This window comes from Methylobacterium sp. J-077, assembly GCF_022829365.1.
In the GTDB taxonomy this organism is placed as follows: domain Bacteria; phylum Pseudomonadota; class Alphaproteobacteria; order Rhizobiales; family Beijerinckiaceae; genus Methylobacterium.
In genome coordinates, this window is the sequence record NZ_JAKSYJ010000225.1 from 1 (window position 1) to 111,430 (window position 111,430).

A 111,430-nucleotide genomic window follows, 5' to 3' on the forward strand; every position below is an offset into this window, starting at 1 on the left:
ACGGATAGTAGCGCAGCGAGGCCAGCCCGGTGACGAGGTGGGCGGAGGGCTGGATGCCGTAGACGCCCCGGAAGGCGTCGCGCTCGGTGTAGGAGGCCTGCGCACCCGCCACGAGGCGCCCGTAGGAGCCCTTGTACAGGCGAAATACCCCCGCGGCGACCCATCCCTGGGCGTGACCCTCAGCAACCCGCGGACCCGCCCAATACGAGGCGGAAGTCGGGCTGCAGGCCCCGGCGGTGAATGAGGGTTCCGGGGGTGTATCGGCTGCGCGGCGGCTTGGGCATCATGGGCAGTGACCGCTGGCACGGAGTCGCGGGATCGGGGCGCTGGCAAGACATCGCGACGAGAAAGACGGCACCGGCCGGGGACCATGCCCGTCCGATGCCGCGGGTCGCCGCGGGGATCGGACCCCGCGCGTAGTTGGCCGACACCAGGGTCCCCGCGGCGTCCCGCGTCCCTCGTGGTTGGATCTCTTGGGCCATGCCCCCGGCGCCGCGAGGCGGGTGGGGACGTTGACGCGTGTCCGGAGAGGGCGCGCGAAAGCTTGGTTCTCTGCGGTCGATCGGCATCAAATAAGCGGCTGGCGAATATCCGGCGCAACCATCTTTCGGCCGGGGATCGACAGGTTTTTGTCACACTTGCTTCGCGAAGGAAGACCGGGCCGCCGTTGAGGCGAGGGACGATTATCGTTAGCGTGCCGGCGGATCGGGAGGATGCACGGCAAGCGTGCACGGGATGGATATGGCACACGCAACCCACGCGACGACTGCGCCCGGCGCTCCCCGCGAGCCCTGGTACAAGGTCCTGTACATCCAGGTCCTGATCGCCATCGCGCTCGGCGTGCTGCTCGGCTGGTACGACCCCGCCACCGGCAAGGCGATGAAGTGGCTCGGCGACGCCTTCATCGGACTGATCAAGATGATGATCGCGCCGATCATCTTTTGCACCATCGTGCACGGCATCGCGTCGGTCGGCGACCTCAGGAAGGTCGGACGCGTCGGCGTGAAGGCCCTGGTCTATTTCGAGCTGGTCTCCACCCTGGCGCTGCTGGTCGGCGTGCTGGTCGGCGAGGTGATCCGGCCCGGCGCCGGCTTCAACGCCGACCCGACGAAGCTCGACGCCAGCAAGGTCGCGACCTACGCCAACAAGGCGGCGGCCGATTCCACGGTCGCCCACATCCTGGCGATCATCCCCAAGAGCTTCTTCGATCCCTTCGCCACCGGCGATCTGCTGCAGGTGCTGCTGATCTCGATCCTCACCGGCGTCGTGGTGACGAGCCTCGGCGAGCGCGCCGCCGCGGTGAACAGCGCGATCGACACCGCCGGGCAGATCTTCTTCAAGATCATCGGCATCGTGGTGAAGCTCGCCCCGGTCGGCGCCTTCGGGGCGATGGCGTTCACGATCGGCGAGTACGGCATCCAGAAGGTCTACGACCTGGCCTGGCTGGTCGGCACCTTCTACATCACCGCGATCCTGTTCGTGCTGGTGGTACTCGGCACCATCGCCAAGGTCGCGGGCTTCTCGATCCTGCGCTTCCTCGCCTACATCAAGGACGAGTTGCTGATCGTGGTCGGCACGTCCTCGTCGGAGACGGTGCTGCCGCAGTTGATGACCAAGATGCGCCGGCTCGGCGCCTCGGATTCGGTGGTCGGCCTCGTGGTCCCGACCGGCTACTCGTTCAACCTCGACGGCACCAACATCTACATGACGCTGGCCACGCTGTTCCTGGCGCAGGCGGTGGGCGCGGACCTGACCTTCGCGCAATATGCGACGATCATCCTGGTGGCGATGCTGACCTCGAAGGGCGCCTCGGGCGTCACAGGCGCCGGCTTCATCACCCTGGCGGCCACGCTCTCGGCGATCCCGAACAGCCCGGTCCCGGTCGCCGCCATGACCCTGGTGCTCGGCATCGACAAGTTTATGTCCGAGTGCCGCGCGCTCACCAACCTCGTGGGCAACGGCGTCGCCTGCGTGGTGGTCAGCCGCTGGGAGGGCGAGCTCGACATGGTCAAGCTCAACGAGGTCATGGCCCATCCGGTCTCGATCGGCACCGACATTTCCGACCACGCGCCGCAGCCGATGGGGACCGACCCCAAGGTCACCAAGGTCGCCGCGGCGGAGTGATGGCCGCGTCCACGGGACGGGCCCGCCTCGGCATCGATCTCGGCGGCACCAAGATCGCCGGGATCGTGCTCGATACCACCGGCGCGACCCTGGCCGAGGCCCGGATGCCGGCGCCGCGGGGCGATTACCGGGGAACGATCGAGGCCCTGGCCGCCCTGGTGGCCCGGCTCGAGGCGGAGGCCGCCGCCCCCTGCAGCGTCGGCATCGGCATGCCGGGCAGCCTGTCGCCGGCGACCGGGCGCGTGCGCAATGCCAACTCCCACTGGCTCAACGGCCACCCGTTCGGCGCCGACCTCGCGCGGCGCCTCGACCGGTCGGTGCGGATCGAGAACGACGCCAATTGCCTCGCGGTCTCCGAGGCGGTCGACGGCGCCGGGGCCGGCGCCCGGGTGGTCTGGGCGGTGATCCTGGGCACCGGCGTCGGATCGGGCATCGCCATCGACGGCCGCGTGCTTACCGGCCGCAACGGCATCGCCGGCGAGTGGGGCCACGGCCCCCTGGCCGGCGCCCGGGCCGACGAGCAGCCCGGACCGCATTGCTATTGCGGCCGCCGGGGCTGCATCGAGACCTGGCTGTCCGGCCCCGGCCTCGCCGCCGACCATGCGCGACGGCACGGTGGGAACCTCACCGCCGAGGCCATCGTGGCGGCTGCCCGCGACGGCGACTTAAAGGCGCGCGACACGCTCGCGATCCATCTCGACCGGCTGGGGCGCGCGGCCGCCCAGGTGGTGAACCTGCTCGATCCGGACGTCATCGTGATCGGCGGCGGCCTGTCGCGGATCCCGGAGCTGATCGCCGGCCTGCCCGGGGCGATCGCCCCCCATGTCTTCTCCGACGCCTTCGACACGCCGGTGCGGGCGAGCTTCCACGGCGACGCCTCGGGCGTGCGCGGCGCGGCCTGGCTGTGGGACGCGGATTGAGCGCCCACCGCCGAGGCGGATATCCGGCCGTCCCCGGCGAGCGCATCGAATCCCGGGCTTCGAGCCGCTCCAGAACGGCGGCTCGATCGCCAGCGCCCGGGCCACGCTCGCCTGCGAGTTCTGCAATGACGGCTTGGCTATCCGCCGGGCCCCTTGCTGATGCGGGGAGGGCAGGGCAGGAGGGCCGACCCCTCGCCGCGAAGCTCCGATGATCGTCCGCACCCGGCCCAACCTGTTCACCCTGCTGTTCACGATGCAGGGTTCGATCCTGCCGCGGGTGGCCTGGAAGCTCGTCGGGATCGTCGCCGTGTCCTGCCTGGTGGTCTGGGCGGAAGCGCGCTGGCCCGCCTACTTCCCGGTCACCGCCGGGGTCGCGCCGTTCACGCTGGTCGGTCTCGCCCTGTCGATCTTCCTGAGTTTTCGCAACAACGCCTGCTACGAGCGCTGGTGGGAGGCCCGCAAAGCCTGGGGCAGCCTGATCGGCGAGGTGCGCAACCTCGCCCGCCTGTTGCCGGCCCTGCTGCCGGCCGCCGAGGCGGCGCCGCAGCTGCGCCGCCTGTCGGCCTTCGCGCACGGCCTGCACGCCCGCCTGCGCGGCCTCGACGAGGCGGTCGCGGTGGAGGGGCGGGCGCCGGGATCGGACCTCTGCGGCCCGAACCCCACCGATTCGGTCCTGGCCGCCCTGACCCGCGACCTCGCCCGGCTGATGCGGGCCGGGCGCCTCACCGACATCCAGTTCGGCCTTCTGGAAGCGCGGATCGAGGCCTTGTCGGGGGTGCACACCGCCTGCGAGCGGATCGCCAACACGCCGCTGCCCTTCGCCTACACGCTGCTCGTCTACCGCACCGCCTGGCTCTACTGCCTGCTGCTGCCGGTGGGGCTCACGGGCTCGCTCGGCTGGGCGACACCGGTCGTGGTGGCGCTCGTCGGCTACACGTTCTTCGGCCTCGACGCCCTCGGCGACGAACTGGAGGAGCCCTTCGGAACCGAGCCGAACGACCTGCCCCTCGACGCGATGGTCCGCGCCGTCGACCGCATCGTGCATCACGCGCTCGACGAACCGATGCCGGCCCCGCTGGCGCCGGACGGATATTGGCTGCGGTAAGGCCGAATCAACCGTTCCAGCCGCGCAGGACCGGTTCGCTGCGGTCGTGCTCGTAGCCCAGCACGCTGACGCTCGCCGTGCCGAGCACCAGCAGCGCGCCGCCCTCCGGCGGCAGGCTGATCCAGCGGGCCGCGAGCACGCGCAGAACATGCGCGCTGGAGAACACGATCAGCTCCGCATCCAACGCACGGATCCGCGCGATGACCCGATCCGCCCGGGCGCCGACATCGGCGGCCGCCTCGCCGCCGGGGCATCCGTCGCGGAACAACCGCCAGCCCGGACGCTCGGCCAGGATCTCTTTCGTGGTCCGGCCCTCATAGGCGCCGTAATCCCATTCGGCGAGGTCCGGGTCAATGAGGCGGTTTTTACCGAATCCCGCCAAATCGCAGGTGGTCACCGCGCGGCTCGACGGGCTCGACCAGACTGCCGCATAGGATCCAGCCGCCAATCGCGGCGCAAGGGCACGGGCCGCCGCCTCGCCCGCCGGCGTCAGCGGGATATCGCTGCGCCCGGTATGCTGGCCGGACAGGCTCCAGGCAGTCTCGCCGTGGCGGACCAGGGTGATCTGCGGACGTTTGGTCTCAGACATGCACGCCTCCGGCTGCCTGCCATCAACGCATTGAGTCCGATCCGGCACCGGACAGTAAGCGCCCAGATAAGATGCGGGCGCCGCAACATCGCGCTTGCGCGACTGACGAAACGGACATAAACATATCTTTATGTCTATCGCTGAGAGTCGAACGGCGGGATCGATCCCCTTTCTGGATGCCCTGGGCGTTCTACGCGCGGCGGCCGAGGAGACGCGCCTGCGCATCCTGGCGCTGCTCACCGATGGGGAATTGTCGGTCTCCGACCTAACCGACATCCTCGGTCAGTCCCAGCCGCGGATCTCGCGCCATCTCAAGCTCCTGGTCGAAGCCGGACTGGTCGAGCGCCATCGTGAGGGTGCCTGGGCGTTCTTCCGCCTGTCCGAGGCCCGCGCCGGCCTCGCAGACCCGCTCCTGTCCGGGCTCGACCGAAGCACGCCGCCCCTATCCGAGGATCGGGCCCGCCTCGACGCGGTGCGCACCCAGAGGGCCGAGACGGCCCAGACCTTCTTCGCCCGGCTGGCACCGAAATGGGACGAATTGCGCTCCCTCCACGTCCCCGAAGCCACCGTCGAGGCGGCGGTTCTCGACGCCTTGGGCGAGCGCCCCCTCGGCAGCCTGATCGATCTCGGCACCGGCACGGGCAAGATGCTCGGCCTGCTCGCCCCCCGGGCCGCCCGGGCCACAGGGCTCGATTCGAGCCATGCCATGCTGTCGGTCGCCCGGGCCAACCTGGAGCGGCAGGGCCTGTCGCGGGTGGACCTGCGCCAGGGCGACATCCACGCACCGCCCTTCGCCCGGGCGAGCTTCGACCTGGTGGTGGTGCATCAGGTGCTCCACTATCTCGACGATCCGGCTCGCGCCCTGCGGGGTGCCGCGCGCCTCGTCGCGCCGGGCGGACGGCTCCTGGTGGTGGATTTCGCGCCGCACGACCTCGAATTCCTGCGGACGAGCCAAGCCCACCGCCGGCTCGGTTTTTCAGCCGACCAGGTCTCACACTGGTTGGCCGAGGCCGGGCTCGCCACGGTCGCGATCTCCGACCTGGTGCCCCGGGAGGCCGGTCAGCTCACGGTCACGCTCTGGCTCGCTCAGGAGGCGGGCCATCAGCAGACGGGCCTCGGCCGCGACGCCGAACCGCTCCAGCGCGCGGTCGCCTGACCCCGCGTCCGGCGACCGCCCCACACCCTGTTCCCCTTCATCGTCTGAACCGATCGACATAGAGGACGAGACCCGATGCGCCGCTCCACCCACCGCGCCAGCCGCGACGGCTACCACCCGATCCGCGTCTCGATCGAGTTCTTTCCGCCCAAGACCGACGAGATGGAAAAGGTCCTGTGGTCCTCGATCGAGCGGCTGGCCCCGCTCCAGCCGAAATTCGTCTCCGTGACCTACGGGGCCGGCGGCTCGACCCGGGAGCGCACCCACAACACGGTCGCCCGGATGATCCGCGAAACGACCCTCAAGCCGGCCGCGCACCTCACCTGCGTGGATGCCAGCCGCGCGGAGATTGACGCGGTGGTCCAGGCCTACTGGGATGTCGGCGTGCGCCACATCGTGGCCCTGCGCGGCGACCCGGCCGATGGCGTTGGCCACGCCTACAAGCCGCATCCCGAGGGCTATGCGACGACCGCTGAGCTGGTCGAGGGGATCAAGCGCATCGGCGACTTCAAGGTCTCGGTCTCGGCCTATCCCGAGAAGCACCCGGAGGCCGCCTCCCTGGATGCCGACATCGACGCCCTGAAGGCCAAGGTCGATGCCGGCGCCGACCAGGCGATCACGCAGTTCTTCTTCGAGAACGAGGTCTACCTGCGCTACCTCGAGAAGGTCCGGGCCGCCGGGATCACGATCCCGATCATTCCGGGCATCCTGACGGTGCAGAACTTCAAGCAGTCGGCCAACTTCGCGCGCCGCACCGGCGCCTCGGTGCCGTACTGGCTGGCCGCCCGGTTCGAAGGTCTCGACCACGACGTGGAGACCCGCCGCCTCGTCGCCGCCGCCGTGGCGGCCGAGCAGGTGCTCGACCTGGTGGACGAGGGTGTCCAGGACTTCCACTTCTACTCGATGAACCGGTCCGACCTCGTCTACGCGATCTGCCACCTGCTGGGCCTGCGCGCGCAGGCGCCGAAGCTGGCGGCGGAAAGGGCGGCGGCCTAAATTCAGCGGCGCCCGCACGGCGCAGCAGGGGGCAGGACGATGGCCGAACCGCAGGACCTGATTCTTCCGCTTCTTCGGGAGATGCGGACCGAGATGCACTCTGGATTCGAGCGCGTCGATCGCAAGCTCGAGGAGCATGATACCCGCTTCGACAAACTGGAACGTCGGTTCGACAATCTGCGGGAAGCCGTCAACGGCGAATCGGTCCTCGGACGCTACGCGGCTGCCCAGGTCGAAGAACGCCTCGACGCCCTCGAAAAGCGGCTCGCCGCCCTGGAGAAAGCAGGCTGACCCGGACGAATTCCGGGCCGGTCCGAAACGAGAATTCCACCCTCCGCCTCATCCTGGGTGCCGCGCAACGGCCTCGCAGGAAGGCTCCGGGGACCCGCAAAAAATCTGGAGGCCTCCTTCGAGGCCTCCGCTTCGCTCCGGCACCTCGGCTTGAGGTGGTCTGTTGGGACCGATCATGACTGACTTTCCCCCCGTCGACGGCACCGAGATCGCCACCGCCCTGCGCAGGCGCGCTGCGGAAAAAATCCTCGTCCTCGACGGGGCGATGGGCACCGTGATCCAGCGGCTCGGGCTGACCGAGGCAGATTTCCGCGGCGACCGCTTCAAGGATCACCCGAACGATCAGAAGGGTAACAACGACCTCCTGATCCTGACGCAGCCGGACGCGATCCGGCAGATCCATCTCGATTACTTCCTCGCCGGCGCCGACGTCTGCGAGACCAACACCTTCTCCGGCACCACGATCGCGCAAGGAGATTACGGCCTCGAATCGATCATCCATGACCTGAACCGGGAGGGGGCGCGCCTCGCCCGCGAGGCCGCGCAGCTCGCCGAACGCCAAGATGGCCGCCGCCGTTTCGTGGCCGGCGCCATCGGCCCGACGAACCGCACGCTGTCGATCTCGCCGGACGTGAACAATCCCGGCTACCGCGCCGTGACCTTCGACCAGGTCAAGACCGCCTATAGGGAGCAGGTCCACGGCTTGATCGCCGGCGGGGCCGAGCTGATCCTGATCGAGACGATCTTCGACACGCTCAATGCAAAGGCGGCGGTGGCCGCCTGCTGGGCGGTGTTCGAGGAGACCGGGATCCGGCTGCCGATCCAGATCTCCGGCACGATCACCGACCTGTCGGGCCGAACCCTGTCGGGCCAGACCCCTGCGGCGTTCTGGAACGCGCTGCGCCACGCGGACCCGCTGACCTTCGGTCTCAATTGCGCGCTGGGCGCCCGCGAGATGCGCGGTCACATCGCCGAGCTGTCGCGGATCTGCGACACCCTGGTCTGCGCCTATCCGAATGCCGGCCTGCCCAACGAGTTCGGCCTCTACGACGAGAGCCCGGAGGCCATGGGCAAGCTGGTCGGCGAATTCGCCGAATCCGGCCTGGTCAACATGGTCGGCGGCTGCTGCGGCACGACGCCGGACCATATCCGGGCTATCAGCAAATCGGTCGCCGGCAAGACGCCCCGACAGATCCCGGAGATCCCGCGCCTGATGCGGCTCTCGGGGCTGGAGCCCTTCGTGCTCACCAAGGAAATCCCGTTCGTGAACGTCGGTGAGCGCACCAACGTCACCGGCTCGGCCAAGTTCAGGAAGCTGATCACCAACGGCGACTACGCCGCCGCCCTGGACGTCGCCCGCGATCAGGTCGCCGCTGGCGCTCAGGTGATCGACGTCAACATGGACGAGGGCCTGCTCGATTCGCAGAAGGCGATGGTCGAGTTCCTCAACCTCGTCGCCGCCGAGCCCGACATCGCCCGGGTGCCAGTGATGGTCGATTCCTCGAAGTTCGAGGTGATCGAGGCCGGCCTGAAATGCATCCAGGGCAAGGCGATCGTGAACTCGATCTCCATGAAGGAGGGCGAGGAGAAGTTCATCGAGGCGGCCCGCATCTGCCGCTCCTACGGCGCCGCCGTGGTGGTGATGGCGTTCGACGAGCAGGGCCAGGCGGATACCTACGAGCGCAAGGTCGAGATCTGCACCAAGGCCTACCGGATCCTGACCGAGCAGGTCGGTTACCCGCCGGAAGACATCATCTTCGATCCGAACATCTTCGCGGTCGCCACCGGCATCGAGGAGCATAACGGCTACGGCATCGCCTTCATCGAGGCGACCCGGACGATCCGCGAGACCCTGCCGCACGCCCATATCTCGGGCGGCGTCTCGAACCTCAGCTTCGCCTTCCGGGGCAACGAGCCGGTGCGCGAGGCCATGCACGCGGTGTTCCTGTACCACTGCATCCAGGCCGGGATGGATATGGGCATCGTCAATGCCGGCCAGCTCGCCGTCTACGACGAGATCCCGGCGGAGCTGCGCGCGCTATGCGAGGACGTGGTCCTCAACCGCCGCGACGATTCCACCGAGCGGCTGCTGGAATCGGCCGAGCGCTTCAAGACCGGCGCCTCGGCCCAGGCCAAGACCGCCGACCTGACCTGGCGCGAGGCCCCGGTGGCCAAGCGCATCGAGCACGCCCTGGTCAACGGCATCACCGAGTACATCGTCGCCGACACCGAGGAGGCGAGGGCCGGCGTCGAGCGCCCGCTCCACGTGATCGAAGGCCCGCTGATGGCCGGCATGAACGTGGTCGGCGACCTGTTCGGCGCCGGCAAGATGTTCCTGCCCCAGGTGGTGAAGTCCGCCCGGGTGATGAAGCAGGCGGTCGCCTATCTCGAGCCGTTCATGGAGGAGGAAAAACGCGCCAATGGCGGCGACGGCAGGCGCCAGGCCGCCGGCAAAGTGCTGATGGCCACCGTGAAGGGCGACGTCCACGACATCGGCAAGAACATCGTCGGCGTCGTGCTGGCCTGCAACAACTACGAGATCATCGATCTCGGCGTGATGGTGCCGGCCGCCAAGATCCTCGACGTGGCCCGCAAGGAGAATGTCGACATCGTCGGCCTGTCCGGCCTGATCACCCCGTCCCTCGACGAGATGGTCCATGTCGCGGGCGAGATGGAGCGCGAGGGTTTTTCCGTGCCGCTGCTGATCGGCGGCGCCACCACCAGCCGCGTCCACACGGCGGTGAAGATCCACCCGGCCTACGCGAAGGGCCAGGCGGTCTACGTCACCGATGCGAGCCGCGCGGTCGGCGTGGTGTCGAGCCTCCTGTCCAAGGAGACCCGCGACAAAACGATCGAGACCGTGCGCGCCGAGTACGCCAAGGTCTCGGCCGCCCATGCCCGGTCGGAACTCGACAAGCAGCGCCTGCCCCTCACCAAGGCCCGGGCCAACGCCTTCAAGATCGACTGGTCGGATTACGCGCCGAAGAAGCCGGCCTTCACGGATGCCCGGGTATTCGGCTCCTACGAGGTCGCCGATCTCGTGCCCTATATCGACTGGACGCCGTTCCTGCAGACCTACGAGTTCAAAGGCCGCTTCCCGGCGATCCTCGACGATCCGGACCAGGGTCCGGCCGCCCGCGCCCTCTACGAGGACGCGCAAGAGATGCTCAAGCAGATCGTGGCGGAGCGCTGGTTCAACCCGAAGGGCGTGATCGGCTTCTGGCCGGCCAACAGCGTCGGCGACGACATCGTGCTCTACACCGGCGAGAGCCGCAGCGACCGGCTCGCGACCTTCCACGGCCTGCGCCAGCAATTGTCCAAGCGCGACGGCCGGCCCAACACCTGCCTGTCGGACTTCGTGGCGCCCAAGGAGACCGGCATCGCCGATTACGTCGGCGGCTTCGTGGTCACGGCCGGCCTGGAGGAGGTGCGGATCGCCGAGCGGTTCGAGCGGGCCAACGACGATTACCGGGCGATCCTAGTGAAAGCGCTGGCCGACCGGATCGCCGAGGCCTTCGCCGAGCGCATGCACGAGCGCGTCCGCCGGGAATTCTGGGGCTACGCGCCGGACGAGACGTATTCGCCCGCCGAACTGGCGAGCGAGCCCTATGACGGCATCCGACCGGCGCCCGGCTACCCGTCCCAGCCCGACCACACCGAGAAGACCCAGCTGTTCGATCTCCTGAAGGCCGAGCGGCGGATCGGGGTGAAGCTCACCGAATCCTACGCCATGTGGCCGGGCTCCTCGGTCTCGGGGCTCTACCTGGCGCACCCGCAGGCGCATTATTTCGGCGTCGCCAAGGTCGAGCGCGACCAGGTCGAGGACTATGCCCTGCGCAAGGGCATGGATGTGCGCGAGGTCGAGCGCTGGCTCGGGCCGATCTTGAACTACGACCCGACGCGGTACCTGGCCGAAGCCGCCGAGTAGGGCACAAGACCCTACGTCCGACGACGATCCGTCTCCAAAGACGGCGCCGTCGTCGGATACGTGATGCGCTATCCCGGGATCAGCAGGTCCCGGCGCCGCGCGTATTCACGTAGAGCGCGTAGACCGAGTGCGAGGCGGCCATCAGCAGCAGGTTGCGGTTGAGGCCGCCAAAGCAGAGGTTGGCGCAGCGCTCGGGCAAGCGGATCCGGCCGATCGGCTTGGCCTGGTGCGACAGGATGAGCACGCCGTCCTCGGCCTCGCTCATGCCCCAGCCGCACCAGAGGTTGCCGTCGACATCGACCCGGAACCCGTCCGGCGTGCCGGGGCCGGCGTCGAAGAACACCCGGCCGTTGGCGGTCTTGGTGCCCTTCTCGATCACGTCGTAGACGCGGATCAGACGGTTCGGCTTGGCGCGCGCCTCGATGACGTAAAGCTTCGACTCGTCCGGCGAGAAGGCCAGCCCGTTCGGTCCCGCGAGCCCCGCCACCACGAGGCTCGCCTGGCCTGTTGCCGGATCGACCCGGTAGACGTTACCCGGAAGCTCCGGGGCCGCCATCGACTCGTGCGGGTTCGGCCCGAAGGCCGGATCGGTGAACCAGATCGCACCGTCGGAATGGCAGACCACGTCATTGGGCGAGTTCAGCGGCTTGCCGTCGAACCGGTCGAGCACCGTGGTGATCGAGCCGTCATGCTCGGTCCGGGTGACGCTGCGGGTCTTGTGCTGGCAGGTGACGAGGCGCCCCTGCCGGTCCCGGGTGTTGCCGTTGGCGTAGGCGGACGGCTTGCGGAACACCGTCAGCGCGCCGGAGGCCTCGTCCCAGCGCATGATCCGGTCGTTGACCACGTCGCTGAACAGCAGCGCACCCCTATCGCCGAACCAGACCGGCCCCTCGGCCCAGCGCAGGCCGGTGGCGACCCGCTCCACGGTGGCGGACGCGATGCGGTACTTGGCGAAGGCCGGGTCGAGCACCTCGACGGCTGGGTCGGGCACGCGCTGGGACGGCTCCCATTCGGCCCCGGCCGCCCGTGCGGCCCCGAGCAAGGCCGCGCCCGCGAGCAGCCCCCTGCGTGCGATCGTCGCCATGTATCCTCCCTGTCCGTTCAGCCGCCCGCTTTCGCCGCGACCCCGGATCGTTGTTTCGCCGTGCTTCCTTGCGCCGGGCTGGGACCGGGCCCGGCGCAAGGTGCAGGTCAATGGATCTCGGGTTCGGGAATGCCGCCCGCACCCTCCAGGAAATCGAAGTCGCAGCCCTCGTGGGCTTGCCTCACGTGCTGGGTGAACAGCCGGTTGTAGCCTCGCGGATAAGCCCGATCCGGCGGCACGAATGCCGCGACGCGTGCGGCGATCTCGGCCTCGTCCAAGTGCAGGTGGATGCGCCGCTCGGACACGTCGACGGTGATGAGGTCGCCGTTGCGCACGGCCGCCAGCGGCCCACCGGCCGCCGATTCCGGCGAGACATGCAGGATGCAGGCGCCGTAGCTGGTGCCGCTCATACGGGCGTCCGAGATGCGCAGCATGTCGCGCACGCCCTGCCGGAGCAGGACCTTCGGGATCGGCAGCATGCCCCATTCCGGCATGCCGGGGCCGCCGATCGGGCCGGCATTGCGCAGGACCATGATGTGGTCCGGGGTGACGTCGAGGTCGAGGTCGTTCACCGCGGCGGTCATGGCGTCGTAATCGTCGAACACCAGGGCCGGGCCGGTATGCTTGAGGAAGCGCGGGTCCGCGGCCGGCGGCTTGATCACGCAGCCATGCGGCGCGAGGTTGCCGTACAGGATCGCGGTACCGCCGAGGGAGACGATCGGCTTGTCCAGCGGGCGGATCACGTCGTCGTTGTAGACACTCATGCCGGCGAGCCCGTCGCCGATGGTGCCGCCGGTGACCGAGCGGGCGTCGAGGTAGAGGAGGGGGGAGAGCCGCACCATCAGGGCGCGGATGCCGCCGGCGATGTGGAAATCCTCCATCAGCCACTGGCCCGAGGGCCGCAGGTTGGCGATCACCGGCACCTTCTGGGCGAAGTCGTCGAACTCGGAGAGCTTGATCGGGATCCCGGCCCGGCCGGCCATCGCCACCAGGTGGATCATCGCGTTGGTGGAGCCGGCCAGCGCGTTGTGGACCACGAGGGCGTTCTCCACCGAGCGCCGGTCGAGGATGTCGGACGGCTTCAAATCCTCCCAGATCATCTCGACGATGCGCCGGCCGCAGGCGCTGGCCATGCGGGGATGGTCGGCATCGGCCGCCGGGATCGAGGCCGCGCCCGGCAGCGACAGGCCGAGCGCCTCGGCGATCGATGTCATGGTCGAGGCGGTGCCCATGGTCATGCAGGTGCCGAATGTGCGGGCGATGCCCGCCTCCATGTCGTTCCATTGCTGCGTGGTGATGGTGCCGGCTTCCTTCTCGGCCCAGTATTTCCACACGTCGGAGCCGGAGCCGAGGATCTTGCCGCCGGAATGCCCGCGCATCATCGGCCCGGCCGGCAGGAAGATCATCGGCAGGTTCATGGAGATGCCGCCCATCACCGTGCCCGGGGTGGTCTTGTCGCAGCCGCCCATCAGTACCGCCCCGTCGACCGGGTGCTGGCGCAGCAATTCCTCAACCTCCATGGCGAGGAGGTTGCGGTAGAGCATCGTGGTCGGCTTGACAAAGTTTTCGGACAACGAGAGCGCCGGCAGCTCGATCGGGAAGCCGCCCGCCTGCCAGACGCCGCGCTTCACCTGCTCGACCCGTTCGCGGAAGTGGAGATGGCAGGGGTTGATGTCGCTCCAGGTGTTGATGATGCCGACGATCGGCTTGCCGGTGAAGTCGGCACGCTCGTAGCCCATCTGGAGCATACGCGAGCGGTGGCCGAAGCTGCGCAGGTCGGTGGCGCCGAACCAGCGCTGGCTGCGCAGATCGCCGATTTCTTTCTTGCGTGCGGTCATCAGACGGTCTCCGGTCTCGCGCGTTCGGTCGCGGCAGCCGCCGGCAGGTCCGACGCGAAGCCCGGATCCGCCGCCACGGCCGGCCGGACCGCCAGGAAGGTAATCGTCGCCGAGGCGAGCGCACAGGCTGCGAGGAAGTACAGGCCGGCCTCATAGGTGCCGGTGGCGTCCTTCAGCCAGCCCAGGACGTAGGGGCCGACGAAGCCGCCGAGATTGCCGACGGCGTTGATCAGCGCGATGCCCCCGGCCGCGGCCGGTCCCGACAGGAACTCCCCCGGCATCGCCCAGAAGGCCGGCTTGGTGCCGTACAGGCCGATCGCGGCCACCGACATCGCGGTGAGCGCCCAGAGGCTGCCCAGCATCGGCCCCGCCGCGACGAGGCCGAGCATGGCGATCACGCCGGCGACCACGAAGTGCCAGCGCCGCTCGTTGCGCCGATCGGACGACCAGCTCCAGGCGATCATGCCGACCGTGCCGATGACGTAGGGGACCGCCGTGGCGAGGCCGGTCTCCCAATCGGTGAGCTTCAGGCTCTTGAGGATAGGCGGCAGGAAGAAGGTGATGCCGTAGGTCGCCGTGCCGATACAGAAGTAGATCGACGCGAGCGCCAGCACCCGACCATCGGTCAGGGCCTGCTTGAGCGTGAAATGCCCGTGAGTCTGGACCGTGCTCCGGCGCTCGGCCTCCAGCGTGCCTTCCAGCCAGGTTCGCTCCTCGGGGGCGAGCCAGGCCGCCTTGGCGGGCCGTTCGGTCATCAGCGCGAGCACGACGAAGGCCAGCAGGATCGACGGCACCGCTTCCAGGACGAACAGCCATTGCCAGCCGTGCAGGCCGAGCGCCCCATCGAGTTGGAGCAGCGCCCCCGAGATCACCGCCGTGAGGGCGTTCGATCCAGGCACCGCCAGGAACAGGGCCGCCACCACCCGGGCTCGGTAGCGCCTTGGAAACCAGTAGGTGAAATACAGGATCATGCCGGGGAAGAAGCCGGCCTCGGCCACCCCGAGCAGGAAGCGCATCACCAAAAAACTCACCGGGCCGGTGATGAAGGCCATGGCGCCCGCGACAAGGCCCCAGGTGACCATGATCCGGGCGATCCAGAGCCGCGCGCCTTTGCGCTCCAGGAGGACGTTGCTGGGTATCTCGAAGATGACGTAGCCGAGGAAGAAGATGCCCGCGCCCCAGCCGTAGAGGGTCGCCGAAAAGCCGAACTCCCGGTTCAGGCCGAACGAGGCGAAGCCCACATTCGTGCGATCCATGTAGGCGATGAAGTAGATCAGCACGATGAGCGGCAGGAGCCGCCACGAGACCTTGGCGACCGTGCGCCGCTCGATCTCCGGCAGCGCCGCGATCGCTGGTATGCCCCCCGACATAGCCCCTCCCAACCCAGATGCTCGTCTCGCCGGCTTCGCGCCGATCGGTGCCGTCCGCCGTCAGCGCCCGTTCTGCTGCCGCCATGCGGCGAAGTCAGCGAGACTCTGTGCGTCGGTGGCAGGATAGAGGCCGAGGATGGAGCGGCCCTTGCGGACCTCTTCGGTGACGAAATCCTCGTAGGCGGTCATCTCGACGGCCTCTTCGGCGATCTCGTCGGCGAGGTGGGCCGGGATCACCGCCACGCCGTCGCCGTCCCCGACGATCACGTCGCCGGGGAAGACCGGGGCGTCGCCGCAGCCGATCGGCACGTTGATGTCGATGGCCTGGTGGTGGGTCAGGTTAGTCGGGGCCGAGGGGCGCACGTGGTAGCTCGGCATGTCGAGCCGGGCGATCTCGTCGGCGTCGCGAAATCCGCCATCGGTGACGAGACCGGCGCAGCCCCGCACCATCAGGCGGGTCGCCAGGATCGAGCCCGCCGAGGCCGCCCGGGCATCCTTGCGGCTGTCGATTACGAACACGGCGCCGGGCGGGCACTCCTCCACCGCCTTGCGTTGCGGATGGGCCCGATCGCGGAACACCGTGATCGGGTTCAGGTCTTCACGGGCCGGCATGTAGCGCAGGGTGAACGCCTCGCCGACCATGGTGCCGCCGCCGGCTTTCAGCGGTCGCACGTCTTGGATCATCTGGTTGCGCAGGCCGCGCTTGAACAAGGCGGTCATCAGCGTCGCCGTGCTGACGGTCTTGAGCTTGTCGCGCGTCTCGGCAGACAATCCGGGCATCCGCAGCTCCTCCCATGAAGACGGTCGCCGTCGAGCTCGAACCATCAAGAACCCGGCCGGCGCTGACGCGCCCTGGGCGACCACTGATATCCCAGGGCTTGAGTAGGGCGCCGCCTGGCGCCATTGTCAACTGAAGCAGAGAGCGGCTGCGACACAGACGGGGGATCCGGTTGGCCGATGCGAGGATCTTGACGGCGGGTCCCGACGCGAGCGGAATTCCGGTCGACGCCAAGCGGCCGCGATCCCTCGCGGAGACCGCCTACGACGCGATCGAGCAGATGATCATCAGCCGACACCTCGCTCCGGGCGCGATGGTGTCGGAGAGCGAGCTCGGCGCGGAACTGGCGCTCGGGCGGACCCCGGTGCGCGAGGCGCTGGCGCGGCTCAAGGCGATCGGCTTCGTCGAGGTCCATGCGCGCCGCGGCGTACTCGTCACCCCAGTGGACATCATCAAGCATCTCGAACTGCTCGAAGTCCGGCGCCCGCTCGACGAGACCGTGGCCCGCTGCGTGATCGCCCGCGCCTCGGACCGGGACCTGGAGACCCTGCGGAGCCACACCGAGGGCCTGCTCGTCGCCGCCGCCGCCCGGGACCGCGAGGTCTACTTCCGGCTGAAACGGGCCCTCCACGAGGCGATGGTCGGATCAGCCTACAACCCGACCCTGACCAGCACGATGGGCCCGCTCCACGCCCAGTCGAGGCGCTTCTGGTATACCTACGAGCCCACGGCCAGCTTCCTCGACTGCGCCGGGATCCACGCGACGATCGTGGCCAGCATCGCGGCCCGCGAGCCCGATCGGGCGCTTTCCGGAATCGGCACGCTGTTCGACCTCCTCGACCGGATGACCCGGCGTGCCCTCGACCGCCGACCTCTGGTCTGACAGGTTGACCGAGCCGCCCGCGGCCCTATCCTGGGACTGACATATCAGTCGCATCCCAGGACACGGCAGCGGTCAGGTTCAAGGCCGCGACAGGACGGCCGGCCGCCCCTGGAGACATCCTCCGGGCGGCGTCATCGCCAGGGAGAAACGGCTTGAGCGGATTGCCCCCACGCACCGGCGCGCAGGTGCTCGTCGATCAGTTGCTCGTCCAGGGCATCGAGCGGGTCACTTGCGTCCCCGGCGAGAGCTACCTCGCGGTGCTCGACGCCCTGCGCGACAGCGGCATCGACGTGCTCGTGTGCCGGCAGGAGGGCGGCGCCGCGATCATGGCCGAGGCCGGCGGCAAGCTCACCGGCCGTCCCGGCATCTGCTTCGTCACCCGCGGCCCCGGCGCCACCAACGCCTCGGCGGGGATCCATATCGCGCGCCAGGATTCGACGCCGATGATCCTGTTCGTCGGTCAGATCGGTCGGGCGATGCGCGGCCGGGAGGCCTTCCAGGAGGTCGATTACCGCCAGATGTTCGGCGGCCTGGCCAAGTGGGCTGTGGAGATCGACGACGCGGCCCGCATCCCCGAGATCCTGGCCCGGGCCTTCCGGGTCGCGCTCCAGGGCCGGCCGGGGCCGGTGGTGATCGCCCTGCCGGAGGACATGCTCGACGACGTCGCGGCGGTGGCCGACGCGCCGCGCGTCGTCCCCGCCGAGCCGGCCCCGTCGCCCGCCGATACGGAGCGGCTGCGCGCGATGCTGGCCGAGGCGCGACGGCCGGTGGTGCTGCTCGGCGGCGCGCGCTGGACCGAATCGGCCCGCGGCGCCCTGGCCGCCTGGGCCGAGCGCCACGACATGCCGGTGGCGGTCTCGTTCCGCCGTGCCAACCTGTTCTCCGCCGACCATCCGAATTTTGCCGGCGAGCTCGGGATCGGGCCGAACCCGGCACTCCTGGCGCGGATCAAGGAGTCCGACCTGCTGCTGATGATCGGCGGGCGCCTGTCCGAGATGCCGGCGCAATCCTACGGCCTGCTCGGCATCCCCGATCCCGGCCTGCCGCTGGTCCACGTCCATCCCGATCCGGAAGAACTCGGCCGGGTCTACCAGCCGACGCTAGCGATCCAGGCGACCCCCGAAGCGTTCTGCGCCGCCCTGCCGACTTACGACGCGCCGCGAGCCGGCCGCGCCGCCGAGGCCCACGCCTCCTACCGCGCCTGGTCGGAGACGCCGGAGCCGAAACCCGGTGCATTCCAGTACGGCCAAGCGATCACCTGGCTGCGCGAGCGCCTGCCGGCGGACGCGGTGATCTGCAACGGCGCCGGCAACTTCGCCACCTGGATCCACCGCTACTACCGGTTCCGCGCCTTCGGGACGCAACTCGCCCCGACCTCGGGCTCGATGGGCTACGGCCTGCCGGCGGCCGTGATCGCCAAGCGCAGCCTACCGGAGCGGATCGTCGTGGCGCTCGCGGGCGACGGCGACGTGATGATGACCGTGCAGGAATTCGCCACCGCCGTGCAATACGGCATCGCCATCCTGGTCGTGGTCCTCGACAACGGCATGTACGGCACGATCCGGATGCACCAGGAGCGGGAATATCCCGGGCGCGTCTCGGCGACCGAGCTGCGCAATCCCGACTTCGCCGCCCTGGCCCGCTCCTGCGGCGGCCACGGCGAGCGCGTGGAGCGCACCGAGGAGTTCGCCCCCGCCTTCGAGCGCAGCCTCGCCGCCGGGATTCCAGCGATGATCCACTGCCTCGTCGATCCGGAGGCCCTGACACCGACCATGACCCTCGCGGCGATCCGCGCGAAGGCCCTGGCGGCAGGCGAGGGCTGACAGCCCCCCACCACCGACCCGGTGCGGAGGATCCGCACCCTTTCGAACAGGAGTCGACGATGACCGTGCGTGGCGAAAACCTGATCGGCGCCCAGGCCCAGCGAGGCACGCAGGACGCGTTCCGGGGCATCGAGGCGGCCACCGGCCAGCCCCTGGAGCCCGACTTCCCCGGCGCGAGCCTCCAGGACCTCGACTGGGCCTGCGCCCTGGCGGATGCCGCCTTCGACACCTACCGCGAGACAACCCCGGAGGCCCGGGCGGCTTTCCTGGAGACGATCGCGGCCAACATCCTCGATCTTGGCGATGACCTCGTCACCCGCTGCATGCAGGAGACCGGGTTGCCCCGGCCGCGGATCGAGGGCGAGCGCGGCCGCACCGTCGGCCAGCTGCGCCTGTTCGCGGGCGTCGTGCGCGAGGGCAGCGCCTTCGAGATCCGCATCGACCCGGCCCTGCCGGACCGCAAGCCGCTGCCCCGGCCGGACCTGCGCCTGCGCAACGTCGCGCTGGGCCCGGTGGCGGTGTTCGGCGCCAGCAACTTCCCGCTGGCCTTCTCGGTGGCCGGCGGTGACACCGCCTCGGCGCTGGCGGCCGGCTGCCCGGTGATCGTGAAGGCGCACCCGGCCCATCCCGGCACCTCCGAGCTGGTCGGCCGGGCGATCCAGAGGGCGGTCGCCGGGTCCGGCCTTCCGGAGGGGGTGTTCTCGCTGCTGTTCGATGCCGGCCAGTCGATCGGGCAGGGGCTGGTGGCCGATCCCCGGATCGCCGCGGTGGGCTTCACCGGATCGCGCCGGGGCGGCACCGCCCTGATGGAGATCGCGTCCAAGCGCCCCCGCCCGATCCCGATCTATGCCGAGATGAGCAGCATCAACCCGGTCCTGCTGTTCCCGGGCGCCCTGGCGGCCCGGGGCGAGGCGATCGGCCGGGCCTTCGCGGCCTCGCTGACGCTGGGTGCCGGCCAGTTCTGCACCAATCCCGGCCTGGTCCTGGCGGTGCCCGGCCCCGGCCTCGACGCGTTCCTGGCCTCGGCCACGGCGGCCCTGCGGGAGAGCCCGGCCGCGACCATGCTGACCCCGGGCATCCATCGGGCCTACTGTGACGGTGTCGCGCGGCTCGCCGGCCACGCCGCGGTCACGCGCCTCGCCGAAGGCCCCGAAGGCACCGCCACCCAGGGCCGGGCGGCCTTGTTCGCCACCGATTCGGACGCCTTCCTGGCCGAGCCGGAACTGCAGGAGGAGATGTTCGGCGCCGCGGCCCTGGTGGTGCGTTGCCCCGACCTCGCGGCGATACGAAAGGTGCTGGAGCATCTCGAGGGCCAGCTCACCGCGTCCCTGCACATCACGCCCGACGACCACGCGGCCGTGCGGGCGCTGCTGCCGCTGCTGGAGCGCCGGGTCGGGCGCATCCTGGTCGACGGCTTCGGCACCGGCGTCGAGGTGGCGCACGCCATGGTCCATGGCGGCCCGTATCCGGCGACATCGGACGGCCGCACGACCTCCGTGGGCAGCCTCGCGATCGACCGGTTCCTGCGGCCGGTGAGCTACCAGGACCTCCCCGACGCCCTGCTGCCCGCCGCCCTCCAGGAAGCCAACCCCCTCGGCCTCCCGCGCCGGGTCGACGGCCGCCTCGAACGCCGCTGACGGGACCACACGCGCGGGGACAGGCGCAGGCTCACCTCCGCGTCCCACCGGCTCAAACGGTCCAGTTTGAGCCTCATCGACCGCTTGCCAGGCCGAGGCTGCCCGTCTAGACAGCCCCGGCCCACGGTGGGGCGTCGCCAAGTGGTAAGGCAGCGGTTTTTGGTACCGCCATTCCCAGGTTCGAATCCTGGCGCCCCAGCCAAACGCCTGTGATTCTCAGCCGATCGTTGATTCTCCGGCTGTTTTCGGACCCGCCCGGGCCGATCTCTCCTTGCAGGTCCACTCAGGAGGTCCTCTCTCCTGGACGGCAAGGACATACGCCTTGCCTTGCTCTCACATCCGCCGCCGCGGACAAACAGTCCTGCTTCGTCGTATCACCACCCACGACCTGCGCCTGTGGTTCGGTCAACGCGAGATCCTGCGCTCGCTCGGACACGCGACGCCAGGAGAGGCCCGACGGCTGGCGCAACGCTTGTGGGATGCGAGAAACGTTGTTTGCGCTCGTGCGCTTCAACCGGTCGCTCAGGCGTGCCGGCATCGTTGAGCTGACAGAACAGTATCTCGAGGCCCCAGCCTTCAGGCACGATTGCCTGATCGCGAACATCGGGCACGACCCAGAGCCTGAGGCCTTTCCCGGCTTCCCCGGCCCGGCGTCGGGCGACGATCCCCATGAGAGCGTCGATACCGAGGAGGCGGCCGCAAAAGCGAGCCTGAACGATCCGGCCGAGATAGCGTTTCTCTACAGGCACTACTTGGACAGCCTGAAGCGCGCCCTTGACGTGATGACCGGCCTCGACCTCGGCTTCGCCATGAAGAACTATCACTGGTTCTTCCTCGCACCGGAAGCGGACCTGCCCGAACGCATGCTGGCAGTCGATCCGGACGCTTTCATCGAACGCTCCCTGAACGAGATGACCGGTGGCCGCGACGTGATTGAGGCGACGGCGCTCGACGCCTATCGCACCGCATTCCGTGACCCCGCCGTCCGTCATGCGATCTGCGAGGATTACCGCGCCGCTATGACCGAGGACCTCGCGCTCGACCGCGCCGATCAAGAGGCGGGACGCAGGCTGTCATGCCCGGTGCTCGTTCTGTGGCCCGGCGACGATTCGGGCCAGGATCGTCCGACGCCGGTGGAGATCTGGCGTCGTTGAGCCGGCGATGTCATCGGCCACGCAACCGGTGGTGGCCACCTCCAGCCCGAGGACGCTCCCGACGAGGTCCTTGCCGCGCTGGGTCCTGTCCTGCTCGATTAACATGCGCCCCGAGGCGCGAGGGGAACTGCCTTGGGGGCTGCGTGGTCGCGGTCGCCTCGCAAGGTTGGCTTCGGTCCATGATCGGGCGGCCGGACGCCGCCATGCCGGGGCGTGACGCGGAAGCCCGACAGTTTCCCTAGGTCGGGACCGCGGTCCCCATCCCGGGCGGCTGCATGAACTCGATGGTGGAACCGTCTGGACCCACGGCGTAGACCACCCGAGTGCCGGTCCGTTCGCCGCTCGCGATCGGCTGTGGCACGCCCTGCGGCTTCCAGCCGTGGCCCGCGATGCGGGACAGGATCGCGTCGAGATCGTCGACGACCAGGGCGAGATGCGCGAAGCCTGGATCGAACTGCGCGGACGCCGCCACCGGTCGGCTCGTTCCCTGATACTCAAGCAGCTCGATTGCCTGACCTGCGAAGGACACGACCGCCATACGCACCCGCGCGCCGTGGGCACCCGTGACCTGCCGAAGAAACGCGCCGCCCATCTCGCCGGTCCGCACGAGGCGCGCGCCCAACCCCTCGACCCAGAAGCGGAGCGCCTCGTCGAGGGACGCGACGGAGAACCCCACGTGGTCGGCGCGGCGGACGTTGAGGCTCGATGTACCCGTCATTCCGCTCATCCTATCGAGGGTACTCGGCTCGGTCAGCCCGGGATCGCGTCCGGATTCAGTGACGCGGTGGGAAGGCGAACCTCGTAGTCGCGCATCCCCGGCCCGGGGCCCCTGACGTCGAGGTCGCCCGTATCTCCGAGCGCCAGCACGCGACCGAACAGGACGACGTCGCCGACGCCCTGGCCCGGAGGGTCCACCGCGAAGCACAGGTGATGCAACGCGCGGCCGATCAACCTGGCAGTCACCTCCCATTCCGGTTGCCCCTGCGCGACCAGCGCGGCGTCGAAGTGCGTCAGCAGCGCCGACACCAAACGTCTGTCCCGCACGATGCGGAACGGCGCGTTCTCGGCGCGCAACCGCGCCCATGCCGCCGCCGCCGCGTCGCCCTCGGCTCGGGAGCAAGGGCGTCTCCTCCCGCTTAAGCCGGAGGCGACGATGTCCTCAGGCCGCATCAAGCCGAGAGACCACGGTGCCCGCACGCTGTCCTGCGTGACGAAGTCGAGACCTGTGGCGTCGACGATGTCGAACGGCCGTCCGGCCATGCGGGAAGCAAACGCCAGGAAGCACGCATGCTCCCCGGCGTCGGTCAGGCAGACCCAGTAGACCGGATGGACCCCGGCTGACGTGGCCTGCATCCAAGGCTCCTCGGGCTCACGCCCGTCATCGCGTGGATCGCACCGCAGGACGGTCCTGACCCACGCCTGGCGCGCGTCCGGGTCCGGCGGGTCGATGGGGCCATGGCTCAAGGTCGCGGGAAGCGCGATCACGCGCTCCCTGCACCCCTGCATCCGGAGGGCATCGCGGATCGCCTCCGCCCTGGAAACGCCGTAGGCGACGTGAACGGTCTCAGTCGCGTGAGGCATCCCGTCTCCTCCCTGTCAGCATCCTGACCCGCTTGCATCGCCCGTGGGCGGTACCGGGTCCGCTCGCCGGTGAATGGCCGGCACCGGCATGTTCAAGGCCTCAGTCCGGGACAGAGGCGATAGCCCTCGGCCCTGCCGCCCGTGAGGTCGGTGAAAGCGGCTGGTCCGTCGATGCGGACGGTCGAACGCTCGCCCATCCGAGGTCCGATCCGCCGTATCGCCGGCAGGACTGCTCGATCTCGAACACGTCTCCCGGCCGAGACGCGACGCGGGTCCGGCAGTCGTTCGCCTTGGAACTGCCGAGGCCGGCGCCGTCGTAAGTTCGGAGGGCGACGTTCGGCGGAGCCTCGCAATCCGTGCCGACCGCGACGTAGGCACCGTGGCGCACCAGCAGGGTGTCGGCAATCGCCGGAGCAGCGAGCAGGGCCAGGGTACCGGCAGATAGGGATCGCAGTCGCACCCGGTTCATGATGGTCTCCGTGACCGGTGGACGTAGATTGTCAGGCCGGAGCGCCGACCGTGTGCAGCCAGGCGTCGTACCAAGGCGGCCATTCAGCACTCGACGTGCCGGGCCGGCCCATGCCAAAGCCGTGGCCGCCGCTCGGAAAGATATGCGCCTCGACCCGCACGCCGGCGCGCTCGCAGGCGCGGGCCATGATCCGGCTGTTGGCGATGTCCGAAACCGGATCGTCCTCGGCCTGTACGAGGAACACCGGCGGGCAGCGGGAACGGACATGGGTCTCGACGGACCATTCCGCGCTTGCCTCCGGGTCCGGGTGTCGGCCGACCAGTTGCACGCGCGTCGACGTCAGGTCGTAGGGCGGCTCAAGGGTGATGACCGAGTAGATCAACGCCGCCGCGGACGGGCGTGCCGTCAGGGCGTCGGTCGCGTCATCCGGCCTGTAGGACGCGAACGCCGACCGCATCGCGGCGAGGCCCATCAGGTGGCCGCCGGCCGAGAACCCCAGGACGCCGATCCGGTTCGGATCCACACCATACGCGGCGGCCCGCGACCGGATCAGGCGCAGGGCGCGCTGCGTGTCTTGGAGCGGAGCCATCGGTCCGTCGGCCCAGCCTTCCCGGGGCAGGCGGTAGCTCAGCACGAAGGCGGTGATCCCGCGCGCGGCGAGCCAGCGAGCCGCCGGGCGCGCCTCCCTCTCGATCTCAATGCGCTTGTAGCCGCCACCGGCGGCGACCAGCATGGCCGTGCCGTTCGGCCGGGACGGTGCGAACACCTCCAGGCCAGGAACCGCGATGTTGCTGACGGCGCCCTTTCCGTCGACCTCAGGCGATCCGTCAGGTCCGCCCCCGCCCGGCGGCACGCCAGGCCAGAGCCGAAGGGACGCGGTTCCGGCGACGGCTCGGCCTGCCGCGAGCACCGCGGCTGTGCCGACCACAAGCGAACGTCGGTCGATGATCATGGCCGCGCGGTCCCGGAGGTTTGCAGGGTCTCGGTCGCCGAAAGTCGTGACGTAACCGCCGCTGCGGCTCGCGGGGCGCCGAACAGACGGTTCAAGTAACCGAAGTAGACCGGCTGCTTCCTCCGGAGTTCCTCGCGGGTGAAGGGCTCACGCGCGAGCCTGCCGTGCAGATAGACGCTGGCGGTCATCGCAAAGAACTCGCCCGGGTTCTTCAGCAGGTAGGCGCCGGCCGGGTAGAACCCGCCCTCCCTGGCCCGCTCGTAGAACGTCAGGATGTCCGGGTTCCGGTTGCCGCCGGCCAGCATCCGGACGTGGTAGACGTGCATGTACTCGTGCAGCAGGATCGGGCGGTCGTCGCCCGGGTCAGCAACCGCGATGGCGACGCTGTCGCCGCCGTCGTAGTGGCTGCCCGCGCTCGCGCCGGTCTGCACCACCACCGGGAAGCGCCGCAGGAAGGCCTTGGTGGAAGCGTCGAGGCCGGTGGCCTCGACGAGGTCGACCTGATGCTCGATGGCCTTGCGGAGCCGACCCGCGTCCGCTCCGTCGCCGAGGGCGGACAGGTCGAGGCGGTAGCCGCGGTAGGTCTCGCCGCCGGCGTCCCCGTGATGCGTCGGGGAACCCCGGTCATCCGGCTCCGCCCTGGCGCCGCCGTCGTGCCCCGCGACGGCCGCGGCGACGGCGATGGCGACCGCCACACCGACGTGCCAGACCGGGGTCGTGAGGTGGGATGCCGCCATGTGATGTCCGTTCCCAGCGCGTCGCGCCGACAGCGGCCCGTCGCCCGATGCGGTGATCCTCGATCCGGGACGCGTCCTGGCTGTGACGGGGCGTGAGGCCCATGTAACGTTTTGTGACAATGGCCTGTTCGGCGTTGCCGGGCCGGCCGGTCTCCGTATGTTCGGGGCATGAGCGACGGACCGACCCTCGTCATCGTCGAGGACGATGCCGACATCCGCACCCAACTCGCCGGCTACCTGGAGGGCGAGGGTTTTCGCGTGGTCGGCGTCGACGGAGGAGCGAGCCTCGACCGCCACCTCGCGGCGGGCCCGCCCCCGGACCTGATCGTGCTCGATTGGATGCTGCCTGGGGAGGACGGCCTGTCGATCTGCCGGCGCCTGCGCGAGGGGGGCGGTCCACCCATCGTGATGCTGACCGCCAAGGATGAGGACATCGATCGGGTGCTCGGCCTGGAGATGGGCGCCGACGACTACGTCTCGAAGCCGTTCAACCCGCGCGTGCTGCTCGCACGCATCCGCGCCGTCCTGCGCCGGGTCCACGGCAACGGCGCCCCGGCGAACGAGAATGCCGCCGAGACGCTCAGGGTGGCCGACCTCGTCGTCGACCTGGGGGCACGCCGGGTGACGGTCGGCGCAGCGCGGACCGAGGTTCTCCTCACCAGCGCCGAGTACGACCTGCTGCACTGCTTCGTCACCCGGCCGCAGCGGGTGCTGTCGCGCGACCAACTCCTCGACTGGACGCGCGGCCGGACGGCCGACGCCTTCGACCGCACCATCGACGTGCAGGTGAGCCGGCTGCGGCACAAGCTCGATGCGTCCGGCAGCACCGCGTCGGCGCTGCTCAAGACGGTGCGCAACGCCGGCTACATCCTGGCCGCGCCCGTGAGGCCGGCCCCGTGATGGCGCGTGTCAGCCTCCTCGGCCGGATCATGCTGATCCTGCTCGGCGCGCTGTCGCTGCTCGTGCTCGCCACCGTCGCGGTGGACAAGTGGCAGCGGCACGAGGAGGCTTCGCCCTACGCCACGCGCTTTCCCCGCCTCGATCAGGCCGCCGGCATCATGACCCTGCTGCGGGATGCGGATCCCGAGCAACGCCCGGCGATCCTGAGGGCCGTGAACGGCGAGGCGCTGAGGACCGAGATCACCGACACGCCTCCGCCTGAGACCGAGTTGATCCGGGAACCGCGCCTCGAAGCGCGCCTGCGTCGCCTGACGGAAGATACGGATGGCCGTGTCCGTGCCTTCACCGATGTCGACATGCTGCGCCGAGGCGTCGACCCGGCGGACGTCGCGAATACCGACAATCGCAAGGTGATGGGCCGGCTGGCGACCGCCACCTACGCATTGCCCGACGGCCGGACCGTGATCGTCTCCGCCATCGCGCGCCACCGCTCGCTAATGCCGTGGCTGCTCGGCCAGCCGCTGAGCCTGTGGGTGGCCGTCCTCGGTGCGGTGGTCGCCGGGCTCGTCCTCGTCGGCACTCGCCACGAGCTCGCCCCGCTGCGACGCCTGACCGATACGGTCACCCGGTTCGACGGCCGTGCGCCGGAGCCGGTCGCGATAGTGCAGGGCGCCCCAGAGATCCGACGGCTGTCCCGGGCGGTCCAGGACATGCAGGAGCGCATCGTCGGCCTGCTCGGCGAGCGCTCCCTGCTGATCGGCGCGATCTCGCACGATCTCAAGACCTACCTGACGCGCCTGCGCCTGCGGGCCGAGGGCGTAGCCGAACCGGAACGCCGGGACAGGCTGGTCGAGGATCTCGACGCGATGACCGCCCTGCTCGACACCTCGCTCGGATTCGCCCGGGGCACCGCTGTCGAGGTCGGCCGCGCAGCCGTCGACCTGGGAGACCTCGTGGCTATTGAGGTCGCCGAGCACGCCGCGCAGGGCGTGAACATCGGCCTGATCGGCGAGGACGTGCCGAATGCCTTGGTCGCCGGCGATGCGGTCGCCCTGCGCCGTGTAATCGCCAACCTCATCGGAAACGCCGTGAAGTTCGGGCGCGCCTCGGTGGCGGTCGCGGTGCGACGCGCAGGACCGGCCTGCCAGGTCACGGTCGAGGACGACGGCCCGGGCATCCCGGAGGCTGAGCGGTCCGCGGTGTTCAGCCCGTACTACCGGATCGAGCGCTCCCGGAACCGTGGGACCGGCGGGACGGGCCTCGGGCTCGCCATCGCCCGGCAGATCGCCGAGGCGCATAGCGGCACCATCGTGGCCGAGGCGTCCGCGCTCGGCGGCGCACGGCTCGTCCTGACCCTGCCCGCCATCGCCTGACCACCGGGACCGTCGTTACAAAACGTTACGCCAACGCATCCGCTCGTCACATCCGGGAAGGAGCCCGGGACGATCCTGCCCTCATCGGTCGCGGCCCCAAACTTCGGTACCCCGACCCCTCACGAGAGCAGAAAGGGATTCATCGATGCTGAAGATCCTCGCCCCGGCCGTGCTCCTGGCCGCCCTCACGGTCCCGGCCCTCGCGTCGCCGCTGGTCCAGGACGCCGTGTCCGACGGATCGGACGGCGCCCGGATCATCCAGGTCTATGGCGGCTGCGGCCCCTACGGTCACCGTGGCCCCTACGGTGGCTGCCGGACCGGCGGACAATGGGGCGGCTACGTCCGCGGCCGCTCCTGCCCGGCGGGCTTTCACATCGGACCTTACGGTCGCCGCTGCTGGCCGAACTGAGCCGTCTTGTCCCTGCCACGCCTTTCTCTAACCCAGCGTCCGCGCTCGTGCCGGACGCGCATGGAGTGCGACATGATCCGTAAGATCGCCATGCCCCTGGCTCTCGTTGGAGGGCTTCTGCTCATCGGTTCGAGCGCCGAAGCCCGCGACGGCTGCGGCCCGGGCTTCCATCGCGGCTTCTACGGCTGGTGCCGACCAAATCTCGGTTACCGCCCCTTCGTCTATGCCCCCGCCTACCGCCACTTCGGCTATCGCCGGTGGGGTGGCGGCCCCCGATGGCATTACGGCTACCATTACCGGTGGCATCGGCATTTCGCGTGGCACGGTGGCCACCGCTGGGGCGGCTTTCGCCATGCTGGCTGGCACCATCGCTGGTGATGCGCTTCGGTCCCGAGAAGGCCGCTGCCGGCAGACGGACCGCCAGTTGCGGTACGCCGGGGCCGTCGTCGAACGGAGCGTGGCCGTGCGGGGGTTAGAGCCCTCGCACGGCTTTGCGACGCCGAGCGTGGCGCATCGCGGATAGTGCGACGCGTCGTCCGCTTGGGATCGACTTGGCCTACTCCTGACGTCACAGTGCCCCTGGGATCACCGCGAGAGCGGACTTGGATCCGCCGCGTTCGGAAGCATCTCGATGGCCGTCGTTCGTACCGGACGGTCCGGGGTCGCTCATGCCGGTGTGCCCGGCGGCGCCGACGAAGGCGAGAATAGCGCGGACCTTGGCGGAGATGTGCTGCCGCGTCGGCAGATAGGCGTGGAGCGGGAACGATCCCTCCGCCCAATCCTCCAGTAATGGGACCCGGCGTCCGTCCGTGATGTAGTTGCGGGCGTAGAGTTCCGGCGGCTGGGCGATGCCGAGGCCCGACAGGCAGGCACCGAGCAGGACCTCGGTGTCGTTTACCGTGAGCCGACCTGCCACCCGCTCCGCCCCCCCCGGTGGAATTCCCACGCGAAGGGCTGGCCCGTTGCCGGGTTCCTGAACCGGATGCAGGCATGCCGCCCGTCATCCAGGTCGGAGGGATGGGCGGGATGCCCGTGCCGCGCGACGTAGCCCGGCGAGGCGCAAGTCAGGACGCGCGTCCTCAGGATCAGCCGGGCGATCAGCGCCGAGGGCTCCGGTTCGCCGAAGCGCACGGCCACGTCGAAGCCCTCGGCCACGATGTCCCCCACGCGGTCGCGCACCGCCACCTCGACGGACAGCTCCGGATGCCGTTCCCGGAAACGGTCGAGTCGCGGCGCGAGCACGAAGTCGCTGAAGGCGGCGTCGGTTTTGATCCGGAGATGCCCGCGGACGGCCTGCGCCGATCCCGTCGCCCGGGTCGCGGGGTCCTCCAGCCCGTCGAGCAGCGGACGGACCTTCTCATAGAAGCGGCGGCCTGCGGGAGTCGTGACGGGCGACCTCTCGTCGATGCGCGGGACCCGGCGGTCGTCAAGAACATGGACACTCGTTCCTCGAAACCGCCACCGGCAAGACCAAGGCCGAGCTCGGGGACGAGGGACTTGGCCCGCGCCGGGAGAGCGGCCGTGACAATTCTCCTCACCGGCGCCTCGGGCTTCCTCGGGGCGGCTCTCACCGCGGCGCTACTGGACCGGGGCGAGCGCGTGTTGGGCGTCGACCGGGCGCCGGCCCCGGATGCGCCCATCGGCCCTGCCTACCGCTTCGTGCGGGCCGACCTCATCCGTCCCGGCACCCTCGACGCGGCCCTCTCAGGGGAGCGGGTCGACGCCGCGATCCTCGCCGCGGCGATCACCGCCGACATCGCGCGGGAGCGGCGCGATCCGGCAGGGGTCGTGGCGATCAACGTTGGCGGGGTCGCGGATGCGGTGCGGGCGGTCGCCACCCACGGCATCCGGCGCGTTCTGGTGCTAGGATCCGGGGCGGTCTACGGCGACGAGGCCTTCACCGCGACAAGCCTCTCCGAGGATGCCACACGGCCCGAGCCACGCTCCCTCTATGCGCTCACGAAGCTATCCGGTGAGGCCATCGCTCTGCGCCTCGCCGAGGTGTTCGGGCTCGACCTCACCGCCATCCGCCTCGGCACAACCGGAGCCAGCTCGGGCATCGGCCGGGCGACCGCCCGGCTCCTGGCGGCGGAGGGAGCCCGCGTCGTGCTCGCTGACGTGTCGGAGGAGGCGCTGGAGGGTGGAGATCCGACCGCTTCCGTCATCGCCCAGGAGGGCGGTCGGGCGGTGTTCCGGCACGTGGACATCTCCGATGCGGAGGCGGTCGACGGGCTGGTGGCCGATGCCGTGCGCGAGGGCGGCCGGCTCGATGTCATCGTCAACAACGCCTGCATCCGCCACCCCCGGTGCCTCACCGAGCTGATTGAGGCCGACTGAGACCGGATGATGGCGGTTAACCTGAAGGGCGTGCTCCTGTATTGCCGGGCAGCCGTCTGGCAGATGCTGGCGCAGGATCTCCGTGGCGAGGTGCGCGGACGCATCGTCAACCTGTCGTCGCAGCGCGGCATGATCGCGGCGCCGGACGACCTGGCCTACGGCGTTGGCAAGGCCGGGGTCGACTACATGACGCGACAGGTGGCCGCCGACTACGCTGCCGACGCGATTGTCTGCAACGCGGTTGCGCCCGGCAAGTTCGTTACCGGCCAGGGCGGTCGCCTGCTCGATCCGGCGGTGCTGGACCGTACCCGGCGACGCACGTTCTGGCCACGGCTCAGCCGTCCCGATGACGTAGCCAGGGCGGTGCTTTTCCCCGCGAGCGAGGCCAGTTTCGTCACGGGGACGACCTTGATGGTCGACGGAGGCTGCATGGCGGCTTGAAGTGCGGTTCCTGATTGCGGGTCAGGCGTCGCGACCGATTGGTCAGCGTTTCGAACGTTGCTTCGATGCGCCAGCGCAGCAGGATCGGCCTGAAGCTTTTAGCGTCCCGCTCGCGGGTCGCGACCTGGACGTCGAGGCCTCCGGGCCGCCCGATCGAACAGCAGCCCGCGGCCTGGATGTCGTGCACGTTGGCCGCCGTGACCAGACTCGCCAGGACGAAGCCCAGCGAGCAGGTCAGGATATGGCGTTTGACGCCCTTCGTCTTCTTGTTGCCGTCGTAGCCGCGCGGTCCCGCCCGCGGACCGGACCTGCCGCCCTCCTCGGAAGGCCAACGCACTCAGAGGGATCAAGGTCAAACAGGCTCTGAAACCAGTACGTCCACCTGGCGCGGCTTGCTCACGATCGCCTCGGGCGTCGGTCATTGGCCCATCGATTCCATCCTCTGTCGGCTCAAAATCCATACGTCAGGGCGGATCACTCCCATGGGGCCCGATCAGCGCGCCATCGCCGCCCGCCCGACATACCGGAACCCGCCGCGAGCGGGTATGACCCGATCCGGGCGGCACGCGCCCCGCACGGCATCACCGATGGACGTCACTTCCTCCAAAACGACCTGCGTGGCCATCGTCGGCCTGGGCTATGTCGGGCTCCCGCTCGCCCTGGCGTTCGGACAAAGGCTCCGCACAATCGGTTATGAGCGGGCGCCCGCGAAGGTCGCGGCCTACCGGGACGGGATCGACCCGGCCGGCGAGATCGAGGCCGCGGCGTTCCGCGCGGCCGCGCACCTGTCGATCGCCGACGACCCGACGCGGCTGGCGGAGGCGGACGTGATCATCGTCACGGTCCCGACCCCGGTGGACGCCGCCCAGAGCCCGGATTTCAGCCTGCTCACCGAGGCCTCGGCGCTGGTCGGGCGGCACATGCGGCACGGGGCAACCGTGGTGTTCGAATCCACGGTGTATCCCGGCGCCACCGAGGAGGTCTGCGTGCCCGTGCTGGAGCGCTGCTCCGGCCTGCGCTGGAAGGCGGGTTTTCACGTCGGCTACTCGCCCGAGCGGATCAATCCTGGGGACCGGGAGCACGGGCTCGCCCAGGTCGTGAAGATCGTGGCCGGCGACACCCCGGAGACGCTGGCGCGGCTCACCGCGCTCTACGGGACGATCATCGAGGCCGGGATCCACGCAACCTCGTCGATCCGGATCGCGGAGGCCGCCAAGGTCATCGAGAACACCCAGCGCGACCTGAACATCGCGCTGATGAACGAGCTGTCGCAGATCTTCGACAAGCTCGATCTCGACACGCACGAAGTGCTGCAAGCCGCCGGCACCAAGTGGAATTTTCTGCCGTTCCGCCCGGGGCTGGTCGGGGGCCACTGCATCGGGGTCGATCCCTATTACCTGACCCACAAGGCCGCGATGGTCGGCCACCACCCGCAGGTGATCCTGGCCGGGCGGCGGATCAACGACAGCATGGCGGCCCATGTCGCCCGCAAGACCGTCAAGCTGATCGTCCGGCACAGTGGCAGCGCCCACGGTGCGAAGGTCATTGTGCTCGGCCTGACCTTCAAGGAGAACTGCTCGGACCTGCGCAACTCCAAGGTCGCCGACCTGGTCCGGGAGCTGGCGGAGTTCGGCTGCGCCGTCTCGGTCCACGATCCCCGCGCCCGCAAGGACGAAGCAAGGGCCGAGTACGGCATCGACCTGGTCGACTGGGCCGACCTGCCCGACGCGGCCGACGCCGTGGTGGTGGCGGTGCCGCACCGGGACTATGCCGAGCGTCCGCCTGCGGAGATCGCCGCCCGGCTCAGGCCCGGGGGCGTGATCGTCGACGTGAAGGCGCTCTACGAGGCGGACGCGTTCCGGGCGCTGGGGCACAATGTCTGGCGGCTCTGACAGACCCCTTCCGCAAGGCCGCCGGCTCAGCGATGATGCGGCCTCCCGTTGACGGACTCGCTGCGCTCTCACCGTCATTGCGAGCGCAGCGAAGCAACCTGGGGCGGCGCGCGATCTCAGACCGTAGCGTGTCCCTGGGTCGCTTCGCTGCGCTCGCAATGACGGCGCGGGTCGATAGGCCGAGCGCGTGAGCAGGAAACCTTAGGGTACGGCGGGAGCGGCGGGCATGCACCAGACCAATGACGGCCAAGGGACGCCACCCTTAGACACGCCGGATCCGGATTTCGCCGCCCGGCACGCGCACTATCCCGAGGCGCAGATCCGAAAAATCCTGAGCGACACGCGCACCATCGCCCTGGTCGGCGCCTCCGCAAACCCGGCCCGCCCGAGCTGGATCGTGCTCAAATACCTGCTCGACCGGGGCTACGCGGTGAGTCCGGTCAATCCGGGCCTCGCCGGACGGGATCTCCTCGGGCGGCGGGTGATGGCCTCCCTCGCGGAGGTTCAAGAGCCGATCGACATGGTCGAGATCTTCCGCAATTCCGCCGCCGCCGGCCCCCTGGTGGACGAGGCGCTCGCCCTCGAGCCGCTGCCGAAGGTCATCTGGATGCAGCTCGGCGTGCGCGACGACGCGGCCGCCGCCCGGGCCGAGGCGCGCGGGCTCACGGTGATCATGAACCGCTGCCCGAAGATCGAGTACGGCCGGCTCTCGGGGGAGATCGGCTGGACCGGGGTGAACTCGCGCATCCTGACCGCGAAGAAGCCGGTGCTGGCCGGCCGGGGCGTCCAGCGGCTCACCATCGCCGAGCGGGGCAAGCGCCCGGAGTGAGCCACGCGGTATCATAATACCACTATCTCGAAGTCATTACAAACAAATACGTTTTCGGGATTTCGATTTTCCCGGTTGACGGGCCGGGCGTGCCCGGCTATCCACCGGCCGTCGCCGCCGCGTGCTCCCCACGCGGCGGCTCGTTTTTCGGCACCCCGAGGCTGTCCGCGTCCCGATCCGTCGGGGTTCTGGCGCGTCGGAACCCTGGGATCTCACCATGAAGACCACCTCGCTAAAGCCCGCCGAGGTCGACAAGAAGTGGATCGTGATCGACGCGGAGGGCCTCGTCGTCGGCCGCCTCGCCTCGATCGTCGCCATGCGCCTGCGCGGCAAGCACAAGGCCGCCTACACGCCCCACGTCGATTGCGGTGACCACGTGATTGTCGTCAACGCGGACAAGGTGAAGTTCACCGGCCGCAAGTACGTCCAGAAGCGCTACTACTACCACACCGGCTACCCGGGCGGGATCAAGGAGCGCACGGCCAAGTTCATCCTCGAAGGGCGCTTCCCCGAGCGCGTCGTCGAGAAGGCCGTCGAGCGCATGCTGCCCCGCGGCCCGCTCTTCCGGCAGATCCTCGGCAACCTCCGCGTCTACAAAGGCGCCGAGCACCCGCACGTTGCCCAGCAGCCGCAGGCGCTCGACGTCGGCGCCCTCAACCGCAAGAACGTGAGCGCTTGATCATGGCGACCCTCCAGTCCCTCGCCGACCTCAACCGGGCGAATACCGGCGCGGTCGACCCCGCCAACGAGGCCCCGGTCCACGTCCAGAAGCTGGACGCGCAGGGCCGCGCCTACGCCACCGGCAAGCGCAAGGACGCGGTCGCCCGCGTCTGGATCAAGCCCGGCAAGGGCACGGTCACCATCAACAAGCGTCCGGTCGAGGTTTACTTCGCCCGTCCAGTGCTGCGCATGATCCTGCGCCAGCCGCTGGAGATCGCCGGCCGCGTCGACCAGTACGACATCAACGTCACGGTCGCCGGCGGCGGTCTCTCGGGTCAGGCCGGCGCCGTGCGCCACGGCCTCTCGAAGGCGCTGACCTACTACGAGCCGGAGTTGCGCGCGCCGCTGAAGCGCGAAGGCTTCCTCACCCGCGACGCCCGCGTCGTCGAGCGCAAGAAGTACGGCCGCAAGAAGGCCCGCCGCAGCTTCCAGTTCTCGAAGCGCTGATCTGCGGCTTCATCGCTGGTTTTGAGGAGGGCGGTTCCTGCGGGAGCCGCCCTTTTTCGTGTTCGGACCGGTCTGCGCCAGGGTTGACGGCGGCACCCGAGCGCGGCCGTTCACGGGCTTGCGAAGCGCGCGGGCGAATCGCGCGGGTCGCAGCATCCGGAAGACGGGACCGACACGATGGCCGACCTGAAGCGACGTGACCTCCTCGCAGCCGGGGCCGGCGGCGCGGTCCTGCTTGCCCTGGCGGGACCGGCCCCAGCAGGGGCCGCCCCGGGTGGCGTCGTCCGGGTGAAGGGCGTCGCGATCGGCGAGGGTCGGCCCAAGATCATCGTCTCGCTCGCCGGCAAGACGCCGGACGCCGTGCTGAGGCAGGCGCTCGCGCTCGCCGGGCGCACCGAGATCGACATCGTCGAGTTGCGGGTCGATCACCTCGCCGCGGCCCTCGACCCCGCCGCCTCAGCCGCCCTGGTGGCGCCGGTCACGGCTGTCATCGGCGGCAAGCCGCTGCTCGCGACCTTCCGGACGAATCGCGAGGGCGGCGAGACTGCGATCGAGCCGCCCCGCTACGCGGCGATCTACCAGGCCCTGCTTGACACCAAGGCCGTGGACCTGATCGACCTCGAATTCGCCCTGCTGGAGGCGCCCGCGGTCGCCGCCGTGCAGAGGCGCGCGCAGGGTGCGGGCGTGGTGGTCCTGCTCTCACACCACGATTTCGGCGGCACGCCGCCGACCGAGCACATGCTGGCCCTGCTCGAAGCGCAGGCCGCCAGGGGCGCCGACATCTGCAAGCTCGCCGTGATGCCCAAGGATGCGGGCGACGTGATTCGGCTGCTCGACGCGACCCGTCAGATGCGGTCCCGCCACCCCGACCGGCCGCTCCTGACCATGGCGATGGGCGGGCTCGGCGCGGTGACGCGGGTCTCCGGCGCCGTGTTCGGCTCGGCCGCGACCTTCGGCAGGGTCGGGGTGGCCTCAGCCCCAGGCCAGATGGACGTGGCAGACTTGCGATCCGTCATCGACGCGCTCAGCCGCGCCCTGGAGCCTTGATACGGATGAACAGACGCAGCTTCCTCGCCACCGGGATCGGTCTCGGTCTCGGCCTTGCGGTCGGTCGTGCTTCGGCGGCCCCCCTGCTTCCCGGCCCCAGCTTCATCAACACCGTGCTGCTCGGCGGATCCCCGGAGGAAAAGCTCCGCGCAGCTCGGAAAGCGGGCTTCGCTCAGGTCGAGCTCTGGACCACGGACGTGGCCCGCGCCGAAGGCGGGGCGGCGGGCGTGCGCGCCCTCGTCGCTGAGCTCGGTCTCGGCCTCACCGACTATCAGGTGCTGCTCGATTTCGACGGGGCGCCGGGCGACAAGCGCGCCGCCAAGCGGGCCGAGGCCCTGACCATGCTCGACACCGCCGCAGCGGCGGGCGCGTCGACGGTGCTCGCCCCCGCCTCGACCGACCCGGCCTGTGATCCGGCCCGCATCACCGAGGATCTGATCTGGTTGGTGGACGAGGCGCGGCGCCGGGGCCTCCGGATCGCCTACGAGGGCCTGGCCTGGAGCACGGTCAACCCGTCGCTCGCCGGCGCGTGGGCAACGATCCGCAACCTCGATCCGCGCCATGCCGGGATCGTGGTCGACAGCTACCATCTGTTCGTCCGCGGCGAGACGCCGACGATCCTCGGCGACATTCCGCCCGAGCGGATCTTCCTCGTCCAGTTCTCCGATATCCCCGGCCCGGTGCAGCCATCGGATTACAGGGAGGTGGCCCGGCACGCGCGCCTGCTCCCAGGCGACGGGCGCCTGCCGCTTGCGAGCCTCATCGGAAAGCTCAGTGCAATCGATTACCGTGGACCGGTCGGGCTGGAGGTCTTCAACGATCGGCTCAAGGCCGAGTCGCCCGAGGGTGTCGCGAAGCGGGCTTACGGGGCGCTGCAGAAACTGCTGTCCGAGGGCGCCCTGTAGGCTCTTCGCGACATCCGGTTGACGGTCCGACAGCGGCTTTCACCGTCATCGGGAGCGTCGCGAAGACCCTACAGGGCAGCGCGTGATCCCGGATTACAGGGCGTCTCCGGGCCGCTTCGCCGCGTTCGCGATGACCACGTGGTACGATCGCTCGGGCGATCCGATCCCGACTTACCTACGCTCCCGCACCACGCCGGCCGATTACTGTCCTAAGTAAAATATACCAGCCAAACGATTGCGCACAACGGAACAACTGGGTCCGCCGCCTGTTACCCGCCGCCGATCCAGTCCGGGTCGCATCAGGCGAGGCATCCGAACTACCGTGACCGCGGGCGTCGACAGACACGAGCTGAGGCAGATCATCGCCGGCCTGACCGAGGGCGTGATCCTGGTCGAGCCGGACCAGACGATCACCTGGGCCAACGACGCGGCGCTGGCCATGCACGGCGCCGGCAGCCTGGAGGAGCTCGGCGAGACCGTCGACGCCTATCGGGACCGGTTCTCCGTCCGCTACCGCAACCACCGGCTGCCCGAGCATTACCCGATCGAGCGGGTGGTCCGGGGCGAGACCTTCCACGACGTCATCGTCGAGGTTGTGCGCTCCGACCAGCCGGACGTCGCCTTCGTCCATTCCCTGCGCAGTCTGGTCGCCACCGACCGGGCCGGGCAGCCGAGCTGCCTCGCGCTGATCCTCCAGAACGTCACGCCGCAATTCGAGGCCGAGGAGCGGTTCGAGAAGACCTTCAACGCCAACCCGGCGCCGGCCGTGATCACCCGGCTGTCCGACCTGCGCCACGTCAAGGTCAATGCCGGCTTCCTGGAGATGACCGGCCACACCCGCGACGGGGTGATCGGGCGCAGCGTCTACGAGGTCGACGTACTAGCCGAGGCCAAGCAGCGCGAGCTGGCGGTGACGCGGCTCAACGCGGGCGCGACCATTCCCCAGATGGAGGCCCGGTTGCAGCTCCCGGATGGCGGGACCCGCTTCGTCATCGTGGCCGGCCAGCCGATCGAGATGGGCGATGAGCCGTGTATGCTCTTCACCTTCGCGGATCTGGAGCTGCGTAAGAAGGCCGAGACCTCACTCCGCCAGAGCGAGGCGCGCTTCGCCACCGCGTTCCGGATGACGCCGGTGCCGACGCTGCTTGCCCGGGCCGACGGCTTCACCGTCACCGCCGTCAACGAGGCCTTCCCGCGGGTCTTCGGCTACGGCCAGGACAAGGCCGTCGGCCGCTCCGCCGAGGAGATGGGCCTGTGGGTCTCGGAATCCGCCCGGGGGAAGTTCGAAGCCACGGTCCGACGCACCGGCTACGTGCTCGGCCTTGAGACGTGCATGCGCCACGAGGACGGGACCGAGATCGACTGCCTTGTCTCGGCCGAGCGGGTGGTGATCGGCGAGGACGATTACGTGCTGGCGGTGCTCCAGGACATCACCGAGCGCAAGCGCTCCGAGCGCGAGCTGTTCACCGCGATCGAGACCGTGATGGCCGATACCTCGTGGTTCAGCCGCGGCCTGATCGAAAAACTCGCCGGCCTGCGCCATCCGGGCCGCGACAGCACCGACGAGGGCGTCCAGAGCCTCACGGTCCGGGAGCGCCAGATCCTCGGGCTGGTCTGCGCCGGCCTCTCGGACGAGGCCATCGCCAAGCGGCTGAGCCTGTCGCGCAACACCGTGCGCAACCACGCCGCCGCGCTCTACCGCAAGCTCGGCGTCCACAAGCGCACGGAGGTGATCGTCTGGGGCCGGGACAACGGCTTCACCACGCGGGAAGCCAGCACATGAGCTGAACGATACCGGTATGATTTTACTATTGATCTGACGAAATCAGATCCCAACTGCGGTATCGCTCACAAACGATCCGCAAACCCGAATTTCGAAGGCGAGACCATCCGAGCAGGCAACCCCCGGCGCGGTCTCGGGTTCACTCATCAGAGCCCACGGCCCGCGACGCAGCATCGCCGCGACGAGCCGGCCCCGCACATCTCGCAGAAGTCCGCCGCCAAACCCGGAATGCCGCGCCACGCGCAATCCGGGTCGAGCGGCGCACACCCACCACCCCAAACCGCAACACCCAAATAGGAGAGACACCATGGTTGACACCGATCGCGTGACGGGAGCCGCCAAGGAATTCGTCGGCAAGGCCCAGGGCGCCGTGGGCGACCTGACTGGCTCGAAGGGCGACTCCGTCGAGGGGCGTTTCCGCGAGGCCCAGGGCTCGGCCGAGAACCTCTACGGCCAGGCCAAGGACACGGCCCGCAATGTCGCCGACGAGGCCGGGCGCTACGCCGAGGACGCCTACGAGAATGCCGGCGACTACGCCCGCCGGGGCACCCGCGCCGTGGCCCAGCAGGTCGAGGAAAGCCCGCTCGTCGCGCTGCTGATCGCCGGTGCCGTCGGCTACGGCCTCGCCCTGCTCATGCACGCCCGCCGCTGAGCGCGGCCATCCTTTCCGAGACGACGACCAGGAGTACACAGTGACCGCTTCCCCCAGCCTCTCGACCGCGCCGCTCGCCCATACGAGCGACGCCCGCACCGTCCTTCTCCACCAGGTGTCGTGGGGTGCGATCTTCGCGGGTGCCACCACGGCGCTGGTCGCCCAGGTGATCCTCAACATGCTGGGCATCGGCATCGGCCTGTCCAGCGTCGGCATGAACGCCGCCGACAACCCGGCCGCCTCGACCCTGTCGATGAGCGCCGGCATCTGGTTCGTGGCCTCGGGCATCGTCGCCTCGCTGATCGGCGGCTTCCTGGCCGGGCGGCTCTCGGGCAAGCCGGTGGGCGGCGCGGCCGGCCTGCACGGTCTGGTCTCGTGGTCGGTGACCACCCTGGTCGTCCTCTACCTGCTGACCTCGGCGGTCGGCGGCATCGTTGGCGGTGCCTTCAGCGGCGTGACCGCCACGCTCGGCGGCGCCGGCAGCCTCGTCGGCGGCACCGTGCAGACCGCGGCCCAGGCCGCGGCGCCCTCGCTGTCGAAGATCACCAACCCGCTCGACGGGATCGAGAGCACGGTGCGCCAGCAGGCGTCGGGCCAGGACCCGCAGGCGGCGCGCGACGCGGCCGTGGCGGCGGTTCGCGCGGTCCTGACCGGTGATTCGGCTCAGAAGCAGCAGGCCGAGACCCGGGCCGCGGACGCGCTGGCCAAGGCGCAAGGCATCCCGGCCGACCAGGCCAAGCAGCAGATCCAGGACTACGAGAAGCAGTACGACCAGGCGGTCGCCACCGCCAAGCAGAAGGCCGAGGCTGCCGCCGTCGCCACGAAGTCGGCGGCCACCCAGGGCGCCTTCTACGCCGCCCTGGCGCTGATCCTCGGCGCGCTCGCCGCCTTCCTGGGCGGTCGCCTCGGCGCCCCGAAGGCCGAGACCCTGGTCGATTCCTACGGCGCCCGCCGCGCCTGATCCACGCGACCCCCGCGCCCTCCGCGCGGGGGTCCTTCGACCGGTGCCCGGATCCCGATCCGGCCGCTTCCCCCGTCACCCCCACGGAGAACCCCGATGATCCGCAAGCTGCTCACCATCTTCGTCCTGCCGAAGCTGATCGCCTATGTCGGCCGCCGCTTCGCCGGCCGGTCCGCCGCCCCGTCGCGTCGCCCGCGCTGACACCCGTCGCGAGCCCCGGGATCCGCCGGCCGGGGCCCGCGCGCGAGACGCTTTCGGTGGACACCTGGGAGGATACGCCATGAGCAAGGGTTACCCCTCGATGACCGCGCTGCTGGGCCTGCTGGCCCTGGCCGGCTACCAGAATCGCGACAAGCTCGCCGAGCTGCTGAAGGGCCACGATCACGGGACCAGCCCGTCGCCCGTCCCGTCCGTGCCGAATCCCGCCTCCGCGAGCGGCACCGACCCGGTCTCCCGCCTCGGCGGATTGCTGGGCGGCGCCGGGGCGGCCGGGGTCGGCGGCCTGATCGCCAGCGGCCTCAGCGAACTGGTCGACCACTTCACCAAGGGCGGCCACGGCGAGACCGCGACCTCGTGGATCAATCACGGCGCCAACCGCGACATCCCCGAGACCGACTTGGAGCGCGCCATCGGACCCGAGACCCTCGACCACCTGACCCAGCAGACCGGGCTCAGCCGGGCGGCCCTGCTGGCGCGCCTGTCCCGCGAGCTGCCCTCGGCGATCGACCGCTACTCGCCCGACGGCCGCCTGCCGACCTGACGGGTGCGGCGGCGTTGACAGGGGCGTCCGCAGGCTCCACCTCCGAGCCGTAACGGCCGGGTGTGATTCTGGCCTGCGAGACGGATCATGGCGAGCGAAGCAGCAACGCGGCCCATCGTGTTCATCGACGGCGAGGCCGGCACAACCGGCCTCGGCATCCGCGAGCGCCTGGAGCGCGATGGCCGCGTGGCCCTGCGCAGCATCGCGCCCGAGCACCGGAAGGATCCGGAGGCCAAGCGCGCCCTGCTGGCCGAGGTCGATCTCGCGGTCCTGTGCCTGCCGGACGACGCCGCCAAGGAGACGGTGGCGCTCGCCGACAGCCTGCCCGGCGGCGGCCCGCGCATCCTCGACGCCAGCACCGCTCACCGGGTCGCCCCCGGCTGGACCTACGGCTTCCCGGAGATGACCCGGGAGCAGGGTGCCGCCGTGGCCCGCGCTCGGCGGGTGGCCAATCCCGGCTGCTATCCGACCGGCGGCATCGCGCTGCTGCGCCCCCTGGTCGAGGCCGGCCTGATCCCGGCGGATTTCCCGATCAGCGTCAACGCGGTCAGCGGCTATAGCGGCGGCGGCAAGGGCATGATCGAGGAGTACGAGCGGGGCAGCGCCGCGCCGTTCCTGCTCTACGGCCTCGGCTTCGCCCACAAGCACGTGCCGGAACTCCAACTGTACAGCGGGCTCACCCGGCGGCCGATCTTCGTGCCGTCGGTGGGCAATTTCCGCCAGGGCATGCTGGTGAGCGTGCCGCTCCACCTCGACGCGCTGCCGGGCAAGCCCGCGGCCGGCGACCTGGAGGCGGCCCTGCGCGACTGGTACGCCGGCCAGCCCCTGGTCCAGGTGACGACCGGCGCCGAGACCGGCGCCCACCGCGAAAAGATCACGCCCGAGGATCTCAACGACACCGACCGCCTGGAGCTGCGGGTCTTCGGCTCGTCCGAGCACGGGCAGGCCGTGCTGGTGGCGCGCCTCGACAATCTCGGCAAGGGCGCCTCCGGGGCGGCGGTGCAGAATCTCGGGCTGATGCTCGGGCTCGACGCCTGATTTTTCGAAGCTCTGATTATGCATCATCGGTATCCGAAAGCCGGCAACCACCTTTCGGGATGATGCTCATGCCCCCGGGAATAACCGGGGCGGCCCGATGGTTCTCATTCCGGGGCACGGAGCTGCGGGGTGGGCGGCCGATGGCGGCGCGAGCGATCGATCCGGGGGGCGGCGGCGCATGACGACGCTCGCCCGTGCGCGCTTCAGCCAATTGGTCCTGCCCCGCCTCGATGAGGGCTACCGGCTCGCGCATTGGCTCACCGGCAACGCCACCGACGCCGAGGACGTGATGCAGGAGGCCTGCCTGCGCGCCTACCGGGCGATCGAGACCTTCGCGGAGGGCAATGCGCGGGCCTGGTTCCTCACCATCGTCCGCAACACCGGCTATTCGTGGCTGCAGCGGCACCGGCCCCGGGCGGTGATCTTCGCCGAGGACCTCGCCCCGGCGGCCCGGTCAGCCCTCGATGCCGGAAGCACGCTCGCCGAGGCGCCGGAGACCCCCGAGGCCGCCCTCATCGCCCGCGACGAGGCCGGGCGGCTCGGCCGGGCGATCGAGGCGCTGCCGGTGCCGTTCCGGGAGGCGCTGGTCCTGCGGGAATATCACGGCCTCGGCTACCGGGAGATCGCCGAGGTGACGGGCGTACCGATCGGGACCGTGATGTCGCGTCTGGCGCGGGCGCGCCAGCACCTGCTCGAACGGCTCGCGAAGGACGGGCGATGACCGGCGACGACGAAACCCTCCTGCTGCTGAGCGCCTACGCCGACGGCGAGCTGTCGCCCGGCGAGGTGCTGGCCATGGAACGGCGCCTCGCAGCCGAGCCGGACCTGCGCGCGCTGGCCGAGCGCCTGCGCGGCCTCTCGGGTGCCGTGCGGACCACGCTGGCGGAGGTGCCGGCCCCCGAGAGCCTGCGCGGGCGGATCGTCCGGCAGGTCGGGTTCGCCGATCCGGAGCCCCGCCGCGCAAGGCTCGGCTCCTGGACGGCCCTGGCGGCGGCTCTGGTGGCCGGGATCGCCCTCGGCGCCGCGCTCGGCGGCGGGATCCTTCCTCTCGGAACCGCCGAAGCCCCGTCCCCGGTGGGCGAGGCCGTGCTGGCCGGCCATCTGCGGGGTCTCGCCGCGCCGCAGCCCTTCGATATCGCCTCCGCGGACGGGCATGTGGTCAAGCCGTGGTTCAACGGGCGCACGACCATCGCCCCCGACGCCCCCGATCTGGCCGAACGGGGCTACCCCCTGGTCGGCGGCCGGGTCGACATCGTCGACGTCAAGCCGGTGCCGACCCTGGTCTACCGCCACGACCGGCACGTGATCAGCGTCACGGTGGTCCCGGCGACCGAGGGCGCGCCGGCCGGCGAGGAACGCCGGGACGGGACGTACATCGAGCGCTGGGAGGCCGGCGACCTCACCTACTGGGCGGTCTCGGACCTCAACGCCCGGGATCTGCGCGGCTTCGTCGAGCTGTACCGCACCCGGACCGCCCGGCCGCGCTGACGAATGCTTGCCGGTCGCATTCTGGCCCGACCGAATTCTTGCTTCGCCCGGGAATAAAGGCGCGGGGGCTCGGGTTCTTCATCCCGTCGTCCGCATCGATCCGACGAGGGCCGCGCGTGATTGCCATCTCCGACCGAGACACGCGCCCGGCCTGCGGGTTCGGCGCCCCGCGAGCCGCCGCCGACCCGGTCCCGGTGGAGGCCGCGCTTCACCTCCTGATCGAGCAGTTCGAGCAGGGCGTGGCGGTGACCGACCGGTCCGGACGGGCGCTGTTCCTGAACCATGCCGCGCAGGGCCTGATCCGCAGAGGCCTGCTGCGCCTCCAGAACGGATGCCTGTGCAGCGGCACGCCCGAGCACGGCGCCGCGATCGGCCGGCTCATCGCCCGCTGCGCGGTCGGCACCGGCTGCTCCCTCCGCCTCGCGGGCGAGACCGGCACGCTCCTGATCGCCGCCTGCGCGATCCCCGGGAACGCCGTGCTCCTGCGCGTCATCGACCCCGCCTCCGCCCCGCTGCCGGACCCGGGCGTGCTGCAGGCGCAGTTCGGCTTCACCCCCGCCGAGGCGGCACTCGCCACCGACATCATGGCCGGGAACGACCTCGCGGCGAGCGCGGCCCGGCGCCGGGTCACCCTGCACACGGCCCGCGCGCATCTGCGCCGCCTGTTCGAGAAGACCGGCACCCGCCGGCAGGCCGAGCTGATGCGCCTCCTGCTGCTGTGCCCGCTTCCCGTCCCGGCCGCCGCATATCTCGGCGCCGGGACGGTCGAATTTAAATCCCGCCCTTGTTCAAACGAGTGATGCGGGTCTTTTGAAATAGAACGACGCTCAACTCCGTCGATACGCGACAAGATATCCGTATTCGTCCAGGAGGAGAGCGGTCGATGATTGTGACGATCCTGAAATCGATCCACACCCGTCGTGCAGCGGCACGCAATTACCGCGTCCTCTCGGCGCTCGACGACGATGTGCTGTTCGATGTCGGCCTCGACCGGCGCACCCTGCGCGCCTTCTGTGACAGCGGCTGCGGCCACCACGCCGCCCTCGGCGACAAGCCGGCCCCGGGGCTGGCGGTCCTGATGCCCGGAGGCCTCACGCCCGCGTTGCGGTGAGGCCCGTCCCTCATCCCGACGCGGCGACGCGGTCGGGAACGGCTCTCGTCGCGCGGGACGATCGCCCGCGACTTCGGTACAGGATCCTCCGGCGGGAAGGATCCAGGGCGATGGGCGCGACACGCGGCGGGACGGACGATCGGATCGACCTGGCGGCGGGACGGCCCTGGCACCGTCTGGATGCCGAGGCGCGGCACCCGGACCCCACCGGGACCGCCCGGCTGCGGGTCGATCTCGGCCTGCGCTTCCCGATCCACGCGGTCGCGGGCGCCGGCGAGGCGCCCGGCCTGGCCGTCTCGGATGACGGGCAGGTCTGGTCGGAGCCCGTCCTCTCGGCGCGCCCGGACGGGGAGGGGGCGGCCTGGGTCGAGCCCGGGGAGGGCGCCTGGGCGCGCTACGTCCGCCTGAGCCTCCCCGCCGGGCACGACGTCTCGACCGTCCGGATCTGGTGCGCGCGGGCGGCGTTCGACCTGATCACCCTGCGGCACGTCCTGGGCGCGTCCTTCGACATGGCCGGCGAGCGGCCGGGGACCAACCCCTACGTCACCTACAGCCTGGTCAGCGCCGAGCGGCCCCGGTCGCGCGCGCTCGTCGGGCTGGCGCTCTACGAATGCGGTGCCTTCGGCAATTGCCTGATCCAGTGCCTGCTGGCCATCGGCATCGCCCGCAACCTCAACCTCAAGACGATCAAGCTCCCCGCCGCCGACCGCAGCGAGGTGTTCGCCCTGTCCGGGCCCGTGACGCTCGGCGGCATCACCTTCATCCCGGGCTCCGAGCCGCTGCCGCCGGACGGGTCCTACCTGTCGGGGATGTATTTCGACCTCGGGATCCAGCGGCTCGCCGGCGTGCTGGGCCCCGAGGAGACCCGGGAGATCGTGCGGACCACGATCCGGCCGCTGTTCAACCGGCTGCCGGCCCGGATCCCCGAGAAGCCCGACGACGAGCTCCTGATCCACATCCGCTCGGGCGACATCTTCGGCACCTGGGTCGCGCCGCAATACCCGCAGCCGCCGCTGGCCTTCTACCGGATGGTGATCGACCGGCTCCTGGCGGAGGGCCGGATCGCCTCGATCAAGCTGGTGTTCGAGAACCGGCTCAACCCGGTGATCGCGGCGCTGGAGGCCTGGATCGCGGCGCGGGGCGTGCCGTTCTCCACCCAGAGCGGCGCGCTGACGGACGACGTCGCGGCGCTGATGAACGGGCGCTACCTCGTGTTCGGGCTGGGCACGTTCGGGCCGGGGGTGTGTCAGCTCTCGGACCGGGTCGAGCAGGTGTTCTACTTCGCCTCCGGCTGGCCGCAGCACTTCAGGAGCATCCCGACCATCGGCACGGTGGTCGAGGTGCTGGACGTGGCCGGCGGCTACACCAAGGTCGGCGAGTGGGACAATTCGCCCGAGCGGCGCGCGCTGATGCTCGACTACCCGATCGAGAACCTCGCCTTCGACGACGCCTGACCCCGCCGCCCTTGCCGAAGGCGGGAAACTCGGTGACAAGCACCCGAGAAACCTTGAGTCGGTCCTGCACGCAGAAAAGAATCCTGGATTCAAAAGGTCCGTGACCTTTTGCGGGTCCAGGGCGGAGCCCTGGTGCCGGGCTTCGCCCGATGCTCGTGGGCCAAGTCCTAGAGGTCTTGCCCCGAACCCCGCCAAAGGGCTGAGCCCTTTGGAATCCCGGTCGTGCCGGTGCGCCGATCGACGGCTGGGAGGATCGATTTGGCCAGCGATGTCCAGCCCTCGGAGGCCTTGCGGGTCAACGCCTTCCCGATGCACCGGGCCGAGATCCTGATGCAGCAGCGGCGGCGCCTGCGCCCGCGCCGCAAGACCCTGGTCAGCTTCGCGGCGAAGTACCACTACGTCGAGAGCCAGCGCCGCCTCGTCGCCGCAGCCGCCGCCACCGGGGATTTCGACACGATCGAGAGCTGGTCGCCCGACCGGCTGCACGGGACGCCGTTCTACGCGGCGCACCGGGCGATCCTCGACCGGTCGCGCGGCGCCGGGAACTGGGCCTGGAAGCCCTACATCATCGCCGAGGCAGTGGCGCAGAGCCGCGACGGCGACTTCATCGTGTTCACCGATACCGGCATGCAGGCGATCGACGACGCGCCCCTGCCGCCGGTTGCCCCGCTCCTGACCTGGCTCGCCGGGTCCGGACGCCGGGTCGCGGTGGGCGTGCTGCACGGGAAGCCGCAGCGGGTCTGGACCAAGCGCGACTGCTTCGTGCTCATGGACTGCGACACCGAGCGCTACTGGAACGCCGACCAGATCCAGGCGACCTGGATCGCCTTCATGGTCAGCCCGGAAACCCGCCACCTCGTCGCCGAATGGCTGCGCTATGCCGGCGACGAACGGGTCGTCACCGACATCCCCAACCAGATGGGCTTAGCCGATTTCGAAGGGTTCATCGACCACCGCTTCGACCAGAGCATCCTGTCGAACCTGATCTACAAGCTCGACCTGGAGATCCCGCCCCTGCGGGAGGCCTCGAAGAAGATCAAGACGCTGATCGGCGAACTGGAGATGGACACCCTGGTCTCGGTCCGGCCGTCCGAGAACCTCGCGCTGGGCAAGACCTGGCGCGCCAGCTCGGCCTCGCCCTGGTCCGGGACGACCGGCGTCTACGGCGAGCGGACCACCGGCGACCCGTCGTTCTTCTTCCACACGGCGCTGGAGCCGAAGCCCTGGTTCGTGCTCGATCTCGGCGCGGTCGCGCGGGTCTCGGAGATCCGGCTCTACAACCGCTGGGGGCAGCTCAGCGAGCGCGCCCAGATGATGCGCGTCTGGCTCGGCGAGACCGAGGCCGAGGACCGCCTCGTCTTCGACGCCGTTGATGCCGACTGGCATCCCGGCCACCCGCTCTATCTCCGGTTCGACAATGCCCGGTTCCGCTACCTGAAGGTCGATCTCGACGAGGAGCAGGTCCTGCACCTCGACGGCATCGAGATTTTCGCGGCCGGCTGACCCGGCGGCTGACGGCAGCCCGCATCACGGAGCCTCACGACACCCATGACGAGGGCGACCGCATGAGCGCGCCGGCCGGCGACAGGCCGCTCTTCCCGTTCGGGCCGATCCTGTTCTTCGGCGATTCGGTGACCGCGTCCTGGACGGCGCAGATGCCCCAGGCCTTCTCCGGGCCGCAGACCGTCGCGCGCGGGATCCCGGGCCAGACCACCCGGGACATGGCGCGCCGGCTCCGCTCCGAGATCGCCCTCTACGGGGCCAGGGGCCTCCACCTGATCTGCGGCCGCGACGACATCCTGGGCGGCAACCCGGGGGTCTCACTCGACGGCATCGTGGCCGACATCCGGGCGATGCTCAGCGACACGAGCGACCTCTTCGTGCGCAGCTGGGTCGGCTCGATCCCGCCGGTCGACCCGGCCTCACCGGCCGTTGCCGGGCGGCCCCTCGGGCTCATCGCCGAGGTCAATGCCTGGCTGCGCGACCACGTCCACGAATACGGCGCCGGCTTCATCGACCACGACCCCGTCCTGGCGACCGAGGCGGGCGGGATCAAGCCCGAATTCAGCAACGACGGCGTGAGCCTCAACGCCGCCGGCAACGCCGCGCTCCAGGCCGCGATGCTGGCCGCGCTCACCGCCCCCGGCGTCGATCAGATCTGGCCGCCGCCGGAGAGCGAGGACGCGGCGCGGCGGCGCAAGTTCCTGCACCATTTCGGCTATCTCGACTCGAACACCCGCCACCCGAGCCCCTACATCCAGTTCGCCGGCAAGCCGGGGGCGAGCCATTACGGCGTCCCATTCGATGCCCAGGGCTTCCTCAACGCCACCGCCATCACCGCGCACAAGCCCCCCGGCGAGACCCGGATCTTCGTCGTCGGCGACTCGACCACCATCGACGGCGGCACGCTGGCCAACACCTTGCCGGGACGCCTGGAGCGGATCCTGCGGGCGGACGGGCTCGCCGCCGCGCGGGTCTACAATTTCGGCGTGATGTCGAGCTGCCTCACGCAGATGACCCACCTGATCTGGTCGAAGCTCGTGGGCTACCAGCCGGACGCCATCGTGGTGGTCAGCGGCAGCACCGACCTGTTCCAGCCCTGGACCTACGATCCGCGGCCCGGCTACCCGTACAACGCCTTCATCACCGAGCGGCTCTACGACCACTTCTTCGACACGCACGATCCCCGGGCTCGGGAGGACGGCCTGTCCTACGACGCGCTGGTCACCCTGATTTACGAAGAGTTGAAGCGCCTGCGCGCGGAGGTGGGCTGGCAGACCCCCGGCTGGGAGGAGGCGATCGTCCACCACTACCGGCTCGCGGCGCACCGCCTCACCAAGCTGTCCCACGACCACGCCGTGCCGATCGTGAGCGTCCTGCAGCCGACGGTGCTGCGCAAGCGCCACCTCACCGAGGTGGAGCGCAACGTCGCCTCGGGGGCGTTCCTGGCCTATCTCGACCGCCAGTACGGCAAGCTGGAGGCGTTCACCGCCGAACTCGCGGCGCGGCGGCCCTACCGCAGCACCTTCACGGCCCTCGACCTCAGCGGCATCTTCCGCGACCGGGAGGAGGGGACCTTCTACGACATCGTCCACTATGACGATCCGGCCCGCGAGATCGTCGCCGCGCGACTGGCCGCCGAGGTGGCGAAGGTGCTCGACCGGCCCCGCACGCCGTTCGCGCGGGTGCGGGGCTGGCTCGCCGGGGGACGGTAGCCCGCCGTCTTACCCCTGTCGGTCGGCTCGCTTCACGCGATGGGTAAAAATGACCGACAGCCACGGCTTGACCTCGTGCTCGACCTCGATCGAGAGTAGCACTTCAAGGTGGAGCGCGTAGGGGAGGGTAAGGCGGAAACCGCAGCGGGCCTCCTCCATGGTGGTCGGCATGTCGCCCAGCACCGCCGCGATCACATCGGGGCGGTGGACGTCCACGGGATGGCGTTGGACCTCGCCGTCGACCTCGGCGATGAGCGTCGCCTTGGCCCGGCTCGCCGAGACCACCCAGCCGGAGAGCAGCACCTGCCCGTCCTGGATCTCGGCCCAGACCCGGTCCTGCGGCGTTTCGAGGTTCGCCCGGGCGAAGGAATCCGGCACTTCGCCGTCGAGCTCGGCGATGGTGCAGCCGACCTCGTATTTCTCGAAGCCGCGCCCCTCCCCGAAGATTTTTGCGAACTGCTTCTGGTACTCGGCGATCCGGGCGTTCCTGATGTCCTCGGGCAGGCCCGACCACTGGCCCTTCTCCTGGACCGTGTAGACCGACAGCAGCTCGCGCAGGAACGCAATGCGGCCCTTGTCGGCGACGTAGAGATTCATCAGCCAGTCGGCCGCCGCCGCGTTCTCGTAATACGCCTCCGGCACCCGGCGCAGGGCCTCGGCGCGGTAGACGCAGCAGGAGAAGTTGGCGGTGAGCGGCGCGTTGGCCAGGACCGGGAAGCTGATCGTGCCGGTGGGGTAGCGGCCCTGCTCGTCGTGCGGCACGAACGAACCGGTCGCCGGGTAGTGCAGCAGCACCCAGTTGAAGCACATGTCGAGGGCGCGGTCGTTGCGCAGCATGCGCAGCTGCATCGCGATCTTGCGGTCGGACAGCCAGTAATCGTCGGCCTCGCAGAAGGCGATGTAGCGGCCGGTGCAGGCGCCGAGGCAATCCTGCATGTTGCGCAGCATGCCGAGATTGTGCTCCCGGGGCCGGACGGTGATGCGCTCCGGATCGCGCGCCCGGTAGGATTCGACGATCTCGGGCGTCCCGTCGGTGGAGCGGTCGTCGCCGATCACCACCTGCAGCTTGAACAGGCCGCGCTGCGCCAGCACCCCGTCGAGGCAGCGGCGGATATAGCCGGCATGGTTGTAGGCGGTGACGATGACGCTGACCGTCAATTGCGCCTCGAGCCAGCCGCGCAGGGAAGCGGGTTCCCCGGAGAGTTCGTCGGGCGCGTCGAGGCCCATGTCGCGCAGGGCCGCCCGGGCGATGTCGGGGTTGGCGTCGATCAGGGCGCCGAGGCTCGGGACGTCCTCCTCGTCGAGATAGGCCTCGGCCAGGCGCCGGAAGATCGCCTTCTGCGAGGCCTCGTAGCCGGCGGCGTAGCGCCCGCCGAAATGGCCGCGCAGCGTCCGGAAGAACGCGATCTCGGAATTGCCGAGCTTCTTGTGCCGGGCGAGCTCGGTGGCGTAGGTCGCCCACATCCCGGCCGCGTGCTTGCGGTAGACCGCCATGACCTGCGGCAGGAAGCCGATGCGGCCGACCTCGGCATGCATCAGGTGGACGTACCAATCCCCCGGGGCGATGCCCTCGTCGAGCCGGAACGGCTCCTCGCCGTGGTAGCGCCAGCGATAGAGCACGCTGTTGGTCTGGACGAAGTTGTGCGCCACGAGGTCGGACAGCGACGGCTGCGGGCTCGAATGCTTCGGATAGATCTCCTCGACGCCGGGCATGTCCTCGTAGAGGACGCGCACCGGGTGGAAGCACAGGGTGAATTCCGGGTTCGCCCGCAGGAACTCGACCTGGCGCTGGAGCTTGCTCGAATCCGTCCAGTAATCGTCACCCTCGCAGATCGCGACGTATTCGCCGCGGGCGCGGGCCGTGAGGTCGGCGAAGTTCTTGTTCGGCCCGAGATTCTCTGGTCGCAGCACCGCCACGAGGTTGGGATGGCGCGCGGCGTAATCCGCGATGATCTCGGCGGTGCCGTCGCTCGACCGATCGTCGCCGACCAGGAGCTCGAACGGGAAATCCGTGACCTGCCCGAGGATGCTGTCGAGGGTCTGCCGGATGAACCGGGCCTGGTTGTAGGTGATGCACAGGACCGACACGACCGGCCGGTTCCATTCCGGCGCAGGCTCGGCCTCGGCGCGGGCGCGGATCCAGGCCGCGAACGGGTTGACGAAGCTGCCGTCGAAGCTCTCGTCCGGCTCTGCGGTGAAGTCCGCCCGCGGCTGCCGCCCGAGCCGGGCGCCGTATTTGACGTAATGTTCGAGCGGCGACAGGTCGGTCAGGCCGACATCGGGATAGCGCGTGGCGTACCAGATGTGGTCGAACCGGCCGCTGCGATAGATCGTCGAGAAATCGTCCTGCCACGGCTCCAGGGCGGGCGTCGCCGTGCTCGCACCCGGCGCGGCGTCTCCTGCACCGTCCTGCATCGATCCAATTCCTCGAACGCGCTTGGGGACCGCTTCCTTCGACCGGCCCCTCTAGCGCATCGTCTTTCTCCGAAAGCCGGAAGCCACCTTTCGGGACGATGCTCTAGAGGGTGCCGGGAAGGCGTCCTTCCTCGGAGCCGTGGTTGTAATAGTGCCGCGTCGGATCGGCGCCGGCATTCGCGACGTCGTCGTTGCACGCGAGATAGAAATTTCGGTCGAACAGCCCGGAGGTCTCGAGCCAGTCGAGCAGGGTCTGCTCGGGGACGACCGGCGCCCGCTCGGGGCTCGCCGCGGCGGCCTCCCGGTAGAGATGCACGAACTTGGCGATCCGGGCCGCGACCTCCTTGGCGGGGGGCCGGCGCACCGAGGAGGCAACGACGCTCGATTGCTCGCCGGGCCGCCGGCGCTGGAGGTCGGCCTCGGCCAGGCGCACCAGGCGGGCCATCTCGCCCTGCGCCTCCTTGAGCCTCGCCTGCGTCTCGGCGAGCTCGGCCCGCAGCGCGTCCACGTCCTCGCTCAAGGTCGGCTCCGTCTCAGTCTCGACGTCCTGCGATCCGGGCGCGGGATCATGCGGCGGGATCGATCGGGTCCCGGCACGATCGATCCCCGCGCCGCGTGTAAGGCGGGGTGATACGATCGGCTCCGGGACCGGTCAACCTTGGGCGATCCGGCCTATCCGGCGGGTTCGCTCGCGTCGGGACGCCATCGTCGCGACGAAGCACCAGCATAGCCATTCGCGTGCGGCGGCGACTCCGCGAGCAGCCCTTGCGCGAGGTGGCTGCCCGTGACCCGGGGCGGCTCTGACTACCCCGCCACCGCCTGCGGCCCGACCGAGCCCTCGACCAGCGGGCCGGGGATCGCGGCCTCGGCATCGACCATCAGGCGCGCCTCGTGGCGGCGCATGAACATCCACAGGGCCACGGCGCCCAACAGCACGAAGGCCAGGAGCGCGAGGCCCACCGGGCCCATGACGTTCTCGATCGAGCGTCCGCACAGATACGCGCCGAAGCCCATGATCGAGGCCCAGGCGATGCCGCCGACGGCGTTGAAAAACATGAAGCGGCGCGCATCGAGCTTGTTCACGCCGGCCAGGACCGCCGCATAGGCGCGCAGCATCGCGGTGAAGCGGCCGAAGAACACGATCTTCCCGCCGTGCCGGCGGAACAGGTACTGGCCGAGCTTGAGCCGGCCGTGATCGAGGCCAATCATGTGACCCTTGCGCAGGAGCAGGGGCAGGCCCCAGCGCCGTCCGACCCAGTAGCCGGCATTGTCGCCGAGGATCGCGGCCGTCGCGGCGATCGCCACCACGAGGGCGATGCTCAGGTTTCCGGTGCTGCCGGCATAGGCCGCCGAGGTCAGCAGGACCGTCTCGCCCGGGAGCGGCAGGCCGGCGCTCTCCAGCGTGATGATGACGAAGATGGCGATGTAGCCGTAGTTGGCGATCAGGTCGGCACTGGGCAGATCGTGCAGGAAGGACATGCGGTCTCCTCGCGGATCGGAGGGCTGCCCTGTCGGCGAGAAACATGGCCGCTCCGGGGCGAAGCCCGAAATACCTGGCCGGACGACGATCGGCTGTGCCGGCGAGCACGACGGCTCCCGGGCTTTTCCGGCCTCAGCGTGCCGGGTTCGGCGGCACCCCGTCCCCGCGCGCCTCCGCCAGATGGGCCCGCATCCAGTCGATCGTGCTGATGAGCCCGTCACGCAGGGCGACCCGGGGCTGCCAGCCGAGTTCGGACCGAATCAGCGTGGTGTCGAGCACGTTGGCCGGCACGTCGGCGGCGCGGCTCGGCTTGTACAGGCAGGGCAGGCGCTCGCGCCCGAAGGCCCGCTCCAGCTCGGCGATGATCTGGTTGACGCTCAGGCCCGTGCCGCTTCCGACATTCATCACCTTGTGGGGGCCGTCATAGCCGACAGCGGCCAGGAAGGCATCGCTGACGTCGTCAATATGCAGGAAGTCGCGCACGACCTCGCCCGTGCCCCAGACCTCCAGCGGCAGATCCGCGAGCACGCGGTGGATGGTGCTGCCGATCAGGCCCTGGTGCCTGTTGCCGAGCTGGAACCGGCCATACGGGTTGGCGATCCGCAGGATCTGGTAATCGATCCCGTGGAGATGCCGGTACAGGTGGAGGGACTTCTCGATCATCAACTTGCTGATGCCGTAGGCCGAGATCGGATCGGTGGGCGCCGCTTCCGGGATCGGGGTGGCGCGCGGGATCCCGTAGATCGCCCCCCCGGAGGACGCGAACACGACCTTCCTGATCCGCGCCGAGCGGCAGATCTCGAGGAGGTGCAGGGTCGCGATCGGCGCGGCGGCGAGCTCTGCGGACGGGTCCCGGTTCGAGCTCTCGGGGATCGATCCGGCGATGAGGTGGAAGACGAAATCCTGACGCTCGACCGCGTTGGCGATGCCGAGCCGATCGGCGAACTGGCCGGTCACCCGGGCGACGCGCCGGTCGAGGACCTGGGCTTGCGGGTGGCTGCGGCTGAAGCAGGTGACCTCGGCGCCGGCCTGAGCGAGGCGGTTGCACAGGTTCAGGCCCAGGAAACCGGCACCGCCCAGCACGAGGCAGCGGGCCCCCGCGAGAGCCGAAGCGCTGGCTCCGGTTGGATCGATCGGCGCCCCGTCAAATCCTTGGCCGCCGCTCATGGTCGGAGTTCGGCGCTCGGGTGCATCGGTGCCGAGGCTGCCGGCGCCTCGGGCCCGGCCGAGTCCGCGTCTCGCGCTTCGATCATGCAATCGACCAGGGCGAGGGCGGATTGCTCAAGCGCACGGCGCGTCGGCTCCAGCGGCGACTTCCCGTAGGCCCGGGTCGCCGCGTAGGCGGCCGCATAGGCCGCATCCCAGCCGGCGGCGAGGATCGGCGGCCCGGCCTCCTCCAAGGCGTCCCGGACGGTGATCCAGGCGGCCTGCTGGGTGGCATCCCAGGCGGCGGCCCGAACCGCGGAGCCGGTCTGCCGCAGGGTGAGGTTGGCGACCGCCGCCCGCTTGCGGGCGCGCTTCAAGTGATCGCAGAGGGAGGCGAGATCGGCGACGTCCGTGAGTTCGGCCCGGTCGGCGAGTTCGTCCGCCTCGACGTTCAGCTTGGCCAGGCGGAACCAGGCCGGCACGTGGCTGCGCACCAGCCAATCGGCGACCATCGCGATGCGCCGGCGCTCCAAGGCCTCCGAACCGTTCGTTCCGACGAGCCGCGGGACGAGCGGGAGGATCAGGCCGTCGCGCTCGGCCTGCGGCAGGCCATCGCTCCAGGTCCGGATGAAGGCGGCGATGCTCGGCGAGGCGCAAGCGGGCTGATCGGAAAGGGGCTCGCCGGCGAGGTAGGCCACCGCCTCCAGGGCGCACAGGCCCTGGTCCGGACTCGCGTGCGGACCGGCCGCCAGGGTTGTGACGCGCGAGAAGCGCGCGGGGTCCACCCGCACAGGCTCCGCGCCGGCCAGCGATCGGAGCACGTCGTCATCCGGCACGCGGATGGGAGGGCTGTCCGCGTCCGAGAGGGTGAAGCCGGCGGGCGTACCGGACGCGACCTCGTTTTCCAGGGCGGCGACGGCCGCGACGACCTTCCTGGGATCGACGGTGTAGCTCACGTGGAAGGCGTGTACGCCCGGACGATGCAGTGTCCGGCCGCGCAGGAACAGGATCCGCGCGCCCCCGACTTCGATGTAGCTGGTGTAACCCCGGAAGTTGAAGGCCAGCTCCTCGTGGATCAGGCCAAGGATCCGGCAGCCGGGCCGGCAGAACAGGGCGTTGCTCAGGGCCGAGCTCGACGAGCCGACCACCAGGGCGGCCGAGTGGAACGCGTCGACCTGTTCGAGGAACGACATCGTCTCCGGGTAGATCACCTCGAAGCCCAAGGGGCGCAGGCGCTCGGCGATCTCCTCCTCGTTCACCAGCGCCCGCTGGGTGAAGGCCTTGCGCGAGATGAACAGGCGCCGGTCGGTCCGCTCCGACAGGACCCCGCGCTCCCGCGCGCTCTGAAGGATCCGCTCGCGGATCACCGCGAAGATGTCGGCCGGCCAGACCGCGTCGTAGACCGGCCGCCCCGGCTTCATCTCGAACGGGAAGAACGCCGGCGGGGGCGCCATCCCGAGAAGCCCGAATTCGACGGGCCTGGGCGGCAGCTTGATCACGGGACGGCCCCGCGTATCGAGCAGGCGCAGGATCTCCTCGTGCGAGCCGGGCATATGGTCGTCGATGCAGAGCGGGATCCCATCCGGGCAGCGCGGATCGTTGTAGGCGAGCATGCGCGGCACGTACTCGCAGAACCAGTGCCCGTAGTTCCGGCTCTGGAGGCCGAACATTGTCAGCCCGGCCTCGACCGCGTGCGGATCCTCGGGCACCTCCACGAGGGCGCGCGTATCGCCGAACGCGGCCATCATGATCTGATCCGGATTGAGCCCGTCCTGCAACAGGATGTCCGGGCGGCGCGGATGCGCGGCCAGATCGTAGACGAGCTTGTCGCCGGCGATGACCACGTTGCTGCGCGGGAACGCCCGGGCGCCGTTCAGGAAGGCGAGGTATTGCGGCGGCATGTCGAGCTCGCCCCGCTCGGACACCAGGGCCGGGGGCAGCTCGAAGAAGCGGAGTTCGGGAGGCGCGATCCTGCGCGCCGGTCGCAGCTCCGTGTACGCTGCGCCCCCGCTCGCGGCGAGCGCCTTGGCCGTCGTGATGTCGTAGACGCGGAACGGCCCGGCCCGATAGACGTGCCGGGTCTGCGCGTGCAGCGCGATCGCGTCCGCGTAGCGCCCCTCCGGGAGCAGGGCGTCGAGCTGCAGGCGGCGCAGGTTCTTGACCTTGGTGCTCACGGCAAAGCCGTCCGCCGTCGTGATGCCGTCGTCACCGCCGTTCAGCTCGTAGGCCAGCCGATAGCTCTGCGCGCAGGCCTCCGGCTCCTGACTGCACTCGGCCACCCAGCCGAGCCGGAGCAAGGTGGTCACACCTTCGCGGATGACGGTGGGGTCGCCGCTCTCGCGCAGGCTCCGGACGCGGTCCGTGGCTTCCGCGTAGCGACCGCGCCGGCAGAGGTCGCGCAAGCGCGCGGTGGCGGCGGCCACCACCCAGCGCTCGCGCTCATGTGGGACCAGCGAGCCGATCAGATCGTAGGTATCGGCGGCGGCGCCGAGCTGGTCATCGCCCTCGAGCCGGAACGCCAGCGCCTCGAGATGCCGCCGTGTCGTGCTGAAGCCGGCAGGATCTTCGACCGGGACGAGCCTGCGCAGCCGCTCGAGGACCTCCGGAGCGTTGTCGCGATTGACCGTCCGGATCAGGTCGATGAACGTCTCCGTCGGCCTCATGTTCGTCTCAACACCCTGCCCGTCCGCGCGCGCCGGCGCGTTCGATCGCGGCCCGCGCCCCGACCGGCGGTGTACTGGAACGGAGGCACCCTGACGAGGCATCCCGGTTCTGGTGATCCTTGAAGCATTGATCTCCCCGCCGCCGCCAGGCCGGCCGAGCCGACCTATCGATCCGAGGCTTCGCCCCTGGAGAGCCTGCGGGGACTCGTGTAGGGCAGGGCCCCGGACAGGCAGGGGATCCCGCGCATGGACGTTCGCCCGAGCGGCAGGCAGCCGCCAGCGCCGAGCCGGAGCCGGTCGCGGCACACGGCGCGATGACGGTCCGCCTCGTCCTCTACGGCGCGGGTGCCCTCGCCCGCGAGATCGTCGACGTCCTGGAACGGCTGAACGCGCACGGGACCACGATCGAGCTGCAGGCGAGCATCGTCGATCCCGGCATCGACGCGCCGGAGACGTTCCGCGGCAGGCCGGTGGTCCGCGATGTCCGCACCTTCGCGGGCGACGACAGCCTGCGCTTCGTCGTGGCCCTCGGCGAGCCCGGCCCCCGGGCCCGCGCGGTGGCGCATCTGCGGACGGAGATCGGCGCGCGCTTCGCCACGATCATCGATCCTGGGGTGCTGATCGGCGCCAGCAGCCGCATCGGCGCCGGCGCGGTGCTCCTCGGCCATTCCTCCGTCACCGCAGACGTGCGGCTCGGCGACCACGTGCTGATCAATCCGGGCTGCACCGTGGCCCATGACAACGTGCTGGAGGATTTCGCCACGCTGAGTCCCGGCGTCCACTTGGCCGGCCATGTCCAGATCGGGGAGGGGGCCTTCCTCGGAACGGGCGCCTGCGTGATTCCGAAGATCCGGATCGGCGCGCACGCCCTGGTCGGCGCCGGCGCCGTCGTGATCCGGAACGTGGCGCCGGGCCGGACGGTGTTCGGCAATCCGGCCCGCACCTTGCCGGCCCGGCCCCTGCGGCGCAGCTGAGGAGAGGGGCGGCCAAGACCGGCCGGGCCGGCGCCTTCCGCGGCCGCGCCCGGCCATGTATAGCGGGCGCCGTCACCGGGCGTGCGGATGAGGATGGTGGCGGCCGACAGTCAGGACGTGTCTCGACGATGATCCCCGTGCTCATTCCCAGCCTGCCGGAGACGGACGCGATCGTGCCGTATCTGCGCCGGATCGATCAGTCCCACACCTACAGCAATTACGGGCCGCTCTCCCGCGCGTTCACGGCCAAGCTCTGCGCCTTCGTCTCGGAGCGCGCCCATGGTGCGCCGGTCGCCGCGACGATCACCGGCAACGGCACCAGCGCCATCGAGCTCGCCCTGCGTTACCGCATCGCCGGCCGCAGCGGCCGGCTCTGCCTGATGCCGGCCTACACCTTCGTGGCCACGGCACACGCGGCGGTGAATGTCGGCCTGGAGCCGTTCTTCGCCGACGTGGATCCCGAGACCCTGTCGCTGACGCCGGCCATCGCCGAGCGGGCGCTCGCGATGGCGGAGGGCGATGTCGCCGCCGTCGTGGTGGTCAGCCCGTTCGGGGCGCCGATCGACAGCGCGGCCTGGGAAGCGTTCGAGGCGACGCACGGCATCCCGGTGGTGTTCGACGCCGCCGCCGCCACGCTCAATCTGCGCCGGGTCGGCGCGCAGCCGATCTGCGTCAGCCTGCACGCCACCAAGGCGCTCGGGATCGGGGAGGGCGGCGCGATCCTCACCACCGACGCGAAACTGGTGGAGCAGACCACGGCCATGACCGGGTTCGGCTTCACGACGACCAGCCGGGTCTCGGAGGTGCGCGGCGGCAATTACCGCATCTCCGAATACGCCGCCGCCGTCGGCCTGGCGGTGTTCGACGGGCTGGAGGCGCGCATCCGGCAGCTGCGGGAGGCCTCGCTGGCCTATGTCGAGGGCTTCGACCGGATCGGCGTGCGCATGCAGCCGGGCTTCGGGGCCGAGTGGCTGACCATGACGGTCAACGCGCTGTTCGAGCCCGCCGCCGCCAAGGCGGTGACGGCGGGCTTCGACGTCGCCGGGATCCAGTGGCGGCGCTGGTACGGGACCGGCTGCCAGGCCCACCCCGCCTTCGCGACATGCCGGCACGACGGCCTTGCGCGGACCGAGGCCGTCGCCGCCGGTGCCATCGGGCTGCCGTTCTTCCCGGCGATCACCCGGGAGCAGATCGCCGAGGTCTGCGGCTGCGCGGAGCGGGCGCTGGCGGCCCGCTAGAGCGCGCGCCGCCGAAGTGGATACCGGTTCGGCGTCAGCGAGCGCGTCACATCAAGGGCTTGGAGCCCGGACGGCGCTGCGTATCGCGGAAGGGGAACGGTCGATCACGATGCAGGACGACTTTCGCCGAATCCTGACGCAAGCCAGTCGCGCGAACGGCGCCGCCGCTCTCGACACGATCGAGGGCGCCCTCGCCTCCGTGCCGAATAAACGGGCCGAGACGGCCGCGCAGCACCTCGCCACCCTGGGCTTCCGGTTCCAGGGGGAGGACAGCTTCGATCTGGCCGCCCGCGCCTACGGGCTGGCGGCCCGGACCTCGCGGTCGCAGGCCGCGCAATACCATCTCGCCGCCATCCGGACGCGCATCGTCGACCAGTGCCGGCGGCAGGCCTTCGACGGCGTGGAAGGCCTCTTGGAGGAGTTGCGTCAGGCGAAAGCCGCGGCGGGCGACCGCGGGCCGAACGACCCGTCGCTGATCCAGATCGCCTGGGATTACGAACTCGCCGGCGAGGCCGAGAGCGCGGTGCGCTGCTACCTGCTGGCGCGGATCGCGCGGGACATTCTAGGCGGCCAGGCCCTCACGGTCGACGGCGACCCGATCGAGCGCAAGATCCGAAACCTGCGCAGCCTGCAGATGACCGCGCTGGCCGAAGCGGGACGGCACGAGGAGGCGCAGGCGCTGCACGAACGCACGCGCACGACCCTGGGGCTCGAGCCGGTGCGGATCTACGACATCGTCTCCGTCCGCCAAGCCGCCGCCGCAGGGGCGGGTGACTATCGGGAGCTGGTCGGCCCCCGCCGGATCGCGGAGCCGGAAATCCGCTTTCTCGAAGGCCCGGTGGCGCTGCTTTCGACCTGCGGCACCCTGGACGCCCCGCCACAATACGTCGCCCGGTTCGAGGACTGCCTGACCTTCCCGCGCAGCAACATCGTGCTCCAGGGCACCCGCCTGATCTACGACCTCGCTGCGCACCCGGACAGCGGCGTCGCGGACATCAAGGACGGGAAGAATTCCGATCAGATCATGACGGCCGTCTACGGGGCCGGGCGCGCCCTGGTCGAGGAGCCGGCCGCGCCTCAGGTCCTGGATGCCGGCCTGATGATGTTCGGCCTCCAGAGCAAGAACTACGGCCACTGGCTGCTCGAGTTCGTGCCGCGGATGCTGTGCTTCAACGATCCCGCCTGCCCCGCGGGCTTCCCGATCTGCATCGACGACCACATGCCCGAGACGCATCGGCAGATCGTGGAGCTGCTCGACGCGCGCAACCGCCCGATCCTGCCGCTTCCGGCACAGGCGGTGCGCTTCAAGGAACTCGGGGTCGCCCCGGTCCCGACCTTCTTTCCGTTCGACGCACGACCGGGCCTGCCGGTCTACGACGCGGTCTGGCCGAAGGATGTCCTGGGAGGCATGCGGCGCGCGGTGCTCGACAAGCTCGCGGCGCGCGGCGTGGACCTGCGTTCCACCGGGCGGCGGATCTTCCTGTCGCGGAAGGGTTTTACGCAGCGCCAGCTCGTCAACGAAACGGAGATTGCCACCGTCCTGGCGCGGCACGGTTTCGAGGTCGTGTATCCGGAGAAGCTGTCGTTCATCGAGCAGATCGCACTCTATCATTCGGCCGACGTGATCGTCGGCTCCGCGAGCTCCGCGATGACGAACACCATCTTCTGCAACGACAAAGCCCGCGTGGTCGCGCTGATCCACGAGAACCGGTCGTTCAACTTCCGCGGCTACACCAGCATGATCGAGTCGAGCGGCGCGAAGGTTCTGTTCATTCGCGGCTCGACGGTCCCGGGCGAGAAGACGCACCCGTTCCACGCCAATTACACGGTCACGCCCAGACAGGTGCTGCGCGGCCTGGAGCGCGTGGGCGTCGGCACGTAGCTCTCGGATTCTGGAGACGGGAGCGATATGCGGCCGACGGCGACCTTCATCGACCTGATCCGGTCGATCGACAGCGGCAATGCCCCGACCAGGCTCGAGACGCTGGCCGCATTGCTCAGCGCCGAACCGCCCCCGCCGGCGCGCGCGGCCGCGACCCTGCGGCACTTGGAGGCCCTCGGGTTCCGGCTCGAAGGCGGTGGCCGGTTCGGGGACGCGGCGCGCGCCTACGAGCTCGCCGCTACGATCGACCCACGGGATCCCCAGCGCTGGCGATGGATCGCAGCGACGGCGCGCCTGCGCGACTGCGTCGAGCACGCGCGCTGGGACGAGGCGGCAGCGTTCATCGCCGAGATCAGGAGCCGCGGAGAGACGGAGGCGGCCCTGCGCGAGGCCGCCAGGGCGCTGCTGGGGGTGGGGTGGGACCACGAGTGCCGTGGCCGGGCGGAACCCGCCGTCCAGTGCTACCGCCTCGCCTTCGCGCTCAATGGCGGCGATGCCGGCCTCGCGACCGGGGACGGTCACAGCCTCAGCACCAAGATCCGGAACCTGCGCATCCTCCAGATGAACGCCTTGGCGGAGGCGGGCCGCTACGAGGAGGCCGCAGCCCTGCACGCGAGCACGCGGGCGATCGCCGGCTTCGGTCCCGTCGGCATCTACGACATCGTCTCGGCGCGACAGGCCGCCGAGGAAGGTCACGGGCGCTATCGCGAGCTCCTGGCCGGCCGCAGGATTCCGGACCCCGAGGTGAAGTTCCTCGGGGGCTCGATCGCGCTGACCTCCCAACCGGGCACCCTCGACGCGCCACCGCAATACGTCGCGTTCTTCAAGGACTGCCTGACCTTCCCCCGCAGCAACCTCGTGCTGCACGGGCAGCGCCTGATCTACGATCTGGCGGCCCATCCTCTCAGCGGCGTCGCCGACATTAAGGACGGGGTCAATCCCGGCCAGATCATGCTGGCAGTCTGGGGGCCTGAGCGCGCTCTGGTCGAGGCGCCTGCCGAGATCCAGGAGATCGATGCCGGCCTGATGCTGTTCGGCTTCCAAAGCCGGCAATACGGCCACTGGCTGCTCGAATTCGTCCCGCGGATGCTGTGGTTCAACGACCCCGCCTGTCCGGCGGGCCTGCCGCTCTGCATCGACGACGGGATGCCGGAGACGCACCGGCAGATCATCGCGCTCATGGACGAACGCGACCGCCCGGTGCAGGTCCTGCCGCCGGTGGCGACCCGCTTTCGTGAACTCGGCCTCGCCCCGGTGCCAACCTTCTACCCGTTCGACACGCGGCCGGGCCTGCCGATCTACGACGCGATTTGGCCGAGCGACGTCCTCGCCGCCGTGCGCGGCAAGATCCTGGAGCGGCTCGCCGCGCAGGGCGGCGACCTGCGCCGGACGGGGCGGCGGATCCTGCTGTCCCGGCGCGGTTTCACGCAGCGTCGACTGGTCAATGAAGTGGAGATCGCGGACGCCCTGCGGCCTCACGGCTTCGAGGTCATCCAGCCCGAGACTTACACCTTCGCCGAGCAGGTCGAGATCTATCACGCGGCCGACATCGTCGTTGGGTCGGCGAGCTCCGCCCTGATCAACGGCCTGTTCTGCCGCCCCGGCGCGAAGGTCATCGCCCTGACCCACGACAACCCGGCCTTCTATTTCCGCGGCTTCACCAGCCTGATCGAGTCGAGCGGGGCGCGCCTCCTGTTCGTCCGCGGCCACGCCGTGCAGACGGAGGGACTTCATCCGATGCACGCGGATTACGCGGTCTCGCCCAACGCGATCCTGCAAGCGCTCGCCGCCTCCTGAGCGGCCCCGGCCGCCGCGGCTACACCCCCGCGTAGACCTTGTGGAGCGGGAAGCCGCAGAAATCGTCCTCGACGCCGAGCTTCCTGATCGGTTCCGAGGGCGTGGCGATCGCGCCCTCCATCAGCAGGCGCAGGAATTCCTGTGACGCCATCAGGGGGATCTCGGCCCGCAGCAGCTCCGGCCCGTAGAGGTCGAGGGTCTCGATCACGTACTGCTCGGCGCCGGCATGCAGTTCGGCCAGGATGGCATGCTCCTCCGGCGTCCGCGGATCCGCCTTGAACAGCGGCTCGACCCGATCGCCCGCGGTGTCGTAGCCCACCACCTGCCCGTGGGTGGCGGTCAGGAAGGCTTCGACGGAGAGGGAGTGGTTCAGCGCGGGCATCGACGCGGTCAAGGTCGCGACGTTCTCGCAGAGGCAGCCGAAGGCGGAGCCGCCCTCCGCCGCGACGGCGTTCGCTTTGTCCAGGGCCGCTAGATAGAACCCGACCAATGGCCGGCCGAGCGCCGTCTGCATCATCCGCTGGATCGTGGCCGAGTACCCGACATCGACGACGCCGCAGGCGACATCCGGGTCCAACCCCTCCTGCCGGGCATAGGCCAGAAGGCGCCGGTGCATGTCCGCGGCATGCACCGCGATCTCCGGCTCGAGGTCGGTCATGATCCGCTCGACAACCTCGACATCGCCCGGAAGCCGCACCGCGATGCGGTCGAGCTCGAGATGCGCCGGGGCCGTGAACCCGGCCCTGTTCCACAGGAGCCCCTGCACGGTGCCCACGTAGCGTCCGGCCGCCGTCACCAGGTCCGGGCGGAACGCCTTGGTGAGGGCGGCTGCGATCGCCGTCTGCCGGGAGACGTGGAAGTAGCGCCCCTCGGGCAGGTGGTCCCAGCCGTAGCGCTCCCGGATGAGCCGGTAGATCCTGACGAGGACGTCGCCTTCGCGCGCCAGGAAGTACAGCCGCTCGACCCGGGCCAAGCCTTCGTGGCGGATCAGCCAGGATAGGAAGACCAGCATCAGCGGCCCGAACACGGCGTACCCGATCTCACGGCTGGAGCCGAGGGACAGGTAGGGGCCGGAGGCTCGACCGAGGAACGGATTGCGGCCCAGCGCCAGCATGGCGTGGCCGACGACGAGATCGGACGGCCATGTCCGCGCTAGATCGCCTTCGTCCCGCACGAACCCGCTCTGGGCGAGGATCTTGGCCGGATGGGCGACGTGCAGGTAGGGGATGCGACGGTCGCAGGCCGCCTGAATATCCGAGTGCTCATTGTCGCCGACATGCAGCCAGCGGGCGCGCGGCACCGCCTCGGTCTCCTCTACGTGGCGCCACAGGTCGCCCCGGTCCTTGCGCGCACCCACCGCGTTGGACACGTAGATCGCGGCGAACAGGTCGGCGACGCCGATCGCGCTGAGGATGCCGCGGATGTTGGCCTCCTCGTAATAGGTGTCCGTCATCAGGATGATCCGCTTGCCGAGCGCATGCGCCGCTTCGAGGACCGCGATGACCTCCGTGCGCGGGCGCAGGGCGCCGAGGTCGATCCGCTTCTCGAGGGCGTGCGCCCGCGCGACCACGTCGCCGGGGATCGGCCCCGAGGCGGCAAGCTCCGCGTAGATCTCCGACAGGTTGACGTCGCCCTGGTGGTGTTTGCGGGCGCGCACCCGGTTCTCGGCGGCCCGACGCTCCGCGAACAGCGGGATCGGCCGGCCCGCCTGCGCCGAAATCCGGTGCTCGACGAGCTTGAGCACCGCATCCGGGCGCCGGGCCGGACGGCTCACGAGGGTGTCGAACAGGTCGAACGAGACGAGGTCGACGTCGTGCAGCGCCAGCAGCGCCTGGTCCTGCGTCCGAGCGCTGTACTGATGCCAGTTGCGCGCGCTGCTGTCGATGCGGGCGAGGCCGTTTTCGTACTCGAAGCAGACCGCTTTGTAGCCCTGGGCCCGGCACACGATGGGGACCACCCGCTCGATCGCGTGGGCCAGCGTCCCGTCGCTCTGGCCGTGCTCCTCGGGGAAATCGTGCGGGGTCAATCCGGCGGTCAGGAGCGGGCGCAGGGCGTCGACCCGCGCCCAGAACATGCCGCCCACCGGATAGTCGAGATACTCGTCGAACCCGTCGTAGCGCAGGCCGAGCCGGTCGAGCAGCCCGTAGCCCGCGCCGATATTAGCGAGCCAGGTATGTGCCCAATAGACGATGTGCTTGCTGGTCTCCGGGAAGAACAGGCCGATCCGGGGATCGTCGTCCAGCAGGGCCACGGCGAGGCGGGCGCAGGCGGCGTTCGCGAACAGAGCGCGATAGATCTCGTCGCGCCAGCGCGTCTGCTCGGCGCCACTGAACAGCGACTTCTTGGTGTGGACGTGGAGCACGTACTCGTAGCGCAGGATGTCGGGCGCGAACACGGTGACGAGCGGCCCGAAATTGCGCCCGCAGTTTTCCACCAGCACGACCCGGCAGCGATGGACCAGGCCGGCGCGCTCTGCGGCTGCCTCGATCGCGCTCTTCTTCGCGGGCTCATCGGTTGAGACCAGCAGGTCGAACTGCGGGATCGCCCGCACGAGGTGCGGGAGCAGATCCTCGAAGACGTCGACGTAGAAGGCGTGGACGACAACGACGATGCTCGCGGCCGCGCTCTCACGCAGGACGACGGGGAGAGTCTCGATCACGCGGGCGCCGGTGTCGCGGGCGACGGCGAGGCGGATCGGCCGTCCCTCCGCGCGTCCGCTCACCAGGTAGTGGAGCAACGGGTTCGCGCCGGCATCGGCCACATCGGCGTTGTTGCCGAGATACCACGCCCCGTCGAACAGGGGGCCGGGATTCATTCCGAGGGCTGCCCCCTCGCGGAGGTAGTGCCGTGCGGCTTGGTTCGGCGACAGGTCTGGGACGTGGGTCGTCCGGTACCAGTCCGCGTCGAAAAACTCGGAGCCTTCGATCCGCGCCAGCGCCGCTGGGTCGGCGAAGGGGCAGATGGGCCGTCCCTCGGCGCGCCCGTCGTTCAGGTAATGCAGAAGGGGATTCCGGCCGGCCGCAGCGACGTCGGCGTTGTTGGCAAGGTACCACGGCCCGTCGAACAGCGGGCCGGGGCTCAGCCCATTCGCGGCGCCCTCCTGCAGGTAATGGCGTGCGGCCCGGTCCCGCGTCACGCCGGGTGCCTGGCTCGCTTGGTACCAATCCGCGTCGAACAGCTCGGACTGCGCGATCCGCGCCACCTCGTCCGGGTCGGTGATCGGACGTATCTCCCGTCCCTCCGACCATCCGCTGTCCAGGTAGTGCAACAGCGGATTCAACTCCGCAGCGGCGACGTCCGGGTGATTCGTGAGATACCACGGACCGTCGAACAAGGGGCTCGGGCTCAGCCCACGTGCGGCATCCTCTTGCACATAGTGCCGGGCGGCTTCGGCCAGCGGCACGTCCGGCGCCTGAGTTGCGCGATACCATTCCGCGTCGAAGAATTCGGATTCTCCAACCCGCTGCGCCGTCACGGCGGTGCGGTCAACGCCGAGGATGCTGCGCAGCATCTGGAGGAGCGCAGTGTAGCGGACCATATCGGGACTTCAGAATGGGCTACGTGCGTCAGGGAGGGATGCCGTCGCAGGCGCCAGACGGCGTGGTGTGGCGGGACGTACAGCAAGGGCAGGGTAGTTCGCAAATCGTCGGTCTGCTTCGCGTACGAGCACGTCGACCCATACGCATGCCCACCGCCCCGCTGAGGGCTGAGTGCCGACGACAAGCTATTGTCGCGGCCGCTTCCGCTGAGCCGCGCACCTTGCAAGCGTACCTTTCGCCCCCACGAACGTGGCGCGTGGCAGGGCGTCCCACTCATCAATATCCCGGCGATGATCGAGCACGCGTGGAATCGAGCGCGCGTGGCGGGCCGGTCGAAGCCGCACCACATCACGAGAATCCCGGGCGGCGGATCGCGTGAGCAGGCAAAATCGCCGCTGAGGCGTGTCGTGGGACCGGCTAGCTCTGGACTGGGCTGATTGTAGGGCCTGGCTGGGACCGAGGGACCTGAAACGTGATCAGATGCTGACCCGGTCGCAGGCAGTCGCGCGACTCTTGCGCTGCAATCCTGCCTCGATCGGCACCAAGCCGTTCAAGCCGGCGAAGCTCCCGTTGGGTATCGCTGCGGTCTTGCACGTCGTCCCGTATCGGACGGTGAACCTCGTCGTGCCGCAGAGGAACAAGGACACAATCTCAGCAGCTGCGATCGTGGCATCGATCGCGGTGCGCCGCTGGTCATCGCGCCGGATACGAAAGCTGATCGGAATGATGTCGGACCGTCGACCCGTTCAATAACGGTCATGCCTTCAGCCACTAGGCATCCACCCGCCCCCCGGTTCCACCCAAACCTAATGATAACGCGGGTCGAAACCGGCTTCGTCATCGGTCGTAAGGGAGCCGAGCGGCTCGCAAACCGACGCCGCTGCGGGAGCAGGCCTACCGATTGCGCCGACCCGCCGACCTCGCTGAGGCCCCTTCAGCCCCGACATGTGGCGCCTTTTATTCTGTTCGGATCTACGTTAAGCAAAATTTTATAGAGCGGCCCTGATAGAAACGTAGCTCATACTTCATTCATGCATTCTGATGTGCATCGACCGGCCGAAGTAAATTTTCCAGATCGCATCCTCCTACGCATCAAAGCATCGGTCAGACGGACACTCAAAATGAAAGATTTTAAATTCAAGAAGGGTACTGGCAAAATTCTTGCAATATCACTAACAGGATACGCGGTGCAATCCCATCAGGATTTCGAATGGGAACAAATGCTAGATCAATTCGAATGTAGTAAATTGTTCCTATCAGATAGACATCATACTGGTTCCACGGGTCCATCCTAGGATTCAGCAACGGCCTATTCTCGACTGTGGCAGGCATTAAGCGAGTAATGGAAAGCCACGATATCAATCGTCTGCTGATAATGGGCAATTCCATGGGTGGGCATGGAGCAATATTACTAGGAACGATCCTTAAAGCTGAGCAAATTATTGCTTTTTCGCCCCAGATCGATTTATCGATCGATTTTCTTGAAAGGATCGGCGATCGAAGATGGGAGGCGAAGATGAATGAAATCAATACCATTGGTTTCGACTATCTCGATTTAAGCCAACTTGATATGTCGTACTCGGATGTGCGCATATTCTATGATGGCTCTGAAGATTTGGATAGACAGCATGTCTCCCTTATCGAAAGTCACAAAGGGATTACAGCCGAAGATGTGCGGGTCGGCGGCCATGCGACCGCTTTTGCCCTGGCCAAAAGCGGTGAAGTTGCCCGCGTACTTCGCAGCTATCTCAAATGAGAACGCACGTCTGAAACATTGACTTGGCTGACCTGACAAATGTCCTTAAGAATTGCGACCTGATTGCGGGCGGAACGTGCGTGTGGCATTCACGTCCGTCGCCGATGCCGCAAACGAGAACTTCGTTTCAGGCGCAAAACTTCATTCCAAATGCGAGGGCACACGATAGTTCGCTGAAAACGTCTCTATTTCTTTCCATGTTTGGCTTAGCGAACACGCGACTCTACCTATAAATAGTCTCGGCAGCGTACCCGCCCCGGCCGTCCGCTCGCCCCGGGTCATTTCGCCGTTCAGGCCCACGATAGTCCCGTCACGGCACGACAGCGCTGCCCGCCACCCTCGCCGTCCCGGCGGGCGCCGCACTCGGTTGTATGCAGCACAAAACAGGAAATTCATCTGCGTACTCAAGGCCGTCGAGGACGCTATCCCACCAGGCAAGCTATCCCGAATGGCGTCGCCACCCATAAGCGTCTAAGCATGCGCCGTTGGCTCGCCCGTCACCGGATTGGGGCGCCCCCTGTACTCCAACCCCGGCTGCCCGGATCAACGGAGTCTGTAGTTTTCTTCCTGCCCGCGCCCGGCGTCGGCTAGGGCGCAGTTCAGCCATCGGCATCGTCAACCTGCAGGCGGCGATCAGACGCTACATCGTCGCGCAACCGACGGGCCGAGCCCTTCGTCTGCCCCTTGATACTCTCGTCGGCATCGGCCAATCCCCTGACCCCATCCGTCGATGTAAGTGTATCAGCAAGCATATTTTCCTGATCGAAGCCGAGGCAGGACTGAAAGTTTTCTGAGTACCATCAGTGTCGTTTGCGTTGCGGAAAATGCGGGTCGAAGGTGTCAGTTCGCGTGCGCTCGGACGTGTCCCGCGCGCGCTGTTTGACCGGGAAGTGCGGATCGTACAGGTCGCGTTGCGTATCGCGCTCACCAGGCTTGGCAGCTTGCTGGGCTTCGCGTCCGGTCGCCGTGCTCATCGCCTACGCTCCCACAATGTCAGGCGGGTCGTATACGCGACTGTGAATTGCGAGACTGTTACGCTGTGGCCACCCCAAGCCCCCAGCATCCGCGTCAACGTCCCAAAACGGACACGCTGCCACCTCGCAACCGCCCCAGTCCCATTCTCACGAGGACGCCAAGTACACCGGACGGAACGAAATTCATGCGTTGGCGAAAGACCCTGGTAGTGCAGATAGCATCGCAGTGGACGCCCATACAGCAGTGTACCGGCACACGAACTGTCAAGCCGAATGGCGTGTACGCCCCGGCCCGCACCGCTAGTCGTGCGTGCCCGGTTTGCTGAGGCGGTCCCTCTCTCAAGCAGTCCTAGGCCTAGACGATCGAGGTAGATCAGCCACACACGTTATCTTCTGAAAGCGGGTTGCGTGCCGGCACGGCCCTTAGACTAGTGAAATCGGACGCTTGCCTGTTCCCTATACAGATCGAGGAATGACCGAAAGACAGAATTTACGAGGGCCAAATCGATCCCGCATAGCTTCCGTCATTCTGAATTTGGCCAGAAAACATAGCTAAGTACTTTACAATAAGCACAATGAGATATACGATATTTCGTTTTTAAGCTGAGGAAAATTTCGACCAGCCGGTCAAGCCCTCTAACGAACCTGACGGCCACTTGATATGGCAATCAAGTCACTCTCCGATGGGCTGCTTACCGATCTTACCACGGGTGTGCGATAACCGCGCCGATCCGTATCGAGTTGCTTTGCAATCCACTAGAGCGGTACCCGTTCGGTTAGCAATGTGTCCTAATCTGCCGTGTTGGTGGGCTGAGGAGCCTGCCGATGCCGTCATCCTTGTCGATCGATCTGCGTGAACGCGTTGTTGCGGCGGTGGCAGAGGACGCTTCCTGCCACGCCGCGGCGGCCAGCTTCGGGGTGAGCGTGTTGAGCGTGAGCCGCTGGGCGGCGCGGGTCCGACAGGAGGGTCAGGTGGCCCCGCGTGCCCCGCCGCTACGGACGCGCGCGCAGCGGCAAGCGCTGCCGCCTGCTCGTGCCGCAGGGGCACTATAAGACCACCACCGTCACCGACGCTCTGCGCACCGCCGGCCTGTGCGCACTCAGCCTCGCCGATGGCGCCACGAACGGTGCCCGCTTCCGCAGTTACGTCACCGACAGCCTCGTCCCGGTGCTGCGAGCCGGCGACACCGTGATCCTCGACAACCTGCAGGCCCACAAGATCGCCGGGGTGCGCGAGGCCATCGAGGCGGTGGGTGCGCGGATCCTCTACCTCCCACCCTACAGCCTCGAGTTCAACCCCATCGAACTTTCGACAGGTTCAGGATGAGGAGATCTTCGCCAAGCTGAAGCACCTTCTCCGAACTGCTGCTGCCAGCACCATCCTAGACCTCTGGGTTGCCATCCGCGAAGCCTTCACCGGCTTCAAACCAGAAGCGTGCCGCAACTGTCTCACCGCCGCCGGTTACGAAGACGACTTGGCCGTTTCTACATGATCGGGCGCAGCTCTAGGATACAGGGCGTGCGCGATCGCCTGTCGCCCCAGGCCACACCAATGATCACCCCACGACAAGGCGGGGCCGGGTCCCTAGGCCTGCCAGCCCTTGTAGCGGCAAAGGGCAACGTACATTCCAAACGTGATCATTTCAGCGTCAAGTAACTCAAGTGCCTGCGCACGGGTCTCAACTAAATCGGCGTTCATCGCAGCCTCGTGGACCTTCCATTTGGAGGACAACGGGGATTAGAAAGCCGCGTTCCCTAAAAACCCGCTTCGCCCAATCTGCGACAGCTGACCGCGGTGGCCCTTATGGAATGTTTCACAAGACACCCGCTGCGCTCTTGCGACCAAATGACAAATACCAGGCGCTTGAGCAATTTGGGAGGAGCTTTCAAACAATTCAAGCTTCGCCAGGAGACAGGCAACTTGGGCTTAGATTGAGCTCGTAACGCGAACGACAAGCGCAATGTCTCTCCAGGCATCAATTCTATAATTGCTGCAAATCTACCGTTAATTACGCAAAACTGACATCATAGCAATCAGCGCACTACTGAAATGATAAGAATCGCCATTTAGGCCGTCCTTTTGTGCCTGATAAAGCTGCCCGGCCGCTTCATCAGATAGTTACGCCATCGTGTTCTTCGACCATACGACCGCATTGACATAGTCGATGTTCGACAGGACGATGCGCACGATCTTGGTCGACACGTCTTTGGAATTATAATCATCGACCGAACCGCTGAAGCGGCGGCTGCCGCTATACCCATCTCGCACGGTCCGGACAGCTTCGACGAAGCCGGTCCTGCCGAGGGGCGCGACGACGAGCGTCCCGGCATCCATGCCCTCGGGGCGCTCGTGCGCATCGCGGAACGTCACCGCGGGCAGATCAAGAAGGGAAGCTTCCTCCGTGATGGTGCCACTGTCGGAAAGCACGCAATAGGCGCACGTTTGAAGTTTTATGTAATCGGTAAAGCCAAACGGACGGAGGAACTGGACTCCACCCGGAAGATCGGCGTGGCCCAGAGCGTCAAGGCGGGCGCGCGTCCGCGGATGTACGGAGACGATGATCGGGAATCCGAAGGCCTCGTCCAGGCGGCGCAACTCCTCGACGAAGGCGGTCAAGCGCTCAGGTGAATCGACGTTTTCCTCCCGGTGCGCCGACACAACGAAGAATCGATTCTTTGCGAGGCTAAGATCGTCGAGGATCGTCGAGGCGGCAATTTTGGGAGCGAATTCGGCAAGGACCTCGGTCAGGTGCGAACCGACCTTGAAGATACGCTGGCTCGGCAGCCCTTCTGCTATAAGATAGCGCCGCGCGTGCTCGGTCAGAACCATGTTCACATCGCTCAGATGATCGATGATCTTGCGATTCACTTCCTCCGGCACCCGCTGATCGAAGCAGCGATTGCCGGCCTCCATGTGAAAGATTGGTATCTTATGACGCTTGGCCGAGATGACGGAGAGCCCGGAATTTGTATCGCCATAGATCAGGACAGCGTCGGGCTTCTCGCGGGCGAAGATTTCGTCTGAGCGTTCAATCACCCGTGCGATGGTCGCGACAGCGGAGGGACCGGCCGCATCGAGGAAATGATCTGGCTTGCGGATGCCGAGATCGTCGAAGAAAATTTGGTTCAATTCGTAATCGTAATTTTGCCCCGTATGGACAAGGACGTGATTGGTCAGGCGATCGAACTTGCGGATCACCAGCGACATCTTGATCAGTTCGGGGCGGGTGCCAACCACAGTGAGGATCTTGCGCATGATCGTCCCACTCTCTCATCGACAGTCTTGAAGATCCGCATGGCGCCTGGATGGATGCCGTGCGGGGGCGTGCATCCTCGAACAGTTCACGACGCGCGGAAATTCCGCAGCTCTTGCTGGATGTAGTCGAGACCCAGGAGCAACTCGACAACCTCATCGTGGCTCAGGCGAACTGTATTATGTGAGGTATAATCTTCTGCCGCAGATATGGAAGTTTCACCGGATGTAAAGAACTTGGAATAATTGAGATCTCGATCATCGGCTGGAATCCGATAGAATCCTTCTAGATCCTCCGCGCGCGCCATCTCTTCGCGGGAGACGAGCGACTCGAAGAGCTTCTCGCCATGGCGGGTGCCGATAATCTTGATTTCGTTCTGTGCCTTGAAGACGGTCCGAACAGCCTCAGCGAGGTCCGCGACCGTACAGGCGGGCGCCTTCTGCACGAAGATGTCGCCCTGGCGACCATGTTGATAGGCGAACAGCACGAGATCCACGGAATCCTCGAGGGACATGAGGAACCGCGTCATCGCGGGATCCGTGATGGTTATGGTTCGCCCCTCCTTGATCTGACTCACGAACAGCGGGATGACCGAACCGCGGGAAGCCATGACGTTGCCGTATCGGGTCGCGCACAGGATCGTGTCGCTCTTTCCGAGCATCCGCGACTTAGCAATGGTCAGTTTCTCCATCATGGCCTTGCTTAGGCCCATGGCATTGATCGGGTAGACCGCCTTGTCTGTCGAGAGGACGACAAGGCGCTCGACGCCGTTGTCGACCGCGGCGTTCAAGACGTTCTCGGCGCCCAAGATATTCGTTCGCACCGCTTCCATGGGGTAGAACTCGCAGGACGGAACCTGCTTCAACGCCGCGGCATGGAAGATGTAGTCGACGCCCTTCACGGCCTGGGCGATCGAGGTGTATTCGCGGACATCGCCGATGAAGAACCGGACGCGCGGATCGCGAAGCAGAAGGCGCATGTCCTCTTGCTTCTTCTCGTCGCGACTGAAGATTCGGATTTGGCTTATGTCGGTGCTTAGAAAGCGTTGGACGACGGCGTTGCCGAACGAACCCGTACCGCCTGTGATGAGAAGCGTCTTGCCAGCAAACATCACCGTTCCTGCGCGAAGGTTGTGTCGTCGACCGCACGCATGCGCCGGATCAATTCGGACCATGGGGGCGGCGCGTATCCGACGGCGGCGCGAAAGCGATCCGAGTTGAGCGACCGGTCGATCGCCAGCCGGTCGTCCGGCTCGATCTCCACCGGATGTCGGTATGTGTCCTTGATAATTGTCAGCAGATCAAATTTGCTGATGGGATCGACGCTCACATGGTAGACGCCGCGCAGACTCGGATTAGGCAGCACGTGCTGGATCATCACGTGGACGAGTTCATCGGTCGTGAGGCCTGAGAAGATGGCGCGACGGTAGCCCTGGGTTCGGCCCCGCTGCGACAGGAACCACTCGACGAGACCATTGCGGCTGCCGATCTCACGGCCGATGATGGACGTGCGAAGGGTGACCGCATTGTCATAATCGACTTCGCCGAGCAGCTTCGAGCGGCCGTACAGATCCTCGGCGTCGGGGATGTCGGTCTCTATATAGTCGCCCTTCCGACCGGAGAAGACGCAATCCGTGCTGACGTGGATGAGGCGGGCGCCGATAAGGTCCGCGAGGCGTGCCAGCCGGTGCGGCAGGATGGCGTTAATCGGGATCAACGTAAGCGGATCCTTGGCGGAGGCGAGTTGTTTCACCACCCCGATACAGTTGAGGATCACGGCAGGGCGGGCATCCCGCAGGAACCCGGCCAGGGAATCAAAATCCTGCACGTCCAGTCCAACGGCGATTTTGGAAGCGGCCTCAGACGATAAGGCGCCGCGCGCAGGACTGGACCGCATCGTGCCGCAGACCTCGCCGGGAAATTGCCGAGCGAGGATCCGAAAAGCGGCGTTTCCGAGCATACCGGACGCGCCTAGAACTGCAATCCTCACAGGAGAGATCCTCAGTATGCAGCGATGGCTTCGCCGGGCCGCGACGGCTTCAGCTCTGCCCTGTTCGAGACAGAGCGACGAATGCTGCCGGAAGGGGCTCTGGATCGAGCGTGCGGAACTGTCCGGCGTCAGGCGACGCGGCGATCATCATGGACGTCCGGGCACGGAAATCATAAAACCACCGGGCAAGCAAGGGGCAATCCTGCTGCCAGGCGAGGGCCGGCGAGCGGACGTCGAGGTAGGCGATCGCGCATGCGAGCGCTACCTGGCCCAGGTCGACCGCCGATGCCATCCAGGCGCGCTCATTCTGGAAGTGATCCAAGATCGCGAAGATCGCCTGTTCCTGACGATGGATCATTTGGGATGCGCGTTCGTCCGCTTGACCCAGACCTTCGACGAACCTGCGGATCACCGCATCGGCGAGGCCGTCGGCCAGCGCCTCACGGCGCAAAACGTCCCACCGCGCGTCTCCGCTGGGAAGCAGCAGCTGATCGGACTGGGTTTGCAAGTACTGAAGGATGACGGGAGAATCGAACAACGCAGTCCGATCCGGGAGCACGAGGGTCGGGACCTTACAGAGCGGGTTGACGGCACGGAGCGCTTGGCAGGTCCAAGGATCCACGATCTTCAAATCGATCCTGTGCTGAAGACCGAACTCAACGACGCTGGCAACGACCTTTCGGCAGAACGGAGAGCGCGGGGCGATAAAGAGCGCGAGGCTAGTTTCGTCGATCAAGGAGTGCTCCCGTGGTTCGAGAAATGGGACGCCATGCAGATCCCGGGGTCATCGTCGGGATGGACCCGGCTGCACGCCTCGCTTCATGGGGACGGCGCATCCGCGGCGCACAAGGCAACGTCAGATGCGTCGGGTCGACAGGCTCGGAGGTGGCGGCTATACGCCGCCTCGGGCACCAATGCGGCGACCCATCTTCGAGTATCCCGGCCGGCGCGGCGTTCTATGCATTCGGCGAAGTGCAGATCGACCGTCCGAACCCGGTTCCGCGATGCGTCCCAGTCCGTGAGCGATCTCGACTCAAGCCGATGATACCCCTGTCGGTCTTCCTCATCGCCCACAACGAGGCGGACCGGATCGGCGCGACGATCCGGGCGGTGCGCGCCCTGACCGACGACCTCGTGGTGATCGATTCGGGCTCGACCGACGGCACGCAGGCACTGGCCGAATCGCTCGGCGCGCGGGTGATCCATAATCCGTGGCCGGGTTACGGGCCGCAGAAGCGCTTCGCTGAGGAGCAGTGCCGCCACGTCTGGCTCCTGAACCTCGACGCCGACGAGGTGGTGCCCGAGCCCCTCGTCCGGGAGATCCGCGCCCTGTTCGCGCAAGGCGAGCCGCGCCGGCCGGCTTGGCGGATCGGCATCGCGGAGATCTTTCCGGGTGAGACGCGCCCACACCCGCTCGCCTATAGGCTGACCCCGGTGCGGCTCTACCGGAAGGACCGAGGCCGCTACTCGGCATCGCCGGTCCACGACCGGGTGGCGCTGGAGCCCGGGGTGACGGCGGGACGGCTCAGGGGCGTGATCCACCATTTCTCCGTGCGCTCGCTCGGCGACCAGCTCGACAAGCTCAACCGTTATTCGGACCAGCAGGCGGACGACCTGGAGGCCCGGGGGGTGACGATCCCGGACTGGCGCGTCTTCGTCGAACTGCCGGGCAATTTCCTGAAGGCGTATCTCGGCCGCCGCCATTTCGTGCGCGGCACCTACGGCTTCCTGACGGCGATGAACTATGCGATCTCTCGCCATCTGCGCATCGCCAAGCACGTCGAGCGCCGCAGGCACGGTCCAGCCAGACCGAACCGTTCCGACTGGCGGATCGGATGACCAACGAGTTGAGCCGCCGTCCGCCACAGCCCGGGGCCCTGCGCCGAACTTCGCGGCCGGGGGTGACTCCGTCGGCATTCGAAGTGTCGTCTACCTCGTCACTCCGTTTCAGGCACCCTGCACGATGCCCACGATCTTCAACACGCAACATGCTCGCCTTCTCTGGCGTGCTTGGCAGGCCGAGGTCTTGTCGGCCGCCCGTGTCGTCCTTGAAGTTGCTGCGTGGCAAGCCGAGCAAAATCGGGAGCGTACCGCGTGGCCTTCAATCGGCTCCACACGGAGGCGGGCCAGAAGATCCGACCGAAAAGAATGGGCAGACTGCCTCCTAATTATCCTTTCCGGCCTCTTCGATTACGAATTTTACGTGGCATCGAACCCTGATGTTCCTAAGCCCATCTTGGACGCGGTCAAACATTATCTCATTCACGGCGGCTTAGAGGAGCGGGCACCCAGTCCGGAGTTTGACGGCGCACGGTACCTCTCGGCCTATCCCGACATCCGCGCTGCGGCTGCGAATCCATTGGTTCATTTTATCAGATACGGCGCCGCAGAGGGTCGACTGGACGCGGTGCAAATTCATCAGCCTCCGTTGGCCGGCGCCCGGCGCGGAGCCCGTAGCGGAGCCGATCTGGTCGGGACGGCCACGAAACTGGCCGCCGCGCTTCAGGAAGCTGGCGTCAAGACGGACCCGGATACCCCGCTGGTGGAGCTGCGACATGTCGCGCAGGCTGCATGGGCGACGATCCAGGCCGATCTCGAACAGTTTGTCCTCGAGTTAGAGCGGACGCAAATTAATTTCTATGCAAAGAATGCCGCCCATCAGCGCAGCATTACGCACAATGACAAGATAATGATTGAATTATCACTGCTCAGTGGCGCGCTCGACGCAGAGCGACAGCGCGCATCATCTATGGAGCGGGAGGCCGATCAGCTTCGAGGCAGATCTGAGATGTTGGCGATCGACCTCGAAGATGCCAATCGTGAAATTATATATTGGCGCAAACGAGCGACCGACCCGCGATGATAGGTCGTCAGCAGGGATCCGCGGGCGCTCAACGGCCGCAGGTCCGTCCGTCTATAAGGGCGTTGAATCGTTCGATCATAGAGGCATCTGGCCTGTTCGACCGATCATGGTATACATCGGCCTACCAGGCGGCGCTCCGCCCGGATGAGGATCCGCTCGAGCATTTTCTCGGGGGTGGGGCTGACCTGCTGTGTCGGCCAAATCCCTTGTTTGACATCGCTCATTACCGTAGGCAAGCTGCAGACCTCGTGACAGGAGACAATGCACTCCTGCACTATATTGAAATAGGCTCCGACTTCAACGTCAGCCCGCATCCATTATTCGATAGTGTCTGGTATCGGAGGCAGCTACCTTGCCCCGTTCAAAGAAGCCCACAAACGCTGCTTGGCCATTTTCTAAACATTGGGCGGCGCTGTGGGTTGACACCCAATGCCTTGTTTGACGACATTCATTATCAATCGCTCTATCCCGACGTGGCGGCGGTCGGATGCGATCCGCTCTATCACTTCGAAATGTGGGGTAGCGAGGAAGGCCGGCATCCCGCTCAGGATGTTTCACCGGCAACCCTGAAGGTGCTGGCCGAGTCTCTTGGGATTGAGGACGGGACCGGTAACCGGGTCGCGAGGATCATCGAACGCAGTCCAGCAACGTCGTTCGCGGATTTGGCGCTGGTCGCCGGGCGATTTGCAAGCCGGAAACTCGAACAGATCCTCTCGGCCGACGATGGACGGAGATCTGCTGTTTTGATGATCTCCCACAATCTCGGGGGCGGCGTGAGCCGCTTCGTCGAAGAGCGAGCCGCAACGCTGTCGCCCGAGCGGCCGGTCCTGATCTTGATGGCTGTCGCAGGTGGGGCCGCCCTGCACTATCGATCGCAGGACCGCGCGATCGAATTTTTTATCCCGGTAGGACAGCGCCACACGCTCCTCCGACTTTTGACGGATCTCCAGCTGTCGGCAATCGAAATCCATCACACGTACGGATTTGATGATCTTTCATCACTCATTGAAGAATTGACAGCGCCGATCGATCTCTATTTGCACGATTATTTTCTTGTCTCTCCGCAGCCACATCTGCTGGGGCTAGACCGCAGGTACGTCGGCGACGATCTAGAACTCTATCACCGTGATTTGGAGAGGGCCGCGATCATCCCGAATCCCGGAACTGTCCGCTTTTGGCAGAGGTCTCAACGATGGATCTTCGAGAGGGCTCGGCGGGTAATCGTTCCGTCGAACGATGTCGGGAACCGGGTAAGAAGGATCTATCCCGAACTCAAACTGTCGGTTGTGCCGCACGAGTCATTCAGCGTGTCGGCGAACGGCCGCAGGCTCGGGCCGACCGCGCCCATGAATGGGACCGGACACGCGATGAAGGTCGCGCTCCTCGGCTACCTTCAGGATCACAAGGGAAACAAGGTCGCGCGAGCCGTCTTCGACCTCGCTCGCCGAAGGAATCTCGATCTGACCTTCGTGATCATCGGACATTGCGACGACGTCGCGAATCTGGGACCGAACGTCCGGGTGACCGGCCGCTATGCGGATCAGGCGCTTGAGAGTCTTATCCTCGCCGAGGCCCCTGATCTCGCATGGTTTCCGGCCCAGTGCCCCGAGACGTGGTCCTATACGCTCACGTCCGCACTACGGTTGAACCTGCCGGTCCTCTGTTCCGACATCGGCGCCTTCGCCGAGCGGATCGTAGGTTTTGAACACGGCCGGACGTTTCCCTGGGACGCATCGCCGATCGAGTGGCTGACGTGCATCACAGATCAGTTGGGGGCTGTCGTGGATCCGTGATCCGGCAGGCCATGTGATCGGCCAAACGCCGGCGCGTCGTGGACGGAGCAGAGCCAGCGGCCTCTGGTCGTGTGTCTCGTGGCCCCAGACACGGTCGAGTGGCGACTGGCGCGGTTCCGGAACTCACGATGTCTGCATGAGCTTCCCGAGCACCTTTCTGCAGTTGATCAGCAGCACCTCGTGCTGCACCGATTCGGGGCCGAAATCCGCAAGATCGGCAGCTGCGAGCCGCACCAAGTGAGAAAAGTGTCTTTGATTGTAGCCATAAGGCCGTAGACTTGCGACCAAGGCGTTCAAGACGACTCCCACGGCTTTCGTACGCTGATTGGCTTCGTCGACTTGCCTTGCCAAGAGATCGAGATCGGCCCGCAGATCGTGGAGAATGGCTCGAAAATTTTCGCGGTCCTGCACGGTATGATCAGTCATCTCATCCTCGGGCCGACTTAGAAACGCGCTGCAGAGTGGCGATACGGACGTAATCAATTGACGCGTCGCAGACCGGCACACAGTCTGGGCATAACGTACAAAACGCAGCAGGCAAGCGCCTCGTGGGGTGCATCGTCATCGCGCCGGCGAGTGCGCGTGGCTTCCGTAACGTGCATCCGACGCATGGCGCCAGACGCAATCCGACATCGGCGTCCCTCCAGCTCCTACCAGCCCGCAGCAGATTCGGATATCTAGCAAAGGGCAAAACCGCGGTGATCGCGTCTCGTCTAGCCTCCGAGCCCGAGCCTCCGAGATGCGGTGGCGGCGGCAGAGCGCGTGGCAGGCCGTCGGCGTCCCGGCCGCCCTGTACCGGGTGATGCTGGAGCCACTGCAGGATGCGGGTGCACGCCAGCGGTCGTACGCTTTCCTCGGCAGGGCGAGCCTGCCGGCGATTTGAGGGCTCCGCGGCGGGGGCCGACTCCCACGGACCGGGGCAAGCCCAGGACGAAGTCCGCCTCGTCGTGGAGGCCGACGGCGGGTCGCTTGGCTTGACGCCGATCGGGCCCGTCTGCAACGACGGCCCTCTGCTGGCGGCTCTCGTCGATGCTGCTGTCCAGCGCGTTCCCAGCCTTTGAGGCCCGACGCCGGCATGTTACGGGGATGCCCCTCTGCGGTCGGCTGTGATCGGCAGTCTCATGCAACCGGGATAAGATTTTTGGCCTCCTCCATCCATCGTATCGTGCTGGTGACAGGTGCAGCCGGCTTCATCGGCTCTCACGTGGTACGGCGACTGCTTGCAGACGGCTACGAAGTTGTCGGCGTCGACAGCCTGACGCCCTACTACGACCCGGCGCTGAAGCGCGCGCGGATTGCGCAGTTCTCGGTTCACAAGAGCTTCCGGTTTATCGAACTCGATCTAGCTGACCGGCAGGCTGTCCGCGAGCTCTTCGCGGCGTCCCGCTTCACCGGCGTCATCCATTTGGCGGCTCAAGCCGGCGTCCGTTACTCGCTCACTGATCCGCATGCCTATGTCGATGCGAACCTCCAGGGTTTCATCAACGTGCTGGAAGGGTGCCGACACAACGGCTGCGCCCATCTCCTCTACGCCTCCTCTTCCTCCGTATACGGCGCGAACACACGGTTGCCCTTCAGTGTGACCGACACCGTCGATCATCCCCTCAGCCTGTACGCCGCCTCCAAGAAAGCCAATGAGCTGATGGCTCATTCCTACAGTCATCTTTTCCGCCTTCCGACGACGGGTCTGCGGTTCTTCACCGTCTACGGCCCCTGGGGCCGCCCGGACATGGCGATGTGGCTGTTCACCAAAGCGATCCTCGCCGGTGAACCGATCAAGCTGTTCAACGGCGGGCAGATGAAGCGCGACTTCACCTATGTGGACGACGTCATCGAATCCATTGCGCGACTGCTCGAGCGGCCAGCTACCCCGGATTCGACGTGGAACGGCGATGATCCCGACGCATCACGAAGCAATGCACCCTGGCGGGTTTACAACATCGGGAACAACCGCCCGACTGAGCTTCTCGACATCGTCGATCTGATCGAGAAAAATCTTGGCCTGAAGGCGGAACGCCAGTTGTTGCCGATGCAACCGGGCGATGTTCCCGAGACATACGCCAACGTGGACGCGCTCATGCGCGAGGTCGATTTTCGACCGTCGACGCCGATAGCCGAAGGCATCGAACGCTTCATTTCCTGGTACCGACAATATCACGGCGTGTGACCGAACTCGTCTGATCAGCCGGCGTTTTATCGCATTGTCCGCGGCAACGGACGCCGGTCACGAAACGAGCGCATGAAAGAAGCAGGATTGTTGCCGTTGACGGACTTGAACATGGTTCCGGAGCCAGAGGAAGGACGGGTCGCCCTGCTTCTGCTCTGGCCAACGTGCGAGGCGTCACGATGAGTCCCGAGGCTCATTTCGTATCCGATGACCTGGTCCCCGCCGCGTCGTCATCGGCGTCCAATCTGCTGTTCGCGGAGTTCGAGATCGAGAATCGAAGCTTTGACGATCTCTTTCCCGATCTCGACCTTCGCAAAGGCGCGGAAACGGAGGCCGCGGTCACCCGGGCGCTGGCCATCGCCGGCGACAGATCGGCAGCGATCCATCGCGATGGCCCGAACCCAGTCCTCATCTTGAAGACGTTGGAATGGGTTTTCAGCGGGGAGCCTCCGGAGGGCGTCCGCGAAGAGATCCGGGGACGAGTCGTCAGGCACATCCGCGAGCTGGCGTTCGCCGAGGAGGACGATCGCTGGACCTGGATGTGGGGGGTTCTGGCTGTGGCCTGCACCGCCCCGGACCTGTCTTCCGAGAACTGGAAGGTGGGTTCTGCCGATGGCACCATCGAGGGCCGAGGTTCGCCGCAGGGACACGATCGTCCTGTACAAGCGCGGATTGCGCTGATCTCCAAGCACCCAGACGAGGTCACAGAGGTCGCGACGCGTCTCGCGGAGCTGGGATACGCCACCGTTATCCTGTCGACCTCGGCCCAGAGCTGCGAGTGGGGCGGTCCGGTTCCAGTTGTTACTCTCCGCGGGGATGATCGTGACACCCTGCCCTGGTTGGGCCACGTTGATCTGGTGGCTCAAGCCGATCGGGGTCACCTATCGACGTGGATCGACGCGAAAAGTGTCGTCTATATCGGCCCTGCAGAGCGCGCCGAGCAGCAGCTCGCGCGTATTCTCGCGGCGCTTGGTGCCAGCGGCACGCCATCAAGGCGGCGCGTCGTCGCGTTGATCGAGCTGACCTCCTGGGGCGGAGGTGCAGAAACGGTCGCGCTCCATATCCTGCGCCAATTGGATCGGACCCGGTACCTACCCGTCATCCTGACGCTGTGGGATGCGAGGCATAACGCCTCCAAGGTGACGGACATTCCCTACATCTGGGTCGATGCGTTCGTCGGCGATCAGGTCGGCGCAGACGTGCCTTGTGCAACTCCGGAGGACCACAGCCTTCAACAGCAGTTCCATAAGGCCATGGATGGGCATTGGCGCAGCGCGGCTGGGATTCGTGGCGCGCTCGCAGCCCTCGGCCCGGACGTGGCTGTTATCGCCAGCATGGAACACGCGATCGTGGCAACCTGGCTCGCCCGAATGGACTTCGATGCGTCGTTCATCGCGTGGATCCACACCATCGAGTCCGTATACCTGCCGCAGATCTATCCCGATCCGAAGATCGCGCGGCAGCAAGCCTGGGCCCTTGCAAATGCGTGCAATGCGTCACAGGTCGTCATCGCACCAGCCCAATACTGTGCAGATGACCTCGTCGAAGAACTCGGCGTCTGTTCCTCCCGTGTCGTGACGGTGAACAATCCTCAGAACTGCTCCCGCATCCGACGCGCTTCGTTCGCTACCGATCTAGAGGCTGAAGCTCTGCGCGCCGAGGCTGCTTTCCTCTTTGTCCATGTTGGCCGCCTCTCGCCCGAGAAGAACCACGATCTGCTCGTGGCCGCAGCTCACCGCCTGTCGGGTCAAGGATACGACTTCAAGCTGATCTGCCTCGGAACGGGTCAAGAGCAGGACCGGATTTCCGCAATGATCAACTGCCTCGGCCTGCACGAACGCGTGCGGCTGATAGGAGCGCGGCGCAATCCCTTTCCGATCGTCGCGCGTGCGGACGCCATCGTACTGTCGTCCCGCATCGAAGGATTCGGGATGGTGCTGACGGAGGCTATGGCGTGCGGGGTCCCGATCGTGTCCACCGACTGCATCGGCGGCGTACGTGAAGTGCTGGAAGATGGGCGGTGCGGCCTTCTCGTACCTCCGGATGACCCGGAGGCCCTGTCGGACGGGATGAGCCGGTTGATGACCGACGCGGCCTTGCGGCGGAACCTCGTCCGTGCGGGCTACCGCCGATGCGAGGACATGGACGTCAAAAAGGTAGCCCGGCGTTGGGAAACGCTCGTCGATGGCTGCACCCACTCGAAAACCCGCAGCGCCCGGCCATCGGCCGATCGAGGGCCGGAACATCTCGCGGGGGATGCGATCGACGCCTGCACGAGGGGAATGTTGAGGAACGAGTGATGCGTATCCAGTCGATGCTGCCCTGGGTGCTAGCCAGGAAGCTGCGGGCAGCGGTTGCCCGGTGCGCCACCCTGGAAATTGAAAATCAGCAGCTGATCGGCCGACTCACCGACGCATCGAGCCGGGCAATCATGCCCGACGATTCATCGAACCTCGTAGGCATGCTTGCCGAGGCGTCTAACAGGGGCCTGGAGCTGGTCGCGCGGAACAGCGAATTGGTGCGAGAGAACCACCACATGCGTTCGGAGATCGGGGCGTTGATCGCGCTGGTCCGAAGCTTGGAGTGGCGGATCGTTCGGTTCGAGCGGGCGGCAGCTCGGCAGAAGGAGGACACGGCGGGGCTGGAGAAGATGCACGACGACACTGTCCAACGCCTAGCTTTGGCGGAGTACCGAAACGTCAAGTTGAGCGAGGACCTTGATATGGTTGAGCAGCGCGCAGCTGCCCTCGCCGACTGTATCGCCCGCCCGGACACCGAAACGCGCGACTCGGACAGTTCGAAAGGCGGGGTCGAGGAGCGGTTGTCCGAGGGGGCCCCTGAGACGAAGGAACTTCTCCGCGGTCCGTCCTCGTCCGGCCAGCCAACCACCGGAGGCCGGGGCTCAGGGTTGAGTAGGACGTCTCAACCTCATCGCGAGACGACGGCCGTTAGGTCATGCTTGCCCTAGTTCCGTCTTGATTGTAGCTAGACCAGCCGTGGCTAGACAAATGATTTTGGATAGCGGCGTACCGGAAGTTGCCCCCTTGCCCAAATGTCCTGCCTGCGGTGAAGCGAATCTCGAGACGGCGGACCATATCGTCGACCTAGCCAAGGTTCTGGACCGCTGGGAGGAGTTCGGCATCCGGTTCTCGGCCGAGACGAGGACCAAGTACACCACCCAGGGATCGCGCTTCGTCAGCCTGCTGCACTGTCCCGTCTGCACGTTCGGAACATTCGATCCGCCTCTTGCCGGGGATCAGGACTTCTACGAGGCTATCGAGACGACCGAGTACTACACGCCGAGGAAATGGGAATTCGATCTGGCGATCAAGGATCTGCGTGCCTTTGGTGCGCAGCATGTCATCGATGTCGGATGTGGCTCCGGACATTTCCTCCGCGAGTTGCGGCGGGCTGAACCCGGCATGCGGTTGGCCGGCAACGATCTCAGCGGAAGCCAGGTCAATAGGTTGGCCGAGGAAGGATTCGAAGTCTACGAAGGTCCGCCCGTCGTGATCAAAGATCGGGCGGCCGCATTCGACGCGGTCTGCTCCTTTCAGACCCTTGAGCACCTCTCGGATCCCTTCGAAGGCCTGCGCGCGTTACGGGACCTCGTCCGACCGGGTGGTATCCTGATCGTGACGACACCTGACACGGCGGGCCCCATACAGCATTACCGCGACAGCCACACGGCCATTCCCCCGCATCATGTCACGCTCTGGAGCGAGCGCGCTTTCCGCGCAGCCCTGCCGCGTTACGGATTCGCGGTCGAGATCGTCCGGATCGAACCCTTGGAGCATTATCTCTGGGACTTCTATGTTGGTCCCCAATGGCGCGACGGGATCTGGCCGGCCCATGTCTTCGGTCCGCTCGGACAGCGGATCAATCTCGGCCACCCTGATCAGCAACGCCAATTGGCCATCGATACGTTGCGCCGTTTGGGCGAAAGACGGCTTGAAGGCGTGCCTGGCCATACCGTCTATGTCTTGGCCAGGCGTACGGACGATCATTCGGCATCATGAAGCCAGGGCACCATTCAGCAGTGCTGTATCTGCCGGGCTTGACCGAAATCGCCCCCGGGAGGTTCGACGCGAGCGTTCACATCAACGGAGAGCGCAATCATGGCTGAGCGGGCCGCCGATTCATCCCACGAGACCAACCGGGGCATCATCGAACCAGCCGGGGACTCGCAGCCTGGCGCCGAGACGAGACAAGCGCGCGTCGGCCAGGAGGATCCCCTTACGCGGATCGGCCGGATGCTGGACGTGGTCTCGGTAACCTTCGAGCAATTGGAGACCGCTGCGCGGGGGGCCAACGATGCGAAAGACGCAGCCGCCTCCGCACGCTGGGCGAACATCGACGCGCGCTTGCCCGAGCTCGCCTCGGACGCAACGCCCACGCTGGCCCAACTTGAAGGACATACCCATGCGCTCGCCGCACAGGTCGAAACGTCCCGGGTCCATCTCAACGAGAATATCGCAGCGCTGAGATCTCAGTTGGACTCGATATCTCAACAGTTGTCCCGACTGATCGAGCTGCGGGAGCAAGCCGACATCCACCATACCGGCCTGTTTGGTCTTCTGCTGAACGGTCAAAATCAACTGCAGACGGACCTTGCCGAGGTCAAGCACTGGGTGACCAGGAGCGTACTAAGAGGATCCTCCCCAGAGGCCCTGAACACCCCGCCGGCCTCGGGCCGGACGCCGCAGCCCACCCTCGATCTCACCCAGGCCCCCGACGCCCACTGAGCGCGCCGATGTCGGTGCGGCGTCTTGAAAGGTTCAGCGGATTATGTGCGGCATCGCAGGCATCTTCGGTCAGAGCAATTTCGAGGCCGTGCAGGCCATGCTGCGGGCAACGGAGCACCGTGGCCCCGATGACCAGGGCATCTACGTCGATGAGGCCGTGACGCTCGGCCACCGGCGGCTCTCGATCATCGATACATCGGCGACCGGACACCAGCCGATGGGCGCGTCTGAGGGCCGGATCCAGATCGTCTACAACGGCGAACTCTATAACACCGAAGAGCGGCGCCAAGCACTCCGCGGCTTGGGCCGCGAGTTCAAGGGCTCGTCCGACACGGAGGTGATCCTCGCGCTCTACGAGCGGTACGGCGTCGGATGCCTCAAATTGCTCCGTGGGATCTTCTCCTTCGCGATCTACGATCGCCGGCAGGGACCGGGGCGCGAGACAATGCTCCTGGCGCGGGATCCCTTCGGCATCAAGCCGCTGCTCTATCACAAAACCCACAAGGCGATCGTCTTCGCCTCGGAACTCAAAGGACTTCTGGCAAGCGGCCTGATCCCGCGCGAAGTCGATCCGGTCTCGGTCCGCCAGCTTCTGTCCCTCGGCTCTGTCTACCAGAGCCGGACGATGGTCAAAGACGTCGAGTCCCTGCCGTCAGGCCACTACATGGTCGTCGATAGGGCCGGTATTCACATCGAACGATACTGGACCTTCGCGCATGACCGGGTCCCGAATCTCCGCCGGCAGCCATATCCGATGCAGGTCGAAGCCCTGAAATGGGCACTTTCCGATTCGGTGAAGCGGCAGATGGTGGCCGATGTCCCGGTCGGTGCGTTTCTGTCCGGGGGGGTCGACTCATCGTTGATCGTTGCGCTCATGTCGGCGGCGACCAATCGGCAAATCAAGACGTTTTCGGTCGGGTTCGAAAGCGACGCGCAAGTCGTCGACGAGAGTCACGAGGCGGCCGAAACCGCAGCGTTCCTCGGAACCGACCATACCCGCGTCATGGTCGGCACCAACGAGATCGTCGACCATTTGATGCGGTTCATTCGGGGGATCGATCAGCCGTCCGTCGATGGACTCAACAGCTACTTCGTATCCCACGCCACGGCGCAGCACGTCACCGTCGCGCTGTCGGGAACGGGGAGCGACGAGGTCTTCCTCGGCTATCCCTGGTTCGCCAGAATGGCACATCGGTTCGGCTCAGCGCCACTGCCTCCCGAGCAGACTCCTGAATATCTTCAGGCGTTCGGTGGACAATACCACTTGCTTGGACCAGAGGCGGCGACACGCTACCTCTCTGAAGACTTTCGAAATCAGTCGGTAGAGCAAAGTTTTTCTGCGGATCTGGCCCTAAACGACGACTTATCCGGCGGCGGAACACTCGATCGGGCCGGTGTGCTCTGCCTGAACGGATACACGCGCAATCAGTTGCTGCGCGACATCGATGCCTGCTCCATGGCCCACTCGCTCGAAGTGCGAGTCCCGTTCCTCGATCCGGTGGTTGTCGACATCGCACTGTCGCTGCCGCAGGAGTCCAAGATCGCGATGACGGAGCGGACGCTCGACGTCGATGCCAGCTACGACGAAAGTGGTGTGAAGCGAATCGTTTGTGACGTCGCGCGAGATTATCTGCCGCCTTCCTTTTTCAACAAGCGGGCCAAGAAGGGGTTTGCCCTTCCCTTCGCGGACTGGCTCAAGGGTCCGCTCGCGGAGGTGGTGCAGGACACCCTGTCGGCGCAGACCGTCCGGTCCTCGGGGATGTTCGACCCGACGGGGGCCAGCGAAATCTACAACGATTTTCAGCACGGCTTGCGACCCTGGTCGCATCCCTGGACGCTCATGATCTCCGAGTTGTGGAGTCGCGAGGTTCTCAACGCCTGACGGCGCGAACGATTGTCTCAACGCCGGTCGAGGCGGAGCCATTCGACGGGCGGCACCGACCGAGGCCGGCACTGCGAGGATCGCGCCGGTGCTGATACGACCCACCACGCTCGAGACTGATGATCCCCACCGTCAGAACCGTCCTTGCATCTTCTTCGGGCGGCGGCGCGCCCATCACCGGATCAGCATCACGACGCTCCGGGCGGCGACGCGGGGCCGGCGGATCAAGGGGCGGTTGCTCACGAAGACCCGTCGCACGGCTCGACGCGAACTCTGCTCCTGCCCGGTTCGGGTTCTGGACTATCGTACGCTGAGGCTCTAGGGGATCAGCGTGACGTCGGCCGACGCCTTGCGACACGTGCGCAACCGAGCCCGTTCGTAGCGTCAGCGCTCAGGCGCAGGACGGTTGCCCCGCTACCAAGCCGAGGTCGGTCAAGGGATGCGTTTCGGATTTGGCGGCGCATCATTGATCGGGACGGCTCGCCAGGTCGTGCGACGTGTCTAGCTCGGTGGCGCTTCCCGGAAATCGTGGCCCGATGCGTATCGCACCGCCACTGAGCATTATCATCTAATTGAGCCGATCAGCGGAGAAGAAGATGGCCGAGCAGACGGATCGATTGGTGAATGAAATCGTCGAGCGTTTTGCCAAACGGAAAGCCGTGATCGGGATCATAGGTCTTGGCTATGTTGGACTTCCGTTGGCCTTGACTGCCGCCGATCGCGACTTCTCTGTTCTGGGCTTCGATGTCGATTCAGAGAAAATCGATCAGCTGGAAAATGGCCGGTCGTACATCAAACACATCGAGGCGGAGACCGTATCCAGATTCGTCAAATCCGGCCGGTTCCGCGTGACGTCCGACTTCTCGCGCCTCAGTGAGGTCGACGCGATCATCCTCTGCGTACCCACACCGTTGACGAAGCAGCGGGAACCCGATCTGTCGTTCGTGGAGATGACGACGCGATCAGTGCTTCCGCATCTTCACAAGGGGCAGATCGTCATATTGGAGTCGACCACCTACCCGGGCACGACCCGCGACGTCATGCAACCGATTTTGGAAAGCGGCGGCCTCAAGAGTGGGACCGATTTCTTTCTAGCCTACTCCCCCGAGCGTGAGGATCCAGGCAATCCGAACTTCGCGACGCGCGACATCCCGAAGGTCGTGGGCGGACATGGCACGCATGCTCAGCGGATCGCCGCGACGTTCTACGACGCCATCGTGACGCGAACAGTGGCTGTTTCGAGCCTCGAAACGGCAGAGGCTGTCAAGCTGACGGAGAACATCTTTCGCTCGGTGAACATCGCCCTCGTGAACGAATTGAAGGTCGTGTTCGAGGCGATGGGCATCGACGTGTGGGAGGTCATCGAAGCCGCGAAGACTAAGCCTTTCGGATTCATGCCTTTTTATCCTGGACCCGGCCTCGGTGGACACTGCATCCCGATCGATCCATTCTACTTGACCTGGAAGGCCCGCGAGCACGGGGTCGTGACACGGTTCATTGAGCTTGCAGGCGAAGTGAATACCGCGATGCCACTCCGGGTGGTCGATCGCGTCGTCGAGGGCTTGAGCGATCGGCTTAATTTGGCAGTCAAGGGCGCCAAAGTGCTCATCGTGGGCTTGGCTTACAAAAAGAACGTCGATGACGTCCGAGAAAGCCCGGCTTTCAAAATCATTGAACTATTAGCGAAACGCGGGGCGAAAGTCACGTTCTACGATCCCTATCTTGATACTGTTCCATCGACGCGAGACCACCCGGCGCCTGAGGCGGACATCCTCCTCTCATGGGATGAAGTATCCTTGGCCGGGTTCGACGTCGCCGTCATCTGCACGGATCATGATGACGTCGATTACGCCCTGCTTGCCAAATCGATGCGCCTCATTATCGATACGCGGAACGTCTGCGCACGGCAGGGCCTGAGCGGGCCGAACATCCTGAAAGCCTAGGCCTTCCCGCGTCGGCGACACCCGGCGCCGCCACGGAGGTCTTCGCGGTGTATCGGACTGTGCCGAACTTGTGGTGCGCGCTTGCTCCTCGTCGTGGGCGCTGGTCCGTGGCCGCAGCTGTGGGACGGCAGCCAAGCGACCGCGGAGATCACCGCTGTCGCGGCCTTCACCGGCGGCGCGGCCGTGTTCCTTTGCCCCTGAGAATGAGCTAAGGCGTCGCAACTCTTCCGAATGGCATCGCGGGGCGTCGATGAAACACGCATGGCTGACCCCATGGCGGGCGAGGCGGATGATCAATCAGCTCCTGCGGAACGAGCGTGTTGCAGCCGAGCTTCACGCCGAGGCGTTGCGGACCGCCGCTGCGCATGCGCAGGCCCTCAAGGCAGAGGCGGCCGCTTTGAGCGACCTCAACGCTTGCCTGCGGGACGAGAACAAGCTGCTCGGTGACCAAGCAGGCATCTCCGCCATGCTTGACGGGTCGTCGATCGCCAGCGCGTGGGACGAGGTCATACAAAGTCGCGACCGTTTGGCCGCCGAGAACGCGACGCTGCTGGCAGCCATGGAAGCGATCGAGACCGATCGAACGGCCCTCGCGCTAATCAATCGCCGGTTGCAGGATGATACCGTGGTCCTGCAGGCCGAGCGAAAGCGCGCCATGGCGGATCAGTGGCTGCTCAAGCAGTTGAACGCGGATCTGCAGTCTAAGCTGGAACACGGCGAGCCGCTCGCTCCCGCGATCCCCTCTGCCGTCGACCACGGTGCAGGCCGCGTTCGTAGCCAAGCCCAGAACGGTGCGAGCCTCTAGGCCCCGAGACGGCCATCCGTGTCATCGTGCGAGACACCTGCAGCGACGTTATCCGATTGCGCGTCCGTCGACCCGATACGCATGGGCGACATGTCTCGCTTGATGCAGCCGTGGTGGGTAGCTTTCCGCCCGTCGTTGCGTATCGCCGGGAAACTATCACCCTAATATCTCGGACAGATATGTAATGAGCGCGCCACGCCACACAATCATCGTGCCGACATACAATCAAGCGCAGTATCTCGGAGCCGCGCTTGACAGTATTTTGGTGCAGACCGATCCGTCCTGGGAGGCGATCGTCGTCAATGACGGTTCGACGGACGGAACGGCCGCGATCATCGATGCCTATGCCGCTAAGGACAGCCGATTCATCGCCGTACACAAGCCCAATGGCGGCGTTGGCTCGGCGCTGAACGCCGGCCTTGGGCGCGCGACCGGTTCTTGGATCCACTGGCTGAGTTCGGACGACATGTTCGAGCCTGACAAGCTGGCGATAAACAACCGCTGGATCGAAACGCATCCCGATTGCCGCTTCTTCTTCTCGTATTTCACCCTTCTGCGGGACGCGACGGGGGAATTGGAGCGCCGTGAATTGTGGGGACCTGTGCCGGAGCCTGAACTTCAGGTCCTAGCCATGTTCTATCGGAACTGCATCAGCGGCATCTCGATCTGCGTCTCCCGCGAAGCCTGGCGGGCAGCTGGCCACTTCGACGAGACGCTGCGCTATGCTCAAGATTTCGATCAGTGGTTGCGGCTTTTAAGGAACAACAAGGCTGTTTTCATTCCCGAATGGACGGTCATCAATCGCAATCATGCCCTACAGGGTTCAGAAGTTTTTCCCGACGCCTGCTACTTCGAGACCGCGCTCGCGAGCATTCGGTTCATCAATCAGCATCGTCTCCAGCAGCTCGCACCCTGGGCCGATCTCTCCGATGTCGGGATGGCTCGTGCCGTGGTCACGAGCGCGCTGAACACTGCCTTCGAGCGCTCCTCCTATCTCTATTGCCTCGGCCCCCACCCCGCTCTGGTGCTGCGGGTTCTGGAGTGGATCGACTCCGCGGGCACGCCATCTGCTGCGGCGCTCCGACTGGAGGTCATCGCCCGCATTCGGGAGCAGGCGCTCCAACCGGTGCAGGATGCTTGGCAGGGCATGTGGGAGAGGTTGGCGGCGGCGCTGGCGGATCCGCACAGCCGTATCGCCTATAGCCCGGTCGATGAAATTGCCCTCATCGGACGCCTCTATTCGCTCCGGGACTTCGTATCGGGTGCGATCGCGGCGCAGGCGCCGTCGCCGCCCGCCACGGATGCGGAGCGGATGCGGCAGCTCGGGGTCGTGCTCCTGGCTCCCGTGCACGCCGATCCCAGCTTGCGTCAGTCAATCAACGCCGCGGTTTACGATCTCGCCGGCGCGGGACTGCGCGTCACCGTGTTGGACGATGCCTGCGAGGGATACCACTGGAGCGGGCTCGCCACGTGGATCCGCCGAGGCGCGAACCTGCCCGACCAGCTCGCCTGGATCGGCCGGACGGACGTACTCTGCGTGTTCGACGAACGCGCTCCCGTCTGGATCCGCGCCAAGACTATCCTGACCTTCGATGGCGGCGACCCCGACTGGCCGCGTGAGCTCACAACTCGGCTCACGGTATTGTCGGATCCCACCGGAAGCGGATCGGCACCTGCGCGACCGGTCGCGCTCTTGCACCACGCCATCGACGGCGATGCGACCAGCCGCATCGTCGTCGACTTGGCCTCGCAGCTCGATCGGCGACGCTACATTCCCTACGTCCTGACGCTGACCGAGGATATGCAGCCCACCGCGCATCCGGAAGGCGTCGCCGTGTTGTGCGTACGCGACTTCATCCCGGCGTCCGCTCACAGCGCCCGGATGTCGTCTCCCACAGCCGCGTCCACGACGGTTTCGGCAACGCAACCCAACCGCCCGCAATATCCGGACCTCATGGCGGCCTTCGATGCGTGCCTGCCCGCAGTCGAAGGTCTGCAGGCCGTTCTCTCGCAGCTCGGGCCCGAGACGGCGTTGATCGCGTTCAGGGAAGAGGCGACAGTGGCGGCATGGCTTGCTCAGACCGGCCGGTCGCTCAAGTTCATCGCATCCGTTGACGGCGGCTCGACCCAGGGGCCGACGTGCCAAGGGTCTCCGCACCCTTGGATCTTATCAAACGCCTGCAGAGCCTCTGAACGCCTCTCCACTCCCAGTGCCAGCGGCAAGCAAGATTTGGTGTCCAAGTTCGGTATTCCCGCCGCACATATCGATCTCCGGGACGATCCGATTGATTGCGCGCGAATCCGCAGACTGTCCCTCGCACCCTGCTCCGATCCAAACCTGTTTTCCGAGGACCGGTTCACGTTCGTGAGTATTGGCCGAGCGCTCTCCGAGAACGATCTAGAATTATTGATGAGAGCTTGCTCAGTCCTCGCGGAATTGCGGAGGGACTTCAAATTACTCATCGTCGGAACCGAGTTGGATGACGCGGATCTATCGGCCCGGATCGCGGCACGAGGGCTGCGGGACATCGTTCGGCTGATCGAACGACCGGAAAACCCGTTCCCGCTTCTGCGCCGCGCGGGCACTCTCGTCCTGATCTCACCGCGACAGGCCGATGCGTACGATCTACGCGAAGCGCTGGCCTGCGGCGTGCCGGTTCTCGCCGTGGATTGGTCCCAAGGGCTGCGCGAGATCATGGCGAACGGTGAGGCAGGCCTTCTGACCGCGGCCGACGATGCCAATGCGTTGGCCGACGGCATGCTGCGCCTCATGACCACCCCTCGTCTGGCCGAGAAGCTGGTGGCGGCGGCCTATGAATGCGCGATCAACATCGATGTCAGACGCATTGCCAGAGAATGGGAAGCCGCCATCGCGCTGCACCTGCCGCCCGGTCACGATTCGCCGACGGAGAGCACAGCGCTCGCCCGGCCGGTAGCGCGCGGCGACGACGTCACGCGTGTGGCGTCCCATTGACGACGACGGCTTGCCCCAGCGCCCGTGCCCCGCGTGCACCCGGATAATCGCTGCGCGTCGTCCAAAATCGGTCGATGCGATATGAAGCCTACATCCAACGACCAGCCGGAAAACTCTCGCGGGCTGACGGCCTGATTTCCTGGAGATACTGATGTCCCAATTTGATGACGATCCGTTTCCTGGCAGGCCCAAAATCCTGTTTGTCGGGTGGCCGAACAGTCCCCACACGCACTCGTGGATCAACCTGCTTCAGCGCGCGAACTTCAACACGCGTATCTTTTGCCTGAACTCGACCGAGCCTCCGGAAGAATGGTGGGTCAAGTGCTATCAGACTGTCTCTGGGGCGCCCCTTCGAAACGATGATAAACGTAGGACGGCGTTTCCCGCGGCCGGGATAGCCGACCTTGAGGAGGCGTTGGCGAACGTCATTCGTGCCTGGGAACCAGATATCATTCATACCCTAGGCTTCGATCCGTCCTCGTTCCTCTATCTCGAAGTGCTGCGTCGCTTTCCGGATGCAAAGGTCGGAGCCTGGGTCGCGCAAGCCCGCGGAGGATCAGACACCGCACTGCCACGATACTCGCCGTCTATTCGTCCAGTCATTGAAGAAATTTTCCAAAAATGCGATCATTTCATTGCTGATAACGCAGAGAACTATCAATTCGCTCAGACCGCAGGCCTCGCGAAGTCCAAAATCGAACAGCCTGGAATGGGTGTCGTCCCGGGGCCAGGGGGGCTCGATCTCGATACCATGCGGTCCCAGTGGACCGATCTGCCGTCCAAACGAGAAAGGCTGATCGTTTGGCCGAAGGCTTACGAGACACCCTGGGCAAAAGCTAATCCCGTATTCGAGGGGATTATCCAGGCGTGGGACAGGATTAAACCCTGTCGCATCGAGATGCTGTGGATGGACAATCCATACATTCAGATGTGGTACCAGAAGCTTTTTTCCGAGGAGATGCGTGCAAGCTGCGTGGCGCGGGAGCGGGTCTCGCACGACGTCGCCCTCGACCTATTCGCGCAGGCTAGGGTGATGCTGGCTCCGTCGCTCGTTGATGGCATCCCGAATTCCATGATGGAGGCGATGGCCCTCGGCGCGGTCCCTATCGTGTCGCCCATTGAAACGATCGTGCCTGTCGTGGAAGACGGGCGGAACGTGATCTTTGCGCGGAATCTCTATCCGGACGAGATCGCTGAGGCGCTCGTACGCACGATGTCGGACGATGCTCTCGTGGATCGTATCGCGACCGCGAATATCGAGCATGTGAAAGGCCTCGCTGACCGCAAAGCCATTCGGCAGCGCGCGATCACCTTCTACGACGAGGTCGCCCAAGCCGCGCAACAGCGCACACCGATACCCTTCAGCCCCAATCGTGTCGAGGGGCAGCACAGGGCAATGGACGTCTTGGATCGATTGCTTGAGAAGCGACACATTTCAGAGGCCGAACTTGCAAAGGCCGCTGCCGAGCGTGAGGAACACGAGCGCGCGTTCGGCGGCTGGTTGAGGAAAGCGTGGTACGATCAGATCATGAAGGCAGCGACGCAACACACCCTTCCAGGCGGCGCTGAAATATCCGAGTCGAGCATCAAGCTTCCCGACGGAAGATTCATTGACGCTAAATCTCTGATCTTCATCTCGGGATTGTTCGACAAGAAATACTATTTAAATGTCAACAACGATGTCGCAGATGCTGGACATGACCCGGTCGAACATTTCTATTTGCATGGTGGCAGTGAGGGCCGCAGAGCAGGCCCAAATTTCGACACGGCCCTTTATATCGAACAAAATCCAGATGTGGCCGAAGCAAGTATAAATCCCCTGATCCATTTTATTCTGTATGGAGCACTGGAAGGTCGGGGCTATGGCAGTGTAAATTCTTCTCTACTGCTTTTGAACGTTAAATAGATACGCATGACCCGGCGAGGAAGGCAGCGACGGTTCGCCGGCCTATGTGATCACCCACGCCGTAGCGTGCCAAGCCAGCGACGAGCCTCCGAACCGATACGGTCTCGGCTCGGAGGAAGTAGGCCGGCCATGCTCAGCCCATAGCGCTGCGGCGGATCAGCTGCTTCGCCCGGCGATCCTCGACCGTCGCCGGTCAGGATCGGATCGTCGCGGCCGACACTGAGTGGACATGGTTCGGGCTGGGGGGGGTGGTCGCTGAGGAAATTCTGCCTGCCTGGACCGGGAAGGGTCGAGCACACCGCTCGAAGCACGTGCGGCCCGCCATCCTCGTCGGGGGCGGCGCCGCATGTTCGGTACCTGTTCGGCACATGCATAGTACACGGCAGGCACGGCACCGGCTGAAACACGCTATCGCAAGTTCACCACCAGCGCGCCCCCGGCTTCGTCCGAACCATTCAGCGGTAGTTTCACGATGCGGCCGCGGTTCGTGCTTTCGCGCATTAGCTCCTCGAACTCGCCCGAGCAGATAAGACTCCGATGAATCATCAAGGTCGAGAGCTGCACACACGAGCGCTTCTCTGTTTCGGCGGCCGAGCTGCAGTCCGGCATCGTCGCGATACGATCTTCTGTCCCCGCCGCGTGCGATGTCGTCGCGCACCATGTCAGCCGCAATCCATGTTGCTGCATGTAATCAATTTGCATCTCGAGCTTTCGCTCGACATAGAGCGACTCCGCGTCGATGAACGCGACATACGCCCCGCTGGCGTAGAGACTGCCGCGGGCAAGAACCTCCTGGGCTTCGGCCTGAGGAAATGAAATCAGCTTCACGCGATGGTCGCCCGCGGCCCAGCGAGACAGCTGCAGGGTTTCGCCCGCCTCCAGAGTAGAGATCAGCAGCAGTTCCAGATTGCGGTGGGTCTGCCGAAGTACGCTGGCGGCCGCGAAGAGACAGCCATCGACGTCGTCGGTGACCTGAAGCAGCACTGTCGCGGATGTGGCCCGGCAGGCCGCGCGCGCCTGCTTCACCGCATGCACCGCAGCGTGCTTATAGGGCGTTCGCGTCAGAAACGTGGCCAGTTGCTCGAAGTAGCTGACTGTGCTGCCAGCCAGCAGCATCCGTTCGGTCTCCGTTCGCCGTTCCGCGATCATGACCCACAAAGCGTCACCCTCCACCACGGCCGCTGGCTGATGCGTTCCCTGACCCGCGTGGATCCGGTACCCGATCAGGGGCGAGGGCAGATGGTAGAAATCGTATTTCGTCAGAATCTCGTTCCAGAGCGCGTAATCTTGCGTAAACCGCAGCATAAGATCAAATGGACCAAATTCCTTGAGTATGTGCGCAGGGATAAACAGGGAGCATCCGTTAATTGCACTATCGAGCAACGCCCATTTAGGCTTTGACATATATCTCTGGTAATTTAGACGGCTCTCATCGATTTTTTTATCTTTTGAGTCGAAATAATGCACATCCGAGAAAATTATTGCGTCATGGTCATTAATAATATTAAAATATTCAATCTGCATCTGAACTTTATGGGGAAAGTGCATATCATCGTGGCTGAGCCATGTAAATACATCGCCAGTCATGACATCGATTATATGGTTCATTGCCCCTGCAACGCCAGTATTTTCTTGATGTATATACCGTATTGCAGGACCGAAAGACTTGGCAATTGCGTATGTGCGCCCGTCATCGGTCGAGCCGTCATCAAGGACGATAATCTCTAGATTCTTGTAGGTTTGGTTGAGTGCGCTCTCAATCGCCTGCCGAAGATAGTCCGCACCGTTGTAGACAGGTATTGCGACGGTAACTTTAGGAAGATAATTGATCATCATTTTGCGCCTTCAACCTGGTTTGCCGGCACAAGCGTTCCGCGGACGCTGCAGGCGAGTTCGAGGCCCCATAGCGGGCTCTCGTGGTTGAACAAGATGCCGTTCGAGGCGTGCAGGCCGAAACTCCCGCGATAGTCGATCGTCATCCAGTACGCGAAGAGCTTGGCCGCGCCGTTGGGCAAGCGCGGGTGGAACGTCGTCGTCTCGCCCTGCTGCTTTTCTTGAATCAGCCCGAACATCTGTGGGGTCGAGGCCTGGTAATAGCATGCGTTGGAGGCAACAGAGCGCAGGCATTCCAGCATGTGCACGGCGCCGAGCCCCGTGGCCTGTCCTGTAAGCAGCGGCTGCCGCCAGGACCAGGTCACGAAGGATTGCGCGGCGAGATTGTAGGGCTTGGCGGTCTGGACGATCCGCAACCGGGCGGATTGGTCGAGCAGGTTGCTATCGACGAGCTCAACAGCATCGAGGATGCCTAGCCACTTCAGCCGGTGATCGAACACGCTAGCATGGCCGGAGCGGCGCACGATGCCGGTGACCGTGTAGCCCTTCTGCAAAAGAAGCTGCGCCAGATACGCCCTGTTCTGGTCTGTCACCCCCGCGATCAGTGCTCGCTTGCCCTTCATACCCCCGTCCTATCTCAATGACCGGCTGCTACGACCCAGACTCTCTCCGCGTCAAGTTTGGGTTGTGCCACGGGATTATTGTGCCCCAAGCCGCTGAATGGACCAGGATTGTGTACGTTCCTCCGCGTAAATGGCGGTCCGGTGCACGAGCTATGCTAATTCGTCGGAAGGGATGTGCAACCTAAGCCCTGGCCTTTTGGAGGCCGCTGCGGCCGCCCCTCATCGAGACTTATCGAGGTAGTTAGGTGGCCCGCGGCCGACAACGGCGCCTTCAAGATCAAACACTCGAGGCCGCAGCCGCGGTGCCGTTGAAATTGAGTGCCGAGCGGCCGAACCTTTTCTACGGCGGACAAAGGCAGCGTCACTCTTGTTGTTTATCGGGATGGCGTCGGATGACCCGGCCACCAATTAGGCGCTTGAACGGGCTCGCCTTACTGCCCAGCAAAGGGCGCCGATGCGGATTTACGATGCCCACGTGCCGGTCGCGTACCCGCCGCACCCGCGCGATCACACCGACGTCGACCACCGTTTTGGCCGCGTGACAGGGGCGGCACAACACCTGACAGTTTTCCAACGAGACATCCTCAGTCAGCGCGGCTGGGACGATATGGTCGTAATGAATCCGCCCGACCTGAAGCGCGCACGGACAGCGGCTGCCATCCAGAAGCATACCCTCGCAGCGCCCGTCAGCTCGGGCAAGGGCGGCGCGCAGCACCGCCTTGCTGAACTCCCGCCGCGCCATCACGCTGTCCTCGCAGCACTATCCGCAGTCGGCCCGCCTCGGTCAGCCGCGATCCCGGCGCGCTCAGACTGGGTCTCAGCCAACCGGTAGGTGTGCAGTTCGCGCGCGCCGAGTCCGGCACAGGCGGCGAGCCAGCCGAGGAAGCTAGGATCGCCAGCTTCGCAGGCGCGGGCCGCGACGATCGAGGCCTGCCCGTGCTCATCGCGAGCGACTGCGAGCGTGACCGCCGCCTGCTCGGCGACGAGATCGGGGGCGTTGAGCGGCTGGACGACCACGACGTAGCGTCGGCCGGAGCGCCCACGCCAGACGCTCATGGCGAGGGCAGGCGCGCCGCGCGAACCAGCGTTCGTGCGCAGGCGCTCCTCGCGAATCGGAGACCGGGCGGCGCGGTCAGCCTTCAACTCACGCAGCGCAGCAGCCCAGGAGATGGTACGGTTCGACATTGCCACCCTCACGCGCTGAGCAGGAAGAGGGCGACTCGCGGCCCGTCAAACGGCTGCGAGTGCAAAGTCGAGGTTAAGGGGGATCCAGCAGTGCAGGGGGCCATCTGAAAGGCCGCTGGGATCAAGGAGATGGCCTGAACATGGCTCAGTGTTGGAGAAGGCATGCTGCGCTCCGAGTCGCCGGCGGGACCTGCCCCACCACCAACCCGACCCCGCTGTCGACCCGTGGGACCGGCGGGGTTGAGGCACGCACGCCGCTGCCCTTAGGCGTGCTGACTGCTAAGCGTCAGTACGAGGACATGAAGCAGCCCCTCCCACCGATCACGGCGACTAGCTCGCACGTGATCGACTTACTCCGTGGACTTTCATCGCGCCCAGATGCTTGATGATGAGGACCAACCCAATGCTTAGCAGATTGAATTTCCGAGTCATCGAGCCTGTTATTTAGGCTATGAATGCGTCGCCCTGCGAGCATTAATGCTCCACTGGCCGCAACAGTCCAGTCGAGATCGACGTCAGCCGTCATTTTTAGGTGAAAAACACCGTGCGCGACCTGCGCGTCGTATTTTAAAATTGGATCGTAATCTATAGTCCGAGCAAAGCAGACGGTGATCTTTACGCGCCCGAAGCGTAATCAAAGGCGGGCCGAGCTTCAGCTGACGAGGCCATCTCAATCCGAAGGCATCCTCAACAGGTCAGCTCGGCATCACGGTGCCGGAACAATCCAATCCGCTGGGCCATGGTGCGATCCTTCAGTCTCACGGATGGCTTGACCGCCCGTAACATCTTCGTACCGCCTAACGATCAGATCGACGTAACGCTGGTCGATCTCGATCCCGTAGCACCGTCGCCCCGTCCGCTCCGCCGCAACCAGCGTCGAGCCCGAGCCCAGGAACGGGTCGAGGACGATCTTGTCTCGCCCCGTGAGATCGAGCAACGCGTCCGCGAGCAACGCGACCGGTTTGACCGTCGGGTGATCCTGCAGGCCCTTCCGCGCACATCAAGCGACGAGGCGCCGAGATAGGTCCAAAGGTTCGAGCGCTAGCGGCCGCCCCGGCCCAGGCCGACATTGTCGACGTGCGCCTCCTCGCCCTTCTTGAACAGCGGGAGCAGCTCGTGCTGCGAGCGATACAAACTACCCATGCCGGCGTTCATCTTCGCCCACACGATCAGGTTAAAAGGCGACAAGGCCAACGCAGCCGCCGCATGTTGGACCACGCGTAGCCAGCGCCAGTCGATTAAAGTGCCGAACACGCCACCCTCGACGAGGTGGGGCAGGGTGGCCCCCGATCCAGTCCAAGTTGAACGTCTGGAATTCCGCCTCCGTCATCTCACCGCTGGTCATCGCGAACTCGCGGTGCTCACCGCTCGTCACGTGCCCGCGGATCTCACGTTGTAAGGCTCGTCCGTCAGGAGCAGGCGCGCTCGTTCCTCTCCCATGCGCTTGGCCTACACGGCTGGATCGCGGGCTCTACTTGGAACGCCGAAAGGCGGCGTGACCCTTCGTCGGACTTTAAACCCACACGCTCTGCGGTGCTCAGACGACACCGGTATCCCACCGGCCTGTGTGCCAGTGAATCGCGTTCGCCCTGCAGGAATTCCAACCCTCTGCCGCACTCAACAGCACCGCCTTCGGGCGCGGCTTTAAGCGCGGTCCGTGGCGACGGGATTATCGGGCTTCGGCCAGACCGCAGCGTCATCGGGCACCGCGCGCAGCACGGTGCAGCCCATGCCGATCAACGCGCGCGCGCCGACCTTAAGGCCCTGCAGCACCTTCGCGAGCGGCCCGACCAGACCGTCCGCCCCGATCATGCAGCGTCCGCCAACGAAGGCGGCCGGCGAGATCGTCGTGTTGTCGCCGATCTCCGCGTCGTGACCGATGATGGCGCCGGTGTTCACGACGCTGAAACGCCCGAGCCGCGCATCGACATTGACGATCACGCCATGGGCGACGAACGCACCGGCACCCAGCACCACGCCCTGGCTCACGATCGCGTGCGGCGAGACCAGGGGCGGGCAGGGCAGGGCGTGCCGGTCAAGCCACGCGATGATCTCGGCGCGCGCCTGGATCGCAGCCCGGCTCACGCCTCCGACGGCGAGGGCGACACCGGCAAACTCCGCGCGGTCGGCCAGCAATTCATCAAGATAGCCTCGGTAGGTTCCGACCTGCGCGCTCGGCTGGCTCGAATAGGTCGCCTCCACGGTGTAGCCGCAGAGTTGCGCGACCTCGGCGATCTCCTTGGAGAAGCCGCCTCCGCCGATCAGGGCCAGGCGCTTGGTTTCGGTCGTCACCGGCAGCCATCCATCAGAGTGTCGCCCCGCCGTCGACCCGCAGGATCTCGCCGGTGACGTGCCGCGCCTGCGGCGACATGAGGAAAGCGATGGCATCGACCACCGATTCCACTGTCGCGGCTCCCACCGGGCTCCGCTTCTCTAGTTCCCCCTTGAACGCGTCGCCGTAGAGGCGTGCATGCGCCTGCGTCATCTCCGTGTCGAGCCACCCCGGCGCGACTCCGACCGCGCGGCGCGGCGCGAGCTCACGGGCGAGGCCCCGGATCAGCGCATCGAGACCCGCCTTCGAGGCGGCGTAGGGGACGATCGCCGGCTCCGGGCGCTGGGCCGCGACCGATGACACGGCGCAGAACACGGCGTCCCGCGTCGAGATCCGGGCGCTGCCGAAGGCGGCGGCGAACAGGGTCGGTGCGACGAGGTTCGTCTTATAGAGACGCTCGACCTCATCCGCGCCGAAACTGCGCATGGGTTTGATGATCTGCACGCCCGCGCAATACACGAGGCCCGTCAGCAGGCCGCGCTCTGCGACGGCAGACTGGAGAACGCCGCCGATTGCCGCGAGGTCGGTCACGTCCGCCGTGACCGTTGCGATCCCCACATCCGCAAGGTCGGCCAGTCTGTCCGCCCGCCGGGCGAGGGCGGTGACCGAGACCTGTCCGGCGAACCGCTCCGCGACGGCCCGGCCGATGCCGCTGCTCGCTCCGACGACCAGGATGTGTCCCGCGGAATCCGCCATGGCTTGCTCTCAGGCCTGCAGCTTCGCGCCGGCGATGCCGAGGAGATCGTCCGTGGTCGCGGCCTCCGCGATCCGGGACGGCTCGACTTCGAGACCCAACGTGTCGAACAGGGCCATGATGTTGAGGATGCCGAGGGAGTCAAAGGTCTCGATCGCGCCGAGATCCTGGCCGCGTGCGAGCGGACCAGGTTGATCGAGGATGGCGCCGAGCTCATCCAGAAACCCAGCCTCGGTCATCACGCGGTCTCCTCGAATTTCAGGACGGGCGGGGCGTAGATCCGGTCGGTGCTGAGCACGCAGGCGCCCCAGCTCAGACCGACGCCGAACCCGGCGAACACCGTGCGCAACGGCCGCTGCGAAAGCGGCTTGGTCAGGAAGCCCGAGATCGTCCCGGGGATCGAGGCCGAGTTCTGGTTCCCGTAGACGGATTGCGTGCCTGAGGGAAGCTTACCGTCGTCGAGCCCCAAACGCCGCTGCAAGTTCTTCAGAATGTACTTGTTCGGCTGGTGCAGGACGTAGAAATCCGGCTCATCCGGCTGCAGGCCGGCGGCCGCGAGGATGTCGGTGATCAGCGTCGGCACGCGCTTGAGCGAGAAATTGAACACCTGCGCGCCGTCCATGTGCATGGAGGCCGGCTTGTCCGCATCCTCGGGATCGGCGCGCAGGCCACTATGTGGAATGAACAGGGCTTTCTCGCCGGAGCCGTCGCTGTGGAGTTGGAACACGCTCTCGGTCTCGCGCCGCTCGACCAGCACGGCCGCGCCGGCATCGCCCATGATCGGGGTGATCGAGCGGTCATCCGTGGCGACCATGCGGCTCGCGACATCGCCGACGCACAGGAGCACGCGCTTCAGGCCGGACTCGACCAGGCTGTAGGCGACTGAGAGGCCGTACACGAACCCGCTGCAGCCCAGCCGCATGTCGAAGCAGAGCGTGTCGGTGCGCATGCCCAGCCGGTGCTGCATCGAGATCGCCGTCGACGGCGAGCTGTAGTCAGGGGTCTGGGTGACGAGGATCAGCCCGTCGAGATCCGCCGGCTGCAGGGCGAGGCCGCGCAGGAGTTCCCGGGCCGAGTTCAGGCACAGGTCGGCGGTGGTGGTATCGTCGCGTACGACCACGTGGCGGGTGGTGAACCCCATGGCGCGCTTGAGCCGCTCGGCCTCCTCGGGGGACATCCCGAGATCGGCCGCCTCGGCGTCGAAGGCGAGCGCCCGGCCGCCCACCGTGGTGACGAGGCCGGCTATCCCAGCATGCCGGAACCGCAGCTCAGCCACGGGCCACGGCCTGCGCGACGTAGTCGAACCAGCCCTGGAGCCGGCGCAGGGGCGAGCGGGTACTGTCGAGGATGCTCTCGTCGGCCAGCGGGACGTAGCGCCCGACCGCCTTCTCGACCTCGGACTCGGTCTCCAGCAGCAGCTCGACCACCGCGAAGGAATCGATCCGCTCGTAGAGGTCGCCCTCCGGGCCGAGGCCGCTCAGCTCCGGACGGCCCCAGGTCTCGACCAGGCGGTCCAGCGTGGTGCGGGCGGCCGCCGCGGCAGCGTGCTCACTCGGCGACGATGTGGATGTAGGCAGTGTCATCCGGTCCTCGGGTCAATCGATAGGCCTTGCCCTCTGGGCCAGAGCCGATGAGCGCGAACCCGTTCTCGTCCAGGAAGGTTTCGACCATCCGGTTCTTGGCGCTGGGGTGATAGCTCGCCCGCAGCGCCGTGTCGGCCTCTTCGTGGCAGACGTAGCGCAGGACTTGGCTCTCAATGCGGCGTCCGAGCGCCCGGCAGCTCATCAGGAACGTCTCGAGCACGCCGCCCCGGACGATGGCGACGCCGACGATGCCCATATCGCCGAAGCGATCGACCACTCGAGCTGCGTAGACGCTGCCCTCACGCATCGCGGTGGCGACCTCGTCCTCGGTGTAGCGCCGGGTGGTGAGGTTGAACTGGTTGGTCTTGTTGATGAGCTGCGCGACGCGCCGAAGCGCACCGAAATTGTTGCGGGTGATGTGCAGGCGGATGTCCAAGGAAGCGAGGTACTCGTCCATGGAGGCAGCCGAGCGCTGCAGTTCCTGGCGCTGCGCCTCACCGCGATACTGCTCGGTCTTCGACAGGTCTTCCGCGGTGACGTTCCGGGCTCGCAGGGACGCGATCCCGTCGAGCAGGGTCAGCGCTTGCTCAGGTCGGGTCCGGTCGAAGAGGTGGCACTCGACGCCAGGCAGCCGAGCGCGGACCTCCTCGATCTCGAACGGGTTGTCGTCGAGGAAGATGAAGCTATCCAGGCCGAGATTGAGCGTCTCGGCGAGTTCGCGGATGTTGTCGCTCTTCTCGGACCAGTTGCTGCGATAGGCCACGAAGTCGTCGAGGCGCAGGGGCATCGCCCGCTGCTCGAACACCGAGCGGAAATCCGCGTCGTTGTTCTTCGTCACAGCGCAGAGCAGGATGCCGAGGCTCTTCAGGCGCAGCAGCTGCCGCTGGAGCTGGGTATGGACGATCCCGGGATAGTCGCTGTCGACCTCGAGGTTCTCGACGCCGTCCTCGCCGACGACGCCGCCCCACAGGGTGTTGTCGGCATCGACCACCACGACCTTGCGGCGCGCCCGCAGCCGGGCCGCGATCGCGTCGGCGTAGCGCTCGACAAGCGCGTCCACGGCGGCCGGGGCATAGGGCATCTGATAGAGGTAGCGATTGCGCTCGCGCAGCGCGTTGGCGAAGCCGAGATGGGCCAGGGCTCCCGCCGCATCGATGACGCTGACCCGCTCATTGGCGCGCGCGAGATCGAACAGTACCGTGTTGATGCGGGCCAAGGCATCCAGCTGCTCGTGGAGGTCGCTCTCGACCGACGAGACCGGCATGAACGGCACGGTGTTGAGGATGATCGTCCCGGACAGCCGCGCGAGCCGGGCCGAGACCAGCTCGGCCAGCGCCCGGGCGCGCGCGATCGCCGCCTCGTCCGGGGCGACATCGAAGAACCAGCGATGGTCGAGATGGACGACGAGCGTGTGGACCGATGCCGGCCCCGCCAGGACCTGCTCGATCTGCCCGATGGGGAAATACTCGCACGCGACTTCGGCGAGATCCGCAAGGCGGCCCGCCACCTTCCCGAACGGGTTGGTGACGACGTTTCCGACAAAGCCGAGCGAGAGAGCGCGAGCCGTGGTCATCCCCGATACCGGTCCCTGCGACACCCCAACGGATGCCTGCCCTCCGGCAATCGACCGGCCCCATCCTGACTATGCGAGCGCCGCCCTCTTGCGAGATCCGATATCATAAAGCAAGGGGCCGAGCCGGATCGTGGTCAGTCGCCGCTGCGCATCCAATCAGAGCCCAGCCTGCGTATCACCGGCCTGATGCAAGTGGACTGGGACCGGACCCTGACCCCGCCGGCCTGGCAGTCGACAAGGAGCTTCGCGATGAATGGAACCGGCTCGGCCGCCGCCACGACAATGTCGCGAATCTGGTCCGAGAACCATCAGACCGCGTTCGCCCGGGCCACCGGCGACGTGAACCCAATGCATATGGATGCTCAGGTGGCGCGGCGGACTCTCGCTGGCGGGCAGGCGGTCCACGGGGTTCACGCGGCTTTGTGGGCGCTCGATGCCTGCACCGACGCCTACCCGCTCGAACGCTTGAGCGGGCTGCAGATGCGGTTCGAGCGCTTCGTGCTGGTCGGGGACCGCACCGAGATCGTGGTTCACGAAGCGGATGCAGGGCGCCTGCGTCTCTCCCTGTCGGTGGACGGTGTCCGTGCGGCGACGATCCAGGCGGCACTGGGGGAGGTGCGGCCGCGAGCCCAGCCCATCGCGGACGCCCCCGAGGCGATCCCGCCGGAGCCGATCACCGTCGACCCTGCGACGATCGCCAGCGCGGCGGGGGCGTTCCGGCTCCCCGAGCCGGAGGCGATCACCGCACTGGCGCCGCGGCTGGCACGGGTCATCGGTTCCGCCCGGGTGTCGGCATTGGGTGGTCTGTCCACCCTGGTCGGCATGCTGGTTCCCGGCCTGCACTCGATCCTCTCGAAGATCGACGTGACGTTCACCGACGTAGCCGACGGATCGAGCCTCGCCTACGCGGTGAAGCGGTTCCAGCCGATGCTCCAGTCGGTGACGACGCAGGCCAGCGGTCCGGGCCTCGACGCCCGGGTCGAGAGCTTCGTGCGCCCACGCCCGGTCGAGCAGGAGAGCTGGGCCGAACTCACGGCCCTGGTGCACCCAGGAGAATTCTCGGCGGTGTCCGCCCTCATCGTCGGCGGATCGCGCGGCCTCGGCGCGGCGACGGCCAAGCTGCTGGCGGCGGGCGGCGGCGATGTCTGCATCACCTACGCCTCCGGCGCATCCGAGGCGGAGGCGGTCGCCCGCGAGATCCGAGACGGGGGCGGACGCTGTCAGGTCCGGCACTACGATGCCGCCCACCCGGTCGAGCCGCAGCTGTCATCAATCGCGATGACGCCGTCCCAGCTCTATCACTTCGCGACCCCGCGCATCTTCCGCCAGAAGCGGGCGCCGTTCGAGCCGGCCTGTTTTGAGGAGATGATGCGAGTCTACAACTACGCGTTCTACGATCTGAGCCAGTTCTGTCTCGGACGGGGCGGCCAATTGACGGCCTTCTATCCCTCGACCACCGCCATCGACGACGCACCGCGCGATACCCTGGAGTACGTTATGGCGAAGACGGCCGGCGAGACCCTCGCCGCGACCATGGCCCGGACGATCCCGAACCTGCGGACCGTGATCGAGCGGCTGCCCCGGGTGAAGACGGATCAGACCGCCACGATCTTTCCCGTGCCAGCCGCATCACCCGGGGCGCTGATGTTGCCGATCATCCGGCGCCTACTATCGCAATCCTGAGACCTGCTGCATACGAGCGGCCCCAACTACGACGCTCAACGGGACGCCGCCCCCCCGGTTGATGAGCTCGAAAGAGCCGCGCCCCCAGTAGCAGAACTCGACAGAGCGTCATTGCCACCTTGAACACCGGCGGTCCCCAGCGGATTGCCGCGCGTGTCGGTGGTCAGGTTCGGGTCCCTCTGGACCAGTCCGGGGGGCGCGGGGTCGAAGGGCTCGACCGGGTTGAAGACCTGCTGTCCACCCGCGAGGGGCTTCACGACAGTCTCGGGTCGGACAGAATCCGTGCACAGCCCCGTACAGATCGGCTCGACCAGATCGGTCTGCTGGCAGATCGGACGCATCACACCCCTGACGCAGGCACACCGGCAGGCCGCCCAGCCCTCCGTGGGCAGTAGCAGGAGGGAGCAGAGCAAGAGGATCGACCGCATGGCGCAGGGCCCTTGGTGACGCCGCTCCGAACGGGCGGCGGGGGTCATGGTAGCAGGCCAGCACGATGGCAGCGAGACACGGTTACGATCCTGAGCGACACCGCGAGGGCCTTCAAAGCAGAGCCTCAAACACGCCGTCGACGGCTCCAAGCGGTGCGAGCTTCAGCCCGGGGAGGGCTCCTCAGGGCTCTCCCCAGCTCGCTCACTCGGCAGCGGCCACATCGTGATGTGGATCCTCGTCGTCCGATGCCGTGTCATCCTGGTCCGACTCGACATCGGTGTCGTCAGTCTCGTTCTCAGCCCCCTCGGCGGCGGTGAAGAAGTCGCCCTTCCGAACCGCTTCGCCCCCCGTCACCATCATGCTGAGATAGGTGTTGAGGGTGTTCGGGGCGACGTCGGGCAAGCGCTCGGCGATCTCCGCATGAGTCAATCCCTGTGGCCCCGCGCTACCGAGGAGGGCCTTCAGGCGTCCCTTGGCCGAGTTCGATCGTGGACCGCGAGCTCCGCGCCGCCCGCTGCGACCAGACGTGGCTTGATCCTCGCCCGACGATCGCGGATTGTCCGTTGCCCGAAGGATGGCCGTGTCCTTCAGCGGGACACCCTCCACGATCGCCGTCAGAGCGGCCTCCGCCGCCCGCAATTTTGTCAGTTCCGCCGAGATCCGGTCGTAATCGCTCTGAAGCGCAGCCTTCCTGGCGCGCACATCGACCAGAGCCTTCGTTAGGGTGTTGTCCTCAGCCATTGACGGGCCTCACTGCATACACTCGTTCGTGAGCGGTCATAGGTCATAGGACCCTGGAAGCGTCAACAGCTGATGGGTTTGGCGTTTGCGAAGCTGGATCGGTCGCTAAAGGCAACCCGAGTTGTGGGAAACGCATCGTCGGGCTTAGAGATCGTTGGAACACTTCCCTCGGATATGGCCGGCACTGGTGACGTAGGCGCTTCTCGATAGACCAGATCTATACGGCTGTAATCAACTCTACCACGGATGCGCCGAACGGAACTCCTGACCATGATCCCAAGCCGCACCAAACAGCTTATCGACACCAACTCCGTCGCGATCGCCCATACACTAAGCTAAATTTGCAGAGTCTTTCATGCCATTGAATATCGTCGACAAAGGAGAAAATAACGTTGTTGACATTGACCCGCGGGATCAGCACGACCAGGCAGGGAAAATATATATCAATGGCGACAATAATTATATACGCATAGGAAGGGGCTGCGTTTCCGACAAAGATATGCACATCGTCATCGAGTCGAATTGCAAATTCGACATCGGCGACGACGTCCGACTCGGGATGGCGAATATCTATATCGGCCCGGGCTCGATGCTCCGCGTCGGCGACAGGACCGGCTTCACCGGGCTCGTCCATCTCAACCCGGTCGAGGCGAAGGCGATCGAGATCGGGGCGGATTGCTCGATCGCATCCGGGGTCTGGATGACGACGAGCGATTTCCACTCGATCATCAGCCGAAGCGGCGGCGCGCGACTGAACCCGGCCAAGCCGGTCCGCGTGGGAAACCATGTCTGGATCGCCAACCACGCGACGCTCCTCAAGGGCTCGACTATCGGCGACAACGCGATAATCGGGGCGCACGCGGTCGTCACGGGGGTCGTGCCGCCCCATTGCGTGGCCGCCGGCAACCCCGCGCGTATCGTGCGCGAGGATGTCACCTGGCGGTCGGACCTGATCTGACCGTCGGCGTCGCGACGGCGGGGTAGGGTTCCTTACTCCAGGACCTCATATTTACCGAGGACGCCAGTTCCGGTAGGGCGAGGGCCGGCGGCGAGCCGCTTGCTCGGCGTGACGCTCAGCCCTCGACGCAGCCCCCACAAAGACATGCTCATCCGAGCCACAGGCCCCGACACAGCCACCGGTGAAGCCCGCATGTCGGAGCACGTGCACCGGGCGGCGACGTGAGAGCCAGGCGTTGAAGATCCTCTACGGCCTCTATTATAGCTGGGTGGGTTCCGCCTTCGCGCGCTCGAGCAGCAACCCGCTGATCCGAATCGCGGCAAGCGGTGGCCTTCCCCCGGCGAGCGATATCGCGTCGGCGGCGGAGCAGATCACGGCGATGGAGCCGTATGTCGATGCCGGCTTCTACGCGAGCTGGTACGGCATCACGGTCGATCCAGTGCGCGACTACCTCACGATCGGCTGGCGCGAAGGCCGGGATCCGCGACCGGATTTCTCCACCACCGACTACCTCGCCGCGCGGCCGTATCTGGCCAGGGCCGGGATCAACCCGTTCCTGCACTGGGTGACGGCGCAGCGCGCCAGGGGCGGCGCCCTGCCCAAGCCCGACACGCGGCAGGCCGAGCGCCTGGCCCGCCGACTCGTGGACGGGGCCTTCTACCTCGCCCACAACCCCGACCTGCAGGCGGCCGGCGTCGACCCGGTGGCCCATTACATGGCCTCCGGCTGGCGAGAGGGCCGCGAGCCGTCGCCGCATTTCGACACCTTGGCCTACTGCCTCACCCGGGGGATCTCGTACACGACCCAGAACCCGCTGGTGCACTACGTCCTGCACGGCGGCCCGGCCCGGCCCGAGCGGGAGGATCTTGTCGCGCTCCACGCCGAGACGCTGGCGCCGTATTTCGACGCCGCCTATTGCCGGGAAAGATTGGACGAGCGGGAAGCCCAGGAACTCTCCGAGGCCTCCGACGTGGAGCTGCTGCGGGCCTACGTGGATGGCGGCTGGCGGAGGATGCGCAGCCCGCGGCAAAATTTCGACCCGGCCGGCTTCGTGCAGGTGCGCGCCGGCAGCCGGGCGGTCATCGGCGACCCGTTCTTCCGCTATGTCGCCGAGACACTCCTGTCCGGCGGCACGCCGTTCTCGGGCAAGGATCAGCCAAAGTTTCCTGCCGTGGACGAGGCCTGGTATCGGGCGACCTACCCGGACGCGCAGGGCTTGCCCCCCTACGTGCACTTCTCGAAGGCCGGCTGGCGGGAGTTGCGCGATCCGGGCCCGGGCCGCCCGACCATCGACGCGCTGCTGCGCGTGTGCGGCCTACGCCCAGCGCGTCCTCCGATCGAGGATACCGTCTGGCTTGGCGAGTTCGGGCGCTCACCCGTCGACCGGGCGGCGTCGCTGGACCTGCAAGCGGGCTTGATCGCGCCCCATTTCGACCACGCCTTCTACCGGCAGCGCTACGGCCTGGCGGAGGATGTCGACGCCGTCCGTGACTATTGCACCACCGGCTGGCGCCGGGGCCGCAACCCACGCATCGACTTCAACGGCTGGGCCTATCGCGCTCATCGCCCCTACGTCGAGGCGACGGGGATCGCCCCCTTCGTCCACCACCTCGCCACCGCGCTGCTCCGCGGTACCGATCCCTCGGGTGACGCCTTCGATCCAGGCTACGGCACGCTACCGGCGGCGGAGGATGCGAACCTGCTGGAGCAGGCTCGGTTGATCGAGCCCTATTTCGACGCAGCCTGGTATCTGAAGCGCTATCCCGACACGCGCGGCTTCGAGAACGGCCCCGCCATCCACTTCCTGTCGCACGGTCAGGAGGAGGATCGCGATCCGAGCAAGACCTTCTCGCCTCGCTTCTATCGCCGGGCCTACGGTCACTTGTTCGGGCCCGGCGAATCACCATTCCTGCACTACGTCCGCACCGGCCGCGCCGCCGGGCTGATGGGCTGCCCGGAGGATCTCGGCAGCTGGCCAGCCCTGGAGGCCCCCGAGCCGCGGGACTGGGACGGCCTGCCCCGCGCCCTGACCCTCGCCCAGGCCCGGGTCGTCGTGATCATGCCGGTCTACAAGGGCCGCGGCGAGACCCTGCGCGCCATCCATGCGTGCCTCTCGGCCCCGCAGACAACCCAGTTCACCCTGCTCGCGGTCAACGACCGGTCCCCCGATCCGGACCTCTCCGCGGACCTGAGAGACCTCGCCGGCCGCGGCCTGTTCCACCTGGTCGAGAACCCGGAAAACCTCGGCTTCGTCCGCTCGGTCAACCGCGGCCTGTCCCTGCGCCAGGGCCGGGCCGTGGTCCTGCTCAACTCCGACGCCCAGGTGTTCGGCGACTGGCTCGACCGGCTGGTCGCCCACGCCGAGACCGCCGCGGCCGAGGGCCGCCCGCCGGTGGGCAGCGTCACGCCGCTGTCGAACAACGCCACGATCTGC

General features: G+C 66.9%; 92 protein-coding genes, 1 tRNA gene and 4 pseudogenes. 59 read left to right on the plus strand and 38 right to left on the minus strand.

Annotation, left to right across the window (positions count from 1 at the left end; translation table 11 throughout):
• The first annotated feature begins 741 nt into the window (after positions 1-741).
• The 3 genes from MKL11_RS28135 to MKL11_RS28145 all read left to right on the plus strand — a co-directional run bounded on the left by MKL11_RS28135 (position 742) and on the right by MKL11_RS28145 (position 4,149).
• Positions 742-2,124 (plus strand): dicarboxylate/amino acid:cation symporter, encoded by a 1,383-nt coding sequence (locus MKL11_RS28135; RefSeq protein ID WP_243949660.1) that lies wholly within the window; start codon positions 742-744, stop codon positions 2,122-2,124.
• On the plus strand, positions 2,124-3,044 hold the full coding sequence (locus MKL11_RS28140; RefSeq protein WP_243949661.1) for an ROK family protein: 921 nt from the start codon (positions 2,124-2,126) through the stop codon (positions 3,042-3,044). Before MKL11_RS28135 ends, MKL11_RS28140 begins: the two co-directional genes overlap by 1 nt.
• Before the next feature lie 208 nt (positions 3,045-3,252).
• Positions 3,253-4,149, plus strand: coding sequence for a bestrophin family protein (locus MKL11_RS28145; RefSeq protein WP_243949662.1), 897 nt, complete (start codon positions 3,253-3,255; stop codon positions 4,147-4,149).
• Between the two features lie 7 nt (positions 4,150-4,156).
• On the opposite strand, the gene MKL11_RS28150 is transcribed toward MKL11_RS28145, so the two are convergent.
• Positions 4,157-4,738, minus strand: a complete 582-nt coding sequence (locus MKL11_RS28150) for a histidine phosphatase family protein (protein WP_243949663.1) — start codon at positions 4,736-4,738, stop codon at positions 4,157-4,159.
• 130 nt (positions 4,739-4,868) lie between these two features.
• On the opposite strand from MKL11_RS28150, the gene MKL11_RS28155 reads away from it, so the two are divergent.
• From MKL11_RS28155 to metH, 4 genes are all read left to right on the plus strand, one after another.
• Positions 4,869-5,894 (plus strand): ArsR/SmtB family transcription factor, encoded by a 1,026-nt coding sequence (locus tag MKL11_RS28155; RefSeq protein ID WP_243949670.1) that lies wholly within the window; start codon positions 4,869-4,871, stop codon positions 5,892-5,894.
• A 75-nt stretch (positions 5,895-5,969) separates the two neighbouring features.
• Positions 5,970-6,890 carry a methylenetetrahydrofolate reductase [NAD(P)H] gene (gene metF / locus MKL11_RS28160; protein ID WP_243949672.1) on the plus strand — a complete coding sequence of 307 codons (921 nt, stop codon included), beginning with the start codon at positions 5,970-5,972 and terminating at the stop codon, positions 6,888-6,890.
• A gap of 39 nt (positions 6,891-6,929) precedes the next feature.
• Positions 6,930-7,181, plus strand: a complete 252-nt coding sequence (locus tag MKL11_RS28165; RefSeq protein ID WP_243949674.1) for a hypothetical protein — start codon at positions 6,930-6,932, stop codon at positions 7,179-7,181.
• A 175-nt stretch (positions 7,182-7,356) separates the two neighbouring features.
• Complete coding sequence (metH, locus tag MKL11_RS28170; RefSeq protein ID WP_243949683.1) at positions 7,357-11,109, plus strand: methionine synthase; 3,753 nt, start codon at positions 7,357-7,359, stop codon at positions 11,107-11,109.
• A 79-nt stretch (positions 11,110-11,188) separates the two neighbouring features.
• On the opposite strand, the gene MKL11_RS28175 is transcribed toward metH, so the two are convergent.
• The 4 genes from MKL11_RS28175 to MKL11_RS28190 form a co-directional block, all read right to left on the minus strand.
• Positions 11,189-12,193, minus strand: coding sequence for an SMP-30/gluconolactonase/LRE family protein (locus tag MKL11_RS28175; RefSeq protein WP_243949685.1), 1,005 nt, complete (start codon positions 12,191-12,193; stop codon positions 11,189-11,191).
• Positions 12,194-12,300: 107 nt separating this feature from the next.
• The gene (araD, locus tag MKL11_RS28180) at positions 12,301-14,031 is read right to left on the minus strand and encodes an L-arabinonate dehydratase (RefSeq protein WP_243949693.1); all 1,731 of its coding nucleotides are present in this window, start codon (positions 14,029-14,031) and stop codon (positions 12,301-12,303) included.
• Positions 14,031-15,401 (minus strand): MFS transporter, encoded by a 1,371-nt coding sequence (locus MKL11_RS28185; RefSeq protein WP_243949695.1) that lies wholly within the window; start codon positions 15,399-15,401, stop codon positions 14,031-14,033. The genes araD and MKL11_RS28185 overlap by 1 nt, the downstream gene beginning before the upstream one ends.
• Before the next feature lie 60 nt (positions 15,402-15,461).
• Positions 15,462-16,181: a ribonuclease activity regulator RraA gene (locus MKL11_RS28190; protein WP_243949697.1), complete on the minus strand. Its 720-nt coding sequence runs from the start codon at positions 16,179-16,181 to the stop codon at positions 15,462-15,464.
• A gap of 188 nt (positions 16,182-16,369) precedes the next feature.
• Here MKL11_RS28190 and MKL11_RS28195 point away from each other — a divergent pair, with 188 nt between their 5' ends.
• The 6 genes from MKL11_RS28195 (at position 16,370) to MKL11_RS28215 (ending at position 21,676) form a co-directional block, all read left to right on the plus strand.
• On the plus strand, positions 16,370-17,062 hold the full coding sequence (locus MKL11_RS28195) for a GntR family transcriptional regulator (RefSeq protein WP_243949699.1): 693 nt from the start codon (positions 16,370-16,372) through the stop codon (positions 17,060-17,062).
• A gap of 152 nt (positions 17,063-17,214) precedes the next feature.
• Entirely contained in the window at positions 17,215-18,885 is a 1,671-nt protein-coding gene (locus tag MKL11_RS28200) for a thiamine pyrophosphate-binding protein (protein ID WP_243949701.1), read from the plus strand.
• A 59-nt stretch (positions 18,886-18,944) separates the two neighbouring features.
• Positions 18,945-20,522, plus strand: a complete 1,578-nt coding sequence (locus MKL11_RS28205; protein WP_243949704.1) for an aldehyde dehydrogenase (NADP(+)) — start codon at positions 18,945-18,947, stop codon at positions 20,520-20,522.
• Between the two features lie 127 nt (positions 20,523-20,649).
• A tRNA-Gln gene (locus tag MKL11_RS28210) sits at positions 20,650-20,724 on the plus strand.
• A gap of 120 nt (positions 20,725-20,844) precedes the next feature.
• On the plus strand, positions 20,845-21,066 hold the full coding sequence (locus MKL11_RS33645) for a DUF6538 domain-containing protein (RefSeq protein WP_409565931.1): 222 nt from the start codon (positions 20,845-20,847) through the stop codon (positions 21,064-21,066).
• A complete protein-coding gene (locus tag MKL11_RS28215; RefSeq protein ID WP_243949706.1) occupies positions 21,014-21,676 on the plus strand; it encodes a hypothetical protein in 663 nt (220 codons plus the stop codon). Before MKL11_RS33645 ends, MKL11_RS28215 begins: the two co-directional genes overlap by 53 nt.
• 238 nt (positions 21,677-21,914) lie before the next feature.
• On the opposite strand, the gene MKL11_RS28220 is transcribed toward MKL11_RS28215, so the two are convergent.
• The 5 genes from MKL11_RS28220 to MKL11_RS28240 form a co-directional block, all read right to left on the minus strand.
• Positions 21,915-22,394, minus strand: coding sequence for a VOC family protein (locus MKL11_RS28220; protein ID WP_243949709.1), 480 nt, complete (start codon positions 22,392-22,394; stop codon positions 21,915-21,917).
• Between the two features lie 32 nt (positions 22,395-22,426).
• On the minus strand, positions 22,427-23,257 hold the full coding sequence (locus MKL11_RS28225; protein WP_243949711.1) for a DUF3658 domain-containing protein: 831 nt from the start codon (positions 23,255-23,257) through the stop codon (positions 22,427-22,429).
• A gap of 100 nt (positions 23,258-23,357) precedes the next feature.
• The gene (locus MKL11_RS28230; RefSeq protein WP_243949713.1) at positions 23,358-23,726 is read right to left on the minus strand and encodes a hypothetical protein; all 369 of its coding nucleotides are present in this window, start codon (positions 23,724-23,726) and stop codon (positions 23,358-23,360) included.
• Positions 23,727-23,757: 31 nt separating this feature from the next.
• A complete protein-coding gene (locus MKL11_RS28235) occupies positions 23,758-24,675 on the minus strand; it encodes an alpha/beta hydrolase (RefSeq protein ID WP_243949911.1) in 918 nt (305 codons plus the stop codon).
• Complete coding sequence (locus MKL11_RS28240) at positions 24,675-25,415, minus strand: hypothetical protein (RefSeq protein ID WP_243949715.1); 741 nt, start codon at positions 25,413-25,415, stop codon at positions 24,675-24,677. Before MKL11_RS28240 ends, MKL11_RS28235 begins: the two co-directional genes overlap by 1 nt.
• Before the next feature lie 168 nt (positions 25,416-25,583).
• Between MKL11_RS28240 and MKL11_RS28245 the strand changes: the two genes are divergently transcribed.
• The 4 genes from MKL11_RS28245 (at position 25,584) to MKL11_RS28260 (ending at position 28,475) form a co-directional block, all read left to right on the plus strand.
• A complete protein-coding gene (locus tag MKL11_RS28245; protein WP_243949718.1) occupies positions 25,584-26,315 on the plus strand; it encodes a response regulator in 732 nt (243 codons plus the stop codon).
• Positions 26,315-27,688, plus strand: a complete 1,374-nt coding sequence (locus tag MKL11_RS28250) for a sensor histidine kinase (RefSeq protein ID WP_243949720.1) — start codon at positions 26,315-26,317, stop codon at positions 27,686-27,688. The genes MKL11_RS28245 and MKL11_RS28250 overlap by 1 nt, the downstream gene beginning before the upstream one ends.
• A 145-nt stretch (positions 27,689-27,833) precedes the next feature.
• Positions 27,834-28,097, plus strand: a complete 264-nt coding sequence (locus MKL11_RS28255) for a GCG_CRPN prefix-to-repeats domain-containing protein (RefSeq protein WP_243949722.1) — start codon at positions 27,834-27,836, stop codon at positions 28,095-28,097.
• A 72-nt stretch (positions 28,098-28,169) separates the two neighbouring features.
• Positions 28,170-28,475, plus strand: coding sequence for a GCG_CRPN prefix-to-repeats domain-containing protein (locus tag MKL11_RS28260; RefSeq protein WP_243949724.1), 306 nt, complete (start codon positions 28,170-28,172; stop codon positions 28,473-28,475).
• Between the two features lie 190 nt (positions 28,476-28,665).
• On the opposite strand, the gene MKL11_RS33240 is transcribed toward MKL11_RS28260, so the two are convergent.
• Both MKL11_RS33240 and MKL11_RS33245 read right to left on the minus strand, forming a co-directional pair.
• Complete coding sequence (locus tag MKL11_RS33240; protein WP_313900790.1) at positions 28,666-29,013, minus strand: LysR substrate-binding domain-containing protein; 348 nt, start codon at positions 29,011-29,013, stop codon at positions 28,666-28,668.
• Positions 28,992-29,504: a substrate binding domain-containing protein gene (locus tag MKL11_RS33245; RefSeq protein ID WP_313900793.1), complete on the minus strand. Its 513-nt coding sequence runs from the start codon at positions 29,502-29,504 to the stop codon at positions 28,992-28,994. Before MKL11_RS33245 ends, MKL11_RS33240 begins: the two co-directional genes overlap by 22 nt.
• A gap of 114 nt (positions 29,505-29,618) precedes the next feature.
• Between MKL11_RS33245 and MKL11_RS28270 the strand changes: the two are divergent.
• Positions 29,619-30,875, plus strand: a pseudogene (locus MKL11_RS28270) (SDR family oxidoreductase).
• Between the two features lie 7 nt (positions 30,876-30,882).
• Here MKL11_RS28270 and MKL11_RS28275 read toward each other — a convergent pair.
• Positions 30,883-31,182 (minus strand): annotated as a pseudogene (locus MKL11_RS28275) (transposase); the annotation flags it as partial.
• 280 nt (positions 31,183-31,462) lie between these two features.
• Between MKL11_RS28275 and MKL11_RS28280 the strand changes: the two are divergent.
• The 18 genes from MKL11_RS28280 (at position 31,463) to MKL11_RS28365 (ending at position 49,177) form a co-directional block, all read left to right on the plus strand.
• Complete coding sequence (locus MKL11_RS28280; protein ID WP_243949733.1) at positions 31,463-32,767, plus strand: nucleotide sugar dehydrogenase; 1,305 nt, start codon at positions 31,463-31,465, stop codon at positions 32,765-32,767.
• A gap of 226 nt (positions 32,768-32,993) precedes the next feature.
• Positions 32,994-33,596, plus strand: a complete 603-nt coding sequence (locus tag MKL11_RS28285; protein ID WP_243949734.1) for a CoA-binding protein — start codon at positions 32,994-32,996, stop codon at positions 33,594-33,596.
• 217 nt (positions 33,597-33,813) lie between these two features.
• Entirely contained in the window at positions 33,814-34,275 is a 462-nt protein-coding gene (gene rplM, locus MKL11_RS28290; RefSeq protein WP_007565855.1) for a 50S ribosomal protein L13, read from the plus strand.
• Positions 34,276-34,277: 2 nt separating this feature from the next.
• Positions 34,278-34,763 carry a 30S ribosomal protein S9 gene (rpsI, locus tag MKL11_RS28295; protein WP_243949736.1) on the plus strand — a complete coding sequence of 162 codons (486 nt, stop codon included), beginning with the start codon at positions 34,278-34,280 and terminating at the stop codon, positions 34,761-34,763.
• Positions 34,764-34,940: 177 nt separating this feature from the next.
• Entirely contained in the window at positions 34,941-35,810 is an 870-nt protein-coding gene (aroD, locus tag MKL11_RS28300) for a type I 3-dehydroquinate dehydratase (protein ID WP_243949738.1), read from the plus strand.
• Between the two features lie 5 nt (positions 35,811-35,815).
• A complete protein-coding gene (locus MKL11_RS28305; protein ID WP_243949741.1) occupies positions 35,816-36,715 on the plus strand; it encodes a sugar phosphate isomerase/epimerase family protein in 900 nt (299 codons plus the stop codon).
• Between the two features lie 322 nt (positions 36,716-37,037).
• The gene (locus MKL11_RS28310) at positions 37,038-38,498 is read left to right on the plus strand and encodes a helix-turn-helix transcriptional regulator (RefSeq protein ID WP_243949749.1); all 1,461 of its coding nucleotides are present in this window, start codon (positions 37,038-37,040) and stop codon (positions 38,496-38,498) included.
• A 307-nt stretch (positions 38,499-38,805) separates the two neighbouring features.
• Positions 38,806-39,150 carry a CsbD family protein gene (locus MKL11_RS28315; RefSeq protein ID WP_243949751.1) on the plus strand — a complete coding sequence of 115 codons (345 nt, stop codon included), beginning with the start codon at positions 38,806-38,808 and terminating at the stop codon, positions 39,148-39,150.
• A gap of 40 nt (positions 39,151-39,190) precedes the next feature.
• Positions 39,191-40,111: a PhnA-like protein gene (locus MKL11_RS28320; protein ID WP_243949753.1), complete on the plus strand. Its 921-nt coding sequence runs from the start codon at positions 39,191-39,193 to the stop codon at positions 40,109-40,111.
• Between the two features lie 280 nt (positions 40,112-40,391).
• Positions 40,392-40,871 (plus strand): YidB family protein, encoded by a 480-nt coding sequence (locus MKL11_RS28325; RefSeq protein ID WP_243949756.1) that lies wholly within the window; start codon positions 40,392-40,394, stop codon positions 40,869-40,871.
• A gap of 87 nt (positions 40,872-40,958) precedes the next feature.
• Positions 40,959-41,909 (plus strand): N-acetyl-gamma-glutamyl-phosphate reductase, encoded by a 951-nt coding sequence (gene argC, locus MKL11_RS28330; protein WP_243949764.1) that lies wholly within the window; start codon positions 40,959-40,961, stop codon positions 41,907-41,909.
• Positions 41,910-42,087: 178 nt separating this feature from the next.
• On the plus strand, positions 42,088-42,630 hold the full coding sequence (locus MKL11_RS28335; RefSeq protein WP_243949772.1) for a sigma-70 family RNA polymerase sigma factor: 543 nt from the start codon (positions 42,088-42,090) through the stop codon (positions 42,628-42,630).
• Positions 42,627-43,397 carry an anti-sigma factor family protein gene (locus MKL11_RS28340; RefSeq protein WP_243949774.1) on the plus strand — a complete coding sequence of 257 codons (771 nt, stop codon included), beginning with the start codon at positions 42,627-42,629 and terminating at the stop codon, positions 43,395-43,397. The genes MKL11_RS28335 and MKL11_RS28340 overlap by 4 nt, the downstream gene beginning before the upstream one ends.
• 116 nt (positions 43,398-43,513) lie before the next feature.
• Complete coding sequence (locus MKL11_RS28345; RefSeq protein ID WP_243949776.1) at positions 43,514-44,197, plus strand: helix-turn-helix transcriptional regulator; 684 nt, start codon at positions 43,514-43,516, stop codon at positions 44,195-44,197.
• An 83-nt stretch (positions 44,198-44,280) separates the two neighbouring features.
• Positions 44,281-44,508 (plus strand): DUF1127 domain-containing protein, encoded by a 228-nt coding sequence (locus MKL11_RS28350; protein WP_243949778.1) that lies wholly within the window; start codon positions 44,281-44,283, stop codon positions 44,506-44,508.
• A gap of 110 nt (positions 44,509-44,618) precedes the next feature.
• Entirely contained in the window at positions 44,619-45,962 is a 1,344-nt protein-coding gene (locus MKL11_RS28355) for a coagulation factor 5 8 type domain-containing protein (RefSeq protein ID WP_243949780.1), read from the plus strand.
• 258 nt (positions 45,963-46,220) lie between these two features.
• Positions 46,221-47,465, plus strand: a complete 1,245-nt coding sequence (locus MKL11_RS28360) for a discoidin domain-containing protein (protein WP_243949782.1) — start codon at positions 46,221-46,223, stop codon at positions 47,463-47,465.
• A 62-nt stretch (positions 47,466-47,527) separates the two neighbouring features.
• Positions 47,528-49,177, plus strand: a complete 1,650-nt coding sequence (locus MKL11_RS28365; protein ID WP_243949785.1) for an SGNH/GDSL hydrolase family protein — start codon at positions 47,528-47,530, stop codon at positions 49,175-49,177.
• Positions 49,178-49,186: 9 nt separating this feature from the next.
• Here the strand turns inward: MKL11_RS28365 and MKL11_RS28370 are convergent, their stop codons facing one another.
• From MKL11_RS28370 to MKL11_RS28390, 5 genes are all read right to left on the minus strand, one after another.
• Positions 49,187-51,592 carry a glycosyltransferase family 2 protein gene (locus MKL11_RS28370; RefSeq protein ID WP_243949788.1) on the minus strand — a complete coding sequence of 802 codons (2,406 nt, stop codon included), beginning with the start codon at positions 51,590-51,592 and terminating at the stop codon, positions 49,187-49,189.
• Between the two features lie 103 nt (positions 51,593-51,695).
• Entirely contained in the window at positions 51,696-52,112 is a 417-nt protein-coding gene (locus MKL11_RS28375) for a hypothetical protein (RefSeq protein ID WP_243949797.1), read from the minus strand.
• A 284-nt stretch (positions 52,113-52,396) separates the two neighbouring features.
• Positions 52,397-53,071, minus strand: a complete 675-nt coding sequence (locus MKL11_RS28380) for a DedA family protein (protein WP_243949799.1) — start codon at positions 53,069-53,071, stop codon at positions 52,397-52,399.
• Positions 53,072-53,204: 133 nt separating this feature from the next.
• Positions 53,205-54,239 carry an NAD-dependent epimerase/dehydratase family protein gene (locus MKL11_RS28385; protein WP_243949802.1) on the minus strand — a complete coding sequence of 345 codons (1,035 nt, stop codon included), beginning with the start codon at positions 54,237-54,239 and terminating at the stop codon, positions 53,205-53,207.
• Positions 54,236-56,881, minus strand: a complete 2,646-nt coding sequence (locus MKL11_RS28390) for a glycosyltransferase family 61 protein (protein ID WP_243949804.1) — start codon at positions 56,879-56,881, stop codon at positions 54,236-54,238. Before MKL11_RS28390 ends, MKL11_RS28385 begins: the two co-directional genes overlap by 4 nt.
• 314 nt (positions 56,882-57,195) lie before the next feature.
• Between MKL11_RS28390 and MKL11_RS28395 the strand changes: the two genes are divergently transcribed.
• The 4 genes from MKL11_RS28395 (at position 57,196) to MKL11_RS28410 (ending at position 62,772) form a co-directional block, all read left to right on the plus strand.
• Entirely contained in the window at positions 57,196-57,855 is a 660-nt protein-coding gene (locus tag MKL11_RS28395; RefSeq protein ID WP_243949806.1) for an acetyltransferase, read from the plus strand.
• Between the two features lie 128 nt (positions 57,856-57,983).
• On the plus strand, positions 57,984-59,093 hold the full coding sequence (locus MKL11_RS28400) for a DegT/DnrJ/EryC1/StrS family aminotransferase (protein ID WP_243949807.1): 1,110 nt from the start codon (positions 57,984-57,986) through the stop codon (positions 59,091-59,093).
• Between the two features lie 109 nt (positions 59,094-59,202).
• The gene (locus MKL11_RS28405; RefSeq protein ID WP_243949809.1) at positions 59,203-60,975 is read left to right on the plus strand and encodes a glycosyltransferase family 61 protein; all 1,773 of its coding nucleotides are present in this window, start codon (positions 59,203-59,205) and stop codon (positions 60,973-60,975) included.
• A gap of 27 nt (positions 60,976-61,002) precedes the next feature.
• Entirely contained in the window at positions 61,003-62,772 is a 1,770-nt protein-coding gene (locus MKL11_RS28410; RefSeq protein ID WP_243949810.1) for a glycosyltransferase family 61 protein, read from the plus strand.
• A gap of 19 nt (positions 62,773-62,791) precedes the next feature.
• Here MKL11_RS28410 and MKL11_RS28415 read toward each other — a convergent pair whose 3' ends face one another.
• Complete coding sequence (locus MKL11_RS28415; RefSeq protein WP_243949813.1) at positions 62,792-66,310, minus strand: rhamnan synthesis F family protein; 3,519 nt, start codon at positions 66,308-66,310, stop codon at positions 62,792-62,794.
• Between the two features lie 1,343 nt (positions 66,311-67,653).
• Between MKL11_RS28415 and MKL11_RS28420 the strand changes: the two genes are divergently transcribed.
• Entirely contained in the window at positions 67,654-68,067 is a 414-nt protein-coding gene (locus tag MKL11_RS28420) for an esterase family protein (RefSeq protein WP_243949816.1), read from the plus strand.
• 800 nt (positions 68,068-68,867) lie between these two features.
• On the opposite strand, the gene MKL11_RS28425 is transcribed toward MKL11_RS28420, so the two are convergent.
• Positions 68,868-69,041: a hypothetical protein gene (locus tag MKL11_RS28425; RefSeq protein ID WP_243949818.1), complete on the minus strand. Its 174-nt coding sequence runs from the start codon at positions 69,039-69,041 to the stop codon at positions 68,868-68,870.
• A gap of 825 nt (positions 69,042-69,866) precedes the next feature.
• Here MKL11_RS28425 and MKL11_RS28430 point away from each other — a divergent pair.
• Positions 69,867-70,534 (plus strand): annotated as a pseudogene (locus MKL11_RS28430) (transposase).
• A gap of 626 nt (positions 70,535-71,160) precedes the next feature.
• On the opposite strand, the gene wecB reads toward MKL11_RS28430, so the two are convergent.
• The 4 genes from wecB to MKL11_RS28450 form a co-directional block, all read right to left on the minus strand.
• On the minus strand, positions 71,161-72,297 hold the full coding sequence (gene wecB, locus MKL11_RS28435) for a non-hydrolyzing UDP-N-acetylglucosamine 2-epimerase (protein ID WP_243949821.1): 1,137 nt from the start codon (positions 72,295-72,297) through the stop codon (positions 71,161-71,163).
• Positions 72,298-72,383: 86 nt separating this feature from the next.
• Positions 72,384-73,406 (minus strand): polysaccharide biosynthesis protein, encoded by a 1,023-nt coding sequence (locus MKL11_RS28440; protein WP_243949823.1) that lies wholly within the window; start codon positions 73,404-73,406, stop codon positions 72,384-72,386.
• Positions 73,406-74,284: an SDR family oxidoreductase gene (locus tag MKL11_RS28445; protein ID WP_313900791.1), complete on the minus strand. Its 879-nt coding sequence runs from the start codon at positions 74,282-74,284 to the stop codon at positions 73,406-73,408. The genes MKL11_RS28440 and MKL11_RS28445 overlap by 1 nt, the downstream gene beginning before the upstream one ends.
• Before the next feature lie 49 nt (positions 74,285-74,333).
• Positions 74,334-75,020, minus strand: coding sequence for a glutathione S-transferase family protein (locus MKL11_RS28450; RefSeq protein ID WP_243949827.1), 687 nt, complete (start codon positions 75,018-75,020; stop codon positions 74,334-74,336).
• Positions 75,021-75,325: 305 nt separating this feature from the next.
• On the opposite strand from MKL11_RS28450, the gene MKL11_RS28455 reads away from it, so the two are divergent.
• From MKL11_RS28455 to MKL11_RS28465, 3 genes are all read left to right on the plus strand, one after another.
• On the plus strand, positions 75,326-76,123 hold the full coding sequence (locus MKL11_RS28455; protein WP_243949829.1) for a glycosyltransferase family 2 protein: 798 nt from the start codon (positions 75,326-75,328) through the stop codon (positions 76,121-76,123).
• Between the two features lie 124 nt (positions 76,124-76,247).
• The gene (locus MKL11_RS28460; RefSeq protein ID WP_243949830.1) at positions 76,248-77,147 is read left to right on the plus strand and encodes a hypothetical protein; all 900 of its coding nucleotides are present in this window, start codon (positions 76,248-76,250) and stop codon (positions 77,145-77,147) included.
• Between the two features lie 434 nt (positions 77,148-77,581).
• Positions 77,582-78,940 carry a glycosyltransferase gene (locus MKL11_RS28465; RefSeq protein WP_243949832.1) on the plus strand — a complete coding sequence of 453 codons (1,359 nt, stop codon included), beginning with the start codon at positions 77,582-77,584 and terminating at the stop codon, positions 78,938-78,940.
• Between the two features lie 123 nt (positions 78,941-79,063).
• On the opposite strand, the gene MKL11_RS28470 is transcribed toward MKL11_RS28465, so the two are convergent.
• Positions 79,064-79,366 carry a hypothetical protein gene (locus MKL11_RS28470; protein ID WP_243949834.1) on the minus strand — a complete coding sequence of 101 codons (303 nt, stop codon included), beginning with the start codon at positions 79,364-79,366 and terminating at the stop codon, positions 79,064-79,066.
• Between the two features lie 319 nt (positions 79,367-79,685).
• Here MKL11_RS28470 and MKL11_RS28475 point away from each other — a divergent pair.
• The 11 genes and pseudogenes from MKL11_RS28475 to MKL11_RS28525 form a co-directional block, all read left to right on the plus strand.
• A pseudogene (locus MKL11_RS28475) lies at positions 79,686-79,974 on the plus strand (IS5/IS1182 family transposase); the annotation flags it as partial.
• A gap of 107 nt (positions 79,975-80,081) precedes the next feature.
• Positions 80,082-81,107 carry an NAD-dependent epimerase gene (locus tag MKL11_RS28480; protein ID WP_243949836.1) on the plus strand — a complete coding sequence of 342 codons (1,026 nt, stop codon included), beginning with the start codon at positions 80,082-80,084 and terminating at the stop codon, positions 81,105-81,107.
• Positions 81,108-81,286: 179 nt separating this feature from the next.
• Positions 81,287-83,407 carry a glycosyltransferase gene (locus MKL11_RS28485; RefSeq protein WP_243949838.1) on the plus strand — a complete coding sequence of 707 codons (2,121 nt, stop codon included), beginning with the start codon at positions 81,287-81,289 and terminating at the stop codon, positions 83,405-83,407.
• Positions 83,407-84,075 carry a hypothetical protein gene (locus MKL11_RS28490; protein WP_243949840.1) on the plus strand — a complete coding sequence of 223 codons (669 nt, stop codon included), beginning with the start codon at positions 83,407-83,409 and terminating at the stop codon, positions 84,073-84,075. The genes MKL11_RS28485 and MKL11_RS28490 overlap by 1 nt, the downstream gene beginning before the upstream one ends.
• 40 nt (positions 84,076-84,115) lie before the next feature.
• Positions 84,116-85,126, plus strand: a complete 1,011-nt coding sequence (locus MKL11_RS28495) for a class I SAM-dependent methyltransferase (RefSeq protein ID WP_243949842.1) — start codon at positions 84,116-84,118, stop codon at positions 85,124-85,126.
• A gap of 99 nt (positions 85,127-85,225) precedes the next feature.
• The gene (locus MKL11_RS28500; RefSeq protein WP_243949844.1) at positions 85,226-85,852 is read left to right on the plus strand and encodes a hypothetical protein; all 627 of its coding nucleotides are present in this window, start codon (positions 85,226-85,228) and stop codon (positions 85,850-85,852) included.
• Between the two features lie 43 nt (positions 85,853-85,895).
• Entirely contained in the window at positions 85,896-87,734 is a 1,839-nt protein-coding gene (gene asnB, locus MKL11_RS28505) for an asparagine synthase (glutamine-hydrolyzing) (RefSeq protein ID WP_243949846.1), read from the plus strand.
• A 596-nt stretch (positions 87,735-88,330) separates the two neighbouring features.
• Positions 88,331-89,677, plus strand: a complete 1,347-nt coding sequence (locus MKL11_RS28510; protein WP_243949848.1) for a nucleotide sugar dehydrogenase — start codon at positions 88,331-88,333, stop codon at positions 89,675-89,677.
• Between the two features lie 289 nt (positions 89,678-89,966).
• Complete coding sequence (locus MKL11_RS28515) at positions 89,967-90,482, plus strand: hypothetical protein (RefSeq protein WP_243949850.1); 516 nt, start codon at positions 89,967-89,969, stop codon at positions 90,480-90,482.
• Between the two features lie 184 nt (positions 90,483-90,666).
• Entirely contained in the window at positions 90,667-93,456 is a 2,790-nt protein-coding gene (locus MKL11_RS28520; protein WP_243949853.1) for a glycosyltransferase, read from the plus strand.
• A gap of 151 nt (positions 93,457-93,607) precedes the next feature.
• Positions 93,608-95,362 (plus strand): glycosyltransferase family 4 protein, encoded by a 1,755-nt coding sequence (locus MKL11_RS28525; protein WP_243949861.1) that lies wholly within the window; start codon positions 93,608-93,610, stop codon positions 95,360-95,362.
• A gap of 408 nt (positions 95,363-95,770) precedes the next feature.
• Here MKL11_RS28525 and MKL11_RS28530 read toward each other — a convergent pair whose 3' ends face one another.
• From MKL11_RS28530 to MKL11_RS28585, 12 genes are all read right to left on the minus strand, one after another.
• Positions 95,771-97,198 (minus strand): glycosyltransferase, encoded by a 1,428-nt coding sequence (locus MKL11_RS28530; protein ID WP_243949866.1) that lies wholly within the window; start codon positions 97,196-97,198, stop codon positions 95,771-95,773.
• Complete coding sequence (locus MKL11_RS28535) at positions 97,195-97,818, minus strand: GDP-mannose 4,6-dehydratase (protein WP_243949869.1); 624 nt, start codon at positions 97,816-97,818, stop codon at positions 97,195-97,197. Before MKL11_RS28535 ends, MKL11_RS28530 begins: the two co-directional genes overlap by 4 nt.
• A gap of 361 nt (positions 97,819-98,179) precedes the next feature.
• Positions 98,180-98,560 (minus strand): HNH endonuclease signature motif containing protein, encoded by a 381-nt coding sequence (locus tag MKL11_RS28540; RefSeq protein ID WP_243949871.1) that lies wholly within the window; start codon positions 98,558-98,560, stop codon positions 98,180-98,182.
• Positions 98,560-99,003, minus strand: a complete 444-nt coding sequence (locus tag MKL11_RS28545) for a hypothetical protein (RefSeq protein WP_243949874.1) — start codon at positions 99,001-99,003, stop codon at positions 98,560-98,562. The genes MKL11_RS28540 and MKL11_RS28545 overlap by 1 nt, the downstream gene beginning before the upstream one ends.
• A 706-nt stretch (positions 99,004-99,709) precedes the next feature.
• Entirely contained in the window at positions 99,710-99,955 is a 246-nt protein-coding gene (locus MKL11_RS28550; protein ID WP_313900792.1) for a DNA methyltransferase, read from the minus strand.
• 89 nt (positions 99,956-100,044) lie between these two features.
• Positions 100,045-100,257, minus strand: a complete 213-nt coding sequence (locus tag MKL11_RS28555) for a hypothetical protein (protein WP_243949878.1) — start codon at positions 100,255-100,257, stop codon at positions 100,045-100,047.
• A gap of 390 nt (positions 100,258-100,647) precedes the next feature.
• Positions 100,648-101,295, minus strand: coding sequence for an acetyltransferase (locus tag MKL11_RS28560; protein WP_243949880.1), 648 nt, complete (start codon positions 101,293-101,295; stop codon positions 100,648-100,650).
• A 13-nt stretch (positions 101,296-101,308) separates the two neighbouring features.
• Positions 101,309-102,031 carry an SDR family NAD(P)-dependent oxidoreductase gene (locus MKL11_RS28565; protein ID WP_243949881.1) on the minus strand — a complete coding sequence of 241 codons (723 nt, stop codon included), beginning with the start codon at positions 102,029-102,031 and terminating at the stop codon, positions 101,309-101,311.
• Between the two features lie 9 nt (positions 102,032-102,040).
• The gene (locus tag MKL11_RS28570; RefSeq protein WP_243949883.1) at positions 102,041-102,268 is read right to left on the minus strand and encodes a hypothetical protein; all 228 of its coding nucleotides are present in this window, start codon (positions 102,266-102,268) and stop codon (positions 102,041-102,043) included.
• Entirely contained in the window at positions 102,268-103,305 is a 1,038-nt protein-coding gene (locus MKL11_RS28575) for a ketoacyl-ACP synthase III (RefSeq protein WP_243949884.1), read from the minus strand. The genes MKL11_RS28570 and MKL11_RS28575 overlap by 1 nt, the downstream gene beginning before the upstream one ends.
• Entirely contained in the window at positions 103,298-103,612 is a 315-nt protein-coding gene (locus MKL11_RS28580; protein ID WP_243949886.1) for a hypothetical protein, read from the minus strand. Before MKL11_RS28580 ends, MKL11_RS28575 begins: the two co-directional genes overlap by 8 nt.
• Positions 103,578-105,185 (minus strand): HAD-IIIC family phosphatase, encoded by a 1,608-nt coding sequence (locus MKL11_RS28585; RefSeq protein ID WP_243949888.1) that lies wholly within the window; start codon positions 105,183-105,185, stop codon positions 103,578-103,580. The genes MKL11_RS28580 and MKL11_RS28585 overlap by 35 nt, the downstream gene beginning before the upstream one ends.
• A gap of 249 nt (positions 105,186-105,434) precedes the next feature.
• Here MKL11_RS28585 and MKL11_RS28590 point away from each other — a divergent pair, with 249 nt between their 5' ends.
• Positions 105,435-106,868 (plus strand): SDR family NAD(P)-dependent oxidoreductase, encoded by a 1,434-nt coding sequence (locus MKL11_RS28590; RefSeq protein WP_243949896.1) that lies wholly within the window; start codon positions 105,435-105,437, stop codon positions 106,866-106,868.
• Positions 106,869-107,498: 630 nt separating this feature from the next.
• Here the strand turns inward: MKL11_RS28590 and MKL11_RS28595 are convergent.
• On the minus strand, positions 107,499-108,038 hold the full coding sequence (locus MKL11_RS28595) for a hypothetical protein (RefSeq protein WP_243949898.1): 540 nt from the start codon (positions 108,036-108,038) through the stop codon (positions 107,499-107,501).
• A gap of 355 nt (positions 108,039-108,393) precedes the next feature.
• Between MKL11_RS28595 and MKL11_RS28600 the strand changes: the two genes are divergently transcribed.
• Entirely contained in the window at positions 108,394-108,996 is a 603-nt protein-coding gene (locus MKL11_RS28600; protein WP_243949901.1) for an acyltransferase, read from the plus strand.
• A gap of 235 nt (positions 108,997-109,231) precedes the next feature.
• On the plus strand, positions 109,232-111,430 hold a 2,199-nt coding region (locus tag MKL11_RS28605; RefSeq protein WP_243949909.1), incomplete at its 3' end, for a glycosyltransferase family 2 protein.

Excerpts from the sequence above, each read along its gene's own strand:
- MKL11_RS28540 (WP_243949871.1), bottom strand. The coding sequence starts at position 98,560 with ATGGCGCGGCGGGAGTTCAGCAAGGCGGTGCTGCGCGCCGCCCTTGCC.
- MKL11_RS28370 (WP_243949788.1), bottom strand. The coding sequence starts at position 51,592 with ATGCAGGACGGTGCAGGAGACGCCGCGCCGGGTGCGAGCACGGCGACG.
- MKL11_RS28245 (WP_243949718.1), top strand. The coding sequence starts at position 25,584 with ATGAGCGACGGACCGACCCTCGTCATCGTCGAGGACGATGCCGACATC.
- MKL11_RS28425 (WP_243949818.1), bottom strand. The coding sequence starts at position 69,041 with ATGAGCACGGCGACCGGACGCGAAGCCCAGCAAGCTGCCAAGCCTGGT.
- MKL11_RS28405 (WP_243949809.1), top strand. The coding sequence starts at position 59,203 with ATGCAGGACGACTTTCGCCGAATCCTGACGCAAGCCAGTCGCGCGAAC.
- MKL11_RS28380 (WP_243949799.1), bottom strand. The coding sequence starts at position 53,071 with ATGTCCTTCCTGCACGATCTGCCCAGTGCCGACCTGATCGCCAACTAC.
- MKL11_RS28365 (WP_243949785.1), top strand. The coding sequence starts at position 47,528 with ATGAGCGCGCCGGCCGGCGACAGGCCGCTCTTCCCGTTCGGGCCGATC.
- araD (WP_243949693.1), bottom strand. The coding sequence starts at position 14,031 with ATGACCGCACGCAAGAAAGAAATCGGCGATCTGCGCAGCCAGCGCTGG.
- MKL11_RS28565 (WP_243949881.1), bottom strand. The coding sequence starts at position 102,031 with ATGGCGGATTCCGCGGGACACATCCTGGTCGTCGGAGCGAGCAGCGGC.
- MKL11_RS28205 (WP_243949704.1), top strand. The coding sequence starts at position 18,945 with ATGACCGTGCGTGGCGAAAACCTGATCGGCGCCCAGGCCCAGCGAGGC.
- MKL11_RS28260 (WP_243949724.1), top strand. The coding sequence starts at position 28,170 with ATGATCCGTAAGATCGCCATGCCCCTGGCTCTCGTTGGAGGGCTTCTG.
- aroD (WP_243949738.1), top strand. The coding sequence starts at position 34,941 with ATGGCCGACCTGAAGCGACGTGACCTCCTCGCAGCCGGGGCCGGCGGC.
- MKL11_RS28220 (WP_243949709.1), bottom strand. The coding sequence starts at position 22,394 with ATGACGGGTACATCGAGCCTCAACGTCCGCCGCGCCGACCACGTGGGG.
- MKL11_RS28410 (WP_243949810.1), top strand. The coding sequence starts at position 61,003 with ATGCGGCCGACGGCGACCTTCATCGACCTGATCCGGTCGATCGACAGC.
- MKL11_RS28440 (WP_243949823.1), bottom strand. The coding sequence starts at position 73,406 with ATGTTTGCTGGCAAGACGCTTCTCATCACAGGCGGTACGGGTTCGTTC.
- MKL11_RS28530 (WP_243949866.1), bottom strand. The coding sequence starts at position 97,198 with ATGATGATCAATTATCTTCCTAAAGTTACCGTCGCAATACCTGTCTAC.
- MKL11_RS28155 (WP_243949670.1), top strand. The coding sequence starts at position 4,869 with ATGTCTATCGCTGAGAGTCGAACGGCGGGATCGATCCCCTTTCTGGAT.
- MKL11_RS28515 (WP_243949850.1), top strand. The coding sequence starts at position 89,967 with ATGATCAATCAGCTCCTGCGGAACGAGCGTGTTGCAGCCGAGCTTCAC.
- MKL11_RS28490 (WP_243949840.1), top strand. The coding sequence starts at position 83,407 with ATGCGTATCCAGTCGATGCTGCCCTGGGTGCTAGCCAGGAAGCTGCGG.
- MKL11_RS28150 (WP_243949663.1), bottom strand. The coding sequence starts at position 4,738 with ATGTCTGAGACCAAACGTCCGCAGATCACCCTGGTCCGCCACGGCGAG.
- MKL11_RS28165 (WP_243949674.1), top strand. The coding sequence starts at position 6,930 with ATGGCCGAACCGCAGGACCTGATTCTTCCGCTTCTTCGGGAGATGCGG.
- MKL11_RS28250 (WP_243949720.1), top strand. The coding sequence starts at position 26,315 with ATGGCGCGTGTCAGCCTCCTCGGCCGGATCATGCTGATCCTGCTCGGC.
- MKL11_RS28240 (WP_243949715.1), bottom strand. The coding sequence starts at position 25,415 with ATGGCGGCATCCCACCTCACGACCCCGGTCTGGCACGTCGGTGTGGCG.
- MKL11_RS28520 (WP_243949853.1), top strand. The coding sequence starts at position 90,667 with ATGAGCGCGCCACGCCACACAATCATCGTGCCGACATACAATCAAGCG.
- MKL11_RS28280 (WP_243949733.1), top strand. The coding sequence starts at position 31,463 with ATGGACGTCACTTCCTCCAAAACGACCTGCGTGGCCATCGTCGGCCTG.
- MKL11_RS28355 (WP_243949780.1), top strand. The coding sequence starts at position 44,619 with ATGGGCGCGACACGCGGCGGGACGGACGATCGGATCGACCTGGCGGCG.
- MKL11_RS28420 (WP_243949816.1), top strand. The coding sequence starts at position 67,654 with ATGGAAAGCCACGATATCAATCGTCTGCTGATAATGGGCAATTCCATG.
- MKL11_RS28305 (WP_243949741.1), top strand. The coding sequence starts at position 35,816 with ATGAACAGACGCAGCTTCCTCGCCACCGGGATCGGTCTCGGTCTCGGC.
- MKL11_RS28585 (WP_243949888.1), bottom strand. The coding sequence starts at position 105,185 with ATGACCACGGCTCGCGCTCTCTCGCTCGGCTTTGTCGGAAACGTCGTC.
- MKL11_RS28485 (WP_243949838.1), top strand. The coding sequence starts at position 81,287 with ATGAGTCCCGAGGCTCATTTCGTATCCGATGACCTGGTCCCCGCCGCG.
- MKL11_RS28500 (WP_243949844.1), top strand. The coding sequence starts at position 85,226 with ATGGCTGAGCGGGCCGCCGATTCATCCCACGAGACCAACCGGGGCATC.
- MKL11_RS28285 (WP_243949734.1), top strand. The coding sequence starts at position 32,994 with ATGCACCAGACCAATGACGGCCAAGGGACGCCACCCTTAGACACGCCG.
- MKL11_RS28390 (WP_243949804.1), bottom strand. The coding sequence starts at position 56,881 with ATGAGGCCGACGGAGACGTTCATCGACCTGATCCGGACGGTCAATCGC.
- MKL11_RS28535 (WP_243949869.1), bottom strand. The coding sequence starts at position 97,818 with ATGAAGGGCAAGCGAGCACTGATCGCGGGGGTGACAGACCAGAACAGG.
- metF (WP_243949672.1), top strand. The coding sequence starts at position 5,970 with ATGCGCCGCTCCACCCACCGCGCCAGCCGCGACGGCTACCACCCGATC.
- MKL11_RS28135 (WP_243949660.1), top strand. The coding sequence starts at position 742 with ATGGCACACGCAACCCACGCGACGACTGCGCCCGGCGCTCCCCGCGAG.
- argC (WP_243949764.1), top strand. The coding sequence starts at position 40,959 with ATGGCGAGCGAAGCAGCAACGCGGCCCATCGTGTTCATCGACGGCGAG.
- MKL11_RS28595 (WP_243949898.1), bottom strand. The coding sequence starts at position 108,038 with ATGGCTGAGGACAACACCCTAACGAAGGCTCTGGTCGATGTGCGCGCC.
- MKL11_RS28255 (WP_243949722.1), top strand. The coding sequence starts at position 27,834 with ATGCTGAAGATCCTCGCCCCGGCCGTGCTCCTGGCCGCCCTCACGGTC.
- MKL11_RS28495 (WP_243949842.1), top strand. The coding sequence starts at position 84,116 with ATGATTTTGGATAGCGGCGTACCGGAAGTTGCCCCCTTGCCCAAATGT.
- MKL11_RS28335 (WP_243949772.1), top strand. The coding sequence starts at position 42,088 with ATGACGACGCTCGCCCGTGCGCGCTTCAGCCAATTGGTCCTGCCCCGC.
- MKL11_RS28590 (WP_243949896.1), top strand. The coding sequence starts at position 105,435 with ATGAATGGAACCGGCTCGGCCGCCGCCACGACAATGTCGCGAATCTGG.
- MKL11_RS28470 (WP_243949834.1), bottom strand. The coding sequence starts at position 79,366 with ATGACTGATCATACCGTGCAGGACCGCGAAAATTTTCGAGCCATTCTC.
- MKL11_RS28340 (WP_243949774.1), top strand. The coding sequence starts at position 42,627 with ATGACCGGCGACGACGAAACCCTCCTGCTGCTGAGCGCCTACGCCGAC.
- MKL11_RS28415 (WP_243949813.1), bottom strand. The coding sequence starts at position 66,310 with ATGGTCCGCTACACTGCGCTCCTCCAGATGCTGCGCAGCATCCTCGGC.
- MKL11_RS28350 (WP_243949778.1), top strand. The coding sequence starts at position 44,281 with ATGATTGTGACGATCCTGAAATCGATCCACACCCGTCGTGCAGCGGCA.
- MKL11_RS28525 (WP_243949861.1), top strand. The coding sequence starts at position 93,608 with ATGTCCCAATTTGATGACGATCCGTTTCCTGGCAGGCCCAAAATCCTG.
- MKL11_RS28545 (WP_243949874.1), bottom strand. The coding sequence starts at position 99,003 with ATGTCGAACCGTACCATCTCCTGGGCTGCTGCGCTGCGTGAGTTGAAG.
- asnB (WP_243949846.1), top strand. The coding sequence starts at position 85,896 with ATGTGCGGCATCGCAGGCATCTTCGGTCAGAGCAATTTCGAGGCCGTG.
- wecB (WP_243949821.1), bottom strand. The coding sequence starts at position 72,297 with ATGCGCAAGATCCTCACTGTGGTTGGCACCCGCCCCGAACTGATCAAG.
- MKL11_RS28600 (WP_243949901.1), top strand. The coding sequence starts at position 108,394 with ATGCCATTGAATATCGTCGACAAAGGAGAAAATAACGTTGTTGACATT.
- MKL11_RS28145 (WP_243949662.1), top strand. The coding sequence starts at position 3,253 with ATGATCGTCCGCACCCGGCCCAACCTGTTCACCCTGCTGTTCACGATG.
- MKL11_RS28230 (WP_243949713.1), bottom strand. The coding sequence starts at position 23,726 with ATGAACCGGGTGCGACTGCGATCCCTATCTGCCGGTACCCTGGCCCTG.
- MKL11_RS28185 (WP_243949695.1), bottom strand. The coding sequence starts at position 15,401 with ATGTCGGGGGGCATACCAGCGATCGCGGCGCTGCCGGAGATCGAGCGG.
- MKL11_RS28460 (WP_243949830.1), top strand. The coding sequence starts at position 76,248 with ATGCCCACGATCTTCAACACGCAACATGCTCGCCTTCTCTGGCGTGCT.
- rpsI (WP_243949736.1), top strand. The coding sequence starts at position 34,278 with ATGGCGACCCTCCAGTCCCTCGCCGACCTCAACCGGGCGAATACCGGC.
- metH (WP_243949683.1), top strand. The coding sequence starts at position 7,357 with ATGACTGACTTTCCCCCCGTCGACGGCACCGAGATCGCCACCGCCCTG.
- rplM (WP_007565855.1), top strand. The coding sequence starts at position 33,814 with ATGAAGACCACCTCGCTAAAGCCCGCCGAGGTCGACAAGAAGTGGATC.
- MKL11_RS28385 (WP_243949802.1), bottom strand. The coding sequence starts at position 54,239 with ATGAGCGGCGGCCAAGGATTTGACGGGGCGCCGATCGATCCAACCGGA.
- MKL11_RS28455 (WP_243949829.1), top strand. The coding sequence starts at position 75,326 with ATGATACCCCTGTCGGTCTTCCTCATCGCCCACAACGAGGCGGACCGG.
- MKL11_RS28190 (WP_243949697.1), bottom strand. The coding sequence starts at position 16,181 with ATGCCCGGATTGTCTGCCGAGACGCGCGACAAGCTCAAGACCGTCAGC.
- MKL11_RS28580 (WP_243949886.1), bottom strand. The coding sequence starts at position 103,612 with ATGACACTGCCTACATCCACATCGTCGCCGAGTGAGCACGCTGCCGCG.
- MKL11_RS28400 (WP_243949807.1), top strand. The coding sequence starts at position 57,984 with ATGATCCCCGTGCTCATTCCCAGCCTGCCGGAGACGGACGCGATCGTG.
- MKL11_RS28315 (WP_243949751.1), top strand. The coding sequence starts at position 38,806 with ATGGTTGACACCGATCGCGTGACGGGAGCCGCCAAGGAATTCGTCGGC.
- MKL11_RS28510 (WP_243949848.1), top strand. The coding sequence starts at position 88,331 with ATGGCCGAGCAGACGGATCGATTGGTGAATGAAATCGTCGAGCGTTTT.
- MKL11_RS28395 (WP_243949806.1), top strand. The coding sequence starts at position 57,196 with ATGACGGTCCGCCTCGTCCTCTACGGCGCGGGTGCCCTCGCCCGCGAG.
- MKL11_RS28175 (WP_243949685.1), bottom strand. The coding sequence starts at position 12,193 with ATGGCGACGATCGCACGCAGGGGGCTGCTCGCGGGCGCGGCCTTGCTC.
- MKL11_RS28325 (WP_243949756.1), top strand. The coding sequence starts at position 40,392 with ATGAGCAAGGGTTACCCCTCGATGACCGCGCTGCTGGGCCTGCTGGCC.
- MKL11_RS28140 (WP_243949661.1), top strand. The coding sequence starts at position 2,124 with ATGGCCGCGTCCACGGGACGGGCCCGCCTCGGCATCGATCTCGGCGGC.
- MKL11_RS28225 (WP_243949711.1), bottom strand. The coding sequence starts at position 23,257 with ATGCCTCACGCGACTGAGACCGTTCACGTCGCCTACGGCGTTTCCAGG.
- MKL11_RS28570 (WP_243949883.1), bottom strand. The coding sequence starts at position 102,268 with ATGACCGAGGCTGGGTTTCTGGATGAGCTCGGCGCCATCCTCGATCAA.